This is a genomic window from Allobosea sp. P4_H5 (assembly GCF_056400825.1).
Window position 1 is genome coordinate 1 of sequence record NZ_JBFUKM010000018.1, and the last position, 109812, is coordinate 109812.

The following is a 109812-nucleotide window of genomic DNA, read 5'->3' on the forward strand; positions in this document are numbered from 1 at the left end:
CGCCCGCMCTCCGCGCCGCAGGCGGCGCCTCCCGCCAACCGGGCCGAGCCCGAGCAGCCGCGCCGTCCGACGCCGCCTGCTGGCGCTGCGCCGGGACAGATCGCGCCTTCCGCGCCGCAAGGGGCGCCGCGTGCTCCGTCCGCAGCGCCGAGCGAGCCGCATCGTCCGGCTCCGGGCCAGATCGCACCGCCAGCCTCGCCCACTCGGCCGAGTGCGCCGCCGGCCCAGCCCAATGCTTCGGGAGCGCCATCGGGCGACAACGGCCAGCGCCGTCAGGCGCCTGCGCAGACGGCACCGGGACAGCCGCCCGCCACCGCTCCTTCATCGCCCTCCCGCCCCGCGCCCGGGCAGGCCGCCCCGGGCAGCAGCGGCCAAACGCAGCCCGGCCAGCCTTCCACTGCGCCCGGCGGGCGCGCACCGGGAGCCCTATCGCAGCCTGGTACGGCACCGTCCCAGCCGACGCCATCGCAGCAGCGGCCGAGCTTGAACGGTCAGCCTGGCCAACCTTCCGCCGCCCCGCCGGCCGGCCGGGCGCCGGGCGCGCTGTCGCAGCCGGGCACGCCTCCGTCCCAGCCGGCTCCGACGCAACAGCAGCCGGGTTTGAGCCGTCAGCCAGGGCAGGGCGCGCCGAGCCAGCCCGCGCCCGGCCAGCCGGCGACAGCACCGAACACCGGACGCGCGCCAGGGGCCTTGTCGCAACCCGGCACGGCTCCGTCGCAGCCGGCGCCGGCCCAACCGCAGCAGCCCTCCGGTCTCAGCCGCCAGCCCGGCCAGGCCGCACCGGGACAGGCGGCGCCCACGCAGCCTGCGCCAACCCAGCCCGCGCCTGGCCAAGGTGCTCTCGGCGCCGGTCAGCCTGCAACTGGCCAGCCCACTCCGGCACCGAATGCCGGCCGCGCGCCGGGCGCCCTGTCGCAACCCGGTACCGCGCCGTCGCAGACCGCGCCGGTCCCCAGTCAGCAGCCCGGAGCCCTGTCGCAGCCGGGCGTCGCGCCCGGCCAGGCTCAGCCGCAGCCCGGCGTGCCGGGTCAGCCCGCGCCTGATCGCCAGGGTCGCCGCGGTGGCATCGGTCTCGGTGGCGCGGCTGCGATCGGTCTCGGCGCCGCTGCGATCGGCGGCATCATGGCGACGCAGGGCGCGAGCCGGCTCGACGATGTCCGCAGCCGGCGCGAGGAGCGTCGCGAGGGCGACGTCACTATCATCCGCGAGCCCGGCCGCACCATCATCCGCGGCGACGATGATCGCGCCGTGATCCGCTATGACGAGACGCAGCGCTTCCGCGATCTCGGCCTCGACACCCGCAGCGAGCGCCGCGGCGACGAAAACGTGACGATCTACAATCGCCCCGACGGCACGCAGATCGTCACGGTGACCGATGCCGAAGGCCGGCTGATCCGCCGCTCGCGGCGCGAGCGCGACGGTGGCGAGTTCGTCATCATCGACAATGTCCGCCGCGACGGGCCGCAGGCCCGCTTCGCCGAGGAGGTGGTCGAGTTGCCGCCGCCGCCGCTGCGCATCCCGCGCGAGCGCTATATCGTCGATGCCGAGCGTGCCGACGAGCGGCTGATCTACGAGACGATCACCGCGCCGCCGGTCGCTCCGGTGCCGCGCCGCTACACGCTCGACGAGGTCCGCTACTCGCCCGATCTGCGCGCCCATATGCGCAGCGTCGACATCGACACGATCAACTTCGATTCCGGCTCCTGGACGGTCACGCCCGATCAGGCCGGGCGCCTCAGGGTGATCGCGCAGGCGGTGCGCCAGGCGGTCGAGCGGGCGCCTAACGAGGTCTTCATGGTCGAGGGCCATACCGACGCGGTCGGCGCCGATGTCGATAACCTCTCGCTGTCCGATCGGCGGGCACAGTCGGTCGCCGAAATCCTGACCCGCGACTTCGGCATCCCGGCCGAGAACCTGACGACGCAGGGCTATGGCGAGCAGTACCTCAAGGTCCAGACGCAGGGCGATTCGCGCGAGAACCGGCGCGTGACGCTGCGCCGGATCACGCCGCTGCTCACCGGCCAGAACCAGCAGTGACATCAGCCGAAGCAGCCAGCGGGCTGCTTCGCGCCTTTATCGAGGGGCGGCCGGAACAATCGCCGGCCGCCCCTGTTCTTCTAGCGGGGAGGATCGCCTTGCACCTGCCTGACAGGAGGAATGCCATGCGCAAAAACTCATGGGTCCTGCTCGGATTGATCGCCGTAGGGTTGCTGGCGGCGGAAGCTGCTGCTGCTCAGTCCGTTTCGCCGCAAACACCACGCCAGCAGCGTGCACCCGGTGTGCCGATGACGCCGAATGCGGGTGAGGTGCAGAAGCTCGAGCCGCGCTCCGATCGCATTGAGGCGACGCGCGAGCGCGAGCAGCTGGCGCGCGATCGCTCCGCGCCGCCGCAGCCGAACCGCGTGATTCCGATGCCGAGGCCGGTGCCGTCGATCATCGCTCCCACTCGCTAGAGCCCGCCGCTTCGGGTTTAGATTCAGGTAAGGCTCGCCGCCTATGGTGGCGGCGAGGAGCCATGTCATGAGCGAGATGTCGGTCGCGATCGCCCAGAGCCTGATCAGCATGAAGTCGGCTGCGACGCAGCAGGCGCTGCAGCTGGAAATGGTCAAGCAGAACGCCGATTCCGATCAGGCGCTGGTTGCCATGCTGCAGCAGGCGTCAGAGCAGCAGCAGGCCACGCTCCCCGCCGGCCAGGGCGGCAATCTCGACATCACGGCCTGATTGCCCGACGTTCCAATGGCGTATTGCCTACGGCGCATGCCGGCACAGCGCCGGAGCGCGGTGCTTTGCCGGTTGCGCGCAGATCACGACGGTTCTAACCTCCGCCTCGTTCCGAGGGGTGCTCGACAAGAGCTGAGATGGCCTGACGGCCGAACCCATCGAACCTGATCCGGGTCATACCGGCGGAGGGACTGGAACGCGGCTGCGCCACAAATGCATCCGCAGACAGCGACTGGACCGTCAGACGCCCCGGATCTCCTGAACCTGAGAGGGAGGAGATCCTAAGATGAACGCCCATACCAAGCCGCAGAAGAACAGCGTCAAGGCCGCACCGCAGACGGTGACCACCGGCCCGATCATCGGCTCGCGCAAGATCTATGTCGCGGCGCCCGAGCATCCCGAGATGCGCGTGCCCTTCCGCGAGGTTGTGCTGACCACCGATGCCGAGCCGCCGGTGCGCATCTACGACCCGTCCGGCCCCTATACCGAGACCGACGCGCGGATCGACCTCAATGCCGGCCTGGTCCAGCCGCGCCGCGCCTGGCTCGACGCCCGCGGCTTCCAGACCGTGCCCGGCCGCGCTGTCACCGCCGCCGATAATGGCCATATCAGCGAAGCTCAACTCGTGCCGGCCTGCCCGGCGCAGCGCCCGATCCTCGAGGCCGGGTCCGGCCAGATGGCGACGCAATACGAATTCGCCAGGGCCGGAATCGTCACGCCCGAGATGACTTACGTCGCCCATCGCGAGAATCTCGGCCGTGCCGCCATGCTGGACGGCGCCAAAGAACGCCATGCCGACGGCGAGAGCTTCGGCGCCTCGGTTCCGGAATTCGTCACGCCGGAATTCGTCCGCGACGAGATCGCCCGCGGGCGCGCCATCATCCCCGCGAACATCAACCATCCCGAGCTCGAGCCGATGGCGATCGGCCGCAATTTCCTGGTCAAGATCAACGCCAATATCGGCAATTCGGCCGTGACCTCCGGCGCCGCCGAGGAGGTCGAGAAGCTGGTCTGGGCGATCCGCTGGGGCGCCGACACGGTGATGGACCTCTCCACCGGTCGCAACATCCACAACATCCGCTCCTGGATACTCAGAAACTCGCCGGTGCCGATCGGCACGGTGCCGATCTACCAGGCGCTGGAGAAGGTCGGCGGCGACCCGATCAAGCTCGACTGGGAGGTGTTCAAGGACACGCTGATCGAGCAGGCCGAGCAGGGCGTCGACTATTTCACCATCCATGCCGGCGTGCGTCTTCCCTACGTGCCATTGACCGCCAGCCGCGTGACCGGCATCGTCTCGCGCGGCGGCTCGATCATGGCGCGCTGGTGCCTGGCGCATCACAAGGAGAGCTTCCTCTACGAGCGCTTCGACGAGATCTGCGAGATCATGCGGCGCTACGACGTCTCGTTCTCGCTCGGCGACGGCCTGCGTCCCGGCTCGATCGCCGACGCCAACGACCGCGCCCAGTTCGCCGAATTGGAGACGCTCGGCGAGCTGACCAAGATCGCCTGGGACAAGGGCTGCCAGGTGATGATCGAGGGCCCCGGCCATGTGCCGATGCATAAGATCAAGGAGAACATGGACAAGCAGCTGCGCGAATGCGGCGAAGCCCCGTTCTACACGCTCGGACCGCTGACCACCGACATCGCGCCGGGCTACGACCACATCACGTCGGGCATCGGCGCGGCGATGATCGGCTGGTTCGGCTGCGCCATGCTTTGCTATGTCACGCCGAAGGAGCATCTCGGCCTGCCCGATCGCGACGACGTCAAGACCGGCGTCATCACCTACCGGATCGCCGCCCATGCCGCCGACCTCGCCAAGGGCCATCCGGCTGCGAAGATCAGGGATGATGCCGTATCGCGGGCGAGGTTCGACTTCCGCTGGGAGGATCAGTTCAACCTGGCGCTCGATCCCGATACGGCGCGCGCCTTCCATGACGAGACCCTGCCGAAGGACGCCCACAAGGTCGCGCATTTCTGTTCGATGTGCGGCCCGAAATTCTGCTCGATGAAGATCACCCAGGATCTGCGCGCCGAGGTGCAGGCGATGGGCGACAATGAACGTGCGGCGCTCGAAGCCATGGCTTCGCAGGGCATGGCCGAGAAGTCGCAGGAGTTCCTCAAGAAGGGCGGCAATCTCTATCTGCCGGCGGCGGAGTAGGGACCATGCGCGTCGCTGTGATCGGGGCCGGCGTTGCCGGCCTCGTGACGGCGCTAGAGCTGGCTGAGCGGGGCATTGCGGTCGACGTGTTCGAACGCAGCGCCGCCCTTGGCGAGCAGGCCTGTTCCTGGGCGGCCGGCGGCATGCTGGCACCCTGGTGCGAGCGCGAGAGCGCCGAAGAGGCTGTCGTCACTTTGGGCCGGCAGGCGCTCGACTGGTGGCCGCGCCATTACGCCGGCACGCTCGCCCAAGGCACGCTCGTGCTCGCTCCAGCCCGCGACGCGAGTGAGCTGACCCGCTTTGCGGCGCGGACGAGCGGTTTCGCGCGGCTCGACGCGGAGGGCGTCGCTGCGCTGGAGCCCGATCTCGCCGGCCGCTTCCGGCAGGGCCTGTTCTTCGCGCAGGAGGCTCATCTCGATCCGCGCCGCGCGATGGCGGCTCTAGTCGAGGCGCTGCAGGCGGCCGGCGTGCCGATCCACTACGGCGTCGAGGCAGACGAGACGGCGCTCGATGCCGACCGCATCATCGATTGCCGTGGCCTCACGGCACGCGACCGTCTGAGCGCATTGCGTGGGGTCCGCGGCGAGATGCTGGTGCTGCGCACGGACGAGATCAGGCTGAGCCGCCCGGTCCGGCTGCTGCATCCGCGCATTCCGCTCTATGTCGTGCCGCGCTCCGACGGGCATTTCATGATCGGCGCGACGATGATCGAGAGCGATGATCGCCGTCAGGTCAGCGCCCGCTCGGCGATCGAATTGCTCAGCGCCGCCTATGCGCTGCATCCGGCCTTCGGCGAGGCCGAGATCGTCGAATTGCGCGCCGATGTCCGCCCGGCCTTTCCCGACAACCTGCCGGGGATCGTCGAGGATGGCCGGACCTTACGCGTCAACGGCCTGTTCCGCCATGGCTTCCTGCTCTCGCCGGCCTTGGCCGGGCAGGTGGCCGATCGTCTCCTCGCATCAAGGGAGCTGCCCGATGCGCATCATCGTCAACGGCGACACGCGTGAGGTCGCCGCCCCCGTTCTGGCCGAGGTGCTGGCCGAGTTGGGCTATGCCGGCGCAGTCGTCGCCACCGCCGTGAACGAAGCCTTCGTGCCCACCGGTGCGCGGGCGCGGACGATCCTCGCGGATGGTGACCGGCTCGAGATCCTCGCGCCGATGCAGGGAGGCTGAGGCGATGGATTTCTACGGCTTCACCCCGCGCTCGCGCCTCTTTCTGGGCACGGCGCAATACCCGTCGCCGGCCGTGCTGCAGAAGTCGGTCGAAGCGGCCGGCGTCGATATCGTCACCGTCTCGCTGCGCCGCGAGGCCGGCCGGCTCGGCGGCGGTCAGGATTTCTGGGCGCTGATCCGCAGCCTCGGCGTCAGGGTGCTGCCGAACACGGCCGGCTGCCACTCGGTCAAGGAAGCGGTGACGACGGCGCAGATGGCGCGCGAGGTCTTCGGCACGCCCTGGATCAAGCTGGAGGTGATCGGCGAGGCCGACACCTTGCAGCCCGATGTCTTCGGCCTGGTCGAGGCGGCCCGTATCCTATGCGCCGAGGGCTTCGAGGTCTTCCCCTACATGACCGAGGACCTCGTCGTGGCCGAGCGGCTGGTCGAGGCCGGCTGCAAGGTGCTGATGCCCTGGGGCGCGCCGATCGGCACCGGCAAGGGCCTGAACAACCCTTACGGCCTGCGGGCGCTGCGGGCGCATTTTCCGGATATCCCGCTCGTCGTCGACGCCGGCATCGGCCTGCCTTCGCATGCGGCCGCGGCGATGGAGCTCGGCTACGATGCCGTGCTGCTCAACACCGCGGTGGCCAAGGCCGGCGACCCCGCCGCGATGGCGGCCGCCTTCGCCCGAGCGGTCGAGGCCGGACGCCTCGCCTTCGAAGCCGGGCCGATGGAGCCGCGCGACATGGCTGCGCCCTCGACCCCCGTGCTCGGCCGGGCCCTGCTCGGCTGACAAGGAGGGAGCAATGACCGATCGTTACGCCCGCCAGATCGTCATGCCGGAGATCGGCCCCGAGGGGCAGGCGCGGCTGGCTCACACCTCTGTCCTCGTCGTCGGAGCCGGAGGGCTCGGTTGCCCTGTGCTGCAATACCTTGCTGGAGCCGGCATCGGCCGATTGCTGCTGGTCGATCCCGACCGGGTCGAGGAGAGCAATCTGCACCGCCAGCCGCTTTATCGGATGAGCGATGTCGGACGGCCGAAGGTCGAGGCGGCGGGCCAGGCGCTCGCCGCGTATAATCCTGGCGTGGAGATCGAGGCACTGGCGCTCAGGCTCGCACCCGACAATGTCGCGGAGCTGGTCGCGCCGGCCGATATCGTCGTCGACGCCGCCGACAGCTTCGCCGCGACCTATGTTCTGAGCGATGCTTGCCGTGATGCCGGCAAGCCGCTGGTCAGCGCCTCGATCGTCGGCCTTGCCGGCTATGTCGGCGCCTTTTGCGGCGGCGGGCCGAGCTATCGCGCCGTCTTTCCGGAAATGCCGGCGCGTGCCGCCGATTGCGCCACCGCCGGCGTGCTCGGCCCGGCCGTCGCCACCCTCGGCCTGCTGCAGGCGCAGATGACCTTGCTGCTGGCCCTGGGCCTGGAGCGATCGCCGCTCGGCCGGGTGATCAGCTTCGACGCGCGCCGCCTCGGCTTCGGTGGCTTCTCCTTCGCCGGGGCGCCGGAGCCTGTCGCCGGCTCATTCCCGTTCATCGCGCCCTCCCAACTCGTCGCCAACGACATCGTGGTCGAGCTGCGCGGGGTCGAGGAGGCGCCTGTTCCAGCTGCTCCGGATGCGATCAGGCTGACGGTCGATGAGATCGACCGGCTGTCGCTGGATGACGCTGACGGCCGGCGTGTGGTGCTTTGCTGCCGGAGCGGTATCAGGGCGGCGCGCGCCGCCGGTAGGCTTGCAGCGCGTGGCGCCGGCGATCTGGCCCTGATGGCGCTGGGCTAGAGTCTTCCCCATATCCCTTGGCGAGCCCGATGGAGACGAGATGACGAGCGACACCACCGAGATAACGCTGGCGCGGACCCTGCAGCCGCAGGAGGTCGCCTCCGTCCTCGCGCGCGTGGCGGAGGTTCGCCCGCGTGTGCAGTGTCTGACCAATACGGTGGCGCAGAACATCACCGCCAACATGCTGCTCGCCTTCGGCGCGATCCCGTCCATGGCGATCCATGTCGACGAGGTCGCGGCGATGGCGGACGGCGCCGGTGCGATCCTGATCAATATCGGCACGATCAATGCCGAGAGCGAGCTCGCCATCCCCAAGCTGCTGGAGGTGGCGCGCGACCGCGGCAAGCCTCTGGTCTTCGACCCGGTCTTCGTCGAGCTCTCGCCGCTGCGCCGGCACATCGCCGGGCAGGTGCTGCGCCTGCCTGACATCCTGGTGCGCGGCAACGCCACCGAGATGGCGGCGCTGTCCTTCGACCTCGCTGCGGCTGAGCGCGTCACCCGCGTCACCACCGGCAAGATCGACCGGATCGAGAACGAAGCGGCGAGCTTTGCCGTCGCGCATGGCCATAAGCTGATGACCAGGGTCACCGGCATCGGCTGCGCCGCTGGCGCGCTGATCGCGGCCTGCTGCGCCGTCGAGGCCGACAAGGCGCTCGCCGCGGCTGCGGCCTTGACCGCCTATGGCATTGCCGGCGAAATCGCTGCCGAGCGATGCCGCGGCCCGGGCAGCTTCGAGGTCGAGCTGATCGACGCGGTCGCGGTGATGGACGCGGCGACGCTCGCCGCCAGAATGGAAACGCGCACGTGATCGTCGACATCTCCCTTTACGGCATCGTCGATCCGCAGATCGCCAATGGCCGCTCCATGGCCGACATGGCGCGCGCCGCCGTCGAGGGCGGCGCGACGCTGATCCAGCTCCGCGCCAAGACCGAGACGACGCGCGAGATGGTGCGCGAGGCCCGCGCCATCCGCTCGGCCCTGCACGGCACCAATGTGCCGCTGCTGATCAACGATCGCGTCGACGTCGCGCTCGCCTCTGGCGCCGATGGCGTCCATCTCGGGGCCGACGACATGAAGCTGGTCGATGCCCGCCGCCTGCTCGGCCCGCGCGCCATCATCGGCGCGACGCTGAAGCATGAAAGCGAATTGGCCGAGCTGGCTTCGGCGAAGATCGATTATGCCTGCATCGGCGGCGTCTTCCCGACCGCGCACAAGGATAATGCCGGCACCGCGCTCGGCGTCGACGGGCTCGCCGCCTTGCGTCAGGCGGCGGCGCGTACGCTCGGCGCCTTGCCGGTCGGCGCCATCGCCGGCATCACCGCAGCCAATGCCGGCTCAGTGATCGCTGCGGGCGCCGATGGCGTCGCGGTGATCGGTGCGCTCTTCGGCAGCGACGACGTCCGCGAGGCGGCGCGCGACCTCCGGCTCGCGGTCGAGACCGCCCTGTCGCAGCGGATGGCTGCGAGCGCCTGACCTAGCCGGCGATCTCGGCGAAGCGCTTCGGCAAGGCAAAGCCGTGGCCGAGCGGGTCCTCCGCCTCGATGACGAAGCTGCCTTCGCCGGCGAGATGGCCACGTCCGCCGACCTCGACCGTGACGGCGCCGGCCGCGGGGAAATCGACCGGGCCGATCACCTTGCCGGTGAAGGTGCCGCCGGTGATGCTGCGGATCCTGCGGCTCCGACCGATCTGGACCAGCTCCTTGGCATGGTCGAGCGCCATGCGGGCGGTGACCCCTGAGCCGGTCGGCGAGCGGTCGATCTGGCGTTCGGCGAAGACGCAGAGATTGAAGCTGTCCTGATCCGGTCCGGCCTCGTCGGTGACGATCGTGCCATAGAGGAAGCCGAGATCGGGCTCGGTCGGATGCGTGATCATGCGGTTCGCGCGGACCTGGTCGGTCAGCGCGCCCGCGGCCGCGACGATCTCCTCGACCGGCGTCTGCATCAGGTCGAGCCCGAAGCGCGAGGCCGGCAGGATGCAGTAATAGGCGCCGCCATAGGCGATGTCGGTGACGACATCGCCATAGCCCGGCACGGGGACAACGAGATCGCGCGCCTCGACGAAGGCCGGCACGCTCTCGAAGCTCACCGCTCCGACTTTCCAGTTGCCGTGGCTGCCCTCGACCTCGCAGGCGAGGCGGAGAAGCCCACAGGGCGCCTCGATTGCGAAGCGGGTGACCGGTTCGCTCGCCTTCACCAATCCCTGCTCGATCGCATAGCGGCCGAGCGCGATGGTCGCGTGGCCGCACATGGTCGAATAGCCCTCGTTGTGCGTGAACAGCACGCCGAAGGCCGCTTCGGGATGGCTCGCGGCCACCGGGATGACGCCGTACATGCCGTCATGCCCGCGTGGCTCCAGCATCATCGCGCGGCGCAGATGGTCGTATTGCTCGCGGGCTTGCCGGCGCTTGTCGAGAATGCCCGCGCCGGTGAGTTGCGGGTAGCCTGACGTCACGATGCGCACCGGCTCGCCGCAGGTGTGGTAGTCGATATAGGAGAGCCGGGTCACAGCAGGCCGCGCTTCGCCAGGTTGCGCATCAGATGTGAGGTGCCGAAGCGCCAGGGCTCGCACTCGTCGGTGCGGCGCATCCGGTTGACCAACGCGCCGAGCTCGGGCGCCGAGATGGTGACGACGTCGCCGTATTTATGGGTGAAGCCGCCGCCCGGTGCGTCGCGATCCTTGATCGGCGCGAACATGGTGCCGAGATAGAGCACCGCCCCGTCCGGATACTGGTGGTGCGGGCCGATCATCTGGGCAGCGAGGTCGGCGGGGTCGCGGCTGATCTTGGCGATCGAGGACGAGCCTTCCAGCGTGAACCCGTCCTCGCCCGCGACGGTCAGGCTCACGGTCGTCCGGCGGACATGGTCGAGCGAGAAATTGCCGTCGAAGAAGCGGATGAACGGACCGATCGCAGCGGCTGCGTTGTTGTCCTTGGCCTTGCCGAGCAGCAGCGCCGAGCGCCCTTCGACATCGCGCAGGTTGACGTCGTTGCCGAGGCTGGCGCCGACGATGCGGCCGTCCGAGGCGACGACCAGCACGATCTCGGGCTCGGGATTGTTCCAGCTCGAGGCCGGGTGCAGGCCGGCATCGGCGCCGGTGCCGACCGCCGACATCGGTGGTGCCTTGGTGAAGATCTCGGCATCCGGCCCGATGCCGACCTCGAGATACTGACTCCAGCTGTTCTGGGCGATCAGCACCTCCTTCAGCTTCATCGCCTCGGGCGAGCCGGGCTTGAGCTTGGAGAGATCGTCGCCGATGAGCTTTCCGATTTCGGTGCGGATTGCGGCGGCGGCAGCCGGGTTGCCGCGCGCCTTCTCCTCGATGACGCGCTCCAGCATCGACACCGCGAAGGTCACGCCGGCGGCCTTGACCACCTGCAGGTCGACCGGGGCGAGCAGCCAGGGCTTGCCGTCATTGCGGGTGGCGGCCGAGCTGTTGGCGAGGAGATCGGCGAGCGAGCCCAGGCTCTCGCCATCAGCGGCGCGCAGCGCTACTGCCGGATCGGCGGTCTCGCAGAGGTCGCGCATGGTCGGGAAGGTCGCGGTGACGTCGATCACCGTATCGCCCTGGAGTCTGACCACCGACGGCCCGGCGAGGTCCGGGCGCCAGACCCGGCCGGCCAGCGCGGCGCGGTCGGCATCGGCCGGCAAGGTGTTGGCGGGCGTGAGCGAAAGCGAGGGCATGGCTGATCCAGGTTGTGTGCAGTGTACAAGATGGACGCGAAGAACAGCCGCTTCCGCGGGAAATCGCAAGTGTGCGGATGCGCGTCCACAGCGGGGCGGAAATGTCATCGTTTTGTCATTGAACTGTCGCCCCGGCTTCATGCTAGCTTGCGCACCAACGACAAGAACGCCCGCGCGTACCGGGGGCTGAGAGGGAGCTGATCATGACCTTCAAATTGAAGACCCTGACCGCGGCCGGCGTGTTCGCACTTGCCGCTGCTTCGCCGGCTATGGCGCAGACCGAAATCCAGTGGTGGCACGCCATGACCGGCGCCAACAACGACGTCGTCGTCAAGCTGGCCGAGGAGTTCAACGCCTCGCAGAAGGACTACAAGGTCGTCGTCGCCTACAAGGGATCCTATCCCGACACGCTGAACGCCGGCATCGCCGCCTTCCGTGCCGGCAACGCGCCGCACATCATGCAGGTCTTCGAGGTCGGCACCGCGACGATGATGTCGGCCAAGGGTGCGATCAAGCCGGTCGCCGATGTGATGAAGGACGCCGGCGAAAGCTTCGATCCGAAGAGCTATCTGCCGGCGATCACCGGCTACTATTCGACGACGAAGGGCGAGATGCTGTCCTTCCCGTTCAACTCGTCCTCGATGGTGATGTGGTACAACAAGGACGCGCTGAAGAAGGCCGGCCTGCCGGAAGCGCCGCCGAAGACCTGGCCGGAAGCATTCGAAGCCGCCAGGAAATTGAAGGCCGCCGGCTGGGACAAGTGCGGCATTTCCACGGCGTGGACGACCTGGGCCAATATCGAGCAGCTCGGCGCCTGGCACAACGTGCCTGTTGGCACCAAGGCCAACGGCTTTGACGGCTTCGACACCGAGTTCCGCATCAACGGCGACCTCTTCGTCAAGCACCTGACCAATCTCGCCAACCTGCAGAAGGAAGGCGTGTTCTCCTATTCCGGCCGTACCAACACCGGCGAGGGCCGCTTCACCTCTGGCGAATGCCCGCTCTTCCTGACCTCCTCGGCCTTCTTCGGCAACGTCAAGGCCAACGCCAAGTTCGACTGGTCGAACGCGCCGATGCCGTATTATCCTGATGTCGCCGGCGCGCCGCAGAACTCGATCATCGGCGGCGCCTCGCTCTGGGTCATGGGCGGCAAGAAGGCCGACGAGTACAAGGGCGTCGCCAAGTTCTTCACCTTCCTCTCGGACGTCGACCGGCAGGTAAAGCTGCACACCGAGTCCGGCTATCTGCCGATCACCAAGGCGGCCTATGAGAAGGTCAAGGCGTCGGGCTTCTACAAGCAGAACCCCTATCTCGAGACGCCGCTGCTCGAGCTCAATAACAAGGAGCCGACCGACAACTCGCGCGGTGTCCGCTTCGGCGGCCTTGTCCAGATCCGTGACATCTGGTCGGAGGAGATCGAGGCGGCCCTGAACGGCCAGAAGACGCCGAAGGCGGCTCTCGACGCGGCCAATGAGCGTGGCAACCAGGCGCTGCGCCAGTTCGAGCGCACCGCGAAGTAAAACAAGAATGTTCGAAGGCCGGGACCATAATCCCGGCCTTCCTTGCCGCCAGGCTGGCCGATGCAGAAATATGCTCACTTCAAGGGTCTGACGATCCCGCTGCTGCTGCTCCTGCCGCAGCTCGCGATCACGGTCGTCTTCTTCTACTGGCCGGCGAGCCAGGCCGTCTGGCAGAGCTTCCTGCTGCAGGACGCTTTCGGCATCTCGACCGAGTTCGTCTGGCTCGAGAACTATCGCGACCTGTTCGCCAAGCCCGAATACTACAAGGCGCTGATCAACACCGGCATCTTCTCGGTCTTCGTCGCGCTGCTCTCGCTCTCGCTGGCGCTGCTCTTCGCGGTGATGGCGGATCGGCAGATCCGCGGCGCCGAGATCTACAAGACGCTGCTGATCTGGCCCTATGCCGTCGCGCCGGCCATCGCCGGCGTGCTCTGGATCTTCATGTTCGATCCCTCGCTCGGCATGCTGGCGCGGGGGCTGCAGAACCTTGGCGTCGCCTGGAATCCGCGCCTCAACGGCAATGATGCGATGACGCTGGTCATCCTGGCCGCGACCTGGAAGCAGATCTCCTACAACTTCCTGTTCTTCCTCGCCGGCCTGCAGTCGATCCCGAAGAGCGTGATCGAGGCGGCGGTGATCGACGGCGCCCGGCCGATGCGGCGCTTCTGGACCATCGTATTCCCATTGCTCTCGCCGACCACCTTCTTCCTGCTCGTCGTCAACCTCGTCTACGTCTTCTTCGACACCTTCGGCATCATCGACACCATCAGCGGCGGCGGCCCGTCGGGTGCAACCGAGACGCTGGTCTACAAGGTCTATTCCGACGGCAAGGGCGGCACCAATCTCGGCGGCTCGGCGGCGCAATCGGTGATCCTGCTGATCATGGTCATCGGCATGACCGCCTTCCAGTTCCGCTTCATCGAGCGGAAGGTGAACTACTGATGGCGTCCGTACTCTGGCAGGAGCTCACCGCCGAGGAGTTGCGCGAGAAGGCGGCCAGGGATGCCGTCGTCGTGCTGCCGGTCGCCTCGATGGAGCAGCACGGCCCGCATCTGCCGGTCGGCGTCGACACCATCCTCTGCGGCGGCGTCTGCAAGCTTGCCGCCGAGCGGGCGGATGACGTCGAGGTCGTCGTCGCACCGACCTTGTGGTGCGGCATGGCCGAGCATCACATGGCCTTCGGCGGCACCTTCACCTTCGACATTCCGACCTATCGCGCCGTCCTGCTCGCTCTGCTGAAGAGCCTGGAGCGCCACGGCTTCCACCGCGTCGTCATCGTCAACGGCCATGGCGGCAACATCGCCGCGCTCGCCGCCTTCCTGCCGGACTTCGCGTGCGAGACCTCGCTCCAGGTCCGCGCCACCACCTATTTCCTGCTGGCGCAGGAGGCGATGGCGCCGTTCATGGACGATCAGGTCAGCGTGCTGCACGCCTGCGAGGTCGAGACCTCGATGATGATGGTGCTGGCGCCGGAAACGGTCCGGCAGGAGCGGTTGCCGGAAGCCTTCGGCATGCTGGGTGCCGACCTGACCGCGCTGACCCGCCCGACCGTCGGCCGCTACCAGCCCTTCCGCGAGATGACGCAGACCGGCGTGATCGGCGATGCCCGCAGGGCGACGGCGGAGAAGGGCAAGGCCTTCCTCGATGCTTCGGCAGATGCGCTGGCGAAACTTCTGAGTGAGCGCGGAGGACAGGGCTGATGGTCGAAGACCGCCGCCTGGGCGATGCGATCGCCTATATCATCCTGACGATCGGCGTGCTCATCTGCGCCTTCCCGGTCTGGCTGACCTTCGTCGCCTCGACCTGGGACAACGCCACCATCATCAACGGACAGTTGCCGCTCTATCCGGGGCCGCATTTCCTGGAGAACTACTACCGCATCCTCTTCGTCGGCACCTCGGGCTCGACCCGCGAGCCGGTGGCGAGCATGATGTTCAACTCCTTCGTGATGGCGATGACGATCGCGCTCGGGAAGATCTTCATCTCGGTGCTCTCGGCCTACGCCATCGTCTATTACCGCTTCCCGTTCCGGATGGCGGCGTTCTGGATCATCTTCGTCACGCTGATGCTCCCCGTCGAGGTCCGCATCTTCCCGACCTTCAAGGTCGTCTCCGATCTCGGCATGCTCGATAGCTATCAGGGCCTGGCCGTGCCGCTGATCGCCTCGGCCACGGGCACGTTGCTGTTCCGGCAGTTCTTCATGACCATTCCTGACGAATTGCTGGAGGCCTCGAAGATCGATGGCGCCGGCCCGTTCAAGTTCTTCAAGGACACGGTGCTGCCGCTCTCGCTGACGACGATCGCGGCACTGTTCGTCATCCAGTTCATCTATGGCTGGAACCAGTATCTCTGGCCGCTGCTGATCACGACCAAGGACTCGATGCAGACCATCGTGATCGGCATCCGCAAGATGATCACCACCTCCGACGCCCTGACCGAATGGCAGCTCGCCATGGCCACCGCCATGCTCGCCATGCTGCCACCGGTCCTCGTCGTCATCGCCATGCAGAGGCTCTTCGTGAAGGGCCTCGTCGAGACAGAGAAGTAGCCCGCCAATGGCTCAGGTCACGCTCAACAACGTCAAGAAGATCTATGCCGGCGGCGTCGAGGCGGTGAAGGGCGTCTCCTTCGACATCCCCGATGGCGGCTTCTGCGTCCTCGTCGGCCCCTCCGGCTGCGGCAAGTCGACCTTGCTGCGCATGGTCGCCGGGCTGGAGACGATCTCGGCTGGCGAGGTCGCGATCGGCAGCCGCGTCGTCAACCAGGTCGAGCCGGCCGACCGCGACATCGCCATGGTCTTCCAGAACTACGCGCTCTATCCGCATATGAGCGTCTACGACAACATGGCCTACGGCCTGCGTAATCGCGGCACGCCCAAGGATGAGATCGAGAAGCGCGTCGCCGAGGCCGCCCGCATCCTCGCCATCGAGCCCTTCCTGCAGCGCCGCCCGCGCCAGCTCTCCGGCGGCCAGCGCCAGCGCGTCGCCATGGGCCGCGCCATCGTGCGCAAGCCGCAGGTCTTCCTGTTCGACGAGCCGCTCTCCAATCTCGATGCTAAGCTGCGCGTGCAGATGCGCGTCGAGATCAAGAAACTGCAGCGCGCGCTCGGCGTCACCGCGATCTACGTCACCCACGACCAGGTCGAGGCGATGACGCTCTCCGACAAGCTCGTGGTGATGAATGGCGGCCAGGTCGAGCAGATCGGCGTGCCGGCCGAGGTCTATCGCAAGCCGGCGAGCCGCTTCGTCGCCACCTTCATCGGCTCGCCGCCGATGAACCTGCTGCCGGCCAAGGTCGACGGGCACGGCATCATCGCGCTCGGCGATGCTCTCCTGCAGGCGCGCGATCTGCGCGAGGACTTAGCCGTAGGCACTGCGGTCGAAGTGGGCCTAAGGCCCGAGGACATCGAGATCGCTTCGGAAGGCGCGGCCGGCTCGCTGCCCTTCGATGTCGAGTTCATCGAGGAACTCGGTGCGACCCAGCTCTTCCACGGCCAGCTTGCGGGCAAGCCCTTCGTCATGCAGGCGGCGACCGGCGAGGTCACGGCCCAGCCCGGGCGGCTCTGGATCTCGGTCGACCCCGACAAGGTCCACGTCTTCGACGCCGAGAGCGGCGTCAGGCTCGGGAAGGCTTGAGATCAGGCGTCATGCTCGGGCTTGACCCGAGCATCTCGGAAACCAGTGCTGACTGGTCCTGAGATTCTCGGGTCTGCGCTGGGCTTCGCCCGAGAATGACGGCAGCTCGCCTCAGCTCACCGGCGCGTACTTCACCACGCAGCCATAGGCCTTGGTCGCCGGTTCCGACACGGCTTTGCCGGCCTTGAGCTCGGCCACCGCCTGGCGGATATAGCTCTTGGCGCCGGTGAGGCTCGAGGCGCTCGACGAGGGCTTGTCGTCGATCGCGCCGGCATAGGCGAGCGTGCCCTTGGGATCGATGATGTACATGTGAGGCGTCGTCTGGGCGCCATAGGCGCGGGCGAGCTGGCTCTTCGGATCGAGCAGGATCGAGGCCGGCGCGGCGTCGCGCGTCTTGCTCAGCTCCTTGGCTTTGGCCGCGTCGACATGGCCCTGCTCGCCGGCGGGCGAGGAGATCACCGAGAGCCAGACGATGCCGTCCTTGGCCATGTCCTTCTGCAGGGTCTGCATCGTCGCGCTGTTGTAGTGCTTCCGGACATAGGGGCAGTCATGGTTGGTCCATTCGAGGACGACCGTCTTGCCGGCATAATCCGAGAGCTTCTGCAGCTTGCCGTCGATATCGACGACCGAGAAATCGGGCGCCTTGGCGCCAGGTTTCGCTGCGCTCTGGGCGAAGGCGGAACCTGAGGCGAGCGCCAGCGCGGTGCTGGTCAGGCCGGCGATGAAAAGCTTTCTGGTCACGTCTGTCATCTCTGTCTCCATTCGGTGGCAGATGCGTCGGCGTGGGCGATGTTATCGTGCGGTAGCCGTCTTCACCTCGCGGCCGGCGGCGCGTTGAGCGGCGCTCACCACCGTCTCGGGCGTCAGCAATTGCGGCAGCACCTCGGCCTGCGCGCCCTTCGTGCCCGGGTAGAACAGATAGAGCGGCACGCCGGCGCGGCCGTACTCCGTCAGCGTCGCGGCGATCACCGGATCGCGATTGGTCCAGTCGGCCTTGAGATAGGCGACGCCGAGCTTGGCGAAGGCGTCCTTCACCTCCTGCCGCGACAGCGCCACCCGGTCGTTGGCGAGGCAGGTGATGCACCAGGCCGCGGTGAAGTTGACGAAGACCGGCTTGCCCTGCGCCTGCAATTCCGCGACCCGCGCCGGCGACCATACTCCGGGGGCATCGGTACCAGCCTGGGCTGTCGGCTGAGCCGAGGGTGTCGCGTTCTCGATAACGAAGGCCGAGGTCGCGCCGACGAGCAGAATGGCCACCGCGGCCGCGACGGCACGCAAGACCTGGCCGCTGCTGCGGGTGATGCCGACCAGCCAGAGCGCGAAGCCGGCGATCAGGATCGCGACGAGCGCGGCGAGGGCGCCATCGGCGCCGGCTTGCATGGTCGCGACCCAGATCAGCCAGATCGCGGTCGCGAACATCGGGAAGGCGAAGGCCTGCTTCAGCACGATCATCCAGCGGCCGGGCTTGGGTAGCAGGCGCAGCAGCCCGGGCGCGAAGGAGAGCGCGACGACGGGTGCGGCGAAGCCTAGTGCCAGCGCCATGAAGATCGAGAGTGCCGCGGCTGGCGGCTGCGTCAGCGCATAGCCCATCGCCGCGCCCATGAACGGGGCGGTGCAGGGCGTCGCCACCACCACCGCGAGCGCGCCGGTCATGAAGGCGCCGACCGGGCCGCTGCGGCTGGCGAGCCCGTCGCCGACGCCCTGCAGCTTGCCGCCGATCTCGAAGGCGCCGATCAGGTTGAAGCCGATCAGCGTCATCAGCACGGCGAGCAGGATGACGAGCGGCTGCGATTGCAGCTGGAAGCCCCAGCCGGCGCCGAGCGCGATCACGGCCGAGGCCAGGATGAAGAAGGTCGCGAGCACGCCGGCGAGGAAGAGCAGGCCCTGCTGGCGGACCTCGCCGCGGCTCGCCTGCGCCACCTGCGTGAAGCCGAGCGCCTTGATGAACAGCACCGGCAAAACGCAGGGCATCAGGTTGAGGATCAAGCCGCCGGCAAAGGCGAAGGCCAGCGCCAGAAGGAGCGTCAGGTCCTCGGCCGGAGGTGGCGGCAGCACGACCTTCGCCGGTGCCTGCGCCGGTGCCGCCGCAGCCTGCAACAGGGCCGGCGCGACCTCGGCACTCAGCGTGAGGGCCCGCCTGGCGCCGCCCTCCTCGAAGGTGAGGACGCCATCGGTCGTCGGCGCGCCGACCTTGAAGGCGGTCGAGCGTGTGAGGGTGAGCGCGCCATTCGCGAGCGGCTGCTCGGCCGCATGCTCGATCAGCGTATCCAGGACCGGGAAGAAGCGGACATCGCTGGCGCCGGCCGGCAGGCCGGGCAAAGAGAGCGCGAGCTTGTCGTCGCCCTTCGCCGTCAGCTTGCTGGTGAAACCGGCCGGCTTCGGCAGGGCAGCGATCGCCTCGTCGATCCGCGCCTGTGCGGCGGCATCGACTGCGCCAGTTGCCGCGATCGGCAGATCGAGCGTGAACGCGCCTTCCTCGGGAATGCAGATCTTCTCGCAGACCAGCCAGGTCGCCTTGGCCGAGAGCATCAGCGTCTCGCCCGGCTTGGCGCCCGCCGGGATCGAGATCTCGACCGGCAGCAGGACAGTGTCCTCGAAGCCGAAATTGACGAGAGGCTCGACCCGGATCGCCTTCGGCGTCGGCCACTGGATCGCGCCGGCGCTCACGCCCTCCGGCAACGTCCAGTCGATCTTCGTCGCTTCGCCGGAATCGCCGGGATTCTGCCAGTAGCTGTGCCAGCCTGGCGCCAGCTTCTGGGTCAGGGCGACCTGGAAGCGCTCGCCCGGTGCGACCGCATCGCGGCTCGACAGCAAGGTGGCGGTGATGCGGGCCGAGGTCACGGGCGTGGATTCGGCGGCGAGCAGTGGCGCAGGCGCGAGCAAGGCCAGCGCCATGGAGGCGCGCTGCAACAGCCGGAATGCGGTCCGGCGCGGGAGGCTCGTCGCGATCATGCCTTTCAGATGCCCGCTTCTGCCGCGAAAAGCCAATGACAAGCGGGTGAGGGCGGCGCGAGGTCGCAGGGTCAGGTGGTGCGCCCGACCTCGCGCGCGACATCCGAGAAGGGACGCATGCCGCTGTCCGCCCGCGTCGCGATCGACAGGAAGCGGGCGGCGAAGGCAAGCGAGTCGCGCTGGCTCGGGCTGAGCTGGTCGCAGCGTTGCCGGTCGCCGAGTCCGGTCTGCTCGGCCTGCGCCAGCGCGGCCTTGAGCTCGGCTTCGCTCAGGGCGCCGGACGTCACCAGCGAGCGCAGCACGGCGGTGAAGGCCAGCAGCATGCCTTCGAGCTGAAGATTGGCGACGTTCATCTCGTCCTCCCGACGCTGATCGATCGGGCGGTCGGACGGCCACCGGACAAGCCTGCGCCGGGGGCCGTTCGTCGGCGCCCGGCGCATCTTGGCATGGTAGGCTGGTCAGGGCGACCGGCTAATTCGTCAGGCTGCCTGGGGCTGCTCGACCGGCGGCAGATAGGCGCCCTGGAAGGTCGTCATCACATGCGCGACCATCTCGCGGGCGATGTGGAGCTGATCGTCCTCGAAGGCGATCGCCCGCGGCGAGTTGAGCACGATCTCGTAGCTCGGGAAGTAGTCGATATAGTCGAAGCGCCGGAACAGCTCCTCGGCGACGGCGCGCAGCAGCGATTTCGAGGCGCTGTTGGCGACGATCACGTCGGCATCCTTGAAGGTCGCGCCGAACGGCACCGGCGACACGGTGACGACGAAGCGCATCTCCGGGTTACAGTGCTCGCGGATCAAACCGATGATGTCGAGCATGTCGGCCAGCGTCGCATCATAGCCGTAATCGACGAAGCGGAAGCGCTCCGGCATGCGCTGCAGCCAGCTCGGCCCGGGATGGGCGTTCATCGCGATCCCGGTCTCGGCATCGAGCCAGGTCTCGGTCAGGCCGAGCGTGAAGAAGCAGATACGCGCCTGCTTGATCGTCGCCGTCGCCTCGGTAAGGCGCTTGCGGTTGGCGAAGGCGGTCTCGCGGTCGAGCAGCTTGAGGCCGCTGGCATGCGGATCGAACCATTGCCCCGGCGCAAGCTCGATCAGCCCGTCATTGGGGTAGCTCTCGCCACGCAGTACGCGCTTGAGCTCATGCGTCATCGAGCGGACCGAGTACTTGTTGAGCGCGCCGCGGCTGAGCTGGCCGCGATCGGCGCCGCCGCCGCGGCCGGTCTCCTCGTCCCAGCTCTCGAAATGCTCGGACGGCACGCCATGGCCGCGCAGCAGCAGCGGCAGGCCGCGCATCATCAGGATGTTCTCGACCTCGCGCGCGAAGCAGGAGCCCATGGTGAAGATCGGCCAGGCCGGGTCGATCTTGAATTTCGGCTTGTGCTGGACGGCGAGGTAGTTGCCCGTCGTCAGCCGCTCCTTGGCCATCTTCTCGGGCTTGCCCGAGGTCCAGCCACGCACGGGATTGCCGCGCATGATGGAAAGGGCCGTGCCGGCATCGTATTCGATCTTCATCGATCGTCTCCTGGTTCGTGCAAACCTCTCGGCTCGACGCTGCGGACTCTGGTAAGTCTCGTAAGCTCGCCGGGCGCTCGCTGATGGCCCGGTGACCTCCGGGCGTTTCCTCCACAACCGGCGCGATCTTTGCCGCGCCGGGTCTGTTCACATGCGGTGCGGGATGCCGTTGCGATCGAGGAAGCCGCGCATCCGGTCGTAGGAGGCGGCATAGCTCTTCGCGAGGTTGTTCAGCGCCGCTTCCTGGTAGACGGCGCGCCAGCCGCCCTCGGCGAGCGCCGCCTCCGGCACGACCGGGATCTTCAGCGTCTCGGCCAGCTCCTGGCTGCGCGTGTCATAGGCGACGAGCACGCCGGGCACGCCCTGCGCCACCGCCGGCAGAACGCCATGGACGCGGTAGCCGACGGCGAGATCGAGGGAGCGGGCGAACTCGTCATAGCGCTCGACGTCGAAGAAGGAGAACAGCTGCTTCTCGTAGATGCGCCGCATCGGCGCATCGTCCGGGCCGTCCCACCACTTGGTCCGAACGAACTCGGCGACGGCCTTCTCCTTCGCGGCGCCATCGCGCAGGAAGAACGCCTTCTCCTCCTGCTCGCCATGCGAGGACATCACCATCTCGCTCTGGGCGTCGACCTTGAGGAGGGCGGCCTTCTGATTGCGCAGATAGGCCTCGGGGTCGGCGGTGTAGCTCTTGTCGGCTTCGCGCCGCAGGCTGAAGGCGACCTTGCGGATCTCGCGCTGGTCGGGGATGCGGATCTTGAGGTCACGATTGCGGGTCCGGAAGATCGAGGGGCAGCCGACGACCTCGACATTGCGAATGCCGTTCTGGCGCAGGGTCTCGGCACTGAAGGCGCCGCGGACGCCGATCGAGGCGCAGCGTTCGGCGACGATCGACCAGAAGCGCCGGGAGGGCTCGGGCAGCTCGATCTTGCGGTTCTGGCTCGCCTGGGCGCCGACGCCGATGGCGTAGACCGGCAGCTTCACCCGCTCCAGCACCTCGACGGCGCGGAACCATTCCATGTTCTCGTGGATGAAGTTCGAGCCGCGCACGAAGACGTAATCGAATTCGCTGGCATAGCGCTCGATGTCGGCCTCGGTCGGCGACATGATCTTCATCGGCTCCAGATGCGCGTAGCGCAGGAGCTTCAGCGTCGAATCGTAGACGATCATGTCGCCGATGTTGAAATAGTCGGAGAGCAGCTTCTCCATCGGCGCGCGGTACCAGCGCACCTTGTCGTGCTCATGGACCTCGCCGGCCGGATAGATCACCAGCGCGCGCAATTTGGTCTCGGTCGCGATCGGACGCAGATTCGAGCCCGGGGCGAGCGTGCCTGTGGCTGCGTCGGCGATCGCGACCGAGTGGGGGCGTCCGTTGGGCATACTTGGCAGCGGGATCGTCAATTCCGCGACATCGGCGTCACCGGTGACGATCGCGCCGGGATGGATGGTGGCGTAGTCCTGCCCGTCGAGCATCAGCTTGAGCGCCGGCCAGCTCCGGTCGGGCCGGCGCCCGATCGCGACGACGACCTCGCCGGTGGTGGTGCGCAGGATCTTGATGGCGTTCTCGGCCGAGACGACGGAGCCGAGATTGAGCACGGGCGCGTTCATGGCCCCTCCTTGACGAACTGAACCTTGAGGCGGACCAGATCCCGGTCAGGACCGAGCTTGCAGTCGGCGACCTTCATCCTGGTCATGAAGAGGTAGGCCTCGTCGCCGGTCGTCTCGAAATTGCGCGAGCGCGAGGCGGGGTCGGCGAGGGCGCCATAGCCGTAGCGCAGCCGGTCGCTGCAGTTCTTGCTCCACATCGTCGGCTGCACCATCAGCGTCTGCAGCGGCGACCAGCGGATCAGGTCGTCGGACCAGCTATAGGCGACCCGCCCGCCGGCGATGTTCTGGCTCGGGTCGGGGCCGAGATGCAGGAGCGCGAGCCATTTCCCGCTCGGCTCGTGCCGGGTCAGGGATCCTACGGTGGTCGGCAGCGGCTTGAGCGTCTGGCACGGCCGCGCCTGGCTGAGATCGTCGCGATAGGGATCGACGGCGCGGATGGTGAAGTCCTGCCCATCGAAGGCGCGCCAGGAGGTCGGGTCCTTGATGTTGGTCGAGCGGAACAGGCAGACGCCGTTTTTCTGGCCCTCGCCCCCGGTCGTCATGATCAGCGCGTACCAGGCGCCGTCCTTCTGGACGATGTTCGAGGGGTTGAAGAAGCCGCGGTGGCGGCCCTGGCCGACCTCCTGGGGGAAGCCGGGAGCGGCCACCAGCGGGCGCGGCTCGTCGGTCTTGAAGCTCAGGCCGCCATCGCTGGAATGGGCGGCGGTGACGACATTGTACCAGCAGCTCATCGCATCCTTGAAGCGGCAGGCGCCGGGATGCTTGTCGGCATGGTATTCGGCGTGGACGAGCGCCTCGACATTGCGGCCATCGCCGGTCCAGGTCGCCGCGATCCAGCTCTTGTCGCTGAACTGGCTGGGGTCGGCGCTGCTCTTCGCCTCGAAGGAGACCGCGCAGCTCTTGCGGATCGCGCCGAGATTGCCGCCGACCAGCGGCCGGCTGCGGTAATGGCTGGCGAAGGCGACGACCTCGCCCTTGTTGTCGCGGAAGGCGCGCAAGGGTGCATCCGGCAGGTCCCATTCCTCGCAGCGCTCGCGCGCCCAGGAGACGACAGTCTCCTCCCTCGCGTCGGGAGCGATCTCCAGCCGGTAGCCGGGCCCCTTCGGGGCCGGCGCCTGTTGAGCAAAGCCGGCAACGGGAGCCGCGACTGCCAGCAATACCGCTGGCAGCCAGGCGAAGGCGCTGCGAAGGCTCCTCATGCCACCTTCCTTTCCGGCTCGGCAGCCGGTGGTGCGGACGGGGCAGCGGCAGCCGACCTCGCCATCTTGTGGTCGACCTTGTTCTCGCTGAGGAAGGCGCTCATCGCACCATAGGTCCGGGCATAGGCCGCGTTGAAGCGGTCGAAGAGCGCCTGGTCCCAGTACTCTTCCAGCTTGAACGGCTTGTCGCCGAAGACGTCGACGCTCGGGATCTGGAAGGTCTCGGCGAACTCGACCGTGCGGCTATCATAGGTGAAGTAGATCGAGGGCGTGCCGTTGGCGAGCGCCATCAGGTTGCCGTGCAGCCGGTAACCGAGCACGAGATCGAGCTTGCGGACGAGCCCTTCGTAGCCGGCGACCACATCCGAATAGAACATCCGATCGCGATAGAGCGCTTCCATCTGCTCATCGAGATACCAGGCCATCGCCCAGCCGTTTTCGCGCAGGGCGGCCATGCCCTCCTGCTTCTGCTCGGGCGTGCCGAGCGCGAGCTTCTTCTCCTCGACCTCGCCCTGCGACATCAGCGTGACCTCGAAGCGGTCCGCCATCGCCTTCACCAGGTCGCGGTGGAAGGTCAGGTAGCGCTTGATGTCCTTGGCGTAGTGCTTGGAGACCTCGCGGCGCAGCGTGACCCCTACCTGCTTCACCGAGTCGAGCGCCGGCAGGCGGATGGAAAGGTCGGGCCGATTGTTGCGGAAGGCGGTCGGGCAGCCGATGATCCGGGCATTCTTGATGCCGAGCTCGTGCATCACCTCGGCCGAGTATGTGCCGCGCACACCGACCGAGGTGGTCGAATCCGAGATCAGCTTGAGAACGGTCTTGCTGTCCTCGCTGAGCTCGAGCTTACCGCTGACCGGGGCCTGAGCGCCGATGCCGAAGGCGAGCACGGGCAGCTTCAGCCGGCGCAGCACCTCGGCGGTGCGGCTCCAATTCATTCCGGCGTGGACATAGTTCGAGCCGCGCAGGAAGACATAGTCGAACTCGGCGTTGAACCGGTCGATCTGCTGGGGATCGATGCTGGTGATCGGCAATTCCTCGAGCTTCTCGAAGTTGAGCAGCTTCAGCGAGGAATCGAAGACGAAGGCGTCGCCGATATTGTGATAGTGGTTGATGTGGCTCTGCAGGTCGGCGTGCCGATACCAGCGGACATTGTCGTGGTCGTAGACTTCGCCCGAAGGGCTGATCACGAGGATGCGGGCCATGGTTGCGTTCTCCCTTCTTGTGTCCGTCCGGCTCACGCGATCATCGGCGCGGCGGCACGGTTGGCCGGAGCCGGCACACCCCGCTCGGCGATCAGGCGCTGGTAGAGCGCCAGATGCTGCTCGGCGCAGTCGACATGGCTGAGCGGCTTCTTGATGCCTGCGCGCAGGCGCTCCCATAGCCCGGGCTCGCTCAGCGCCCGGGTCATGCAGTCGACGAGGTCCTCCGGGCTGCCGGAGCGGAAATGCAGCCCGTCGACCTCGTCGGTGATCTTCTCGGCCATGCCGCCGAGATTGCTGGAGAGGATCGGGCGGCCGTGGAAGAAGGCCTCCTGAATCACGATCGGCGAGTTCTCCCACCAGACCGAGGGCATCACCACCCAGTCGACCGAGCGCATCAGGTTCGGCATCTCATGATTTTGGAAGGCGCCGCAGAAGCGCACGCGCCGCCCGGCCGCCTCGACCAGATCGGCGAACTTCTTCTTGTAGGCCTCCGGCTGCCTGTCGAGATTGCCGCCATAGACCATGAGCACGCTGTCCTCGCCCCAGACCGAATCCGGGATGCGGGTGACGGCGTCGAGCAGCACGTCGGCGCCCTTATAGGGCGTGAGCTGGCCGAAATAGGCAAAGCGCGAGCGCCGGCTCTCTGTGTCCGGCAATGGCCGCGGCGGCGCGACCTCGGCGACGTCGATGCCGTTCTCGATCACCGAGAAGCGATCGGCGGCGAGGCCCCATTGCTGGTAGCGCTCGGCGAGGAAGCGGCTCGGCGAGACGAAATGGTCGGCGAGATTGAGGATGCCCTTGATGAAGGTCTCGCGCGCCAGGAAGCGTGCCGGCGAGATGTCCGGGAAGCAGGCGTTGCAGTCGCTCGGCGAGGACCGATAGCAGAGCTTGAAGGCGCCGGTCTTCACCATCTGCCCGTGATGGTGGCAGATCGAGAGGTACTCGTGGAAGGTTACCACGATCAGCGCATCCGGCAGCGTGTCGCGCACCGCGAAGATGCATTCGAGCCCGAGCCCGATGAAATGGTGGAAATGCACCACGTCGGGCTTGAGGTCGCGCAGCACGCGGACGAAGTCGCGCTCGATCTCGTCGGTGGCGCGGTTCGACAGCAGGAAGTGGTCGTACTCTTCGGCGTAGTAGAGCAGTTCGCCGCCGCGCTGGCGCAGGCTCATCAGGGCCGTGCCGGCATGGCGCGGTGTCGGCGCGCCGACTCGGGCGAGATAGTGCGTGTCGAGCTCGGCCTTGGCCTGGAAGCCCTTGTGCAGGTTGTAGGAGGCGATTTCGGCGCCGCCGAGCGAGAAGGAAGGGTGGCCGTGCGAGACGACGAGGATACGCATGCTCATCCTCTCATGTTGGAAATGGCCAGCGCCCAGCGCCGGTCGAAACTGGTACGGTCGGCGAGATTGATCAGCGCGCCGACATGCGGGCGTGTCTCAGCGTCCTCGACGACATAGATCTCGACCTCGGGCACCCAGAGCGACGGCACGCCGTTCATCCTGAGCTTCAGGCAGAGATCGAGGCCCTTTTCACTGGGCGTGAAGTAGCTGCGCGAGAAGCCGTCTGCCTCGAGGAAGGCGTTGCGCGACATCACGCAGCATTCGGTTGCGCCGGCTGCGACCTCCATCGGCCCGAGGCTGCCGATCGCGTCGAGGGGATATCCGACGAAGCGGTTGTAGACGCGCCGGTTCGTGCCTTCGCCTTCGAGCCAGGCGCCGGCCCAGCGGATCGAATTGTCCTCGAACAATAGGGTCGGGCTCGCGACGCATTGGCCGCCGCGGCCGCGATAGGCGCGCTCCAGCCGGCCGAGCCAGCCGGGCATCCGGATCTGCGCCGCGCCGGAGAGTAGCGCCACCGTCTGGAAGCGGCACGCCCGCACGCCCGCCTCCAGCGCATCGCAGCTGTCCTCGACGCCCTCGACCAGCACGAGCCGGACCTGGAGCCCGTAGAACTTCGCCAGCCGGCGCGCCTCGGCGCCGAGCCGGTCGAAGCTCTCGCCGGGGGCGGCGACGACGATCGGCAGCGGCCTGATCTCGGGATCGATCGCGAGCAGGGCGAACAGACTGGAGAGCTCGCGCTGGCGCTGGTCGAGCCCGATCACCAGGCCGAGTGCCGCATCGGCGTTGAAGCGGCCGATATCATGCGTCTCGATCGCCTTGGGCGGCGCGATCTCGGCGGCCTGCAGTGCTGGTGCGATCTGTTTCTCGACCACGGCGGTCGCGGTCGAGGAGCGCGGATCGAGCAGGCCGAAGACCCGCTCCAGCGCCCGCCGCGCCGGATTGCGTCCGGGCGCCAGCGGCAGGAAGGCCGGCCCGTGACCCTCGACCTCGAATTCGAGATAGAGCGGCTGGCCCGGCTCCGGCAGCAGCTTTGGCGCGAAGACGATGAAGCCGTGGCTGTTGCGCCGGCTCGCCATCGCCGGGCCGAAGCGTGGATCCTCGGCGAAGGCGGCTGTGACGTCCGGCCTGATGGCCCGCGTCCAGATCGCGTCGATGGCGCAGGACTGCGTGCCGCTGCGCAGGGTGACATTGCCGGCCAGGCGCTCGGGATCGAACAGCCAGCCGATGATCAGGACGCCGCTGCCCTCGACGATGGTGGCGTCGTCGATGCCGGCGCGCACCGGCTGCTCCAGGAAGGAGATGGTGTCGCGTCCGTCGAAGCGCTGCGAGGCCTGCTTCAGCTTCTCGACCGTCGCCGGCGGGGCGACGCCGCGCTGCAGCCCGTCGCGCAGATGGCCCGGCACGGTGATCTGCTCGAGCACGACATGGCGCTCATAGACTTCGAGCGCCCGCCAGCCGTCATTGGCACGGAAGAACAGCCGCTCGATCTCGCTGGGATGGCGGATGGCGCACTCTTCCAGCAGGCCGAAGAAGCCACGCGCGCCCTCGCCGAGGTCGTCGCGCTCGAAGGTTCCGGCTTCCAGCACGGCCGGCGAGAGCCCGCCATGGGCGACCAGCAGCTTGGTCCGCCCGGCCGCGAAGTTCGCGGTCCAGCCCTGCACGAAGACGCCGTCGTCGAGCGGACCCATCACCTCGACGAAGCCGCCCGGCTTGGCGACGGATTGCAGCAGCATGCCGACGGCGCGCAGACGGCGCGGATTCGACTTGCCAGCGAGCAGCACCTCAAGCAGCCCGTCGACGACAGTCGGGAAGGCCTGGCCGGCCTCATCGGCGAGCGCCGCGAGGAAGGCCTGCAACGGCATCGGCTTCGGCGCCAGGATCAGACGCAAGGGGCGGCCTGGCCGGCCGAGCAGGATCGCTCCGGAGCCGGCACGATCAGGCGCTGGGGCGGGCGCGAGGCAAAGGAAGCCGGTCGCGTGCGCGGCGTCGGCCTGCGGCCGGCGCCAGGTCAGCGCCATCGTCTCGACCCGGTTGCGCGGATTGCCGTCGACCGCGACCGGCACCTTGCCGGGCAGCGCATCGCAGGCGCTCATCACCAGGATCGCGTTCTCGCCGAGCGGCGTCCAGGCGACGGTCGGCGCCGGGCTGATCATGGTCCGTTCGGGGATGATGACCTCGTTCATCGCCTCACCTGCCCATCAGCATGACGGTGAGCGTGACGAAAGAGAGCAGCGCCGACAGGCCCGAGAGGAAGCCGAGCACGACGGTGACCTGCCGGAGCGGCGCCTTCGCCTCCTTGCGGATCGCGACCAGCCGATCGTCGAAGGCGCGCAGCGTCTGGTCGAAGCGCATCTGGAAGACGTCGATCTCGCCGAGACGGGACGCAAGCGCGCCATTGCCCTCGACCTCCTCGGATTGCCTCACCTCGACCTCGCGCTGGCGATGCTGCGCCAGCTGCACGCCGAGCTCGCCGACCTTGTCGAGCAGTTCCTTCTGGGTCAGCTGCGAGCGCCGCTGCAGCGCGATCAATGCCTCGACCCGGTCGAAGAAACGGGCGAGCGGCACGGCGATCGCCGCTTCCGCCGCCAGCTCCGCCGCCGGCGGCAAACGCAGCTCGAGCTCGGCACCGGTGCTCGGCGAGATGCCGACGATCGTCAGCGCCTCGCGCGCCGCTGCGGTCCGGTCGTCGAGTTCCATGGCGAAGGCGTGCCGGCCATCGCCGATGCCGTTGCGGCGCAGGTCGATGCGGCCCTGATCGGCCACCGCCTCCTGCACCTTGAGGCCGCCCCGCATCAGGCGCACGGTCAGCCGTTCTTCCGGGCGCGCCTCGTCCCAGATCCAGCCATGCAGCCGGTTGCCGTCAAGCGCATCGACGCGCCCGTTGAGCTTTGCCGGGGTTTCGCTCGCGTCGCTCACGGTACCGTCCGGACTGTGCATCGTCGTCATGCTGGTCATGCCGCCTCCGCCAGTTTGAGTTGATCGAACAGGGCAAGGTGCGCCTGCGCGCAGTCGTCCATCCCGGGTTGGGGATCGATGCCGCCGATGAGGCGGCGCCAGAGCCCGTCCTCGCTCGCGGCGCGAGCCATGACCTGCGCCAGCTGGCGCGGATCGCCGGGACGGGCGTGCAGCCCGTCGACGCCGTCGCGCACCATCTCGGCCATGCCGCCGATATTGCTGGCGATCACCGGCCGCAGGTGCTGGAAGGCTTCCTGGATGACGAGGGGGGCGTTCTCGTACCAGATCGAGGGCATCACCACCCAGTCGACCTCGGCCATCAGCGCCGACATCTCGTCGCGGCGATAGGGGCCACAATGGATGACTTCGGCGCCGGCTTCCGCCAGCGCCCTGTCGAGCGCGGTGGTGAAGGCTTCGCTCTGGAACGGCGCTCCGCCATGGATGCGCAGCTCGAACCCGTCCGCGCTTTGCTCGCGCAGAAGCTTGGCCGCCTGAAGCAGCGGCAGCACGCCCTTCCATGGGTTGAGGTTGCCGAAATAACCGAAGCGGTTGCGGGCGCCATGGGTGTGCCGGTGCGGCACCGGCATCTGCGCCGGCCGGGCATTGGCGACGACCTCGATCCTCTCGCCCGGCAGGCCCCAGTCGATATAGCGCTGGCGCAGGAAATGGCTCGGCGAAACGAAACGGTCGACGGCGGACAGATGCGTCTTCAGGAAGCGCTCGCGCAGCAGGAAGCGGTCGGGGCCGATCTCCGGGAAACAGCCATGGCATTTTGCCGGCGAAGCTCCGGTGCAGCGCTGCTTGTCGCTGGTGCGCACCATCAGCCCGTCATGATGGCAGATCGAATAATAGTCGTGCAGCGTCATCACGATCGACGCCTGCGGCAGCAGGCGCCGCGCCAGCGCCAGGAACTCGGCGCCGATCAGCACGAGATGATGGATGTGGATCACGTCCGGCCGGAACTCGGTCAGCAGCGAGCCGAGATCCTGCAAGGTGCCGTAATGGTCGATCTGGCTGAGATGGAAGCGGTCGAAATGCCCGCTCCACAACAGCAGGTCGCCATCCGCGCCGGTCGCCTGGAAGGCGGTGCCGGGATGCGGCTGGCGGTGGATCGCATTGGTCGCGCCGAGGAAGAGCACCTCGCAGCCCTCGCCGCGATAGGCGCTCGCCAGGTCATGCGCGAAGATCTCGGTGCCGCCCGGATGCAGGTCCGGGTGGTTATGGGCGACGACGAGGATACGCCGGCTCATCGCTGGACCCCCGGTTTGACCGCGACCAGCAGGTCCTGGTAGTGGGCCGCGCTGTGGCCGCGCCAATGGCCGGGATCGAGCCGCTCGACGGCGAGACCGGCCTGCGTCGCGTGTTCGAGCAGGAAGCCTGCGTCGATGCCGGCGGCCGCCAGCGGCGCCTCCTCGATCGCATACCAGCCGGGACCCTCACCCCAGCGCCGGAACTTCAGGCGCTCCTGGCCGGTGCTCTGGCCGTCGAGTGCGAAGGCGGTGAGGAAGAGCCGCCCGCCCGGGGCGAGCAGGCGCGCGGCTTCGTTGAGGTAGACCACCAGCTCGTCCGGCGGCAGGTGCGTCGCCACCGAGGTCATGGTGATGAAGTCGAAGCTCTGGTTGGCGAAGCCGAAGCGCACCTCGTTGCCCGGCAGCGAGCCCTGCGGGTTGTAGAGCGGGTGGGCGATGTCGAGGCGCTGGAAACGGAAGCGCGGATAGGCCGGAGAGATCGTCTGGGCGCACCAGAGGATGCCGTCCATGACCGGATCGACGCCGTCATAGCTGCCGCGCTCGGGGTCGAGATATTGCGTCAGCGGCACCGCCATGCGGCCGATGCCGCAGCCGATGTCGAAGACGCGCTCATGCGGCTGCAGCCGGCCGATCCGGACGAAATGGCCGAGGAACTCGGCGCCGATGGCGCGATAGTCGCCGTCGCCGACGAAGATCGAATCCGGCGGCGGATGCGGCAGGAAACGGTTCGTCTGGACATGGGCCATCAGCCAGGCAAGCTCGGGCGTCGCCGGCAAGATCGCGGGCGCTGCTTCCGAAGTGGTCTGTCGCAGGGCGAGGGTCGCCGTCATGCCGCTGTCGCCCTTCTGAGATTGGCGCGGGAGAGGAGGAATTCCGGATCGAGGCTCAAGGACGGCGCCTGCGGCGGCGCGGGTTGCTGCGGTGCGGGTTTGTCGACAGTCGCCATCAGCGCCTCGATCTCACCATCCCAGCGCTTGGTCTGGAGCCAGGAATTGTGCTGCGAGGCGACGCCGCGGGTGTAGTCGAGGCTCTTCGAGATCGACTGGCGCTCGAGATGGTAGAGCGACACGCTCGGCACATAGACGATGCCGAGCCCGGCCCGCGCGATCTTGAGGCAGAGATCGCTGTCCTCGTAATCGCCGATCACGTAAGCGTCGTCGAAGCCGCCGATCTCCATGAACAGCGCCCGCGGCATGACGATGCAGGCGCCGGTGACGCCGGGCACCGGCCGTTCGACATTGGCCGGCGCATAGCCGCTCGGCATGCCCTTGAAGTAATGATGGTTGAGCCAGGTGCCTTTACTGTCGCGCTTGAAGTAGAGCCCGGCATGCTGCAGCGAGCCGTCGTCATAGAGCAACTTGGGGCCGACCGCGCCGGTGCGCCGGTGTGGATCGAGCCGCTGCAACAGCGCCGGCAGCCAGCCTTCGCTGTCGGGGATGACATCGGAATTGACGAGCGCCAGAGCCTGTCCGCGCGAGGCGGCCGCACCGGCATTGCAGGCGGCCGAAAAGCCGCTATTGCGGCCCATCACCACGAGCTGCATCGGCAGCCCATAGGCGAGGAAGAGCCCGCCGAGGAGATGGGCGACCTCGCCCTCATGCTCGGGCGAATCGAGTACGTAGATCAGCTCGGCCTTCTCGGCGAACCAGCGATCGGCGGCGAAAGCCGAGACCTGGATGCGCAGGAAATCGTAGACGCGGTAGAGCGGGATCACCACCGAGACTGCGGGATGTGCGGGGCCCTTGCCGAAGCTCTTGATCCGTGGCTCCGGCAGGCTCTGGCGCAAGGCCGCCTGGCAGTCGGCCAACACCGGCGCGATCGTCCGCTCCAGCATCTGCGCGGTCAAATGCTGTGGCGGGATCGCGGCCAGCGCCCGGGCGCGGATGGCGATGGTATCCACCGGCTGCGCATTGGGGCGCAGCGACAGAATGGTGCCGGATTTCAGCTTGAGCTCGACCCGCGGCTGCAGCACCGGTGCGCCACCGGCATAGCCGGGGATCAGGGCTGCAAAGCCGGTGGCGCGCTTGACGTCGCCATTGGTGCCGGCGGGCAGCAGCGCGGGAAAGTTCTCCAGCCGCTCAAGCACCGGCGTCGGCTCGCCCTCGGAGCGATGCAGCAGCATCTCCTCGAGCAGCCCCTCGGCATCGCGATACCAGCCGCCGAGCAGCAGGCCGGCCGGGGTAGTGACGGCGAGATCGAGCTCCGCCGAGGGCAGGTCGTCATTGCGGCGCACGGTCTGAGCGGCGAGTGGCAGGCGCCTTTGCATCTCGATCGCCAGCAGGCGGCCCTGCTCGGACAGGCCGGAGAGTTGCTCGACCAGCCAGCTGCGCAACCCGTCGCGCTGGCTGGCCTTGCCGGCCCACCAGCGTCCGAGCGAAGGGATGTCCTGGCGGGCAGCGACTGTCCTGACGATCAGGCCGGATTCGGCCTGCAAGATCAGCAGCCCGCCGGCCTGTGGCGGGAACTCGTCGATGATCAGGTGCAGCGGCCGGTTGCCGGCGCGATCGGCGCGGCCGAGCCGCGGCCGGCTGGACAGGCGGGAGAGGCCGCCGGAATCGAGCCTATAGGCGGTGCGGACGCCGGAGAGCCGGCCGGGAACCGTCGTTTCCAGCAGGAGCTTGCCTTCGGTGAGCCGGGCGACCGGGGACGCCGCCGACGGCTTGCGGGCGAGGATCAGCAGGAACTGGCGCAGGAAGCCGAGATAGCCGGCAGCTTGGCTGAGCCCGAACAGCGTCGGCCAATGGCCGACCAGCGCGTTGGCGAGCATGCGGCGCGCATCGGGCGTCGCGTCGCGGACGAGATCCTCCGCATCGGCCATGCCATGGACGAGATCGGGATCGAAACGCGCAGTGGTGTCGCCGCCCGGATGATCGTCGGACAGAGCCGCGACGACCTCTCCGGGCCCGCCATGGCGGAAGACGACGACGACGCGCAGGCGTCCATCGCCCAGCGGCAGGACGACCGAGCCCGAGGCGAGGCGCTTCTCCCCTGCAGCGAGCGCGATGCGCGGCCGCGACAGCACGGGGGCCTCGATGGTCCAACTCAGCAGAAAGACCGAGCCGCTCAGCCTGGAGAGATGCAGCTGCGGGCTCAGGCCGTCCGTGGCGGGCGCGGGCGCAAGAGAGAGCATGAGGAACCTGTTCCGAAAGGGCAGGGGGTGGCGCCGGCCGGACCGAGGTCCAGTCGGCGCCAGCTTTCGTCAGGCGACCGAGAAGTAGGAGTTCGGGTCGGCCTGGATGTCTTCGGCGGTGACGCCGACAATGGTCACGGTGTCGCCATTGCCGAGATCGACGACGGCGTTGCCGCCGACGGTGGTGGCACGCGCCGCCACGTCCTCGGCCGAGCCGATGTCGGTGCCGTTGATGCCGCTGGAGATCTGCAGCAGGTCGTGGCCGGCATCGAAGTCGAGCACGACGTCGTTGCCGCCGCCGCCATTGAAGATGAAGATGTCGTCGCCGGCGCCGCCGGAGAGGATGTCGTCACCCGCGCCGGCGAAGAGCAGATCGTCGCCCGCGCCGCCCTGAAGGACGTCGTTGCCGGCGCCGCCTTCCAGCACGTCGCTGCCAGGACCGCCCTGCAGGACGTCATTGCCAGCGCCGCCGAGCAGGATGTCGTCGCCCGGCCCGCCCTGGAGCAGGTCGTCGCCGTCGCCGCCACGCAGCACGTCGTCGCCGGCATTGCCGCGCAGGATGTCATCGCCGGCGCCGCCGTCGAGAACGTCCTCGCCCTCGCCGCCGAACAGGCTGTCATTGCCTTCGCCGCCGGTGAGCACGTCGTCACCCTGGCCGCCGAAGAGCGCATCATTGCCCTCGCCGCCGGACAGGAAGTCGTTGCCTCCGTCGCCGTAAAGCAGGTCGTCGCCCTCTTCGCCGAAGAGAGAGTCCACCTGGTTGCCGCCATGGACGATGTCGTCCCCGGCGCCGGCAAGGATCACGTCACTGAAGCGTGTCCCAATCAAGAAATCATCGAATGCACTGCCTTCGATCGTGGCCATTCGTCACCTCCTCGGTGATCAGAGAGCACCACCAGATATGCGGAGAACGTCCGCCGCTCGTTCTGGGTCACGGTGCGATTTCGACGGCGATCCAAAGGTTCACCATCGTGCGACACTCATGAGAGTAGCCAAGAAGAGTACTGCATCAAGCAATATATTATGACCATTTTGCGATGCAGCAAAGTTTATATCATTTTATATATTGTTAACGCGGGAATTATACTGAGAACTTGATACGGATTTCGAAGTATATTGTTTCGAGTTGGAATCGACCGGCGATGCGGCCCGATCCCGGCGGCCGGATCGGCCGGGCTCAATCCTCCCTGAAGGCGCGGTTGAAGCTGTCCCGGATGGGCGAGAGCAGGTAATCCGCCGCAAAACGCCGGCCGTTGACGATCAGCACCTCCGCCGCCATGCCGGCATGCAGCGTCACCTTGTTCTCCTTCAGGCTCTGCGGCGTGATCTCGGCGCGGACGATGAAGAAGGCATTGCCGGTCTTGTCGTCGATCAGCTGGTCGGCTGCGACATAGCTGACCTTCGCCAGAAGCGGGGGCATGATCCGGGCGTTGAAGGCGGTGAGCCTGACCTGCGTGTCGGCGCCGACCCGGACCGAATCGATGTCGCGCGGATCGACCTTGGCCTCGACGACCAGCGGCTCCTGCTCGGGCACGATGTCGAGGATGGCCTCGCCCGCGGTGACGACGCTGCCGGCCGTGCGCATGCGGATATTGGCGACGATGCCTTCCTGCGGCGCGGTCACCACCAGCCGGCGCAGCACGTCCTGCGCCTGGACAATACGCTCGACCACCTCCGAGAGCTGGAGCTGGCTGTCCTGCAGGTCCTTGGCGATCTCGCTCTGGCGATCGAGGCTGATCGCCTTGATCTCGAGCTCGGCGCCGGCGACGGCCTGCTCGGCCTTGGCCTTGCGCGCCTTCATCTCGCCGGCGCGGCCGGTGAGCTCGCTCTGGCGGGTCTGCAGCTCGACGAGCTGGGAGCGCTTGGCGTAGCGCTTCTCATAGAGCTCGGCGATCGTCTTCACCTCGTCGTCGATCAGCGTGCGCTGGTTGCGCACGGCGTCGATCTGCGCCTGCAACGCCTCGGATTCGGCCTGGTGCTGCTCGATCACGCGCTGCTGGATGCGGGTCTTGCCGTCATAGACCTGGGCACGGGCGCGGAACAGCGCGCGCTCGGCATTGACCACCTCGCGTGCGATCGGCGTCCGCGCATTCTCGATGTCATCCGGGAAGTCGATCTGCGTCGCATCGCTCTGCTCGGCGCGAAGGCGGGCGAGCCTGGCGTCGAGGCCGACGCGCTTGCCTTCGAGCTGCTGCAGTTCGGCGCGGGCGCGGGCGTCCTCCAGCCTGAGCAGCGGCTCATTCTGCGAGACGCGCTCGCCTTCGGCCTTGAGCAGGGTCTTGAGGATGCCGCCTTCGAGATGGCTGACGGTCTTGCGCCGGCTGTCGACGATCACGGTCGCCTGCGCGACAGCGGCATTGTCGAGCCGCGCCGTCACCGCCCAGGCGCCGAAGCCGCCGAAGCCGAGCGCCACCGCGGCGACGCCGGCCAGGACGAGGTTGCGCAGCGAGGGCATGCGCTCCTCGGGTTCCGCCTCGATCTTCATCGGCACGAGCGCGCGGTCTGGCCGGCGCAGCATCGGAAGCTCGCTCATGCGCTCACCTCGCGGGCGGGGACCGGTTTCGCCGGTTCGAGCTCGACCACGCCGCCAGGCGTGATCATGCCGGAGATCGCCGAACGCGGGCCGAACTGGGCGACGCGGCCCTCACGCAGCACCAGGATCTTGTCGACGATCTGCATCACCGAGGGGCGGTGCGCGATCAGGATCACGATCGCGCCGCTCTCGCGGGCGGCGTTGATCGCCCGGATCAGGCTCTGCTCGCCCTCGGTGTCGAGATTGGCGTTGGGCTCGTCGAGCACGACGAGGCGCGGCATGCCGTAGAGCGCCCGCGCCAGGCCGATGCGCTGGCGCTGGCCGCCGGACAATTTGAAATCGCTGTCGGCGACATTGGTGTCGTAGCCGAGCGGCAGGCGGCCGATCAGCTCGTGCACGCCGGCGATGCGCGCCGCCTCCAGGATGGCATGCGGATCGGGCTTGCGCATGCGGGCGATGTTCTCGGCGATAGTGCCGTCGAGCAGCGAGACCGATTGCGGGAGATAGCCGACCATGTCGCCGAAGGAGCCGCGCTCCCACAGATAGGTGTTGTGGCCGTCGAGATAGACGCCGCCGACATTCGGCTTGAGCACGCCGACGATCAGGCGCGCCAGTGTCGATTTGCCGGCTCCCGATGGCCCGACCAGCCCGAGCACCTCGCCCGGCTCGAGCGTGAAGGAGACGCCCTTGATCACCGTCTGCTCGCCGCCTCTGGGGGCGTAGACCAGCCGGTCGATGACGAGGTCGCCCTGCGTCGCCGGGGTCGGCACGCTCTGGCGCTGCGAGCTCTGCGACTGCAGGAGGTCGCGCACGCGCTTCCAGGCCGCGGCGGCGAGTACCCATTGCCGCCAGTCGGTGATCATCGAATCGAACGGTGCCAGCAAACGGCCGAGCAGGATGCTCGCCGCCATCAGCGTGCCGGCCGAGACCTCGTGCCGGATGATCAGAACGGCGCCTGTCGCATAGATCGCGAGCTGCATGGTCATGCGGCTGGCGCGGGTGATGGCGGCGATGAACTTGCCGCGGCGCGTGCCGAGGTCGAGATGCTCGAGCATGGCGATCTGCTTGGCCCGCCAGCGGCTCGACAAGGCCGGCAGCATGCCCATCGCCTCGATCGTCTCGGCATGGCGCAAGGTGGCGCTGATCTCGTTGATCGAAGCGACGCCTTCTTCGTTCGCCTCCTTCAGCGCCCGCCGTGTCAGCATGTCCGAGACGACGCCGAGCAGCAGCAGGATCAGCAGCGAGGCGAGGCCGACGAGGCCGTAGATCCAGTGGAAGGCGAAGAGTACGGCCAGGAAGATCGGCGACCACATCGCCTCCAGCGGCGTCGCGATCGCCGAGCTCGCGATGAAATAGCGGAGTTCGTTGAGATCGCGGATCGCCTGCGTCGCCTGGCCGGAGCCCTTCTCCAGCGAGGTCGAGACGGCGGCCTGCAGCGCCGGCAGATTGAGCCGGCGGGCGAGGATGCTCGCCATCGCCTGGAAGGTCAGCGAGCGGATGAACTCGATCGTACCGTAGAGCGCCAGCGCCCCGGCCGCGATCACCAGCAGCATGGTCAGCGTGTCATAGCTGCGGCTGACGATGACGCGGTCCTGAACCTGCAGCATGAACATCGGCACGGTCAGCAGCAGGATGTTGACGCAGAAGCTGAGGAAGGCGGCATAGGCCAGCCCCCCGGCAAAGCCGCGCTGCAGCCCACGAATCAGGATGTCGGCAGGCTGGTTCGCAACCTTCATGCAGGTCTCCGAATGGGGCTGGCCATCAGATGGCGCTGTCGACGCCTATGCCGGTACGGCAGGTTCTGAACGTTATAAAAGCGTGCCACATAAGTCGTGTCTATAATATGACAGATGAAGCCTTGTGAAACAACGGCAATTACCGAGAATATGGCAGAAGCGTGCTAAATTTCAAATTTTGAAACAGTTCATGACTATGTTCAATTCGATAAAATCTTAATCTCATTCGGTTCGGGGTGGCATGTGCTTTGCGTATAGGCTATTCGTCAGCCGAAGGGGCTCGGAGGGCTGACTGCTCATTTCGAGATCAGGCGGAGTAGGGAATGCATCTAAAACCCCATGACGGCGCTCGATTCCTAGGCAATGGTTTCAACGGAGATCCCCCCGACGGCATCCGCCGCCTCGAAGCCGAATCAGCGCCGGCGCGGGCGCCGGTGTCGCAGCTCGACCTTGCCCGCATGGTCGAGCGGGTCAGCCGGCGCTTCCTCGACTACCTCAGGCTCGAGCTGACCAAGCTCGGCGTCGACGACATCTCGCCCTCGCAGGTGATGGTGCTGTTCACCATCGGCTCCGGTGAGATCGCGGTGCGCGACCTGCTCGACCGCGGCCACTATGTCGGCTCGAACGCCTCCTACAACCTCAAGCAGCTGGTCGAGAGCGGCTATCTGGACCGAGGGGCCTCGCCGCGCGACCGCCGCCTCGCCCGCATCTCGCTCTCGCCGAAGGGCCAGCTTCTGGTCGAACGCCTGAAGCTCCTCGACGAGACCAGCCAATTCAGCCAGGGACTTGACGGCGATCTCGTCGCCGATCTCCAGGCCACCCACGACACGCTGCGCCGCCTCGAGCAATGGTGGGGCGACGCTTTGCGCTATGGCGGGATTCTGCTGGCTTCATGCACGTCCTATTCGTTCATCGTTCAGGATCTGGTCAGTTCGCTCACCTGATCCAGCGCCTCGTCGCCGAGGGCGGCGAGGTCACGCTGGTGACGGAGAAGCCGGAACCGGATCGCCCAGGCGTGAGGCAGATCGCCTATTCCGTGGGCGAGCCGGCGACCGCGCATGCGACGCTGGCCGCTACCGACTATCATGTGCGCACTGGCGAGGCGGTTGCCGCCGAGTTGAGCAGATTGCACCGGCACGACCGGCCGGATGCGATCCTCGGCCATGTCGGCTGGGGCGGCATGCTCTTCGCCAAGGACGCGATGCCGGGCGTGCCGCTGATCGGCTATTGCGAGTATTTCTACAACGCGGCCGGCTCCGACCTCGACTTCGACTCAGGCATTCCCGTGCCGGAAGCCGAGCGGCGGCGCATCCGCATGCGCAACGCTGCTCAGTTGGTGACGCTGCAGGCGCTCGACTTCGCCTATGCGCCGACGCGCTGGCAGCAGCTGCAATATCCGCGCGCTCTGCAGCAGCGCATCGCCGTCTGCCATGACGGCATCGACATCCATTTTTGTCGGCCTGACGGGCAGGCGGCGCTCACGCTGCCCGATGGGCGCGTGCTCCGCCCCGGCGATCCCGTCGTCACCTTCGCCGCCCGCGATCTCGATCCCTATCGTGGCTATCCGCAATTCATGCGGGCGGCGGCCAGGATCGCGCAGGAGCGGCCCGAGGTGCTTTTCGTCGCGGTCGGCGGCGACGGGCCGGGCTATGGCCGGCCGCGTCCGGACGGGCGGCTCTGGCGCGAGGTGATGCTGGAGGAGACCGGCCTCGGCGACCGCATCGTCCATATCCCCTGGCTTGTTCATGCCGACCTCGTCAGGCTGTTCCAGGTCTCGGCCGCCCATCTCTATCTGAGCGTGCCCTTCGTCCTGTCCTGGTCGATGCTGGAAGCGATGGCCTGCGGCGCGCTGATCATCGGCTCGGCGACGCCGCCGGTGCAGGAGGTGATCCGTCACGGCGCCAACGGCCTGCTCGCGCCTTTCTTCGACGAGGCACGATTGGCGAAGACAGTCATCGCTGCGCTCGACAGACAAGCGGAGCTCGCACCGCTGCGCGCTGCGGCGCGCCAGACGGTGATTGCGCGCTATGAGCGCGAGGCTTGCGTCAATCGCCAGCTCGGCTTCATCGGCCGGCTGGTCGCCGAGGACGATCTGCTCGCGGCGCAGTGAGCGCGCGAGCCCTCAGGCTGCCCCCTCATAGGCCCAGCTGCCCTGCGTCTCCAGCGCCGAGCGCACCGAATTGGCCAGGAAGCAGTTGGCATGGGCGTCGTGATGCAGCGCCTCGACGGCGGCTTCGTCCGGCACCTTCTGTCCACTGAAGACGATATGCGGCTTCAACGTCACCGTTGCGACCCACTCCTTGCCGTCGGCATTCTTCAGCATCTTGCCTTCGGCGGCATCGGCATAGCTGTCCACCCGGTAGCCGCGCATGGCCGCCAGGTTGAGGAACCAGAGCATGTGGCAGCTCGACAGCGCCGCGATGTAAGCCTCCTCCGGATCGATATTGGCCGGGTTGGAGAAGGGCACGCGCACCACATGCGGTGAGCTCGAGGCCGGCACCTCAAGTCCGCCGTCGAAGCGCCAGAGATGAGCGCGGCTGTAGCGGTTATCGAGAAAGACCTCATCGCCGCGCTGCCAGGTGATCGTCGCGCCATGCGTCGCCATCAACTCTCTCCTTGCCCGGAGCAAGCTGCGAGCACGACCGCCCGCGTCGCCTGCAGATGCTGCTCGAGGATTTTTTGGGCCGCGGCCGCATCGCCCGCCGCGACCGCGGCGATCAGCCGGCGATGCTCGTCGGCCCAGCCCTGCTTGCGCGCCCCGGGGCCGAGCGCCTGTGCGCTGAAGCGGTCGATCGGCGCCCGCAGCTGCCGGAACAGGGCAAGGCTGCGCGGGCGCTCGGCTGGCGCATAGAGCGCGTCGTGGAAGGCGATGTCGCCGGAAATCCAGCCGAGCCGATTGTCGGCGTCCTCCAGCCTGTCCTGCAGCCGCGTTAGTTCACGCAGCGAGCGCTGGTCGTGCCGGCCGAGCGCCCGCGCCAGGAGGTCGCTCTCGACCAGCAGCCTGAGATCGAACAGTTCGTCGATCTCCTGCGCTTGCGGCCGGCTCACGCGGGCGCCGCGATAATGCGCGATCTCGAGCAGGCCTTCGCTCTGCAACTGCGCCAGAGCCTCGCGCACCGGGATGCGGCTGACGCCGTATTCGGCGGCGATCTGCTCCTGGCGCAACAATTCGCCCGGCTGCCACCGGCCGGCATCGATCGCCTCACGCAGGCGCTGGGCCAAGGCGGATGCAGTCGTGGCAGCGGCGAGTTGGGGGATTGTCATAGGATAATTGTATTCAAAATTTGCTTGACCGCAAGCGCTCCGTTTCGGCGCTGTTGTCAGAGGCTCACTGGCGCAGTTACAAGCTCCCCGAACGAGAGGATCGTTCGGGCATGACATTCGAGATCGCCGCCACCCCGCAGGAGGCCGTCGACCGGCTGGAGCTGCTCTACGAGCAGGCCCGGACGGCGCTGCGCGACGATTTGCAGCGCTTCTTCACCACCGCCGAGCCGCCGACGCCGGAGGAGCGGGCGCTCTATCGCTACCCGATGCTGCGCGTCACCTACGAGCCCTCGAAGCTGCCGGCGGCGACCCGGCGCGGTTATGCGAAATTCGCCACGCCGGGCATCTATTCGACGACGGTGACGCAGCCGGGCGAGTTCCGGGCCTATCTGCTCGACCAGCTCCAGCCGCTGGTCGAGGAATATGGCGCGACGATCGAGACCGGGATCAGCAGCCAGGAGATTCCCTACCCCTACGCGCTCGACGGCGGCGACGAGCTCGGCCGCGGCACGGTCACGGCGGCCGAGCTCGCCCGGCACTTCCCGACGCCGCTGCTGGCACTGGTCGGCGACGAGATCGCCGACGGCACTTTCGAGATCGTCGAGGGCGAGCCGCGCCCGCTCTCGCTCTTCGATGCGGTCCGGGTGGATTACTCACTGCGCCGGCTGGTGCACTACACCGGCACCGACTGGCGCGCCGTGCAGCCCTGGGTGCTGCTGACCAACTACCATCGCTATGTCGACCAGTTCGTCCGGCTGGCCCTGGCCGAGATCGAGGCCGGGACCGCAGAGGCGCTCGTCGCGCCGGGCGGTATCCGCATCGATCGCGACGGTATCGACGTCAGCGCCGCCGAACGGGTGATGTCGGCGCCCTGGCATCGCTTCCAGATGCCGGCCTATCACCTGATCCGTTCGAGCGGCGAGGGCGTCACTTTGGTCAATATCGGCGTCGGCCCCTCCAACGCCAAGAACATCACCGACCATCTCGCAGTGCTCAGGCCCAATTGCTGGCTGATGGTCGGCCATTGCGGTGGCCTGCGTCAGACGCAGATCATTGGCGATTACGTCCTCGCCCACGCCTATCTCCGCCAGGACGGCATTCTCGACGAGCTGGTGCCGCCCGACGTGCCGGTCCCGGCGCTGGCGGAAGTCCAGGTTGCCTTGCAGGAGGCGGCGGCCGAAGTCACCGGCGAGAAGGGCGACCGGCTGAAGCAGCGCCTGCGCACCGGCACCGTCGTCACCCAGGACGATCGCAATTGGGAGCTGCGCTGGAGCAAGGAGCGCAAGCGCATCAACCTGTCGCGCGCCATCGCGGTCGACATGGAATCGGGCACCATCGCGGCGCAGGGCTATCGCCTGCGCGTGCCCTACGGCACCTTGCTCTGCGTCTCCGACAAGCCGCTGCACGGCGAGATCAAGCTGCCGGGCGCCGCCAACGCCTTCTATGAGCGCGCCGTCGGCGAGCACCTCAAGATCGGCCTTGCCGCGCTCGAGAAGCTCAAGGAAGCCGGCTCGTCGATCCATTCGCGCAAGCTGAGGAGCTTCGACGAGCCGCCTTTCCGCTAGGAGCCTACCCCGCCGGGCAGGCCGCTCCGCTATCGGCCCAGGCCTGCATCAATTCGCCGAACTGCGCATTCGTCCCCGGCACCGGCTGGCGGCCCTTGCCGGGGTTCCAGGCCCAGAGCACCAGCGTGTCCGAGGTGACGTGCTTGACGATCGCCGCGAGGTCGCGGCTGCCGTTGCGGTTCTGGTCCTTGAGCTGCTCGCAGATCTGGCCGAGCGTCTTGCCTTCCCAGGCCATCGAGGCCGGGGCTAGCGCCCAGTGGCCGTCGCCGGGGATGCCGGCCGGGTCGAAGTTCTGTTTGCCATGGCAGGTGGTGCAGGCGAGGCCGGGCGCGCCATGCCCGTCCTTGCCGCGCACCACCATCGGCTGGTGCAGCCGCCTGGCGTCGCTCTGGCGCGGCCGCTCCGTCGCAGGATGGCAGTTCATGCAGCGCGGATGCTGCAGCACCTTGCCGATCTCGGTGAACAGCGCGACCGAGCGGTCGCGCTGATTGGCGATGCCGGCGAAGGTGGCGGCGGGGCGTAAGGCCGCCCCACCCGGTGCCGGCGCGGTCTGCGCCAGCGTCAAGGCGCTGCCGAGCAGCAGGGTGACGGCGGCAGCCGCAGAGGCGAGAGCGATCGATCGCATCACACGGTCCCTCCGACCATCGGCAGCGACAGCGGCCGCTCGCGCCCGAGCCGCGCCAGCGCATTGGCGACCGCCGGCCCGATCGGCGGCACGCCGGGCTCGCCGACACCGGTCGGCTTCTCGGTCGAGGGCACGATCCTGACCTCGACCTCCGGCATCTCGTTGATCCGCAGCGAGCGGTAGCTGTCGAAATTGCCCTGGACTGGCTTGCCCTGGTCGAGCGTCAGCTCGCCATAGAGGGCATGGCCGAGGCCGAAGCCGATGCCGCCCTCCATCTGGGCGCGGATGATGTCGGGATTGACCGCGACGCCGCAATCGACCGCGCACCAGACCTTGTGCACCCGGGGCTCGCCGCCCTCGCCCAGCGAGACCTCGGCGATCTGCGCCACATAGGATCCGAAGCTCTCGACCACGCCGACGCCGCGGGCGCGTCCGTTGACCGGGCCGGGTCCGTTCCATTTGGCGAGGTCAGCGACGGCTTTCAGCACATTGGCGAGGCGCTGCTGCTTGCCCATCAGGGCGAGCCGCCCGGCGACCGGGTCCTGACCCGCCGCCTGCAACAACTGATCGATGAAGCATTCGACCGCATAGCCGGTATGGGTGTGGCCGACCGAGCGCCACCACAGGGTTGGCACGCCGACATCGACGGTGTGCAGGTCGCAGCGGAAATCGGCGATCTCATAGGGCAGCTCGTTGGCGCCCTCGACCATCACCGGGTCGATGCCGTCCTTGATCATCGCCTCGAAAGGCGAGCCCTTCAGGAAGGACTGGCCGACGATCGCGGCGCTCCAGGCGGTGATCTTGCCGTCCTTCACCGCGCCGCGCAGGCGATGCAGGAAGAGCGGGCGGTAATAGCCGCCGGAGAGATCGTCCTCGCGGGTGCGTACCAGCTTGACCGGCCGGTTCGGGCCGATCGCCTTGGCGACTTCGGCAAGCTCGACCGCAAGCTCGGAACTCGGCTGCGCGCGCCGGCCGAAGCTGCCGCCGCCCAGCATGGTCTCGACCGTGACCTTCTCCGGTCCGAGGCCGAGCACCTTGGCGATGACCTGATGGTCGATGGTCTGGAGCTGGCTGCCGAGGCGGGCGAGCGCGCCTTGCGCATTCCATTCGAGATAACCGTCGAGCGGCTCCATCGGCGCATGCGCCAGATAGGGGAAGGCGTATTCCGCCTCGATCACCTTCTCGGCCTTGGCGAGCACCGCTTCGGCATCGCCGTGCTTGCCGGCGATGGCCCCTTCCGTCCGCGCGAGCTTGCGATATTCGGCGAAGAGCTCGCGGCTGCCGCGCTTCTCGGCGCCGCTTTCGTCCCAGGTGACCTTCAGCGCTTCGCGCCCCTTCAGCGCCGGCCAGGTCCCGGTCGCATAGACGGCGACGCCCGAGGGGATCTGCTTGATGTCGACGACGCCCTTCACCTTCTTGGCCTCGCTCGCGTCGAAGGCTGCGACCTTGCCGCCGAAGCGCGGCGGCCTGGCGACGACGACCGTCAGCATCTCCGGTGTATGGATGTCGATGGTGAACTGCGCCGTGCCGGTTGACTTGCCCTTGCTGTCGAGGCGAGGCGTCGCGCCCTCCTTGCCGATCAGCCTGAACTGCGCGGGATCCTTGAGCTTGACCTCGGCGGGCGTCTGCAGCTTCGACGCCGCCTCGGCGAATTCGCCGAAGTGCCCTTGCTTGCCGGACGCATGCTTCAGCACACCCTTCTCGACGCTGATCTCAGCCGCAGGAACCTTCCAGGCCTCTGCCGCCGCCTGCACCAGCATGGCGCGGGCGGTCGCGCCGGCCTTGCGCATCTGCTCATAGGAATTGGCGATCGCCGTCGAGCCGCCGGTGCCCTGGATGCCAAAGGCGAGGTTGGCGTAGAGCTTGGCGTCGGCCACGGCATGCTCGGCCCGCATCTGGGTCCAGTCGGCGTCGAGCTCCTCGGCGACGAGTGTGGCGAGGCCGGTGAACGGGCCCTGGCCGAACTCGATATGCTTGACCAGCACCGTCACGGTGTCGTCGGCGGCGATCCGGACGAAGGCGTTCGGTGCGAAGGCGGCAGTGCCGCCGGGCTTGAACACCTGCGCTGCGCCCGATTGCGCCCGGCCGGCCTGCGGCAGGCTGAGGCCGATGACGAGCGCGCCGGCGCCCTTCAGGAGGTTGCGGCGCGAGAGGTTGATGTCATGTGCGGTCATGGTCAGCCCTCCAGCGTGCGTGCGGCGTCGTGGATCGCGGCGCGGATGCGGACATAGGTCGCGCAGCGGCAGAGATTGCCGTTCATGGCGAGGTCGATGTCGCGATCGGTCGGCTTGCGGATTTCCTTGAGCAGGGCGATCGCGCTCATCACCTGGCCGGACTGGCAGTAGCCGCATTGCGGCACGTCGTGCTTGACCCAGGCGGCCTGCACCGCCTCGGCTTCCTTGCCGGCGAGCGCCTCGATCGTGGTGATCTTCGCTTCGCCGATCGCGGAGACCGGCATGGAGCAGGAGCGTAGCGGCTGGCCGTCCATGTAGACGGTACAGGCGCCGCATTGCGCGACGCCGCAGCCGAATTTGGTGCCGGTCAGCTGCAGATTGTCGCGCAGCACCCAGAGCAGCGGGGTGTCGTCGTCGACATCGACGCTGTGGCGCGTTCCGTTGACTGTGATGGTATGGGCCATGGCTGCCTCTCTGGCTCGCTGGGCATGACACAGCGCGGCACCAGGGCTGCCGGATCGAGGCTCGCTCGAAGGCCCGTTCTGACATATCAGAAGGCGGGCGGTGATCCGTCGTCTGGGTCGCGCGACTAGACGAGTTAGACGTTTTGCGTCTAACTAGAATGGTCGCCGACAGTTTGGATTCTGTCAAGACTGCAAATGAGCGACCGCAGCGAAAGTTCCGTAGCGTCCGCAGAGGACGGCAAGGGCCGCATCGAGCAGATCGCGGAGGCGGCGCTGCGCCTGTTCGCCCGCTATGGCTACAAGCGCACCTCGATGGACGACATCGCGCGCGAGGCCGGGGTCGCCCGCGCCACGCTCTACCTCCACTTCAAGGGCAAGGACGACGTCTTCCGGGCCATGCTCGCGGGCCTCGGCGGACGTGTCGAGACACGTTGCCGCGAGGCGCTGGCGACGCCCGGCCCGTTCGCCCACCGGCTGGCTGCGCTGATGGAAGCCCATCACGGTACCGCCTTCAGTGCCTTCAGCGCCGGCGAGCACCTCGGCGAGCTCAAGGCGGTCATGGTTGCCATTGCAGGAGCCGAGCTTGCCGCCTTCGAGGCAACCTTCGTCAGCTTCGCCCGGCAGCTCTTCGAAGAGGTGGAGGCGCGCGGCGAGATCGCGATCGCGCGCAGCGGCCTTCCGCTGGAAACCTTGATCGCGACGCTGGTCCGCGCCGCCGCCGGCGCGAAATATGGCGAGCAGCCCTCCTGCGAGCATTATCTCGTCCGGCTGCGCGAGGTCGCGGCGGTGTTTGCGGCCGCGGTCGCGCTGGACGCGTCGGCACGAAGCTGATTGCAGCGCAAGCCGGCTCTTGTGCCTAAGCCTTTCGTCTAGCGGCGGTTGCTTCGCGGGCTCTGTATGGGGTTCTGCGCACGCCCGCGCCGTTGACATGGGCGATATGCGCGGTGCAGCATGCCGCCCGGGAAACGAACAATCGAACAATGGGCAAGGTTATCCAGGGATGTCTGAGGATACTATTCTCTCGACCTCAGGCCTGACGAAAGAATTTGCCGGCTTCACAGCTGTCAACGGCGTTGATCTGAAGGTTCGTCGTGGCTCGATTCACGCTTTGATCGGACCGAATGGGGCGGGCAAGACCACCTGCTTCAACCTGTTGACCAAGTTCCTGCCGCCGACGCGCGGGCAGATCGTCTATAACGGCCGCGATATCACTCGCGAGAAGCCGGCGGAGATCGCCAGGCTCGGGCTGGTGCGCTCCTTCCAGATTTCGGCGGTGTTCCCGCAGCTCTCGGTCAAGACCAATGTCCGCGTCGCCTTGCAGCGCAAGCGCGGCGACAATTTCGACTTCTGGCGCTCGGAGCGGGCGCTGTCCTCGCTCGACGCCGAGGCGCTGCGCCTCGTCGACGCGGTCGGCCTCTCGGCCTTCGCCGAACTGCCGGCGGGCGAACTCTCCTATGGCCGCAAGCGGGCGCTGGAGATTGCGACGACATTGGCGCTCGATCCCGAGATGTTGCTGCTCGACGAGCCGATGGCGGGTATGGGCCGCGAGGACATCGACCGGATCGAGGCGCTGATCCGCAAGGTCTCGGCCAATCGCACCATCCTGATGGTCGAGCACAATCTCTCGGTGGTCGCCGCGCTCTGCGACCGCATCACCGTGCTCGCCCGTGGCCAGGTCCTGGCCGAGGGCGACTATGCATCCGTCTCGAAGGATCCGCGCGTGGTCGAAGCCTATATCGGATCGGGGGTCGGCCATGGTCACTGAAGCCGTGCGGGAGCGCCCGGCGGTGGCCGGCGGCAAGCCCTTGCTCGCCGTGCGCGGGCTCGAGGCCTGGTATGGCGAGAGCCATGTCCTTCACGGTGTCGAGCTCGATGTCGGCGAGGGCGAGGTGGTGACGCTGCTCGGCCGCAACGGCGCCGGCAAGACCACGACGCTGAAGTCGATCATGGGCGTGATCGGCAAGCGCAAGGGCTCGGTCACTTTCGCCGGGCAGGAGACGATCGGGCTGCCCTCGCGCGCCATCGCCCGGCTCGGCATCGGCTATGTCCCGGAGGAGCGCGGCATCTACTCGACGCTGTCGGTCGAGGAGAACCTGATGCTGCCGCCGCAGGTGAAGCCGGGCGGCCTGCCGGTCGAGCAGATCTTCACGCTCTTCCCCAACCTGAAGGAGCGGCTGAAGAGCCAGGGCACCAAGCTCTCCGGCGGCGAGCAGCAGATGCTGGCGATCGGCCGCATCCTGCGCACCGGCGCCAACCTGTTGCTGCTCGACGAGCCGACGGAAGGCCTCGCCCCGGTGATCATCGACCAGATCGGCGCCACCATCCGCATGCTCAAGAGCCAGGGTTTCACCATCGTCCTGGTCGAGCAGAACTTCCGCTTCGCCCAGACCGTTGCCGACCGCCACTACGTCGTCGAGCAGGGCAAGGTCGTCGACATGATCCAAAATGCAGACCTCGACGCCAATATCGACAAGCTCCACAGCTATCTCGGAGTCTGACGCAGGGCGTCCAAAAAGAACCGTCGCAATTCAGATATCCCCAGGGAGACCAACATGAATCTCAAGACATTGCTCGCGGCCACGGCGCTCGGCGCCCTGATGGCCGCGCCGGCGCTGGCGCAGCAGCTCTCGGTCAAGGCCGGCGTGCTCAACGACCGTTCCGGCATCTATGCCGACCTCTCCGGCGAGGGCTCTGTGATCGCCGCGCGCCTGGCGGTCGAGGACTTCAAGGCAGCCGAGAAGGGCATCAAGGTCGAGATCGTCTCGGCCGACCACCAGAACAAGCCCGACGTCGGCTCGACCATCACCCGGCAATGGTATGATCAGGATGGCGTCGACCTGATCCTCGACGTGCCGACCTCCTCGGTGGCGCTGGCGGTCAGCCAGATCACCAAGGACAAGAACAAGATCCTCATCAACTCCGGCGCCGGCACCTCGGACCTCACCGGCAAGGCCTGCTCGCCGAATACCGTCCACTGGACCTACGACACCTATGCCCTCGCCCAGGGCACCGGCGGCGCCATGGTGAAGGCCGGCGGCGACAGTTGGTTCTTCCTCACCGCCGACTACGCCTTCGGCCATTCGCTCGAGCGCGACACCTCGGCGGTCGTCACCAAGGCCGGCGGCAAGGTTGTCGGCGCGGTGCGTACCCCGTTCCCGGGCACCGACTTCTCGTCCTTCCTGCTGCAGGCCCAGGCCTCCAAGGCCAAGGTCATCGGCCTCGCCAATGCCGGCGGCGACCTGACCAACTCGGTCAAGCAGGCGAGCGAGTTCGGCATCACCCAGGGCGGCCAGAAGCTCGCCGGCCTGCTGACCTTCGCCAGCGACGTGCATGCGCTCGGCCTGCAGGCGGCGCAGGGCCTGGTGCTGACCGAATCCTTCTACTGGGATCGTGACGATGGCACCCGCGCCTTCTCCGAGCGCTTCGCCAAGCTCAATGGCGGCAAGAAGCCGACCATGGTGCAGGCGGGCGTCTACTCCGGCCTGCTGCACTATCTGAAGGCCGTCGAGGCGACCAAGAGCAAGGACGCCGCCGTGGTCATGGCCAAGATGAAGGAAATGCCGACCGACGATCCGTTGTTCGGCAAGGGCTCGATCCGCGTCAACGGCCGCAAGATGCACTCGATGTATCTCTACGAGGTCAAGAAGCCGTCGGAGTCGAAGGGCCCGTGGGACTACTACAAGCAGCTCGCGGTGCTCTCGGGCGAGGAAGCCTTCCAGCCGCTCGCCGAGACCGGCTGCTCGCTCGTCAAGTGACGGCGGGCTGACAACGTCCACATGACATCTCTTTCCGGGGCCGGAACCGGCCCCGGACCAGTTTTCACGGAACGGTCGAGCCGATGTTCGAACTTCTAGGCGTGCCGCCGCAGGCGCTGTTCGGCCAGGTCCTTCTCGGCCTGATCAACGGCTCGTTCTACGCGATCCTCAGCCTTGGCCTGGCGGTGATCTTCGGCCTGCTCAACATCATCAACTTCGCCCACGGGGCGCAGTACATGATGGGCGCCTTCGTCGCCTGGATGTGCCTGAACTATCTCGGCATCAACTATTGGGCCGCGCTGGTGGTCGCCCCGGTTCTGGTCGGCGCCACCGGCATCGTGATCGAGCGGGTCTTCCTGGCCCGCATCGCCAAATACGACCATCTCTACGGGCTGCTGCTGACCTTCGGCCTGGCGCTGATCATCCAGGGCCTGTTCCGCAATTATTACGGCTCCTCCGGCCTGCCCTACGGCATCCCGCCGCAGCTGACCGGCGGCCAGAATCTCGGCTTCATGTTCCTGCCGACCTATCGCGGCTGGGTCGTCGTCGCCTCGCTGGTGATCTGCCTCGCCACTTGGTTCATGATCGAGAAGACCAAGCTCGGCGCCTATCTGCGGGCCGCGACCGAGAATCCGACCCTGACCCAGGCCTTCGGCATCAACGTGCCCTTGCTGGTGACGCTGACCTATGGCTTCGGCGTCGCGCTCGCCGCTTTCGCCGGCGTGCTCGCCGCCCCGATCTACGCGGTCAACCCGAACATGGGCGCTGACCTGATCATCGTCGTCTTCGCCGTCGTCGTCATCGGCGGCATGGGCTCGATCATGGGCGCGATCGTCACCGGCTTCTCGCTCGGCCTGATCGAGGGCCTGACCAAGGTGTTCTACCCCGAGGCCTCCTCGACCGTGATCTTCATCATCATGGTGCTGGTGCTGCTGGTGAAGCCCGCCGGCCTGTTCGGCCGCGCCGCCTGAGGACGCAAGGACCAAAGACATGACCGACCTTGCCTCCAGCGATACCCCCACCGCTGCCGTCGTCGCCGAGACCGACGACAGCGCCGCCCGCTTGCATCGCAACCTCTTCATCGCGATCGCGGTGCTGCTCGCGGTTGCGCCCTTTGTCGCCTATCCCGTCTTCGTGATGAAGGTGCTGTGCTTTGCGCTGTTCGCGCTCGCCTTCAACCTGCTGCTTGGCTATGGTGGCCTGCTCTCCTTCGGCCACGCCGCCTATTTCGGCATGGCGAGCTATGTCAGCGCCTATACCGCCAAGCACTGGGGCCTGACGCCGGAGCTGGCGATCCTGCTCGGCACCGCCGTCGCCGCCTTGCTCGGTCTCGTCTTCGGCGCGCTCGCCATCCGCCGCCAGGGCATCTATTTCGCCATGATCACCCTGGCGCTGGCGCAGATGGCCTTCTTCTTCTCGCTGCAGACGCCGCGCTTCACCGGTGGCGAGGACGGCATCCAGGCCGTGCCGCGCGGCAAGCTCTTTGGCCTGATCAGCCTCGCCGACGACCGCGCGCTCTATTGGCTGGTCGCCGCCATCTTCATGGGTGGGCTTCTGCTGATCTACCGCATCATCCACTCGCCCTTCGGCCAGGTCTGCAAGGCGATCCGCGACAACGAGCCGCGCGCCATCTCGCTCGGCTACCGCGCCAGCCAGTACAAGCTCGCCGTCTTCGTGCTCTCGGCCGGACTCGCAGGGCTTGCCGGCGCGACCAAGGCGATCGTCTTCCAGCTGGCATCGCTCACCGACGTCTACTGGACGATGTCGGGCGAGGTCGTGCTGATGACGCTGGTCGGTGGCCTCGGCACCGTCTTCGGCCCGATCGTCGGCGCTGCCGTCATTGTCGCCATGCAGAACTATCTCGCCGGCCTCGGCTCCTGGGTGCTGGTTGTCCAGGGGGTGATCTTCGTCGCCTGCGTCCTGCTCTTCCGCGAAGGCATCGTCGGCGTCATCGCCAAGTGGATCAAGAAGCCGCTGTGACGACGGCTACTGCTTAAGCAGATAGTCCGCGACGGCCGCCCGATCCGCCGCGCCGAGGCCGGCGGGCGGGCTCATCCAGCCGCCGGGCACGATCGCATCGGGATCGGTGAGATAGCCGAGCAGCCGTTCGCGATCCCAGGTGAGGCCTTGCGCCTTGGCGGCCTTGAACGCCGGCGAATAGTCAAAGCCTTCGGCGGAACCGAGCACCCGTCCAGTCAGGCCCGTGAGATGCGGCCCCGCCATGCCGGTCTTGGCGGTATCGAGACTATGGCAGGACTGGCAGGCCTTGAAGATGGTGGCTCCAATAGGCTCTTGCGCCTGCACTGTACCGCCAGCGATCAGCCCAAACGCGATGAGCGCAGCGGAGGCCGCCCTCACGCCGGCTTCACCGTCTGGATCCGCACCAGCCGGTTGGTGCCGCTCTCGCCGCCCCAGGCCTCGCCGCTGCGCCCATCCATCTGGCGGACATTGGCGCCGGGCTTGTCGCTCGGGAAGCTGTTGAACTCCTCGGTCAGCGGGTCGAAGCGGACGATGCTGTTGAGGGCGAAGTCGGTGAGCCAGACCTTGTCGGCATCGTCGACATAGACCGAATAGGTCCGCGGCTTGTTACCGGGCAGCTTCCAGCCCTTCCAGCTACCGCTTTCGCTGTCGTAGGCCGAGACCTGTCCGGAATTCCATTCGCTGACCCAGATCCGGTTCTTCGAATCCGACCAGACCCGGCGTGCGCCCTGGCCTTCGGTCGGCGGATCGACCACGGTGAAGCTGCCGCTCTGGGTGTTGATCCTGGCGATGTAGTTGCCGGCGAGCGAGGCGAACCAGATCTCGCCCGAGGGCGTGCGCGTCATGCCATAGGGACCGGCGCCGCGCGGCGCGTCGAAGATCTCCATCTTGCCGGATTTGGGCTCGAGCCTGCCGACGATACCGTTCTGGCCGGTGAACCAGAGCATGCCGGCCTTGTCGAACACCGGCGTGTTGAGATTGGCGCGCTCGCGCCCGGCCGGCAGCTTGAACAGATCGACCTTGTGGGTCTTGTCGTCGATGCGGGCGATGGCGTTCTGGCCGCCCTCGGTGACCCAGGCGGCGCCGTCCGGCCCGCGCACCACGCCATGCGGCGCCGCACCGTCGCCGAGCGGGATCACCTTGGTCTGGCCGGTGCGTGGATCGAAGCGGCCGAGCACGCCATTGCGCTGGCCGCAGACCCAGATCGTGCCGTCGCCGGCATGGGTGACGTCACGCGAGCCCTTGATCTCCGGCACCTCGAAATAGGTGACGATGAACGGGTTGCCGGGCTGGGTTTGCCCGGTCGCCTCGGCGCTGCGCAGGATCAGGTTCGGCGCGGCGAGGCCGGCGATACCGAATTTCAGGAACGAACGGCGCAGCATCGGCGTCTCCTTTCGTCGTCGGCCGGCGAATGATCCACCTGCCCGTGACAGGCGTAAACCGACAACATCGTGAAACTGTGGCTGTGGCCCGGCGGTTCCCTGGCGCGGCTTTAACGTTGCCGCTGGATCCCTTCGGGCAGCGTCGAGACGCGCGCCATCTCGCCGCTGCGGAACACCGTGGGATCGGCGAGATAGTCCAGCGCCATCGGCATGGCGTCGACGCCCCAGAACACCTCGCCGTCGATCACCAGGCTCGGCACGCCGAAGACCTCGGCGGCGACGGCGTCCTCGGTGGTCTGGCGCAAGCGGTCCTTGACCTCTTGTTCGCCGACCAGAGCCAGCGCATCGGGGCGGCCGGCAGCATCGGCGACCTCCTGCAACACCTGCGCGTCATTGGCGTCACGCCCTTCGCCCCAGACGAGGCGAAAGGCGGCTGTGACCGCTGCCTCGCTGTCGTCGAGCGCGGTCAGAAGACGCAGCATGGCCAGCGGGTTGAAGGGATGGGCCGGCGGGAAGCGGAAGGGCACGCCCATCGTCTGCGCCAGATGCGTCGAGAGCCGGTAGGTATGGACGCGCTTGGGCGCGACCTCCGCCGGCCCGAGCTGGCCCCAGGCCTTGAGCACCCCGCCGAAGACGATCGGCTTCAGCACCACCGGCCGGTGCTCCCGGATCGCACCCAGCCGCGTCAGCGCCAGATGCGCGAAGGGCGAGATGATGTCGAAATACCATAGGGCGGGCTGGGACACAGATCGGCTCACTTGATCAGCTTGGCGGCGGCGCGGAATTGCGGATGTTCGGCCGTGCGCAGCCATTCGAACACCACCATCTCGGTGGTGACGATCTCGGCGCCGTTCCGCTCCAGCCGCCGCAGCGCGACCTCCTTGCTCTCGGGAGCACGCGAACCGACAGCATCCTGCACCACCAGGACGCGGCGCTTGTTCTCCAGCAGCGAGAGCGCGGTCTGGCCGACGCAGACATGCGCCTCGCAGCCGCAGAGGATCAGGTCGTCGTCGCCGGCGATGGCGTCGATGAAATCAGGCGCGCCGCAGGAATCGAAGCTCATCTTGGCGATCGCGGGTGCGGCCTCCGCCAGCTCCGGCACCGTCGCGCCGAGCCCGGCCGGGTTCTGCTCGGTCATCACGATCGGGACGTCCAGAAGCTTCGCCGCCGCCACCAGCCTTGCCGCATTGGCGACGAGGCGCGGCCCGTCATGGATCGCCGGCATCAGGCGTGCCTGGAAATCGATGATGACGAGGCGGGATCGCTTGGCGCTCATCAGGTGCATCGGCGTCATCTCCGCAGGAGCCGGTCGAGCTCGGTTTCGACATGGCGCTCCATCAGCCTGCGCGGCGAAGCGCCGAACATGCGGATGCGCCGCGTATGCGCCAGCAGCAGCACGCCGGAAGCATGGGCGAAGGCATCGGTCATGATCAAGTCGGCCTGCGCGGCATCGGCGCCGAGCGCCAGAGCGGCATCCCGGATCGGTGCCAAAGTCGCCTCCAGCGCCTCGTTCAACGCCCTGTCGCGCTCGCGGCCGAGGCCGTGCGGGCGCATGCCGCCACGGAACAGGTAGAAGCCGAGGTCAAGATCGCGCGGGTTCTCCGCATAGAAGTCGAAGAAGGCGAGGGCGGCGCTGCGGAAATGGTCTGCCGGCGCCTCGGCGACTGCGACTGCAGCATCGACGGCGTCCTGCAGGGTCGCGATCGAGCGGCCGAGCACCTCGGCATAGAGCGCTTCCTTCGAGTCGAAATGGAAGTAGAGCGCTGCCGGCGTATAGCCGGCCTCGGCGGCGATCGCCCGCAGCGAGGCGCCGTCCAGCCCCTCGCGCTCGAATACGGCGCGCGCGGCGGCGACGATGCCCTCGCGCTTGGCGTCTGTCGCGGCATAGCGGCCGCGCTTTCGGCCTGCGGTTCCCTCGCTCACTCCAAGACGCCTCCAATCCTCTTGACGAAAATCTAACGCCGTTCAATTTTAACGGCAACAACCTTTCGGGAGGAGGCTATCATGCTGATGGATGCTGCCGGCTATCGCGAATCCCTGCGCGCCTATCGCCCGCGCGTCTTCGTCGGTGGCCAACGGGTCGAGAGCGTCGCCGATGAGAAATTGCTGCTGCCGGGCATCAACGGCATCGGCGTCACCTACGACCTCGCCCATGACGCGGCCTACCGGCCGATCATGACGGCGGTGCAGGGCTCCTCCGGCCGCATCGTCAACCGCATGCTCCATATCGACGCCTCGTCCGGTGATCTCCTCGCCAAGCTCGAGGCGGTCCGCCTAGTCTGCAAGATCTCCGGCTGCGCCCAGCGCTACCTGACGCATGACGCCTTCAACGGCATCCTGCAGGCGACGATAAGGGCCGATGCCAATCATGGCACCGACTACACGCAGCGATTCGTGGCCTATCTGCACCGCATCCAGGACGAGGACCTGACCTGCGGCGTCGCCATGACCGACGCCAAGGGCGATCGCTCGCTGCGACCGGGCCTGCAGGCCAATCGCGATTCCTATGTTCACATCAAGGAGCGCCGACCGGACGGCATCGTCATCCGCGGTACCAAGGCGATCGTCACCGGCGCGCCTTACGTCCACGAATTCCTGGTCATGCCCTGCCGCACTCACGCCAAGGGTGACGAAGATTTCGCCCTATGCTGTGCCGTGCCTTGCGATGCGGAGGGGATCACCATCGTGGCGCGCCCGGCCGGGCGGCCGGGCGATCCCGCCGCCAAGTTCTCGGCGAAATATGGCCAGTCGACCGGCGCCGTGATGTTCGACGACGTCTTCGTGCCCTGGGACCGTGTGTTCATGACCGGCGAGACCGAGGAGGCCGGCTATCTCACCACCAGCTACGCCACCCATCACCGCCATAGCTGCATCGCGGCGCGGGCCGGCTTCGGCGATCTCCTGATCGGCGCCGGCGCGCTGATGGTCGAAGCCAACGGGCTCGATGCCGACAGGCATTCCCATGTCCGCGAGCAACTGGTCGAGCTGATCACCATCACCGAGGGCTTCTTCGCCTGCGGCGTCGCGGCCTCGGTCTATTGCAGCAAGGACGCCTCGGGCGTGGCGATGCCGGACGCAGTTTTCGCCAATATCGGCAAGCTGCTGCTCGCTACCAAGATCTATGACATGCACAGGATCGCCCATTATGTCTCGGGAGGCTTGATCGTGGCGCTGCCCGGCCCGGACGAGGACCACAACCCTGAGACCTCCGCCTCGCTCTCGGCCGTGCTGACCGGGCGGCCGGACATCCCCTATGAGCAGCGCGCCGAGGTCACCCGCTTCATCGAGGACCTCACGGTGTCCAAGGAGGCCGGCTGGTATTCGGTGATCTCGCTGCATGGCGGCGGCTCGCCCGAGGCGATGAAGCGCGAGATCTGGCGCAATTACCCGGTCATGGAGAAGGTCGCGCTGGTCGAGAGCCTGCTCGATCGCGGCGTGCTCGCCGATGGCTCTCGCGTCAGCAAGCAGCCCGGACGCTGCTGTGTCACCGGCTGCGAGGTGCCCGAGCGCATGACGACACCGGAGGCGGCGGAATGACCATGCACGCTCACGCCACCCATCAGGTCCTCAACCAGGCCCGGCCCGCCACCGGGTGGAACGCTTTCTCCGGCGATACGGTGCTGCAGGGCATCGTTGCGCGCGGCGCGCCCTGGGTCGCGGAGAAGGCGGCGGCAGTGGGCGCCCAGGCCGGCGATGCCGAGGTGCAGGAGCTCGCCCGCCTCGCCAACCGCCATGGGCCGGAGCTGCGGAGCCATGACCGCTACGGCAACCGCATCGACTGGATCGAGTTCCATCCGGCCTGGCACGAGCTGATGGGCCTAGCCTTCGCCCATGAGGTGCCCTCGCTCGCCTGGACGACGACGGAGCCGAACGGCCATCTCGGCCGCGCCGTGCTGTCCTATCTCTGGAACCAGGTTGAGCACGGGACGGGGTGCCCGACTGGCATGACCTATGCCGCCTTTCCCGGCCTCGCCCAGCCGGAGTTTTCGCTCTGGCGGCAGAAGATCACCTCGGGCCGCTACGACAAGCGCCCGCTGCCGGTGGCGCAGAAGGCGGGCGCCAGCATCGGCTATGCGATGACCGAGAAGCAGGGCGGCTCGGACCTGCGCCAGACCCAGACCACGGCGCGCTTCCTCGAGGATACGCCGGATGGCCGGGTCTACCTGATCACCGGGCACAAATGGTTTTTCTCGGCGCCGCAATCGGACGGGTTCTTCACCCTGGCGCAGACGGAGAGCGGCGTTTCTTGCCTGTTCTGCCCCGGCTTCCTGCCCGACGGCAGCCGCAACCGCCTGCAGATCCAGCGCCTCAAGGACAAGGCTGGCAACCGCTCCAATGCCTCCTCGGAAGTCGAGTTCCGCGAATGCCTCGGCTGGCTCGTTGGCGAGGAAGGGGCGGGGATCAAGGAGATCCTTTCCCACGCCCATCTGACGCGGCTCGATTTCGCCGTCGGCTCGGCCGGTCTGATGCGCCAGGCGCTGACGCTGGCGCTGAACCACACCCAGTCGCGCCGGGGCTTCGGCTCCTCGCTGGCCGAGCAACCGATGATGACCAACATCCTCGCCGATCTCGCGATCGACTGCGAGGCCTCGACACTGATGGCCTTCCGTGTCGCCGCCGCGACCGATGCGATGGAGACGACCGAAGAGGAGCGTCATCTTGCCCGCGTCACCACCCCGCTCGCCAAGTTTTGGAACTGCAAGCGCGCTGCCGCCTTCGTCGTCGAGGCTCTGGAATGCCATGGCGGCAACGGCTTCATCGAGGAGAACCCGATGGCGCGGCTCTATCGCGAGGCACCGCTCAATGCGATCTGGGAGGGCACCTCGAACATGATGTGCATGGACGTGCTGCGCGCTTTCAACCGCGAGCCGCGCACCAAGGAAGCCTTCATGACGGAGGTCGGTGCGGCGCGTGGCGCCAATCGCGCCCTCGACCGCTGGCTCGACCGGCTCGGCGACGAGGCGGCAAAGCCGCGCAACGATGACGGCCATGGCCGCCGGCTCGCCAATCTGATGGCCTATGCGCTGCAGGCCTCCGAGTTGAGAAAGCATGCCGACGAAGCCGTGTTCGAGACCTTTTGCCGCTCGCGGCTCGATGCCGACTGGGGCTATGTCTTCGGTACACTCGACCCATCGCCGGAACTGGCTGGGATCGTGCGGCGAGCGACGGCCGCGCAGGGGTGAGGCTGGCCGCGCGCCCTCAGGGCAGGTTCTCGCGCAGCACGATCTCGATGCCGGGCCGGGCGGTGCCTTCCGCCGCCGGCCGGCCGGCGCGTAAGTTTGCGAAGATCGCAACGCAGCTCATCAGCGTCGCCAGCGGCTGCTGGGTGATGACGGCGTCCATGGTGCCGTCGACGAGGAGGCCGCGCGTTTCCGGCGTCAGGCCATGGCCGACGAAGACGACGTCTTGCCGCCCGGCTTCCTTCAGCGCCCGGGCGATACCCTCCGGCCCGCCGCCGATATTGTAGATGCCGGCGAGGTCCGGATGCTGGCCGAGCAGGGTCTTGGTCTGGCGGTAGTTCTTGGCTTCGTCGTCATGACCCTCGCGCAGGCCGACGACCTCGATGTCGGGATAGAGTTCCTCGAACAGATGCAGGAAGCCCATCTCGCGCTCCTCATGGGCGCGGTAGCTCAGGCTGCCGGCGATCATCGCCACTTTGGCGACCTTGGCCCGGCGCGGCCCGATGAAGCGGGCGATGAGCTGGCCGGCGGTGCGCCCGGCGGCGCGGTTGTCGAGGCCGACATAGGCGGCGCGGGCGGTGTTGGCGATGTCGGAGATCAGCGTGACGCTCGGCACGCCGCGCTCGGCGAGGGCATCGACCGCCTCGCGCACCGTCGGATGCTCCAGCGCCATGAAGGCGACGCCGTCGACCTCGCGGCCGATCCGCCTGAGCTCATGGGCCAGCAGCTCCGGCTTGAAGCTCTCGATATGCTCGACCCGGGCGCGCATGTTGAAGGACGCCAGCTGGTCCTGCGAGCCTGCGATCAGCCGTCCGAGCAGCCCGAGGAAGCGGTTGTTCCCGGCCGGCAACAGGAAACCGAGGCGCAGGGGCCTGAGCGCGCTCGCCGGCAGCGACCCCTCCATGACATAGCCGAGCTCGCCAGCCGCCTTGAGCACGCGCTGGACGGTCGCGGGCCGCACCCCTGGCCGCTGGTTCAGCACCCGGTCGACCGTCGCGGTCGAAACCCCGGCAAGGCGCGCGACATCCTCGACCCGCGCCATCTGGCGGCGGCGCGGCGCAATCTCCTCGGCTGCATTTCGGATCGGTGCGTTCATTCAATCAAAAACCATCAGAAAATGAGCTTGAAGACCATCAGAGGCGATTTCTATGCTGAGCGTCAAGCACTCAAGAGCGATCAAATCGCATCAGCACGTCCAGGGAGGACATCATGACCGGACCGAGCCGCCGCACGCTCATCAAGGGCCTCGCCGCCGCCCCCGCCGCATCGCTGATCGGCATGCCGATGATCGCGCGGGCCGCCGAGATCGAGCTGAAATACGGCAACAACCTGCCGCTCAGCCACCCGCTCAACATCCGCGCCCAGCAGGCGGCCGAGCGCGTCGCCAAGGAGACGAACGGGCGGGTGGAGATCAAGATCTTCCCGAACAACCAGCTCGGTGGCGACACCGACATGCTGAGCCAGGTCCGCAATGGCGGCATCACCTTCTTCACCCCCTCGGCGCTGGTGATCGCAACTCTGGTGCCGGTCGCGGCGATCAATGCGGTCGGCTTCGCCTTCGCCGATTACGAGCAGGTCTGGAAGGCGATGGACGGGCCGGTCGGCGCGCATGTCCGCGCCGCGATCGAGAAGGTCAATCTCTATGCCTTCGAGAAGATGTGGGACAATGGCTTTCGCCAGATGACCACCTCGGGCAAGGCGATCGAGCAGGCGGCCGACATGGCCTCGCTCAAGATCCGCGTGCCGGTCTCGCCGCTCTCGATCTCGATGTTCAAGGCGCTCGGCGCCGCCCCGGCCAGCCTGCAGTTCTCCGAGGTCTATTCGGCGCTGCAGACCAAGGTCGTCGACGCGCAGGAGAACCCGCTACCGATCATCCAGGTCGCCAAGCTCTACGAAGTCCAGAAGAGCTGCGCGGTCTCGAACCATATCTGGGACGGCTTCTGGTTCATCGCCAATGGCCGCGCCTGGCGCGCCCTGCCGCCGGATATCCAGAAGATCGTGGCATCCGCGATCAACGATGCCGGCGTCGCCCAGCGCGGCGACATCAAGAGCCTCAACGATACCGTGCAGGCCGATCTGCAATCGAAGGGGCTTGCCTTCAACAAGACCAACCCCGACAGCTTCCGGGCCAAGCTCCGCGACGGCGGGTTCTACAGGGAATGGCAGGAGCGCTTCGGCGCCGAGGCCTGGAGCCTGCTCGAGGGAGCGGTCGGCAAGCTCGCCTGAGGCTTGCCGGGACCGAATCTCGGGGAAACGCCATGGACGTTCACGCCGCCACTTTGCCGCCGCCGGCCGCGCCGGCGACCGGCCTAGGTCGCCTCGCGGACAAGTTGGACCGCGCCGTCGGCACGGTGGTCGAGCTCGTCGCGGCCGTGCTCGTCCTCGCCGAGATCGTCATCCTCGGAGCAGGCGTCACCGCCCGCTACGCCTTCCATGCGCCGCTGGTCTGGTCGGACGAGCTCGCCTCGATCCTGTTCCTCTGGCTCTCCATGCTCGGTGCGGTCGTAGCCCTGCGCCGCGGCGAGCACATGCGCATGACCGGGCTCGTCACCCGCGTTGGCCCGCAGGCACGCCTCCTGCTCGAGGCGCTCGCGATCACCGCGGCGATCGCTTTCCTGGTGATGATCCTGCCGGAGGCGCTCAACTACGCCGAGGATGAGCGCTTCATCGTCACCCCCGCGCTGGAGATCGCCAATTCCTGGCGCGCCGCGGCGCTGCCGACCGGCATCGTGCTGATGCTGTTCGCCGCCTTCTGCCGGCTGCTGCGCTTTGGCTCTTGGAAGCCGGTCCTGCAGGCTGCCGGGCTCACGATAGCCCTCATCATCCTGTTCTGGCTGCTCGGCCCGGCGCTGAAGCCGCTCGGCAAGCTCAACCTCGTGATCTTCTTCGTCGGCCTCGTCGCGGCCAACGTCTTCGCCGGGGTGCCGATCGCCTTTTCCTTCGCGCTCGCCACCTTCGGCTATCTCTCGCTGACGACCTCGACGCCGATGGTCGTGATGGTCGGCCGGCTCGACGAGGGCATGAGCCATCTCATCCTGCTCGCCGTGCCGCTGTTCATCTTCCTCGGTGCTCTGATCGAGATGACCGGCATGGCCCGCGCCATGATCCAGTTCCTGGCCTCGCTGCTCGGCCATGTCCGCGGCGGCCTGTCCTATGTGCTGATCGGCGCGATGTACCTGGTTTCCGGCATCTCCGGCTCGAAGATCGCCGACATGGCGGCGATCGCGCCGGTGCTCTTCCCGGAGATGCAGAAGCGCGGCGCCAAGCCCGGCGACCTCGTCGCCCTGCTCTCGGCGACGGGCGCTCAGACCGAGACGATCCCGCCCTCGATCGTGCTGATCACCATCGGCTCGGTCACCGGCGTCTCGATCGCGGCGTTGTTCACTGGCGGCATGCTGCCGGCCGTCGTGCTCGGCATCGCGCTCTGCTTCGTCGTCTGGTGGCGCAACCGGGGCGAGGATCTCAGCCACGTCACCAAATATTCGAAGCGCGAGATCGGCAGGCTCTGCCTGATCGCGGCGCCGGCGATCGCGCTGCCTTTCGTCATTCGCGCCGCCGTCGTCGAGGGCGTCGCCACCGCGACCGAGGTCTCGACCATCGGCATCGCCTATGCGGTGCTGGCCGGCATCCTGATCTATCGCCAGTTCGACTGGCGCCGGCTCAAGCGCATGCTGGTCGACACGGCATCGCTCACCGGCGCGATCATCTTCATCATCGGCTGCGCCACCGCCATGGCCTGGGGGCTGACGCAATCGGGCTTCTCGCAGGACCTCGCCAAGGTCATGGCGGCCGTCCCGGGCGGCACCTGGGGCTTCCTCGCCATCTCGATCGTCGCCTTCGTCATCCTCGGCAGCGTGCTCGAGGGCATCCCGGCGATCGTGCTGTTCGGGCCGCTGCTCTTCCCGATCGCCAAGCAGATCGGCGTGCACGAGGTGCATTATTCGATGGTCGTGATCTTCGCGATGGGCATCGGGCTTTTCGCCCCGCCCTTCGGCGTCGGCTATTACGGCGCCTGCGCGATCTCGAAGATCAATCCCGACGAGGGGCTGAAATACATCTGGGCCTATGTCGCGGCCCTGCTGGTCGGCCTCGTCATAGTCGCCGCCGTGCCGTGGTTCTCCATCGGCTTCCTCTAGTCATCGTCGCAGGAAAGCACCCATGAGCCGTCATTTTGGCCAGATCCGTCAGGCCGGCTATGTCGTCCCCGATATCGAGGCGGCGATGGACTATTGGAGCCGGGTGCTCGGCGTCGGGCCGTTCTTCTACAATCCCAAAGTCCCGATCAGGAACTACCGCTACAAGGGTGAGGCCTATGAGCCGCATAATTCGGTAGCGCTCGCCAATTCCGGCCCGCTGCAGATCGAATTGATCCAGTGCCGCAACGACGTGCCGTCCATGTACAAGGACTTCACCGATGCCGGCCATAGCGGCCTGCAGCATGTCGCCTACTGGACCTCGGACTATGACGCCGATCTGGAGCGGCTGCTCGCCGAAGGGTTCAAGCCCGTGATGTCCGGCGAGGTCGGCGAGCGCGGCCGTTTCATCTATTTCGATACGCATTACCACCCCGGCACGGTGATCGAGCTCTCCGAGGTCGCCGGCCCCAAGGGCGAGATGTTCCGGTTGATCCGCGAGGCAGCGGAGACTTGGGACGGCAAGGACCCGGTGCGGCCGTTCCCTGATCTCAGTAAGCTCTGAGCGATCATGGCGACCGAACGCTTCACAGCCACCTATCTGATCGAGACGCCGCTCGATCCCCGCAAGGTCGCGGACGTCATGGCCGGCGAGCAGTCGAGCGGGACCTTCACCCGTGTCGTCGGCGAGACCGATGAACTGCGCGACCGCACCCGTGCCGTTGTCATCGCGGTCGAGGAATTGGGCAGCACCACAGAGCCGAGCCTGCCCAATGCCTGGCTGGAGCGGAAAGGCGTCAGCGGCCCATGGCGCCGTGCCCGGATCACGCTCTCCTTCCCGGTCGACAATGTCGGCCCCAACCTGCCGACGCTGGCGTCGATCGTCGCCGGCAATCTGTTCGACCTCGGTGAGGTCACCGGGCTCAGGCTGGAGAGCATGGCGCTACCGGCCGTCTATCGCCGTCTCTTCCCGCTGCCGACGCGCGGCATCGCCGGCACCCGCCGTGCGACCGGTGTCACTGACGGTCCGATGATCGGCTCGATCATCAAGCCCAATGTGGGCCTGCGTCCTTATGAGACCGCCGAATTGGTCGGCAAGCTCTGCGCCGCCGGGCTCGACTTCATCAAAGATGACGAGATCTCGGCCGATCCCGTGCATGCGCCGCTGGCCCAGCGCGTGCCTGCGGTGATGGCCGCGGTGCGCCGCCATCAGGACCGCACCGGCAAGGCGGTGATGGTCGCTTTCAACATCACGGCCGAGACCGACCAGATGCGCCGCCATGCCGAACTGGTCGAGCGCGAGGGCGGCACCTGCGTCATGGTCAGCCTGAACTGGTGCGGCTTCTCGGCGGTCGAGACCCTGCGTCGCTCGACCAGTCTCGCCTTGCATGGCCACCGCAACGGTTTTGGCGCGCTCTCGCGCCATCCGCTGCTTGGCATCGGTTTCCAAGCCTACCAGACGCTGTGGCGGCTCACCGGCGTCGACCACATGCATGTGCATGGACTGCAGGGCAAATTCGCGCAGGAGGACGAGGAGGTGGTGACCTCAGCGAAGGACTGCGTGACGCCGCTGGCTGAGGGCATCGATGATCGCGTCCTGCCAGCCTTCTCCTCCGGCCAATGGGCCGGCACCGCGCAGCCGACCTGGGACGCGATCGGCCATGACGACCTCTTGTTCATGGCGGGCGGCGGCATCCTCGCCCACCCCGGCGGTCCCGCGGCCGGCGTCGCCAGCATCCGCCAGGCCTGGCAGGCGGTCGCGGCCGGCGTGCCGCTGAGCGAGGCAGCGAAGGAGCACGACGAACTCGCGCAGGCGCTCGCCTTCTTCGGCAAGGGCAGCGGCTGAGCATGGCTGAGGCAGGCCCCCGTTCCGGCTGGTATGGCGACGACTTCACTGGCGCCACCGACACGCTCGCCACGCTGGCGGAAGCCGGACAGCGCGCTCTGCTCTTCCTCCGCATCCCGACGCCCGAGCAACTCGCCAGTGCCGGTCCGCTTGATGCGATCGGCATAGCCGGCGCGACGCGGGCGATGGCACCGGAGGCGATGGCCCGCGAACTGGATGAAGCGGGGCGTTTCTTCGCCGCGCTCGGCGTCGGCCTGCTGCATTACAAATGCTGCTCGACCTTCGACAGCGCTCCTGATGTCGGCAGCCTCGGCGCGGCGGCACGCGCCTTGCGGCCGCATTTTTCGAACCCGCTGCTGCCGGTCATCGGCGGCCAGCCCAATCTCGGGCGCTACTGCCTGTTTGGCACTCTCTTCGCCGCGGCGGGAGCCGGTGGCGCCGTCCACCGCATCGACCGCCACCCGACCATGAGCGTCCACCCGGTGACGCCGATGGGCGAAGCCGATCTGCGTCGGCATCTGGCTGCGCAAGGACTGGAGCGCGTCGCGCTCGTCGACTATCGCAGCCATGAGGGCGACGGGGCCGGGCTGGCTCTCGACGCTGCGCTGGCTGGAGAGCCTGAAGCCGTGCTCTTCGATGTCTCGCGCCCTTCCGATCTTACGGCGATCGGTGCCCTGCTACGCGAGCACATGAAAGCCGGGCCGATGCTCGCGATCGGCGCGAGTTCGGCAGCGCAAGCCTTCGCCGGCTTCCCGCAGGCCGCCCGACCTGTGATGCCCAAGCTCGCGCGGCCCGCTTTCGGCGGCAATCTGCTGGCTCTGGTCGGCAGCCTGTCGCCTGTGACCCGCGCACAGGTCGAACTCGCCGAGGGCTATGAGACGATCACGGTCGATCCGGCGCGGCTCACTGGCGAGCCCGCCTATCTCGATGAGCTGCGCACTGAGGCGCTTGCCCGCCTGGCCGCGCGGAACGTCATGCTGATCACCGACAAGCCGGTGGGTGCACCTGCCGAGACGGGCAAGGTCGCGGCCGCCACCGGGGCGCTGCTGCGCGCGATCATGAACGAGGCACGGATTGCGCGGCTGGTCGTCGCTGGCGGCGACACCTCGACACTGGCGATCCGCTCGCTCGACCTCTGGGGCCTGTCCTATCGCTCGCCCTGCACGCCGGGCGCGCCGCTCTGCCGCGCCCATAGCGATGATGCCAGGCTCGATGGCCTCGATATCGTGCTGAAGGGCGGCCAGATGGGCACGCCCGATTTCTTCAACCGTGTCGCGGAGACGGCCTGAGCCAGCCTCACCTTACGGGCAGACGAAGCCACCCTGATTGTCGGGCACGCAGCGCGAGCCATTCGGCAGGTTGAGCGCGCCGGAGCGGTCGCGCCGGACATAGGCGCCATTCGGCAGGCTGAAGCCGCCGCTCTGGTCGGTCTGAACGCGCGTTCCGTCAGGCAATTGCAGGCCACCGGCGCCATCGCTGACGATGCGCTTGGTCATCGCCGTGGGGCCCGGCGCGGGGCTGGGCGCCAGGCCGGGAGGCGGGGCGCCGAAGCGCTGCGGCTGCGAACAACCAGCCGCGATACCGGCGAGACCGATCGCCCCGACCACGAAGAATACGCGTCTCATCCAATCCGCCTCCTCAATATGCCTTCATCAAATCCGCAGTCTCCAGCAAGGCCGGGCCGCGGTCCAGCGCGCCGCCGCAGGATCGACCAGTGATTGTGCCGCTTTCATGACGAGCAGGTCAGACGCTGGCGCATGACCGGAAGGATTGCCTAGCCCCCCCGATATCCGCGACAGTTCCATCCGGGACGGAACGGCGGAGACAAGAAGCGCATGGTCGACTGGACGAAGGGACGCAGCGAGGCGCAGGCGATCGCCGAGCTCTGGACGCGGCAAGGCGGACCGGGCGGCGCTATCGTGCTGTTCGATCGTGACGGCGTGCGCGAGAGCGCCAGCGGCGGCTTCGCCGTGATCGAGCATCGCCTGCCCTTCACTCCCGATACGCAGAACCGGCTGGCCTCGATCAGCAAGCACATCTGCGCCGCCTTGCTGCTGCGTGAGGGCGTGCCGCTGGAGGCGACGCTCGGCAGCTTCATCCCCGAGCTACCCCAGGCGCTGGGTGCGGTTCCGCTCGGCCGGGCGCTCGACATGACCGGCGCGCTGCCGGACATGATGGAAGCGCTCTGGCAGCAGGGCACGCCGTTCACCGCGAGCCTCTCCGCTGGCGAGATCTTTTCGGCCGCCTGCCGCCTGCCCGGACTCAACGCCGAGCCCGGCAGCGAGATGGCCTATTCAAACACCGGCTGGCGGCTGGCGCAGGCGATCCTCGAGCGCCGGACCGGCAAGGGCGCTGCCCAGTTGGTCGAGGAATTGATGGCGCCGGCCGCGCTGCCGATCCGCTTCGTCTCCGACGAAAGCGAGGTCGTCCCCGGCCTCGCCACCGGCTACTGGCATGACGGGCAGGCTTGGCGCCGCGGCTTCTATGGCTTCAATTTCTCGGCCTCGGGCGGCATGGCTGGCAGCGCGGCCGGGCTGGCGCGCTGGGCAGCGGGCCTGATGGCCGAGCGCGAACCCTATGCGGGGCTGCTCGACCAGCTTGCTGCACCGCGCCAGTTCGCTGATGGCAGCGAGAGCGGCTATCGGCTCGGCTTGGTCGCGAGCCGGCTCGGCGGCACCCGGATCATCGGCCATGGCGGCTCGCTGACGGGCTACCGCAACCACATGCTGATGGCCCCGGAACTGGGGGTCGGCGTCGTCGTGCTGACCAATCGCGAGGAGGACGCGCTCTGGCCGGCTTTGCGCGTGCTGGCCGCGCTGACCGGCGAGGCGCTGCCTGATGATCCGAAAAGCGTTCCGACCGGGCTCTATGCGGCCGAGGACGGGCCGTTCTGGGCCGAGTTCGCGGGGGGCGCCATCAGCGTCATGGGTGGCTATGAGAAACTGGTCTCGGATGGCGACGGCGGGCTGCGCAGCCTGCCGGCCTATCTCGACATCGCCCTGAAGGCCGAAGCCGACGGCGCCTTCAGCGGCCGGATTGGCGGCGTGTCGCGCCGGCTGCTGCCAGTGCCCGCCGATACGACGCTGGATGAGCGCCTCGTTGGGCGCTGGCGCGATGAGCGGCTCGGGGTCGAGATCACGATCCGCGCCGACGGCACGGCATCGTGGCCCTGGGCCGGAACGATCGGCCTCGAGACCAGGCTGACGCCGCTGCCCGGCGGGCGGGCGCTGGCCGATCTGAAGCATGGCCCCTGGCGGCATCGGCCTTGCTTGTGGCTGCAGGCGGACGGCAGCCTGCGCCTTGCAAGCCATCGCTCGCGCATCCTGCATTTTACCCGTATAGACCCGGAAAGCCGGCCATGATCCGCTCCCGCCTCGCTGCCGCACTGATCGGCGCGACAGCCTTGCTGCTCACCACCGGAGCGCAGGCGCAGTCCGCGCCAAAAAATGTGCTGCGTGTCGCGCCGCATGCCGACCTCAAGACACTCGACCCCGTCGCGGCCTCGGTGCTGATCACCCGCATGCACGGGTTGATGATCTACGAGACGCTGTTCGCCTGGGATGCCAAGCTCCAGCCGAAGCCGCAGATGGTCGAGAGCTTCTCGACCGCGAACGACAAGTTGAGCTGGAGCTTCACGCTGCGGCCGGGCCTCAGATTCCATGACGGCCAGCCGGTGACGACGCGCGACGTCATCGCCTCGCTGAAGCGCTGGATGGCGCGCGACACGATCGGCGGCAAGCTCGGCGAGTACACCGAGGGGATGACGGCGGTCGATGACCGGACCTTCCAGCTCAAGCTGAAGAAGCCGATGGCGCTGGTCCCGTTCGCGCTCGGCTCGGCGGTCGGCAACATCCCGGCGATCATGCGCGAGAGCGATGCGGCGAGCGATCCGCTGAAGCCGATCAGCGAGGCGATCGGCTCCGGCCCGTTCAGGTTCAACCGTGAGGAGTGGCGCAGCGGTGCCAAGGTCGTCTACGACAGGAATCCGGATTATGTGCCGCGCTCCGAGCCGGCCGATGGGCTCGCCGGCGGGCGCATCGTCAAGGTCGACCGGGTCGAATGGCTGATCATGCCCGATCCGGCGACCGCCGCCGCCGCCCTGCAGACCGGCGAGATCGATATCTGGGAGCAGCCGAGCCAGGACCTCGTGCCGATGATCTCGGCGACGAAGGAGGTCAAGGTCGAGCGCTATGCCAGCCTGCCGGACCAGGCGCTGCTACGGCCCAACCATCTCTACCCGCCCTTCGACAATCCCAAGGCTCGTCTCGCCCTCGCTTACGCCACCGACCAGGCCGAGTTTCTGGCCGGCGGCTTCGGCGACGAGGAATGGTGGCAGCGCTGCAATTCCTATTTCATCTGCGGTGGCCCGAACGGCACGCAGGTCGGCGCCGAGGGCTTCGCCAAGCCGGACCTCGCCAAGGCGAAACAGCTGCTGGCGGAGAGCGGCTACAAGGGCGAGCCGCTGGCATTGATGTCGAGCATGGACATCCCCTCGATCGGCCGCATGGCCGAGGTCGCGGCCGACAGCCTGCGCAAGGCCGGATTCAACATCGATCTGCAGTTCTCCGACTGGGGCACGGTGGCGACGCGCCAGCAGAACCGCAGCGCCCCCGGACGCGCCGGCTGGAACCTCTTCGTCACCACCATTCCCGGCGCGACCATGCAGTCGCCATTGACCAATGTCGGCACCAACATGGCTTGCGAGAGGGCCTGGGCCGGCTGGGCCTGCGATGCGCGGACCGAGACGCTGCGCGGTGCTGTGGTCGATGCGCCCGACGAGGCCGGCCGCAAGGCGGCGGTCGAAACCTTGCACAGGCACCTTGCCGAGGTTCAGCCCTATCGCGTGCTCGGCCAGTTCGTTCAGCCCTATGCTCGGCGCGCCAATGTCGCCGGCGTGCTCGCCGCGCCGGTCATGCTGTTCTGGAACATCGAGAAGCAATGAGGGCGCCCTCGGCGCCGTGTATCCTGCATTTCAATAACATCGAGGGAGGCCAGCCATGATCCGATCCCGCCTTGTCGCCGCTCTGTTCGGCACAACCGCGCTGCTGCTCGCCGCCGGCGTGCAGGCGCAGCCGGCACCGAAAAACGTGCTGCGGGTCGCGCCGCATGCCGATCTCAAGACGCTCGATCCCGTCGCCGCCTCGATCGTCATCACTCGCATGCACGGGCTGATGATCTACGAGACGCTGTTCGCCTGGGACGCCAATCTCCAGCCCAGGCCGCAGATGGTCGAGAGCTTCTCGACCTCGGATGACAAGCTCAGCTGGACCTTCACGCTGCGGCCGGGCCTGAAATTCCACGACGGCCAGCCGGTGACCACGCGCGACGTCATCGCCTCGCTGGCGCGCTGGATGAAGCGCGACACGATCGGCGGCAAGCTCGGCGAGTACACCGAGGGCATGGAGGCGAAGGACGACAAGACCTTCGTGCTCAAGCTGAAGAAGCCGATGGCGCTGGTGCCGTTCGCGCTTGGCTCGGCCGTCGGCCAGATCCCGGTGATCATGCGTGAGGCTGACGCCACGACCGATCCGATGAAGCCTGTGACCGAGACGATCGGTTCGGGCCCGTTCAAGTTCAATCGGGCGGAATGGCGCAGCGGCGCCAAGGTCGTCTACGACAAGAACCCGGACTATGTGCCGCGCTCCGAGCCGGCCGACGGGCTCGCTGGCGGGCGCATCGTCAAGGTCGACCGCGTCGAATGGATGATCATGCCCGACCCGGCAACGGCCGCGGCGGCGCTGCAGACCGGTGAGATCGACATCTGGGAACAGCCGAGCCAGGACCTGATCCCGGTGGTCGCCGCGGCCAGGGACGTCAAGGTCGAGCGCTATTCCAACCTCGCCAACCAGGTGATGTTGCGGCCGAACAGCCTGCATCCGCCCTTCGACAATCCGAAGGCGCGGCTCGCTTTGGCCTATGCCACCGACCAGGCTGAGTTCCTGGCCGGCGGCTTCGGCGACGAGGAATGGTGGAAGCGCTGCGCCGCCTACTTCATCTGCGGTGCGCCCAACGGCACGCAGGCAGGTACGGAAGGCTATGCCAGGCCCGATCTGGAGAAGGCGAAGCAATTGCTGGCTGAGGCCGGCTACAAGGGCGAGAAGCTGGTCTTGACCACCAGCAACGACATCGCCGCGATCGGCCGGATGGCCGAGGTCGCCGCCGCCCAGCTCAAGAAGGTCGGCGTCACCGTCGATGTCCAGTTCTCCGACTGGGGCACCGTCACCACGCGCCAGCAGAACAAGAGCCCGCCGGACCAGGGCGGCTGGAACCTGTTCGTGACCTATGCCTCGGGCGCGACCATGCAGTCGCCGATGACGAATATCGGCACCAACATGGCCTGCGAGAAGGCCTGGGCCGGCTGGCCCTGCGACGCCGAAGCCGAGAAGCTGCGCGGTGCGGTGGTCGATGCGCCCGATGACGCCGCCCGCAAGGCGGCCGTCGAGGCCCTGCACAAGCGCCTGGCCGAGATGCAGCCTTATCGCGTGCTCGGCCAGTTCGACCAGCCTTATGCCAGGCGCAGCACAGTCTCGGGTGTGCTCGCCGCGCCGGTGATGCTGTTCTGGAATATCGAGAAGAAGTGAGGCCGGCGCGGCGTTAACCGGTTCCTGACCGATTGCGGGCGAGACTCGGGAGAACGATTCGCCTTCTTAGTCTCGTGAGACGCGTAATGGGTCAGGTCCTGATGGGTCAGGTTTTGCAGTTCCGCTTGAAGCCGCCCGCCGTCTCAGGCGATGGCGATGCGCTCGACCTGATGTCGGCGATCGACTTCGCCTTGCGCGACCTCGCCGACATCACCCCGCATATCCTGCATGAGCCGAGCCGCGAGCAGGCGCGGCAATGCCGGCAGATGCTGCAGGATGCCTTCGACGCGGCGCTGCAGGCCGGCTGAACTCAGTTTCGCCTGACGTCGACGACATAGCCTTCGTCGTTGACGACGACGCGGATGTCGTCGCCTTCGTCGTCGGTGCCCGTGACGATCCAGACGCCGCGACGGCGGCTGACGTTCTCGACATCGACCACGCCGCGGCGGCGGGCGATGCGCACTGCTTCACGCTGGCTGATGCCGTAGTCCCGATCGTCTTCCTCATAGGCCGGGGCCGGCGGCCTGGGCGCGCGCGGTGGCGGCGGAGCGATATTGGGCGCCGGAGCGGGCAGGGGGACAGGCGGGGGAGGGGCTCCCGGTGGTGCGCTCAGGCCGCCACTCAGGGCCTGAGCCATGACCGATCCCGTCGGAACGAGGCCGAGGCAGGCGGTGAGGACGAAGCGACGGGTCAGCATAGCCGATCTCCAGAAGAGGCTTGCCTTGCGTAAGCAGCGATTGGGTCGGAATCTGGACGGGATTGCGGGCGAAGCTGGCCTGTGACAGGCATCGGTCCGACGAGATGGAGATGTGGCGCATGCAGCCTGCCTGGGCGATCGGCCTGATGACCGGAACGGTCCTCGACGGCAATATCGACATCGCCGCGATCCGTACCGATGGCACTGTTGTCGCCGAGTTCGGGCCGTGGCGGCTTTCGCCCTATCGCCAGGAGGTCCGCGATCTCTTGGCTGAGGCCGTTCAGGCGGCGCTGGCCTGGCGTTTCGAGGGGCCGGAGCCAGCGATTTTTGCGCAAGCCGAGCGCGCTTTGACCCTGGCACAGAGCGAGGCGGTCGCCGAGTTCCTCGCCGCAGAGGGCATTGCTGCGAGCGAGGTCGCAGCCATTGGCTTCCACGGCCAGACCGTGCTGCATCGTGCCCCGACCAAAGAGCGCAAGGGCGACACCCGCCAGCTCGGCGACGGGGCGCTCATGGCGCGGCAGCTCGGTATCGACGTCGTCTACGATTTCCGCAGCGCGGATGTCCGCGCCGGTGGCCAGGGCGCGCCGCTGGTCGCGAGCTATCACGCCGCACTGATGCGCAGCCTTGGTGCGGGACAGGAGACGGCGGTGCTCAATCTTGGCGGCGTCGGCAATCTCAGCGCCTTTGCCGCCCCCGAACGCGTGCTCGCTTTCGACACTGGGCCGGGCAATGCGCCGCTCAACGACTGGATCAAGCAGCATGGCAAGGGCGAGATGGATCGCGACGGTGCCTTCTCGCTCGCGGGCACGGTGGACGAAGCCAGGCTCGTGCGCCTGCTCGAGCACCGCTATCTGTTCGCGCCCTATCCGAAATCGCTCGATCGCTACGACTTCACCGCGGCCATGGCCGACGGCCTCACCTTTGAGAACGGGGCGGCGACGCTGACCGCCTTCACTGCCGGTGCCGTCGGGCGTGGGCTCGACTTGCTGCCGGTCAGGCCACGGAGGCTGATCGTTTGCGGCGGCGGGCGCCGCAACCCGGCGATCATGGCGGCGCTCAACACCCGCACGGGCACGCAGGCGGTTCCGGCCGAGGCGGTCGGCTGGCGCGGCGATGCGATCGAGGCGGAGTGCTTCGCCTTCCTGGCCATGCGTCGCAAGGCCGGCCTGCCGATCTCCTTCCCGCTGACCACCGGCGTTGCCGAGCCGATGACGGGCGGGCGGATCGCATCCAAGCGTTGACGGCGCGCGCCAGCGAGGGTTCAAGGGCGGCATGAGCAAGTTCGCCTTCGAGCCCCTCGCCATCCCGGCCGTCGTGCTGATCAAGCCGAAGAAATTCGGCGATGCGCGCGGCTACTTCTTGGAAACCTATAGCGCCGAGGCCTTCGCGGCCGCCGGCATTGATGCCGTCTTCATCCAGGACAACCAGTCGCTCTCGGCCGCGCGCGGTGTGGTGCGTGGCCTGCATTTCCAGGGGCCGCCGGCGCCGCAGGCCAAGCTGATCCGGGTGCTGAAGGGCGCGATCTTCGACGTCACCGTCGATATCCGCCTGGGATCGCCGAGCTATGGCAGATGGTGCGCGACGACGCTCACCGCCGAGGGCGCCGAGCAGCTCTTCGTGCCGCGTGGCTTCGCCCATGGTTTCTGCACGCTCGAGGCCGATACCGAGGTCGTCTACAAGGTCGATGGACCCTATGCGCCGGAGACGGAGGGCGGCATCGCCTGGAACGACCCTGAGCTTGCGATCGACTGGCCGGTCGCAGCCACCGAGGCGCAGCTCTCCGGCAAGGACGCCGTCCTGCCCGGCTTTGCCGGTTTCGCCAGCCCGTTCCGCTACGAGGCCCAGCCGTGAAGCGCTATCTCGTCACCGGCGGGGCCGGCTTCATCGGCTCGGCCGTGGTGCGCCACCTGATCCGGCAGACGCCGCATCAGGTGCTGGTCGTCGACAAGCTGACCTATGCCGGCAACCGCGACAATCTCAGCTCCGTCTCGAACGATCCGCGGCTGGTGTTCCTCCAGGCCGATATCGGCGACGTGGCGGCGATGCGGCAAGCTTTCGCCGAATTCGCGCCCGACATCGTCATGCACCTAGCCGCCGAGAGCCATGTCGACCGTTCGATCGATGGGCCGGCCGCCTTCATCGAGACCAATATCATCGGCTCCTTCGTGCTGCTGCAGGAGGCGCTGCGGCACTGGCGCGCGCTGCCGCCGGCCGAGCAGGGCGGCTTCCGCTTCCATCAGATCTCGACTGACGAGGTCTTCGGCTCGCTCGGCCAGGACGGGCTGTTCAGTGAGACCTCGCCCTACCAGCCGAACTCGCCCTATTCGGCCTCGAAGGCAGCCTCCGACCATCTGGTGCGAGCCTGGCACCATACCTATGGGCTGCCGGTCGTGCTCTCGAACTGCTCGAACAATTACGGGCCCTATCACTTCCCCGAGAAGCTGATCCCGCTGATGATCCTCAACTCGCTCGAGGGCAAGGACCTGCCGGTCTACGGCTCCGGAGCCCAGATCCGCGACTGGCTGCATGTCGAGGACCATGCCCGCGCGCTCGCCTTGATCGCCGAAAGCGGGCGGGTCGGCGAGAGCTACAATGTCGGCGGCTGCGCCGAGCGCAGCAATCTTGAGGTGGTCAAGGCGATCTGCGCGCTGATGGACGAGCTTGCGCCCGATGCCGCGCTCGGCTCGCGCGAAAACCTGATCCGCTTCGTCGCCGATCGGCCGGGCCATGACCAGCGCTATGCGATCGACGCGTCCAAGATCGAGCGCGAGCTCGGCTGGCGGCCGCAGGAGAGCTTCGAGAGCGGCCTGCGGAAAACGGTCGCCTGGTATCTGGAGAACCGCGAGTGGTGGGGCCGGATCCGCTCCGGCGTCTATCGCGGCGAGCGGCTCGGCGCCGGTTGAAATCCCTCGCTGCGGGCCGGCAGCTTGCAGCCGGCCCGCAGCGATCGTTGAAAAACACGCGCCCCAAGCCCGGCTCCTCACGGAAGCGGGCATCCCACCGACCCTATGCGCGTGGTCTTGTCTGCGGTGCCTCAGGCGGCGCAGCAGGCGTGAGCCTTCGGCTTCTCCGCGTATTCGTCGTGGCGCTTGACGAAGCTCAGCGTCGAGGTCTCGTTGCGGCCCTTCGGCGCGCGGTCGAGGATCATCAGCGTCGTCAGCATCTCCTCGCCGCCGCGGGCATAGCCCGAATAGGTGTGGAACACTTCGCCCGCTTCGTTGCGGATGAAGGAACTGAGGCCGGGCAATTCGTCATGGGCCTGCTCCGACGGCGTGCGCGTGAAGTTGTAGAGCACCGCACCCTCAGCCAGTTCCTCCTGGGTGAAGGAGACGTGGTGGTCGAAATTGAACTCGCTGCCGAAGGACGAGACCCAGGGCACGCTCCAGCCCATCCGCGCCTTGTAGGCCTCGATCTTGGCGAGCGGCGCCCGCGAGACCATGGTGAGCGTGACGTCATGGTTGTTGAGATGCGCCAGCGTGCCGCCGAGATGATCGGCTATGAAAGAGCAGCCGGGGCAGCCCGCCTCCCAGTCCGGCCCGAACATGAAGTGGTAGACCACCAGCTGGCTGCGGCCGTCGAACAGCTCGGCCAGTGTCTTCTTGCCCGCAGGCGTATCGAACACGTAAGTCTTGTCGACCTTGACCCAGGGCAGGGCCAGCCGCTCGGCATTGATCTCGTCGCGCAGCCGGGTGAACTCCTTCTCACGGGCGAGCAGGGCCTTGCGCGCATCCAGCCAGTCGGAACGGGAAACCACCTGATTCTCCATCACCGCCTCCTTGCAGCATCCAGCCCTTCGGCTTATTCTTGATGCGTTGATATCAACATATCTGAACGATGTCAAAATCACTGGAAACACCCGTCGAATCCCTCGTCCCCTTCGCCACGACGCTGCACGTGCGCGACCATTGCCTGTGCCTGCACGTCCAGCGCGCGGCGCGGACGCTGGCGCGGCTGTTCGACGAGGCGCTGCGCCCGGTCGACCTGACCAATCAGCAATTCTCCCTCCTGATGTCGCTGAACCGGCCGGCGCCGCCGCCGATCGGCCCGGTGGCGAACCTGCTCGGCATGGACCGGACCACGCTGACCGCGGCGCTGAAGCCGCTGGAGCGCCGCGGCCTCGTCGTCGTGGCCGCTGGCGAGAAGGACCGCCGCAGCCGGCTTCTGGCAATTACGCCGGAGGGAGTTGCCCTGCTCGCGCGCGCCCTGCCGATCTGGCAGCGCACGCACGATGAGGTCGATGCCCGTCTCGGCGACTTCGAACCGGCTAAGCTCAGGCAGGCGCTTCAGGCCGTGTCATAGCGCCGCCGCATCGTCCCGGCCCACCGGCCATTGGATCCACCAGGACAGTACCGATCCGAGGAGCACCAGATGCCGCAGATGATCTTCGTCAACCTGCCGGTGAAGGACCTCGACAGGTCGAAGGCCTTCTTCGCGGCGCTCGGCTTTTCCTTCAACCCGCAATTCACGGACGACACTGCCGCCTGCATGGTGATCAGCGACACTATCTTCGTGATGCTGCTGATCCATGAGAAGTTCAAAAGCTTCTCGCCGAAGCCGATTGCCGATACCAGCCAGGCTCTGCAGGTCCTGCTCACGCTCTCGCGCGACAGCCGCGAGGCGGTCGACGCGATCGTTGCGGCGGCGCTTGCTGCCGGCGGGACGACCACCGACGAGCCGACGGATTACGGCTTCATGTACGACCACAGCTTCCTGGATCTCGACGGCCATGCCTGGGGCGTGATGTGGATGGATCCGAGCGCCATCCAGTCGTAACTGTCTGCTGCTTTTCGATAGAGGCCAAAATCGGGGGCGCGGCATTGCTGCCGCGCCCCTTTTGCACGTCCGAGTCGGGAGGAGGGGACTCAGCCGCGCTTGGGGGGAGACGCTGGCCAGCTCTTGATCAGCGTGTCGTAGTCGATCGTCTCGCCCTTCGGCTTTTCGTTGACGAGCTTGCGCTGCGGCGCCAGCGTGCCGGCCTTCTCGGCCTTGGCGAACCATTCTTCAGCCGTGGTGCGCGGGTTGAGCTTCGGCCCACAATCGCCCTGCACGCCGGAGCGCTCGAGACGTTCCATCACCGAATCCTGCGCCGCTGCCAGCGCATCCATCGCCGCCTGCGGCGTCTTGGCGCCGGAGGAGGCGTCGCCGATGTTCTGCCACCAGAGCTGGGCGAGGCGCGGATAGTCCGGGACGTTGTTGCCGGTCGGAGTCCACTGCACGCGCGCCGGCGAGCGGTAGAACTCGATCAGCCCGCCGAGCTGCGGGGCGCGCTCGGTAAAGCTCTTGTCCCAGATGTCGCTCTCGCGGATGAAGGTCAGGCCGACATGGCTCTTCTTCAAGCTGACCGATTTGGAGACGATGAACTGCAGATAGAGCCAGGCCGCCTTGCGGCGCTCGACCGGGGTCGAGTTGAGCAGCGTGGCGGAGCCGGCGTCCTGGTAGCCGAGCTTCATCCCGTCCTTCCAGTAGGAGCCCTTGGGCGAGGGGGCCATGCGCCATTTCGGCTTGCCGTCCGCGCTCATCACCGGCAGGCCGGGCTTGACCATGTCGGCGGTGAAGGCGGTGTACCAGAAGATCTGCTGGGCGATCGTCCCTTGCGCCGGCACCGGGCCGGACTCGCCGAAGGTCATGCCCTGCGCCTGCGGGGGAGCATACTTCTTCAGCCAGTCGACATATTTGGTGATCGAGTAGACCGCTGCCGGGCCGTTGGTGTCGCCGCCGCGCTCGACCGCGGAGCCGACCGGGCGGCAGCCCTCCATCCGGATGCCCCATTCGTCGACCGGCAGGCCGTTCGGGATGCCCTTGTCGCCATTGCCGGCCATGGAGAGCCAGGCGTCGGTGAAGCGCCAGCCGAGCGACGGATCCTTCTTGCCATAGTCCATATGGCCGAAGACCTTGGTGCCGTCGATTTCCTTGACGTCGTTGGTGAAGAACTCGGCGATGTCCTCATAGGCCGACCAGTTCACGGGCACGCCGAGATCGTAGCCGTATTTGGCCTTGAATTTCTCCTTCAGGTCGGCGCGCTGGAACCAGTCGTAGCGGAACCAGTAGAGGTTCGCGAACTGCTGCACCGGCAGCTGGTAGAGCTTGCCGTCCGGCCCGGTGCCGAAGGACTTGCCGATGAAGTCGTCGACGTCGAGGCCGGGATTGGTGACGTCCTTGCCCGGCCCGGCCATCCAGTCGGTCAGGTTGGTCGCCTGCTTGTAGCGGAAATGCGTGCCGATCAGGTCGGAATCGTTGATCCAGCCATCATAGATGTTCTTGCCGGACTGCATCTGCGTCTGGATCTTCTCGACCACGTCGCCTTCCTGGATCAGGTCGTGCGTCAGCTTGATGCCGGTGATCTCGCTGAAGGCCTTGGCCAGGGTCTTGGCCTCGTATTCATGCGTGGTGATCGTCTCCGAGACGATGTTGATCTCCATGCCGGCGAAGGGCTTCGCCGCATTGATGAACCACTCCATCTCCTTCTGCTGCTCCTCCTTGGAGAGCGTCGAGGGCTGGAACTCGCTGTCGATCCATTTGCGCGCCTCCTCGGGGCCGGCGAGAGCCGGTCCGGCGGCGAGCGCGAGCGCGAACAGGCTCGCACCGGAAAGGCTGAAAAGGGTCCTGCTGAGCGTCGTCATCGTTGTCCTCCGACGTTTCCCTTGGGGTGCCGCCCGTTCTTCCGGGTCGGTCGTTTCTTGTTCTTGGGCCGGAGCCGGATGCTTTCAGGAAAGATCGCCCTGCGATTTTTCCTGAAAGCTGAATCCGTCTCCCACCTGGAAGTCAGAGCAGGAGCCGATGCAAAAAACCGGTTCCCACTTTTTCGCCTCCTGCTCTGGCCTTCTCAGACGAAGCGGAACACCGCCGCGGCATAGAGGAGCGCGAGGCCGGAAGCCCACCACAGCGGCTGGCCGACGATCCCGAGCCAGGCGAGGTGAATGAAGGCGCTGCCGAGCAGCGAGATGAAGAGCCGGTCGCCGCGGGTGGTGGCGATGCCGAGCACGCCGACCCGCTCGGTCTCGGGCCGGAACACCGCGAGCAGGGTCAGGATCAGGAGCAGGCTGGCGATGCCAGCGAAGAAGACGCCGGTCTGCCAGGTCCAGGCCATCCAGTTGAGTTCCATCACACCCTCCCCAGGGCGAAGCCCTTGGCGATGTAGTTGCGGACGAACCAGATCACGAGCGCGCCGGGGATCAGCGTCAGTACGCCCGCCGCTGCGAGCACCCCCCAGTCCATGCCGGCGGCCGAGACGGTGCGGGTCATGGTCGCCGCGATCGGCTTGGCGCTGACGCTGGTCAGCGTGCGCGCCAGCAGCAGTTCGACCCAGGAGAACATGAAGCAGAAGAAGGCGGCGACGCCGATGCCGGACGCGATCAGCGGCATGAAGATCTTCGTAAAGAAGCGCGGGAAGGAATAGCCGTCAATGGCCGCGGTCTCGTCGATCTCGCGCGGCACGCCGGACATGAAGCCTTCGAGGATCCAGACCGCCAGCGGCACGTTGAACAGGCAATGCGCGAGAGCGACGGCGAGCGGCGTGTCGAACAGCCCGATCGCCGAATAGAGATTGAAGAACGGCAGCGCGAACACCGCCGGCGGCGCCATGCGGTTCGAGAGCAGCCAGAAGAACAGGTGCTTGTCGCCGAGGAAGCGGTAGCGCGAGAAGGCGTAGGCTGCCGGCAGCGCGAAGGCGAGTGAGAGCAGGGTATTCAGCGCCACATATTGCAGCGAGTTGATGTAGCCGTTGTACCAGCTCGGATCGGTGAAGATCTTGACGTAATTGTCGATCGTGAAGCGGTGCGGCCAGAGCGTCAGCTGGCTGGTGATCTCGGTGTTGGTCTTGAAGCTCATGTTGACGAGCCAGTAGATCGGCAACATCAGCGCGATCAGGTAGAGGGCAAGGATCAGCCGGCCGCCGCGCATCAACCCCTCCCCACTTCGGAGTCGGCCCGCGCATCGGCCGCGGTCATCACCGTGTAGAACACCCAGCACACCGCGAGGATGATCAGATTGTAGACGATCGAGAGCGCCGCCGCCTTGCCGAGGTCGAACTGGCCGAGAGCGAGCTTGACCAGTTCGATCGACAGGAAGGTCGTCGAATTGCCGGGCCCGCCACCGGTGACGACGAAGGGCTCGGTATAGATCATGAACGAGTCCATGAAGCGCAGCAGCACGGCGATCAGCAGTACGCGGCTCATCTTCGGCAGCTGGATGGTGCGGAACACGGCCCAACGCGAGGCGCCGTCGATGCGCGCCGCCTGGTAATAGGCGTCCGGGATCGACTTCAGGCCGGCATAGCAGAGCAGCGCGACCAGCGAGGTCCAGTGCCAGACATCCATCACGACGATGGTGATCCAGGCCGCCACCGGGTCGGAGACGTAGTTGTAGCGGATGCCGAGCCCGTTGATCGCGGCCCCGAACAGGCCGATGTCGCCGCGCGCGAAGATCTGCCAGATCGTGCCGACGACGTTCCACGGGATCAGCAGCGGCAGCGCCATGAGCACGAGGGTGGCCGAGACCGTCCAGCCCTCGCGCGGCATCGACAGTGCGACGAGGATGCCGAGCGGGATCTCGATGGCGAGGATGATTCCCGAGAAGGCGAGGTTGCGCCAGAGTGAGTCGTAGAAGCGCGAGCCGAGATCGCTCTTGGGATCGAGCAGTTCGGTGAACCAGCCGACGCCGTTCCAGAAGAACTGGTTGTTGCCGAAGGAATCCTGGACGGAATAATTCACCACGGTCATCAGCGGGATCACCGCCGAGAAGGCGACGATCAGCAGCACCGGCAGGACGAGGAGCCAGGCTTTCTGGTTGACCGGCTTCATGGCTGGCCTCCCGGAAGCGCTTCACCCTTCACCAGATGCCCGTCGCTGTAGATGTGGATCTGGCGGGCCTGCAGCGCGAGCGCCGCCTGATCGCCATCGAAGCTCGCGCCCTCCGGCACGCTCGCGGCGAGCTTGAGGCCATCGAGCTCGACGCGGGCGATGCGAGCGCGGCCGATATCGTCGATCCTGGCGATCCTGACCGGCAGCCCGGCTCCACCAGGAGCGAGCGTCGCATATTCCGGCCGGATGCCGAGTTCGACCTTGCCGGTGAGTGCGGGATAGTGCCTGGTCAGCGCGATCTCCTGCCCGGCGAGGTTCGCTCGTGAGCCTTCGACCTTGCAGGGCAGCACGTTCATGCCGGGCGAGCCGATGAAATGGCCGACGAAGGTGTGGGCCGGGTGCTGGAACAGTTCCTCCGGCGTGCCGGTCTGCACCACCCCGCCATCATGCATCACCACTACCGTGTCGGCGAAGGTCAGCGCCTCCGTCTGGTCGTGAGTGACGTAGATCATGGTGAGGTCGAGCTTGCTGTGCAGCTCCTTCAGCATCGAGCGCAGCTGCCATTTCAGATGCGGGTCGATGACCGTCAGCGGCTCGTCGAACAGGATAGCGGCGACATCGGGCCGAACGAGCCCGCGCCCGAGCGAGATTTTCTGCTTGGCGTCGGCGCCGAGCCGGCTCGCCTTGCGGTCGAGCGCCTGGCCTAAGTCGAGCAGGCCGGCGATCTCGGCGACGCGGGCCTCGATCTCGCCCCGCGCGACGCCGCGGTTCTTCAGGGGGAAGGCGAGGTTCTCGCGCACGGTCATCGTGTCGTAGACGACCGGGAACTGGAAGACCTGGGCGATGTTGCGTGCCTCTGTGGGCAGCTGCGTCACGTCCTTGTCGTCGAACAGGATGCGCCCGGCCGTCGGCACGACGAGGCCGGAGATGATGTTGAGCAGCGTGGTCTTGCCGCAGCCGGAGGGGCCGAGCAGCGCATAGGCGCCGCCCTGGCGCCAGACATGGTCGACCTCGCGCAGGGCATAGTCCTGCGGCCCCTGTGGATCGGGCTTGTAGGAGTGGGCCAGCTTGTCGAGCGTGATCCTGGCCATGTCACGCCGCCTTTGCCGGAGCTGCCGCAGCGAGCCCGCCGGCAGCATCGAACAGGAAGATTCTGGCAGGATCGAGCCAGGCGGTCACTGCTGTGCCCGGCTCCAGGCGCCGCACGCCCGGCACCAGCGCGACCAGGCGATGGGTGCCGACATCGAGATGGACATAGGATTCCGAGCCGGTGATCTCGGAGACGGAGACGGTCGCCATGAGTTCGATCGCCGGCGCCGGCAGCACGTCGAGCGCAAGGTGATGGGCGCGGAAGCCGAGCGTGTAGGCGCCGTCGGGTACGCCGGCGAAGGCGCCGCTCGCCGGGATGCTCTGGCCGGTCGAGAGTCGGACCTCGCCGCCCTGCTTGGTGCCGGCAAGCGTGTTGAGCGGCGGGTCGGAGAAGACCTGCGCGGTGACGAGGTCGTCAGGCTGGCGATAGACCTGCGCGGTCGGGCCGAACTGGGTGACCTTGCCCTGGAACAGCGTCGCGGTGTTGCCGCCGAGCAGGAGCGCCTCGCTCGGCTCGGTGGTGGCGTAGACGAAGATTGCGCCGGATTCGGCGAAGATGCGTGGCAATTCCTCGCGCAGTTCCTCGCGCAATTTGTAGTCGAGATTGGCGAGTGGCTCGTCGAGCAGGACAAGCTCGGCCCGCTTGACCAGTGCGCGGGCGATCGCGGTGCGCTGCTGCTGGCCGCCGGAGAGTTCGAGCGGCTTGCGCTGGAGATAGGGCTCGAGCCGCAGCAGCGCCGCTGCGCTCTTCACTCGAGCGTCGATCTCGCTCCCCGGCAGGCCGGCGACGCGCAAGGGCGAGGCGATGTTCTCGTAGACCGACAGCGCGGGGTAGTTGATGAACTGCTGGTAGACCATCGCGACATTGCGCTTCTGCACCGGCAGCCCGGTGACGTCGCGGCCCTCGACCACGACCTTGCCGCTGCTCGGTGCATCGAGTCCGGCCATCAGGCGCATCAGCGAGGTCTTGCCGGCGAGCGTCGCGCCGAGCAGCACGTTGAGCGAACCCCTCTCCAGTGTCAGCGAGATGTCGGCGAGCAGGGTTTGCGCGCCACGGGTCAGGCTGAGACGGTCGAGGGTCAGGCTCATCCCCGCGCCTCCATCTGGTGCGGTACGGCCGGTGCGGCTTTCGCCGCCATGTACTCACCGAGCGACTGACGCTGTTCGAGTGAAAAGCGCAGGCCGAGCTTGCTGCGCCGGAACAGCACGTCCTCGGCGCTCACGGCCCATTCCTGGCTCATCAGCCAGGCGACTTCGCGCTCGGTCAGGTCGGCGCCGAAGACGCGGCCGAGATCGGCCATCGCCTTGGCGCCTTCGAGCAGGGTTTCCGCGCGAGTGCCATAGGCACGGGCGAGCCGTCGCGCCAGCTTGCGGTCGAGCCAGGGGCGGGGGGCAGAGATGCGTTCGACCAGCCCCTCGAAGCTCTCGACCGGGAAGTCGCCGCCGGGCAGATGCGCCGCGGCGGTCCAGGACGGCGCGCGCAGCGCCGGCACGGCGGCGGACAGTTTCTCGACCGCCGCCTCGGCAAGCCGCCGGGCGGTGGTGATCTTGCCGCCGAAGACCGAGAGCAGCGGCGCAGAGCCCGCCGGCTCGTCCAGCGTCAGCACATAGTCGCGCGTCGCCTCCTGCGCCTTGCTGGCGCCATCGTCATAGAGCGGGCGCACGCCGGAATAGGTCCAGACCACGTCCTCGCGCTTGATCGGCTTGCGGAAATATTCGCCCGCCGCGGCGCAGAGATAGGCGATCTCGTCCTCGCTGGCGGCGACCTTGGCCGGATCGCCCTCATAGTCCTTGTCGGTGGTGCCGATCAGGGTCAGGTCGCCCTCATAGGGGATGGCGAAGATGATGCGGCCGTCTGCGTTCTGGAAGATGTAGCAGCGCTCGTGCTCGAACAGGCGCGGCACCACGATATGGCTGCCCTGGACCAGCCGCACCGAGGCCGGACGGTTGCTGGAGACGATGCCGTTCAGCACGTCGGCGACCCAGGGACCGGCAGCGTTGACCAGCACGCGAGCGCTGGTCTCGGCCCGGACGCCGTCGGGACCTTCGGTCGTGACCACCCAGAGATCGCCCTGGCGGCGGGCGCCGATCACCTTGGTGCGCGGCAGGATTTTGGCGCCGTGCTCGGCCGCATCGCGGGCGTTGAGCACGACGAGGCGGGCATCCTCGACCCAGCAATCGGAATATTCGAAGGCGCGGTCGAAGCGCGGCTGCAGCGGCTCGCCGGCGGCGTCGCGCTTGAGGTCGAGCGAACGGGTCGCCGGCAGCAGCTTGCGGCCGCCGAGATGGTCGTAGAGGAAGAGGCCGAGCCGCAGCATCCACCAGGGCCTGAGGCCCGCATGATGCGGCAGCACGAAGCGTAGGGGCCGGATGATGTGCGGTGCGGCGCGCCACATCACCTCGCGCTCGGTCAGCGCTTCGCGCACCAGCCGGAACTCGTAGTGCTCGAGATAGCGCAAGCCGCCATGGATCAGCTTGGTCGAAGCCGAGGAGGTCGCGCTGGCAAGATCGCCCTGCTCGAACAGCACGACCGAGGCGCCGCGCCCCGCCGCATCGCGCGCAATGCCGCAACCGTTCACGCCGCCGCCGATGATGGCGATGTCGAACACCGGAGCCGTCACGCGATCCCTCCCGCAGGCACTCCTGCGAGTGCCTCTTCAACGCACGGTAGAGCGTGATTTTCTTGCGTGCAACGGGAAAACGAAAGCGAAAGCGAAAATTCTAGCTTTCGCTTTCGGTGCGGAGGGCTGACTCCGCCAGCGTTTCGGTTTCGACCACGCTGATGCCCTCGCTGAGACAGAGCTCGCGCAAGGGCGGCGGGCCGAGCCGATCCGTGACGAAGACGTCGACATCGCGCAGATGGCCGATGCGCACGGGGGCGGAGCGCTCGAACTTGGTGCTGTCGGCGACGAGCAGGCATTGCCGGGCGTTCTCGATGATCGCCTGCGAGACGCGGACCTCGCGATAGTCGAAATCGAGCAGCGCGCCCTCCTCATCGATGGCGGACGTGCCGATCACGGCATAGTCGACCTTGAACTGGCGGATCAGGTCGACGGCGGCGGCGCCGATCACGCCGCCATCGGAGCGCCGGACCGGTCCGCCGGCGACGATCACCTCGATGTTCTGATGTGGGTAGAGCAGCGTCGCGACATGCAGGTTGTTGGTGATGACGAGCAGGCCGTGATGGTCCGACAGTGCGCGCGCCACCTCCTCGGTCGTGGTGCCGATATTGATGAAGAGCGAGGCGTCGTTCGGGATCAGCGCCGCCGCCGCCCGGCCAATCGCCGCTTTCTCGTCGCGGGCGATGAAGCGGCGCGCCTCATAGGCTAGGTTCTCGACCCCGGACGCGACCACGGCCCCGCCATGCACACGCGACATTATGCGCTGGTCGCAGAGCTGGTTCAGGTCCTTGCGGATGGTCTGGGCGCTGACCTCGTAGCGCGCCGCGAGATCCTCGACATTGACACGTCCCTGCGCCCTGGCCAGCGCCACGATCTCGCGCTGGCGTGGCGTTATGCTCTCCATATCCGGCTCCTCGTGACGTGGCGCCAAGCTGACCGCGCCAGCCGGCAGCGTCAACCGTGTCAAGTTCGGCGGCTAACGATCGCGGGCGCTGCCGAACGCACTCGCGATGCGCAACCCTGTCAAAAGACATGCGCGTTTGACAGACACTGCGCTAGCGGTCGAACTGTATCGTCTTCACCCCCGACCCGAAGGCCCCGCCTGTGCCGACACAGCTCGACAAGGATGCCCGTTTCCTGCGCGCCGTGCTGGCGGCGTCTGACGACTGCATCAAGGTGCTCGATCTGCAGGGCCGGATCGAGTTCCTGAGCGAGGGTGGCCTGCGCGGCCTGGAGATCGCCGATTTCGAGCCGATCCGCGGCACATTCTGGGTCGACCTCTGGGACGGCGCCGGCAAGCTCGAAGCCCAGGCGGCGCTCGCCGCGGCGCAGGCCGGCGGCAGTGCCCGTTTCCAGGGCATGGCCGCGACCGCCGCCGGCAATGCACGTTATTGGGATGTGCAGGTCTCGCCGATCGTCGCTTCGGACGGAAAGCCCGAGGCGATCCTCTCGGTCTCGCGCGACATCACGCAGATGCATGCCGGCGAGGAGCGCTACCGCCTGCTCGCAGGCGAATTGAACCATCGCATCAAGAATCTGCTCGCCATGGTCTCCGGCATCGTCAACCAGTCGCTGCGCGGCTCCGACGAGCCGCTCGATATGGTCAAGCGCCGTCTTTCCGACCGCTTGCAGGCACTGGCCGCGGCGCAGGATGTGCTGATGATGGCGAGCCGCCATGGCGCCGATCTCAGGCAACTGGTCGAGGTCGTGCTGTCGCCGCACCGCTCCGGCGGGCGCCTCGCAGTCGACGGCCCCTCGGTGACGCTCTCCTCGAAATGCGCGCTGGCGATGGCGCTCGCGCTGCATGAGCTCGGGACCAATGCCGTGAAGTACGGCGCGCTCTCGCAGGAGGGCGGCCATGTCGACGTCTCCTGGCGCAATCAGGGCGGCGAGTTCCACTTCCGCTGGCAGGAGAGCGGCGGGCCACCGGTGACGGCGCCGCAGCGGCGCGGCTTCGGCTCGCAGATGATCGAGAAGGTGCTCGGCAGCTATCTCGGCGGTACCGCGAAGATCGATTTCGCGCCTGAGGGCATCGCGCTTTCGCTCGACGCGCCGACCGCGGCGCTGGCCGAGGGCTAGCCGCCGATAGTCGCCCACTGTATGGCGGCGCGAAACCGGCTAGTCTTGCCGGCAGGTTCCGGCAGGAGGTCGACACGCTGATGCTGAGGAGGTCGCGCCGCGCCGCCATCCTCATCGCGGGTCTCGTCGCGTTCGGGCTCGCCTGCGCCGCCTATTCGCTGAACCGGCGCAGCCATGACGCCGCCGCGCTGGACGAGGCCGGACGCACGCTGCATCGCTTGATCTCGCAGCGGGCCGACCAGCACGACACCCATCTGACCAGCCTGTCGGCGCTGGTGCAGGCGGCCGAGCCGGCGCCGGTCGCGACCGTCGAGCAGGTCGCGGCCAGCATCGTCCGCTTCTATCCGCGTATCGTCGGCATCGATGTCGTCGATCTCGCGCTGAATCCGCCGCGCTCGCTGCTCGACGTAGCCGATCCGGCAGTCGTCGCGGAGGAGGCGCGGCAGGCGGTCGGCTCGAACTTGCGCACCCGTGCCCTCGACGGCGGCAACAAGCTGCTTCTGGTCAAGCGCGCGCTCACCGACGGCGCCGGCCACTATGCGCTCGCCCTCATCATCGACATGAACAGGCTTTCTGCCAGCGACACGCCGCTGCCGGAGGGGGCACGGGTCCAGCTGCAACTGATCGAGCAAGGTCGTGCGCTCGACGAGCCGGCAGGCGCCTTCAGCGCCGACATCGCCAGCCGGACCCAGCCGCTGCGCCTGACGCTGACGACGAGCGTGCCAGGCTGGCCGCTGCCGCCTCCGGCCTTCCTGATGCTGGCAGCTGTGCTCGTTGCGTTGGCCGCGTTGCTGATCGACCGTCTGCTCGAAGCCCGCAGTGCCGCGCGCGGCGCCGCGCGCAAGGCGGTGCTGGCCGAGCAGGATGCCCGCCTCGCCCATGCCGGGCGGGTCAACGCCATGGGCGAGCTTGCCTCCGGTATTGCCCACGAGCTGACGCAGCCCTTGACTGCGATCCTCGGCCAGGCCCAGGCCGGGCGACGCCTGCTGGCCCAGTCCGATGCGGATCAGGCGGTGCTGGCGGGCGCCTTCGAGGCGATTGCGCGCAATGCCCGCCGCGCCGGCGATATCCTCGGGCGGCTGCGCGCCTGGATCAGCAAATCCGAGCCCGTCGTCGAGACGGTCGACCTGACCGAGCTCGCCGGCGAGGTCGTCCATCTCCTCGCGGCGAACGCGCAGGCCGTGGGCGCAACGCTGCGCGTCACCGGTGATGGCAGCCGGCCGCTGGTGCGGGCCGACCGGGTCCAGCTCGAACAGGTCGTTTTCAACCTCGCCCGCAACGGGCTGGAGGCGGTCGAAGGCCGCGATCGCGAGCGCAGCGTGACCATCGAAGTCGGCACGCAAGGGAACGACGCCGTACTCGCGGTCCGCGACAGTGGCCCGGGCCTGTCATCGGAAGCGCAGGCGCGCCTGTTCGAGCCCTTCTTCACCACCAAGCCGGCGGGCCTGGGTCTCGGTCTTGCCCTCTGCGTCCGGCTCGTCGAGCGCTTCGACGGAACGCTCGCGGCGGAGAATTCCGCCGAGGGCGGAGCGGTCTTTAGCGTCCGCCTGCCGCACATCGCCGCTGACGCCCGGCAGAAGGCGGCCGAATGAGCCGGCAGCTTGTCCATCTGATCGATGACGACTGGGAGGTGCGCGAGGCACTGAGCTTCCTGTTGCGGACCGTGGGGCTTGAGGTCCAGCCGCATGCCGACGGCGCCGCCTTTCTGGAGGCACTACCGGGCCTGGCGCCGGGTTGCATCGTCACCGATATCCGCATGCCGCGCCTGACCGGGCTGAAGCTGCAGGAACGGCTCGCTGCCGCCCGCTGCCGCTGGCCGGTCGTCGTCATCACCGGCCATGGCGATGTCGAGGCCTGCCGCGCCGCCTTCCGCAACGGCGCGGCCGATTTCCTGACCAAGCCGGTCGACGAGCAGGTGCTGATCGACACCGTGCAGGCAGCGCTGGCGACGCTCGACGGCATGCTCGCGGCCGAGAGCGGCAGCGCTTCGTCGCGAGAGAGGCTCGGCCGTCTGTCACAGCGCGAGGCCGAGATCCTTGCTCTGATCGCCGAGGGGCGCTCGACCAAGGAGATCGCGCGGGCGCTGTCGATCTCGCCGCGCACAGTCGACACACACCGCGCCCACATTGCCGAGAAGCTGGAGACGACCTCTGTCGCCGAGATGGTCCGGCTGCACCTCGTCGGCGCCGATCGGTAGAACTACGTAGGCTTTGCGTTTATCGCCCGGATGCAAGCGCGACGCCGGCTTCGGCATTGTCCCCTCACACCAAAACGGTGGTCACCAGAGGGATCGTCATGTCGTTCGCCCGTCTCGCCATCATGTCTGCCGCCATCGCCCTGCCGACGCTCGCCCAGGCCCAGGTCGCCCAGGTCCGCGCTTTGCCGACCGCACTCGCCGTCGAGCTCGCCCAGGCGATCGTCGCCGCCTGCGCCGCCAAGAACTTTAACGTCGCCGCGACCGTGGTCGACCGTGGCGGCGTCGTGCTCGCCACCATCCGCGCCGACCGCGCCGGCCCGCACACCATCGAAGCGGCGCGCGCCAAGGCCTTCACCTCGGTGTCCGCCAAGAACAACACCGGCGCCATGGCCGAGGCTGCCGCCAACAATGCCGGCGCCCGCAATCTCGTCCACATCCCCGGCTTCCTGCTGCTCGGCGGCGGCGTGCCGGTGAAGGTCGGTGACGAGGTCATCGCTGCGGTCGGCGTCGGCGGCGCTCCGGGCGGCCACCTCGACGAAGAATGTGCCAATGCCGGCCTGCAGGCGATCGCTGCCAAGCTGAAGTGACCGGTCCTCGGTGAGGGGGGCGTCAGGGCCGCTGCCTCAAGGCAGCGGCCCTGATCGTTTCAGGCGGCAGGTTTCGCCGTCACGGCCCGCGTCGCTTCGATCGGCATTGTCTTCAGCGTCGCCGCCCAGAAGATGAGCGCGACGGCGGCGATACCTGCGCCCAGCAGGCTGACGCCGGTCCAGCCGGCCTGCGCGTAGACCAGCGTCGAGCTCGACGATCCCAGCGCGCTGCCGATCGAATAGAACACCATGTATCCGGCCGTCAGCCGGCTCTGCGCCTCCGGTCGGACCCGGTAGATCATCGCCTGATTGGTGACGTGCACGGCCTGCAGGCCGAAATCGAGGATCAGGACGCCGGCGATCAGGAAGAGGATCGACTGCGGCAGCAATCCGATCGGCAGCCAGGCGAACAGCATCAGCGCCAGCGCGATGCCGGTGAGGCGCTGGCCGTGGCCGCGATCGGTCCAGGCGCCGGCCCGCGCCGCGCCGAGCGCGCCCGCCGCCCCGGCGAGGCCGAACAGGCCGATCGCCGTATGCGACAGCGAGAAGGGCGGAGCGGCGAGCGGCAGGACCAGCGGCGTCAGCAGCGTGGTGACGTCGGCGAAGATCAGCATGGCGATGATCGCTCGGATCTGGAGCACCCGCTCCTGCCGGAACAGGGTGAAGAGCGAGCCGATCAGCTGCGGATAGGAGAGTCGCGTCGGCGACTTGCGCTCGGCCGGCAGCGCCCGGAGCAGGATCGCGGCGATGATCAGCGTCGCTCCCGCCGAAAGCAGGTAGACCGCACGCCAGCCCGAGATATCGGCCATCGCGCCGGCAATGGCGCGGGCGAGCAGGATGCCGAGCACGATCCCGCTGGTGACCGAGCCGACGACCTGGCCGCGCTCCTCCGGCTTAGCGAGGCTCGCGGCATAGGCGACGAAGGCCTGGGTCACCACGGCGAGGAAGCCCATTGCCGCCATCGCCGCCAGCAGCATCGCGCCGGAGACGGAGAAGGCGACGCAGATCAGTGCGGCGACCGAAAGCAGCGATTGCAGCACGACGAGCTTGCGCCGGTCGACGAGGTCGCCGAGCGGCACCAGCAGGATCAGCCCGAGCCCGTAGCCGAGTTGCGTCGCGCCGACGACGAGGCCGACCGTGGCGCGCGACAGCTTGAGATCGTCGGCGATGATGTCGAGCAGCGGTTGGGCGAAATAGGCGTTGGCGACGGCGAGCCCGCTCGCCACCGCAAAGAGTAGGATCATGCCGGCTGAGAGCGGCGTTGTCGGATGGGGGGATGATGGGCGTGCGTCGGCGCTCGCGGCGCCGGTCGGCGCCGCCTCGAGATCCAGTCGCATGGGCAGGTCTCCGCTATACAAGTTTCATAATGAAACTCATTGCGGTGTAGCGGTGTCGGTTTTATCTTGCAACCGAAAGGTCGATCACGGAGCCTTGAGGAGAACACCGCAGCGATGGTGAAGCGCCGCAGCCTGGTCAGCGATTATTGCCCGAGCGCGCGGGCGCTGGACGCGATCGGCGACTGGTGGTCGCTGCTGATCGTGCGCGACGCCTTCGACGGCATGACCCGCTTCAGCGAGTTTCAGAAGAGCCTCGGCATCGCCCGCAACATCCTGTCCGAGCGGCTGCGCACGCTGACCGCGCGCGGCATCCTCGAAGCCGTCCCGGCAGCGGCCGGTGGCACCAGGCAGGAATATCGGCTGACCGCCAAGGGCCGCGATCTCTTCCCGGTGATGGTGGCGCTCAGGCAATGGGGAGAACAGCACCTGTTCGGGCCGGGCGAGCAGCATTCCTCGCTGATCGAGCGTGACAGCGGCCGCAAGGTCACGCTGACCGTGCAGACCGAGGACGGCAGGCCGATCGATGCGGATGGCGCGATGATCCTGAAGGTAATGGAGACGGGCTGAACCCTATTTCAGCCAGAGCCTGAGCGGGATTTTTCCGGCCTTGCCGCAGTCGGCAAAGGCGACGCCGTCCTCGGCCAGGGTGCCGGTCACCGCGCAGCTCTCCTCGCCGATCACCAGCATTGCGGCATAGCGCTGCCCGTCACGCCGCAGGCTGAGCGTGCCGGCTTTCTCCGCGATCTCGCCCGGCCCGCACAAGGCGAGATGCTTCAGGTTGATTGGCCCGGCGAAATCGCGCTTGCGCTTGGAGGCGGCAGGCCCCGCCTCGGCGAGTGTCGCCGTCACCGCCCATTCGCCGGCATAACCATAGCGGCCGGTCAGCTCGAGCGCCTCGGCCGCGGTCGGCATCATCGGCAACAAGGCCAGCAGCAGAAGCGCGCGCATATTCCCTCGCAGCGTAAGGCGTCATGCTAGCCGCAGCGTGCAGCTCGCGCGAATCCAGGGCTGCACTCACTTCGCGGCCGCCTTGCGTCCCTGACTCTGGCGCATGGCGGGCCCGGGCACTATCCTCCGCTATTCCCCAAGCACAGGACGGACAGGTGTCGATGGACAAGCGGGTCGAGACGCCGCCGGCGCAGGCGGCGCTTTCCCATGCCGATATCCGGTCGATCCTGATCGGGACCATGCTCGCCATGTTCCTGGCGGCGCTCGACCAGACCATCGTCGCGACCGCGATGCCGACGATCGGCCGCGAACTCGGCGACGTCGCCCACCTGCCCTGGGTCGTCACCGCCTATCTGCTCGCCGCGACCGCCGTGACCCCGCTCTACGGCAAGTTCGCCGACATCCATGGCCGGCGCGTCACCATGCTCGGCGGCATCGTGATCTTCGTGATCGGTTCGGTCGCCTGCGCGCTGGCGCCGTCGCTTTGGCTGCTGGTGGCCGCTCGCTTCGTGCAGGGGCTCGGTGGCGGCGGCTTGATGGCCATGGCGCAGACGATCGTCGGCGACATGGTCCCACCCAAGGAGCGTGGCAAATACCAGGTCTATTTCGCCAGCGTCTTCTTCACCTCCTCGCTGCTCGGGCCGGTGCTCGGCGGCATGATCGCCGAGGCGCTGCACTGGTCGGTGATCTTCTGGATCAATCTGCCGCTCGGGCTCGGCGCCTATTGGATGACCGACAAGGCCCTGCAGCGCCTGCCGCGGCATGAGCGGCCGCACAAGCTTGACGTGCTCGGCGCGCTGCTGATGACCGGCGCGACCATGACGCTGCTGCTGGCGCTGTCCTGGGGCGGCACGCATTATCCCTGGGGCTCGCCGCCGATCCTCGGGCTGGTCGCTGGCTCGGTTCTGCTCTGGCTTTGCTTCGCCTGGCGCCTGCGCAGCGCGGAAGAGCCGCTGATCCCGCTGACGGTCCTGGCCAATCCGGTGGTCCGCAATGCCACCATCGCCGCCGGCTTCGGCATGGGCACCTTCATCGGCCTCACCATCTACCTGCCGCTCTATTTCGAGACCGTGGCGGGTCTGTCCGCCGCCAATTCTGGGCTCGGCCTGATCCCGCTGACCTGCGGCACCGTCTTCGGCGCGACCTCCTCGGGCCGGGCGATGGGCAAGCTGACGCATTACAAGCGCGTGCCGGTCGCGGGACTGAGCCTCGCGCTCGTCGGCACCGCCGTGCTGATCGCTTATGGCGACCAGCTGCCGCTCTGGGTCTTCGGGCTCGTCCTCGCCCTGATCAGCGTCGGCTTCGGCATGCTCCTGCCGGTCGCGACCGTCTCGATCCAGAACGCGGTGCCGATGCACCAGCTCGGCACGGTCACCGGCACGGCCAATTTCTTCCGCCAGATCGGCGGGGCGCTTATCGTCGCCATCTTCGGCGCGATCGTGCTCGGCGGGCTCGGCGCCAGCGGCCCCGGGCTCTCGGCCGAGACGCTCAAGGCCGGCGGCGTCGATCGCGCCACCATGGTCGGCCTGTTCCGCTATGTCTTTGCTGCAAGCTTCGCGGGATTCGCCTTGGCGCTGCTCTTCCTGCTACGCATGAAGGAGTTGCCGCTGCGCGGTTCCGCCCTCGCGGCTGCGAAGGAAGTGGCGGGCGAGTAGCGGAACGCACCACGTCGTCGCGCGTTTGCCGCAAGCCCGTCACAGAGCGGCGGCAGCTTGTCTCGTCGCGTCAGAGGAGTGCGCCATGTCCGATCTCGTCGTCATCGTCTATCCGACCGAAGCCCGGGCCGAGGAAATGCGGCAGAAGCTCTTCGGCTTGCAGAAGGAATACCTAATCCAGATCAGCGATGCTGCGATCGCGGTGATGCACGAGGACGGCAAGGTCAAGCTCAACCAGTTGCTCAACACCACCGCGCTCGGTGCGGCGTCGGGTGGCTTCTGGGGCCTGCTGATCGGTGCGATCTTCCTGATGCCGATCTTCGGCGCGGCGATCGGTGCGGCCTCGGGCGCGCTCGGCGGTGCACTGACGGATTATGGCGTCAACGACGGCTTCATGAAGGAGCTCGCCGCCAATCTGCAGCCGGGCAATGCCGCGCTCTTCGTGCTGATCCAGAAGATGACCGGCGACAAGGTGCTCGAGGCGATCAAGGGCACCGGCGGGCTCGTGCTCAAGACTTCGCTCGACCATTCGCAGGAGCAGGCCCTGCGCGATGCGCTCGCGGCTTCGCCGGCCGCACAGCGGCAGGAGTTGGCGCCCGGTTCGACCGAGCCGACGCCGAATCCGATCCCCGGCGCTTGAGTCGAGGATTGGCTTCCGCTACCGCCGTTTGAAGCTCTGCTTGGCGATGGTGAGGATGATGGTGCGGCCGGTCTCGGCCGTGCCTGTCATGCTCTGCGCCACGAGTTCGGCGCCGATGCCGGAGAGGCGCAGGCCAGCGGGCTCGTCGGGCAGGCTCCAGCTCTGCGTGTCGGCGTGGAAGGCGAGCGGCTGGTCGAAGCGGCCGCCGGCACCGGCAAGGAAGGCGTTGATCTGGCCGACCGTGCCGGCCTTCGTCTGGTCGAGCCTGACCCGGTAGAGCGCGCGCCGGCCGATCAGATCGAGCTCGACCCCGACGACGACATGCTCGGCCGGGTGACGCGTATAGATGCTGGTCGAGGAGACGCTGCGGCGATCGATCGCCGCCTCGCCTTGCATGCGGATGACGCCGCCCGCATCGGTGGAGAGCTGCTGCCCGGCGCCGGGCGCGCTGATCTCGGTATCCGAGCCGATCGCGACCCGGACGTCTCGGCCGGCCAGCGGCTTGCCGGCCTCGTCGACGAGCTTCAGGGTCAAAGCGACTGACTCGGCCTGCGCAGTCGTAGACGCCAGGGAGAACAGGGAGAGGAAAGCGGCGCTCAGAAGCGTCTTCATCGGCTCCGCCTCCGCTATCCTCAGTCGCGCAGCAGTTCGTTGATGCCGGTCTTGGCGCGGGTCTGGGCGTCGACCGTCTTGACGATCACGGCGCAGTAGAGCGAAGGGCCGGGCGTGCCGTCGTTCAGCGGCTTGCCGGGCAGCGAGCCGGCCACGACGACCGAATAGGGCGGCACCTTGCCGACATGGACCTGGCCTGTGGCGCGGTCGATGATCTTGGTCGTCGCCGAGATGAAGACGCCCATGGCGAGCACCGAACCCTCGCCGACCACCACGCCCTCGACCACCTCGGAGCGGGCGCCGATGAAGCAGTTGTCCTCGATGATCGTCGGGTTGGCCTGCAGCGGCTCGAGCACGCCGCCGATGCCGACGCCGCCCGAGAGGTGGACGTTCTTGCCGATCTGGGCGCAGGAGCCGACCGTCGCCCAGGTGTCGACCATGGTGCCGGAATCGACATAGGCGCCGATGTTGACGAAGGACGGCATCAGGATGACGTTCGGCGCGAGATAGGAGCCCTTGCGCGCGGCGGCCGGCGGCACGACGCGGAAGCCTGCGGCGCGGAAGCGGTTCTCGCCCCAGCCTGCGAACTTCGAGGGCACCTTGTCCCAGAACACGGCCTCGCCCGGGCCGTGCGCCATGATCTCGTTGTCGGCGAGCCGGAAGGAGAGCAGCACCGCCTTCTTCAGCCACTGATTCGTGACCCACTCGCCGCCGACCTTCTCGGCAACGCGCGCCTGGCCGGAATCGAGCAGTTCGATCGCCTGCTCGACGGCATCGCGCACGGCGCCCTTGGTGTTGAGGCCGATCTCGGCCCGGTTCTCCCAGGCGGCGTCGATGGTGGCGGCGAGATCGGTCAGGGACATGGAGCGGCTCTCTCTCGTCATGGTCGGCCTGGTGCCGACCATCCACGCCTTGAGACGTGGATGAAAAGGGGAAGACGTGGCGGCTCGGGACGGACCCGGGCGTGACGGGGTGAGCGATGGCGGAAGCCCGCGGCGCCGTCAAGGCAAAGCGGGAATGCAGGCGGCCCATCCATGCTACAATGCGAACAGGCAAAGAGCCTCTAACACAATCTGGACCTAGCTGGATGGGTCTTGGAGGAGCTGAATGCCAGGAGGAACGCGCAGCCGATATCCTTCGATATCGGCAAGTCGATCCGACGCCGCAGGCGGCCCTCCAAGGCCACCTTCGGCGCCGGGAATTCGCCCGCCCGCGGCGTCGCGGCGCTTGCCGATACCAACGGTATCGGCTTCACACCGCTCCTGGCGGATCGGACGAATTGCCGGCGTCCAGATAGGTTCAGATTGTGTTAGAGGCTCTCAACGCGGCGGAGTCGAACGATGACCCGGATCCTGATTGCTCTTTTCGTCTTCGGTCTCGCTGGTGCGGTGCAGGCGCAGGGCCGGCCACAATCGCCGACGCTGAGTTGCGCTGCCAACCGCCAGAGCGTCCTCGCCAATGGCGCGATCGTGCTCGGCACCGGCGGCTACACCTATGACCGCTTCGTGCGCGACCGCAGCTTCTGTCAGTTCGACGAGATCACCTATCCAGCCTGGGTGCCCGCTCGCGATACGCCGCAATGCTTCGTCGGCTACCGCTGCAAGAACGCCTCGCCCTGGGACGATTGAGGCGACCTCAGAAGCCGGTACGCTGCCGGATCGCCGCCGCCAGGGTGCCGTCGTCGAGATAGTCGAGTTCGCCGCCGACCGGCACGCCGTGGGCGAGCTTGGTCACCTTGATCTCCAGATGCGCCAGCAGGTCGGTGATGAAATGTGCCGTGGTCTGGCCCTCGACCGTGGCGTTGAGCGCCAGGATCACTTCCTTCACCGCAGGTTCCGAGGCGCGCGCCACCAGCGCGTCGAGCGAGAGGTTCTCGGGCCGAATGCCGTCGAGCGCCGAGAGCACGCCGCCGAGCACATGATAGCGCCCGCCGACCGCGCCCGAGCGCTCCAGCGCCCAGAGATCGGCAATATCGGCGACGACGACGATCAGGCCGTCGTCGCGGCGCGGATCGCGGCAAAGCCCGCAGGGATCGCTGGTGTCGACATTGCCGCAGCTCGAGCAGACGACGATGCGCTCGCGCGCCACCGCCATCGCCTCCGAGAGCGGGCCGAGCAATTGCTCGCGCTTCTTGACGAGATGCAGCGCGGCGCGCCGGGCCGAGCGGGGGCCCAAGCCCGGCAGCTTGGCCAGGAGTTGGATCAGGCGCTCGATCTCGGGGCCGGCGATGGTGCGGGACATGGGTCTCTAAGGCGGCATGGTCGGCCTTGAGCCGGCCATCTCAGGACAAGAGGGCTCTTTTGCGAGAGATGCCCGGGCCTTGCCCGAGCATGACGATGTGCCTGCTTCAGAACAGCTTCGGCATGCCGGGGGGAAGCGGCAGGCCCTTGGTCATCTCGGCCATCCGCTCCTGCACGGCCCGCTCGGCCTTGTTGCGGGCGTCGTTGCTGGCGGAGATGACGAGGTCCTCGAGGATCTCCTCCTCGCCCTGAACCATCAGGCTCGGGTCGATCTTCACCGATTTCAGCACGTTCTTGGCGGTCATCACCACCTTGACCAGGCCGCCGCCGGCCGAACCCTCGAATTCAAGGGTATCGAGCTGGGCCTGCATCTCGGCCATCTTCTTCTGCATGTCCTGCGCCTGTTTCATCAGGCCCATCATGTCGCGCATGGCGGCGCTCCCTTTGTGGTCAGTTGTCGGTCAAGAATTCGACCCCGTCGAAATCGGGTTCGCTGTCGTCAAAGAGCGGCTCGAATTCGGGCAGGTCTTCCTCGCCGCTCGTAGCAGCGGCGGACGCTTCGGCTTCCGCCGCACGGGGATCGCGGACATCGACGATGCGCGCGCCCGGGAAGCGCTCCATCACGGCGCGGACGGCAGGATGGCTCGCCGCATCGCTTTCGCGCTTGTCGCGGGCTGCGACCGCCTGCTCGCGCATGGTCGCCGAGCCCTCGGCATTGACGATGGCGACCAGCCAGGTCTGGCCGGTCCATTCCTTCAGCCGCTTCGACAGATCGTTGGCGAGCAGGCGGTTGCCGTGCTCGGCCAGGGCGAACTCGATCCGCCCTTGCTCGAAGCGCACCAGGCGAACATCGCGCTCCAGTGCCAGCTTCATGGTGATGTCGCGATGGCGCGAGGCGAGCGCGACGACCTCCTCGAAGCTCTGCGGTTGCGGCAAGGCGCTGGCCCGTATTTGGGCCGCCGGCGCCGCGGCGGGCATCGGATTGGCGCTGGCCAGCACCGGCCGGGCCGCGAGCGCGGTCGCGCCGCCGCCCGAGGGCGGGCGCGGAGCGGGCGCGCCGTTGCCGCCGACAGCTCCGCTGCCGTCACGCAGCATTCTCAGCGCTTCGTCCGGCGTCGGCAGATCGGCGGCATGGGCGAGGCGCACCAGCGCCATCTCGGCGGCCATCACCGGGCGGTCGGCCTGGCGGACCTCGCCGACGGCCTTCAGTAGCATCTGCCAGGCCCGCGCCAGCACGCGGATCGACAGGCGCTGGGCAAAATCGGCGCCGCGCACCCGCTCGGCCTGGGACAGGCTGTTATCCTTGGCCGCCTCCGGCACGAGCTTGAGGCGGGTGACGAGATGGCTGAACTCGGCGAGGTCGGAGAGCACCACCGCCGGATCGGCGCCGGCGTCGTATTGTGCCCGTAGCTCGGTCAGGGCGCCGGCGATGTCGCCCTTCATCACCAGTTCGAACAGGTCGATGACGCGCGCCCGGTCGGAGAGCCCGAGCATGCTGCGGACCTCCTCCAACGTGATCCTGCCGCCGGCATGGGCGATTGCCTGGTCGAGGATCGAGAGCGAATCGCGCACCGAGCCCTCGGCGGCGCGCGCCACGGCGGCGAGAGCCTCTTCTTCAGCCTCGATGCCCTCCGCCCGGCAGATCTTGTCGAGATGGCCGACCAGCAGGGCTGCATCGACGCGGCGCAGGTCGAAGCGCTGGCAGCGCGACAGCACCGTGACCGGCACCTTGCGAATCTCGGTGGTGGCGAAGATGAACTTGGCGTGCGGCGGTGGCTCCTCCAGCGTCTTCAGGAAGGCGTTGAAGGCGCCTCCCGAGAGCATGTGGACCTCGTCGATGATGTAGACCTTGTAGCGCGCCGAGACCGGGGCGTAGCGCACCGCGTCGTTGATCTGGCGGACATTGTCGACGCCGTTGTTCGAGGCGGCGTCGATCTCCATCACGTCGATGTGCCGGCCCTCGACGATCGCCTGGCAATGCACGCCGAATTGCGAGAGGTCGGTGGTCGGGGCGCCGCTGCCGTCGGCGTTCTGGTAGTTCAGGGCGCGCGCCAGGATGCGCGCCGTCGTGGTCTTGCCGACACCGCGCACGCCGGTCAGCATCCAGGCCTGCGGGATGCGGCCTGCGGCGAAGGCGTTGGTCAGCGTCCGGACCATGGCGTCCTGGCCGATCAGGTCGCCGAAATGCGCCGGCCGGTATTTGCGCGCCAGAACGCGATAGCCAGCCGGCGCTGCGGCGGCCGGGGCTGGCACCGGGGCCATGCCGGGGAAACCCGGCTCGTCGGCGGGGACGGTCTCGTCGGTCATACCCCTGCTTTCGCCAATCGCGGCGCCCCGGTCAACGCCGCTCTGTCATAGGAAGGCGCGAACGCGTCAGGAATGTGAGGGAAGCCAAGGCTCGCGCATTCGGGGGCGGCGAGATTTGCGCTGAAGGACTTGCGCGAAAGTAGGAGGTTGGACGAAGACCCGTTCGGTCTCGTTACGGCTGCTTCCTTCCGGATCTGACCGGGTTGGCGAGTGAGACGTCCCTCGCCAACCTCCCGGGCGCTATATCGGCGCTTTGGCGCGCGAGCGCAAGTCCAAGGCAAACAAGTCCGAGGCAAACAAGTCCGCGGCAAAAAGCGCCGCTGCGACGGCGCGGCGCAGGCGTTTCGGCATTGACTCAGGCTGCCCCATCCGCCATAAGCCCGCGACCTGCGCTGCCTACCGGGCGGCGCGGCCCTTTTTGCATGACAGGCTTGGCTGGCATCGGCTTTCCCATGAAAGCTGCGCTTGCCCTGCCGAACAAGGCCCCGGAGACGGACCGTGAAGAGAACCTATCAACCCAGCAAGCTGGTGCGTAAGCGCCGTCACGGCTACCGCGCCCGCATGGCGACCACGGGTGGCCGCAAGGTCATTGCCGCTCGTCGCGCCCACGGCCGCAAGCGCCTGTCGGCCTGATGAGCCCAAAGGCGCGCGTTGCAGGCGCGCCTGTTCCGGAAGACTGGCCAACCGCCATGCGCCTCGCCCGTCTGACGCAACGCAAGGACTTTCTCGCGGCGGCCGAGCACGGCCGCCGTTTTCGTTCGTCCGCCTTCACCGTGCAGGTGCTCGACAAGCCGGGCCAGGACGATCTGCGTCTCGGGTTGACCGCTTCACGCAAGACCGGCAACGCCGTCGTGCGTAACCGCATCCGCCGCCGCCTGCGCGCTGCTGCAGCGCTCGCTCTGGCCGAGCAGGCCGGCAAGCCCTGCGATCTCGTGATCGTCGCCCGGCCCGAGACCGTCCAGGCCGATTTTACCGCGATGATCGCCGACCTTTCGGTCGCGTTCGACCGCGCCCGCCCAGCCAGTGGCGGCAAGCGCCGCTCCGCCCCCCGCAAAGCCTCTTAGGGCCCCTCACGGCCCACGAGACTGCCTCCGAGACGGATGATGAAAGAAGACAACCGCAATCTGTTGCTGGCGATCACGCTCTCGGTCGTCGTGCTGCTCGGCTGGCAATATTTCTACGGCCTGCCGCAGGCAGAGAAGCAGAAGCAGATCGCCCAGCAGACGCAGAGCCAGCAGGCGACGCAGCCTTCCGGCGCGCCGACCGCCTCCGGCACCGCTCCGGCTCCGGCCCAGGGTAGCGCCCCGGCGCAGCCCGGTCAGGCTCCGGTCACGGCCGCTCCTGCCGCGACCCGCGAGGCGGCGCTCGCCGCCGGCCCGCGCCTCAGGATCGACACCGGGAAGATCGCCGGTTCGCTCTCGCTGACCGGCGCGCGCATCGACGACGTCTCGCTCAAGGCCTATCGCGAGACGGTCGACCCGAAGAGCCCGATCATCGTGCTGCTCTCGCCGGCCGGTGGGCCGGACGCCTATTATTCCGATTTCGGCTGGGTGGCCGGGCCCGGCGCCAATGTCCCGCTGCCGAGCGCAAATACGGTCTGGAGCGCCGACAGCCAGGTCCTGACCTCGGCCAAGCCGGTGACGCTGACCTGGGACAACGGCCAGGGCCTGCTGTTCAAGCGCACCGTCTCGGTCGACGACAACGCGATGTTCTCGATCCGCGACGAGGTCGAGAACAAGGGTACGAACCCGGTCTCGCTCTACCCCTATGGCCAGGTCGTGCGCGTCGGCAAGCCGCATACGCTCGGCTACTACGTGCTGCACGAGGGTATGATCGGCTCGCTCGGCGAGCAGGGGTTGCAGGAGTTCACCTACGACGCGATCGACAAGGAGCCGGCGCTCGGCTCGGCGACGCATGGCAAGGCCTGGAAGGACGTGCTCGGCGGCTTCGTCGGCATCACCGACAAGTACTGGGCTGCGGCCGCGATCCCGGACCAGGGCAAGAAATACGAGGGCCGCTATTCCTCGGTGCAGACCGGTTCGGTGCGCACCTACCAGGCCGACTTCCTCGGCGAGGTCGTCAATGTCGCGCCCGGTGCCTCGGCCAGCGCCTCCTCGCGCCTGTTCGCCGGCGCCAAGGAAGTCGCCGCGGTCGACGGCTACGAGAAGAACCTCGGCATCAAGCGCTTCGAGCTGATGATCGACTGGGGCTGGTTCTATTTCATCACGAAGCCGATGTTCTACGTGATGGACTGGGTCTACAAGCATGTCGGCAATTTCGGCATCGCCATCCTGGTCGTGACCGTCCTGCTGAAGGGGCTGTTCTTCCCGCTCGCCAGCAAGTCCTACGCCTCGATGGCGAAGATGAAGGCGGTTCAGCCCGAGATGGTGGCGATCCGCGAGCGCTATGCTGACGACAAGATGAAGCAGCAGCAGGCGCTGATGGAGCTGTACAAGACGCAGAAGATCAATCCGCTCGCCGGCTGCTGGCCGGTGCTGGTGCAGATCCCGGTCTTCTTCGCGCTCTACAAGATCCTGTTCATCACCATCGAGATGCGGCACGCGCCGTTCTATGGCTGGATCCGCGACCTCGCCGCGCCCGATCCGACCAATCTCTTCAACCTGTTCGGCGCCCTGCCGTTCACGCCGCCGGCCATGCTGCATCTCGGCATCTGGCCGATCCTGATGGGCGTGACGATGTTCGTGCAGATGAAGATGAATCCGGAGCCGCCGGATCCGGTCCAGAAGATGATGTTCACCTGGATGCCGGTGTTCTTCACCTTCCTGCTCGGCTCGTTCCCGGCCGGCCTGGTGATCTACTGGACCTGGAACAACCTGCTCTCGGTGACGCAGCAAGGCTTCATCATGAGGAAGCACGGCGTGAAGATCGAGCTCTGGGACAACATCAAGGGCATGTTCGGCAAGAAGCCGGCTGCCGCGACTGCGACCCCGGCCGTGCCCGCTCCCGGCAAGCCGGCAAACAGCAACAAGAAGTGAAGTAGCGGGGCGAGAGCCTCGCTCGTGAGAGAAATCGAACGCCGGACGCCTCTTGGGGCTCCGGCGTTTTGCTTTTTGCGCCGCTTCGCGGCTTGTCCCCGATGATGGCGATGTGCTTAGTGCCGCGCCATGCCTCTGCCCGATCCGAAAACCCGCCACCCGATCGCCGGCTGGAAGGGCACCGCCTTCCTCAAGGCCGTCGTCGACCACCCGCTCGTCGAGGTCGGTGATTACTCCTATTACGACGACTCGCGCGGGCCCGAGCATTTCCTCGCCCGCTGCGTGCGCTATCATTTCGACTTCATCGGCGACCGGCTGATCATCGGCAAGTTCGTCGCGATCGCCCAGGCAGCGCAGTTCATCATGAACGGCGCCAACCATCCGATGGGCGGCTTCTCGACCTATCCGTTCGGCATGTTCGGCTTCGAGAACGTGCCCGACTTCACCCGCGACGGGCTGGCCCTGCGGGGCGACACCGTGATCGGCAACGATGTCTGGATCGGCCGTGAGGCGGTGGTCATGCCAGGCGTCACCATCGGCGACGGCGCGATCATCGGCACCCGTGCCCAAGTCTCCCGCGACGTACCACCCTACGCCGTCGTGGTCGGCAATCCCGGCCGGATCGTGAAGCATCGCTTTTCGCCGGAGGTGGTCGCGGCGCTGCTCGAGATCCGCTGGTGGGATTGGGAGCCGGAAAAGATCGCGCGCAACCTGCCATTGATCGCCGGCGCGGACATCGACGCGCTGCGCTCTGCCGTGTAGGCAGGGGCTATGACCTCAGATCAGACCACGCCCTTCACCGCCGACGAGCTCGAATCCGCCCGAAAACTGTTCGAGGGGCCGTGGGATTTCGTCTGGGCCTCGACCAAGATCGACGACCTGCCGCCCATGGTCGGGCAGGAGATCGCCTTCGCCGGCCGCTCCAATGTCGGCAAGTCGAGCCTGATCAACGCGCTGACCCGCCGCAACGCCCTGGCGCGCACGTCGCATACGCCGGGCCGCACCCAGCAGCTCAATTTCTTCCGGCAGGTCGACCATGACGAGCGCCTGACCATCGTCGACATGCCGGGCTATGGCTACGCCGCGGTCGGCAAGGAGAAGGTCGCGGCCTGGACGCGGCTGATTCACGACTATCTGCGTGGCCGCGCCAACCTGATGCGGGTCTATGTGCTGATCGATGCCCGTCATGGCCTGAAGGATGTCGACGGCGCTGTGCTGGAGACGCTCGACAAGGCCGCCGTCAGCTATCAGGTCGTGCTGACCAAGGGCGATGCGTTGAAGCAGGCCGACCAGACCTTCATGGCCGAGGCGACCTATGACGAGATCAAGCGCCGTCCGGCCGCCTTTCCCGAGGTGCTGCTGACCTCCAGCGAGAAGGGGCTCGGCATTCCCGAATTCCGCGCCGCGATCGCACGAGCGCTGGCGGAGCGGGCCTGATCGCCAAACGAGATTGCGATGATGCAATCTCGAACTTGCCTCCTACGGGGACGACAAGCGCGGCTGAAAGCCCCATCTTGCTCTCAGGCGGCGTTGCCGCCCGCAAGTTTGGAGCAGTCCCATGTCCGCAGCCGCAGAGACCCTGGCCCATCGTAACGAAGCGCTCGACGCGCCCGTCCATATCGGCGCGGTGAGCTTGCGCGTGCGCGATCTCGCCGGGCTGACGGCGTTCTATCGCGATGCGATCGGGCTTTCGGTCCTCGAGCGGGATGCGGACCACGCCGTGCTCGGTGCCGGCGGCGAGCCGCTGGTGAAGCTGGAAGCCGGTGCGCAGCATCCCTCCTCGGCTGCCGGCCTGTTCCATATGGCGATCCTGCTGCCGTCGCGCCGCGATCTCGGCAACTGGCTGCGGCATGCCGCCGAGACGCGCATCGGGCTGGAAGGCGCCTCGAACCATCTCGTCAGCGAGGCGCTCTATCTGTCCGATCCCGAGGGCAATGGCATCGAGATCTATCGCGACCGCAGCCGTCCGGAATGGCCGCGTCTCGATGGCGGCCGCTTGCAGATGGCGACCGAGCGGCTCGATCTCGACGCGCTCCTGCGTGACGCCGAGCCACAGGCCTATGCCGGCATGCCGGAAGGCACGGTGATGGGCCATGTCCATCTGCGCGTCGGCGACGTCCAGCAGGCGGAAGGCTTCTATCGCGACGCGCTCGGCTTCGAGGTGATGGTGCACTATCCCGGTGCGAGCTTCATGGCGACCGGCGGCTATCACCACCACATCGCCGCCAATACCTGGCACAGCCGCGGCGCCGGCCCTCGCCGGGACAATGAGGCGGGCTTGTCGAGCTTCGAGCTGGTCGCGCGCGATGCGGAAGCTCGTGCTGCGCTGAGCCGGCGCATGGCGGCCGCTGGTGGCGATGATGGGTCCGTCGTCGATCCCTGGGGTAACCGGATCACGCTCCGGCCCTGAGAGGCTCAGCGCATCAGTAGATGGGTCCGGCGCGTCCCGCCGGCATCCGGGCGAAAACCCATCGCCTCCCAGAAGGCGGAAGCGCCGGCATCGGCGGCGTTGAGCGAAAGCCGCGGCGCCAGCGCGAGCCCTTGCTGGATCAAGGCGCTCGCGAGGACGCGGCCGACGCCCTCGCGCCGGTTGCCCGGTCGGACATAGACATGGCGGAGGCGCAGCAGGTCGGGCGCGTGGTCATAGGGATCTGGCGTCACTGCACCGATCGCCGCCAGCACGCCCTCGCGATAGACCGCGAGCAGCGAGTTGCGCTCGTCTTCGCCTGCGTAGCGGCCGGCATCCCATTCCTCCAGGATGCCCTCGACGAAGCGGTAGCCTTCGGCTGCCGCCTCGTCCTGCAAGGCAGGCAGGTCGTCCGGCAGCGCGTCGCCGACCCGGACGATCTGCAGGCCCGCTGGGATCACAGGCCCTCGAACAGCGCGCTGGAGATGTAGCGCTCGGCGAAGGACGGGATGATCACCACGATCGTCTTGCCGGCGTTCTCCGGCCGGGCGCCGACCTCCAGCGCCGCCGCGACGGCCGCGCCCGAGGAGATGCCGGCCGGGATGCCCTCGGCCTTGGCGAGCGCCCGCGAGGTCTCGAACGACGTCTGGTTGCCGACGGTGACGACCTCGTCGATGACGCTGCGATCGAGGATGCCCGGCACGAAGCCGGCGCCGATGCCCTGGATCTTGTGCGGGCCGGCCTGGCCACCCGACAGGACCGGTGAATCCTCCGGCTCGACTGCGACCATCTTCACCGAAGGCTTCTTGGCCTTCAGCACCTGGCCGACGCCGGTGATGGTGCCGCCGGTGCCGACGCCGGAGATGACGATGTCGACCGCGCCATTGGTGTCGTTCCAGATCTCCTCGGCCGTGGTCTTGCGGTGGATCGCCGGATTGGCCGGGTTCTCGAACTGCTGCGGGATGATCGCGCCGGGAATCTCGTTCTTGAGCTCCTCGGCCTTGGCGATGGCGCCGCGCATGCCGCCGGGGCCGGGGGTCAGCACCAGCTCGGCGCCGAGGAAAGCCAGCATCTTGCGGCGTTCCAGCGACATCGTCTCGGGCATCACCAGGATCAGGCGATAGCCGCGCGCGGCGGCGGCGAAGGCGAGCGCGATGCCGGTATTGCCGGAGGTCGGCTCGATCAGCGTGCCGCCGGGCTTGAGCGCGCCCGAGGCCTCCAGCGCGTCGATCATGGCGACGCCGATGCGGTCCTTCACGCTGGAGATCGGGTTGAAGAATTCGAGCTTGGCCAGGATCGTCGCCTTGACGCCGCGCTCGGCCGGCAGGCGGTTCAGGCGCACCAGCGGGGTATCGCCGATCGTGTCGGTGATCGACTCGTAGACGCGGCCGCGGCCGGGGACGTGGGCGGGCTTCTGCGCTGCATCGGCCATGGCGGCCTCCTTGCTGGTCTGGACTTGGCTGTTTGAGCTTATGAACCGGGTCTCACGCTAGCATCAAATCACAGAATCTGTCGAGGAATGAGAATTTAAACAAATTATATCGTGAAATCTGTGTCGATCGCCGATTTACCCGTCGCTGCGCGCTCTTCCGCCTCGCGGCAGAGATCGGCGACGGAGACGGCGTCGAGCCTGGCAAGCCAAGCCTCCATGGCCTGCTGCATCATCGGGTCGATTACCACATCCACCAGCGCGGATTGTGGCAGCGGCGGCAGGGTTTCGTCGGCATTGGCCTGCATGGCGGCGCGCACGATTTCGCCGGCGGTGATGCGGCGGCGCTCCTTGGCGAGCTCATAGCCGCCGCGCGGGCCGCGCACGCCCTTGAGGATGCCGACCCTGACCAGCGCCTGCAGCACGGTCTCGAGATGGCGCGGCGGCAGCTCGTGCCGGGCCGCCAGCGCCTTGGCCGCGACCGGGGTTGGGCGGGCGTGCAGGGCGATGTCGACCACTGCGGTGACGGCGAGCAGGCTACGGCGCGAGAGCTGGATCATGCCTTGTCTCCGCCCGCCCGCCGCAAGGCGGCATCGCTCACGCCGGTCGAGCCGAAGCCGCCTGCACCGCGCGTGGTCTCAGAGAGCTCCGTGGCCTCGACGATTCCCGCTTGCAGCACAGCCGCGACGACAAGCTGGGCGATGCGGTCGCCATGCCTGATGGTGAAGGCCTCCCCGCCGTGATTGATCAGGATGACTCCGACCTCGCCGCGATAGTCCGCGTCGATCGTGCCGGGCGTGTTGAGCAGGGTGACGCCGTGGCGCAGCGCCAGGCCCGAGCGTGGCCTGACCTGTCCCTCCGTTCCCACCGGCAGTTCGAGCACGAGGCCTGTCGGCACCAGCAGGCGCTCGCCCGGCTCCAGCCGCAGCGGCCCCCCAGGCAAGGCGGCTCGCAGGTCGAGCCCGGCGGCACCCGCGGTCTCATAGGCCGGGAGCGGCAGGTCATGAGCTTGCGGCAGGCGCCGGATGCGGAGCGTCGCCATCAGTCGTCAGCCCTTATGCGCCAGCAGATCGGCGAAATGCGCGACGAGGCGCGTCGCGACTTCCGACTTGGGCAGGGTCGGCCAAGTCTCGACGCTGTCGGTTGTGACGACGTGCACGGTATTGGCGTCGCCGCCCATCACGCCGGTGCCGCCGACATCATTGGCGACGATCAGATCGCAGCCCTTCTTCGCCAGTTTGGCGCGGGCATAGTCGACGACGTTCTGCGTCTCAGCCGCGAAGCCGACGACGAGGGCGGGCCGGTCGATCTCGCGCGCCGCGATGGTGGCGAGGATATCGGGGTTCTCGACCAGAGCGAGGCTGGGCGGCTTGCTGCCGTCCTTCTTCATCTTCTGGCCGGCGGCATCGGCGGTGCGCCAGTCGGCGACGGCAGCGGCGAAGATCGCGATATCGGCCGGCAGCGCCGCCTCCGTCGCCATCAGCATGTCGCGGGCGCTTTCGACATGGACGGTATTGACGCCGGCGGGGTCGGCGATGGTCACCGGACCCGAGATTAACGTCACCTGCGCGCCCGCGGCTGCCGCGGCTGCCGCGATGGCATGGCCTTGCTTGCCGGAAGAGCGGTTGGCGATGTAGCGGACAGGGTCGATCGGCTCATGCGTCGGACCGGAGGTGACGAGCACACGTTTCCCCGCGAGCGGCTTCGGCCCCGAAGGCGCACCGCCGGGCAGGCGGCCGAGAAAGCCGATCGACGGCGCCTGCCTGTTATCGCCCGCGAGCGCCAGTTCGATCGCCGCCAGAAGCTCATGCGGCTCGGCCATGCGGCCGGGGCCGCTCTCGCCGCGCTCGGCCATGGCGCCGGAATTGGGGCCGACGACGAGGACGCCGTCCTTCTGCAAGGTCGCCATGTTGCGCTGTGTCGCTGGATGCTCCCACATCCGTGGGTTCATCGCCGGTGCGATCAGGATGCGCTTGTCCGTCGCCAGGAGCGCTGTCGACGCCAGATCGTCGGCATGGCCGTTCGCCATCTTGGCGATCAGGTCGGCGGTAGCGGGCGCGACGACCAGGAGGTCGGTCGAGCGCGACAGGGCGATATGGCCGATATCGGCCTCGTCCGTCAGCGAGAACAGGTCGGTGAAACACTTTTCGCCCGCTAGCGAGGAGACCGCGAGCGGCGTGACGAACTGCTCGCCGGCCCCGGTCAGGATGCAGCGGCAGGCGATGCCGTGATCCTTCAGGCGCCGGATCAGCTCCAGGCACTTATAGGCGGCGATGCCACCGCCGATGATCAGCAGAATGGAGCGGGAAGCGGGCAAGGGCGTGGCTCCGGAAGGCAGGGCGCGCCGTTTGGTAGCACCGGCCGGGCCGGCCTGTCATGTCTCGCCATTCGAGGCCCGTGGCTGCGCATCGTCACACGACGGGCGCGTCGGCGACTGATGTTGCAACCGCACCATGCGCTCGGCTAGTTGTTTTCGGGCGTCTTACGATCATCCAGCGACGAAGGCATTCCGATGAAGAAGGTTTTTCCTGACGCCAAGGCGGCGCTCGCCGGCGTCGTCAAGGATGGCATGACCATCATGGCCGGCGGTTTCGGCCTCTGCGGCATTCCCGATACGCTGATCGAGGCGATCCGCGACTCCGGCGCCAAGAACCTGACCTTCATCTCGAACAATGCCGGCGTCGACGGCGCCGGCCTCGGCATCCTGCTCGAGACCAAGCAGATCAGGAAGATGATCAGCTCTTACGTCGGCGAGAACAAGCTCTTCGCCGAGCAGTATCTCTCCGGCCAGCTCGAGCTCGAATTCAACCCGCAGGGCACGCTGGCCGAGCGCATCCGCGCCGGCGGCGCCGGCATCCCGGCCTTCTTCACCAAGACCGGCGTCGGCACGCTGATCGCCGAGGGCAAGGAAGAGCGCGAGTTCGACGGCGAGCGCTACATCATGGAGCGCGGCCTCTTCGCCGACATCTCGATCGTCCACGCTTGGAAGGGCGATACCGAGGGCAACCTCGTCTACCGGAAGACGGCGCGCAACTTCAATCCGATGATGGCCTCGGCCTCGCGCATGACGATCGCCCAGGTCGAGCATCTCGTCCCGGCCGGCGAGATCGACCCCGATCACATGCATACCCCCGGCATCTTCGTGAAGCGCATCGTGCACGTCGCCAATCCGGTGAAGCGCATCGAGCAGCGCACCGTGCGCAAGCGCGAAACGGTCTGAGAGGAGATCACGCACATGGCCTGGACCCGTGAACAGATCGCCGCTCGCGCCGCCAAGGAGCTGAAGGACGGCTTCTACGTCAATCTCGGCATCGGCATCCCGACGCTCGTCTCCAACTACATCCCCGACGGCATGAGCGTACAGCTCCAGTCGGAGAACGGCATGCTCGGCATGGGCCCCTTCCCCTATGAGGGCGAGGAGGATCCCGACCTGATCAATGCCGGCAAGCAGACCATCACCGAATTGCCGACGACGAGCTATTTCTCGTCCTCGGATTCCTTCGGCATGATTCGCGGCGGCCATATCGATCTCTCCATTCTCGGCGCCATGCAGGTGGCCGAGAATGGTGACCTCGCCAACTGGATGATCCCCGGCAAGATGGTGAAGGGCATGGGCGGCGCCATGGACCTCGTCGCCGGCGTCAAGAAGGTCGTCGTGGTGATGGAGCACGTCGCCAAGAACAAGGACGGCTCGGAATCGCCGAAACTGCTCAAGGCGTGCGATCTGCCGCTAACCGGCGCCGGCGTCGTCGACATGGTGATCACCGACCTCGGCGTCTTCGCGATCGACGAGAATGGCGGCGGCATGACCCTGCTCGAGCTCGCCGAGGGCGTGTCCCTCGACGAGATCAAGGCCAAGACCGAGGCGCCCTTCAAGGTCGCGCTCTGACCTCGCAGAACCGCGCCAGCGCCTCGGCGAAGGCGCGGGCGGCCGGGCCCATCGCCTCGTCGAGGCGGTGGGCGAGATAGGCTTCGGCCGGGAGCTGCGCGTTCCGGCCGAGCGCCCTCGTCGCGACCCTGACCAGCCTGCCCTCGGCAAGGTCGCGCTCGATCAGCCAATGCGGCAGCCGGCCCCAGCCGAGCCCGGCCAGGATCATCGCATGCTTGGTGTCCTGCCCGGTGACGCGGCAGGTCTGCGGCGAGAGCACGCCGAA

Annotated in this window: 108 protein-coding genes, 1 other RNA gene, 1 pseudogene and 1 riboswitch (1 of these 111 only partly in view); of the genes and pseudogenes, 56 read left to right on the forward strand and 54 right to left on the reverse strand. The window is 67.4% G+C overall.

Features of this window, described 5'->3' with window-relative positions; genetic code table 11:
* The first annotated feature begins 1020 nt into the window (after positions 1–1020).
* The 10 genes from AC1DS0_RS28010 (at position 1021) to thiE (ending at position 9291) form a co-directional block, all read left to right on the forward strand.
* The gene (locus tag AC1DS0_RS28010) at positions 1021–2037 is read left to right on the forward strand and encodes an OmpA family protein (protein ID WP_476817492.1); all 1017 of its coding nucleotides are present in this window, start codon (positions 1021–1023) and stop codon (positions 2035–2037) included.
* Positions 2038–2135: 98 nt separating this feature from the next.
* Positions 2136–2453, forward strand: a complete 318-nt coding sequence (locus tag AC1DS0_RS28015; protein ID WP_476817493.1) for a hypothetical protein — start codon at positions 2136–2138, stop codon at positions 2451–2453.
* Positions 2454–2520: 67 nt separating this feature from the next.
* Positions 2521–2721, forward strand: coding sequence for a hypothetical protein (locus AC1DS0_RS28020; RefSeq protein WP_152016044.1), 201 nt, complete (start codon positions 2521–2523; stop codon positions 2719–2721).
* Between the two features lie 104 nt (positions 2722–2825).
* Positions 2826–2930, forward strand: a riboswitch (TPP riboswitch).
* A gap of 77 nt (positions 2931–3007) precedes the next feature.
* Positions 3008–4885: a phosphomethylpyrimidine synthase ThiC gene (gene thiC, locus AC1DS0_RS28025; protein WP_476817494.1), complete on the forward strand. Its 1878-nt coding sequence runs from the start codon at positions 3008–3010 to the stop codon at positions 4883–4885.
* 5 nt (positions 4886–4890) lie between these two features.
* A complete protein-coding gene (gene thiO, locus AC1DS0_RS28030; RefSeq protein WP_476817495.1) occupies positions 4891–5892 on the forward strand; it encodes a glycine oxidase ThiO in 1002 nt (333 codons plus the stop codon).
* Positions 5861–6058 carry a sulfur carrier protein ThiS gene (gene thiS, locus AC1DS0_RS28035; protein WP_476817496.1) on the forward strand — a complete coding sequence of 66 codons (198 nt, stop codon included), beginning with the start codon at positions 5861–5863 and terminating at the stop codon, positions 6056–6058. Before thiO ends, thiS begins: the two co-directional genes overlap by 32 nt.
* Before the next feature lie 4 nt (positions 6059–6062).
* The gene (locus tag AC1DS0_RS28040; protein WP_476817497.1) at positions 6063–6833 is read left to right on the forward strand and encodes a thiazole synthase; all 771 of its coding nucleotides are present in this window, start codon (positions 6063–6065) and stop codon (positions 6831–6833) included.
* A gap of 13 nt (positions 6834–6846) precedes the next feature.
* On the forward strand, positions 6847–7818 hold the full coding sequence (locus tag AC1DS0_RS28045) for a HesA/MoeB/ThiF family protein (RefSeq protein ID WP_476817498.1): 972 nt from the start codon (positions 6847–6849) through the stop codon (positions 7816–7818).
* 40 nt (positions 7819–7858) lie between these two features.
* Entirely contained in the window at positions 7859–8626 is a 768-nt protein-coding gene (locus tag AC1DS0_RS28050; RefSeq protein ID WP_476817499.1) for a hydroxyethylthiazole kinase, read from the forward strand.
* Complete coding sequence (gene thiE, locus AC1DS0_RS28055) at positions 8623–9291, forward strand: thiamine phosphate synthase (protein ID WP_476817500.1); 669 nt, start codon at positions 8623–8625, stop codon at positions 9289–9291. The genes AC1DS0_RS28050 and thiE overlap by 4 nt, the downstream gene beginning before the upstream one ends.
* Before the next feature lies 1 nt (position 9292).
* Here thiE and AC1DS0_RS28060 read toward each other — a convergent pair whose 3' ends face one another.
* Positions 9293–10324 carry a proline racemase family protein gene (locus AC1DS0_RS28060; RefSeq protein WP_476817501.1) on the reverse strand — a complete coding sequence of 344 codons (1032 nt, stop codon included), beginning with the start codon at positions 10322–10324 and terminating at the stop codon, positions 9293–9295.
* Positions 10321–11499, reverse strand: a complete 1179-nt coding sequence (locus AC1DS0_RS28065) for a fumarylacetoacetate hydrolase family protein (protein ID WP_476817502.1) — start codon at positions 11497–11499, stop codon at positions 10321–10323. Before AC1DS0_RS28065 ends, AC1DS0_RS28060 begins: the two co-directional genes overlap by 4 nt.
* A gap of 203 nt (positions 11500–11702) precedes the next feature.
* Here AC1DS0_RS28065 and ugpB point away from each other — a divergent pair, with 203 nt between their 5' ends.
* The 5 genes from ugpB to AC1DS0_RS28090 are packed head-to-tail and all read left to right on the forward strand — an operon-like array spanning position 11703 to position 16654.
* Complete coding sequence (gene ugpB / locus AC1DS0_RS28070; RefSeq protein WP_476817503.1) at positions 11703–13019, forward strand: sn-glycerol-3-phosphate ABC transporter substrate-binding protein UgpB; 1317 nt, start codon at positions 11703–11705, stop codon at positions 13017–13019.
* Positions 13020–13079: 60 nt separating this feature from the next.
* Entirely contained in the window at positions 13080–13961 is an 882-nt protein-coding gene (gene ugpA / locus AC1DS0_RS28075) for a sn-glycerol-3-phosphate ABC transporter permease UgpA (protein WP_476817504.1), read from the forward strand.
* Positions 13961–14719 carry a creatininase family protein gene (locus AC1DS0_RS28080; protein ID WP_476817505.1) on the forward strand — a complete coding sequence of 253 codons (759 nt, stop codon included), beginning with the start codon at positions 13961–13963 and terminating at the stop codon, positions 14717–14719. The genes ugpA and AC1DS0_RS28080 overlap by 1 nt, the downstream gene beginning before the upstream one ends.
* Positions 14719–15567, forward strand: coding sequence for a sn-glycerol-3-phosphate ABC transporter permease UgpE (ugpE, locus tag AC1DS0_RS28085; protein WP_476817506.1), 849 nt, complete (start codon positions 14719–14721; stop codon positions 15565–15567). The genes AC1DS0_RS28080 and ugpE overlap by 1 nt, the downstream gene beginning before the upstream one ends.
* Before the next feature lie 7 nt (positions 15568–15574).
* The gene (locus AC1DS0_RS28090) at positions 15575–16654 is read left to right on the forward strand and encodes a sn-glycerol-3-phosphate import ATP-binding protein UgpC (RefSeq protein ID WP_476817507.1); all 1080 of its coding nucleotides are present in this window, start codon (positions 15575–15577) and stop codon (positions 16652–16654) included.
* A gap of 111 nt (positions 16655–16765) precedes the next feature.
* On the opposite strand, the gene AC1DS0_RS28095 is transcribed toward AC1DS0_RS28090, so the two are convergent.
* The 16 genes from AC1DS0_RS28095 to AC1DS0_RS28170 form a co-directional block, all read right to left on the reverse strand.
* Positions 16766–17395 (reverse strand): thioredoxin family protein, encoded by a 630-nt coding sequence (locus AC1DS0_RS28095; protein WP_476817508.1) that lies wholly within the window; start codon positions 17393–17395, stop codon positions 16766–16768.
* Between the two features lie 51 nt (positions 17396–17446).
* Positions 17447–19606: a protein-disulfide reductase DsbD family protein gene (locus AC1DS0_RS28100; protein ID WP_476817509.1), complete on the reverse strand. Its 2160-nt coding sequence runs from the start codon at positions 19604–19606 to the stop codon at positions 17447–17449.
* 71 nt (positions 19607–19677) lie between these two features.
* Positions 19678–19959, reverse strand: coding sequence for a hypothetical protein (locus AC1DS0_RS28105; RefSeq protein WP_476817510.1), 282 nt, complete (start codon positions 19957–19959; stop codon positions 19678–19680).
* 126 nt (positions 19960–20085) lie between these two features.
* On the reverse strand, positions 20086–21120 hold the full coding sequence (locus tag AC1DS0_RS28110; protein WP_476817511.1) for a GSCFA domain-containing protein: 1035 nt from the start codon (positions 21118–21120) through the stop codon (positions 20086–20088).
* 147 nt (positions 21121–21267) lie between these two features.
* Positions 21268–22728: a polysaccharide pyruvyl transferase family protein gene (locus AC1DS0_RS28115; RefSeq protein WP_476817512.1), complete on the reverse strand. Its 1461-nt coding sequence runs from the start codon at positions 22726–22728 to the stop codon at positions 21268–21270.
* On the reverse strand, positions 22725–23927 hold the full coding sequence (locus AC1DS0_RS28120) for a hypothetical protein (protein ID WP_476817513.1): 1203 nt from the start codon (positions 23925–23927) through the stop codon (positions 22725–22727). The genes AC1DS0_RS28115 and AC1DS0_RS28120 overlap by 4 nt, the downstream gene beginning before the upstream one ends.
* On the reverse strand, positions 23924–25129 hold the full coding sequence (locus tag AC1DS0_RS28125) for a polysaccharide pyruvyl transferase family protein (protein WP_476817514.1): 1206 nt from the start codon (positions 25127–25129) through the stop codon (positions 23924–23926). The genes AC1DS0_RS28120 and AC1DS0_RS28125 overlap by 4 nt, the downstream gene beginning before the upstream one ends.
* A gap of 32 nt (positions 25130–25161) precedes the next feature.
* Positions 25162–26472: a glycosyltransferase family 4 protein gene (locus AC1DS0_RS28130; protein ID WP_476817515.1), complete on the reverse strand. Its 1311-nt coding sequence runs from the start codon at positions 26470–26472 to the stop codon at positions 25162–25164.
* Positions 26469–28649, reverse strand: coding sequence for a glycosyltransferase family 2 protein (locus tag AC1DS0_RS28135; RefSeq protein WP_476817516.1), 2181 nt, complete (start codon positions 28647–28649; stop codon positions 26469–26471). The genes AC1DS0_RS28130 and AC1DS0_RS28135 overlap by 4 nt, the downstream gene beginning before the upstream one ends.
* Positions 28650–28653: 4 nt before the next feature.
* On the reverse strand, positions 28654–29421 hold the full coding sequence (locus tag AC1DS0_RS28140) for a hypothetical protein (protein ID WP_476817517.1): 768 nt from the start codon (positions 29419–29421) through the stop codon (positions 28654–28656).
* Positions 29418–30671: a glycosyltransferase family 4 protein gene (locus tag AC1DS0_RS28145; protein WP_476817518.1), complete on the reverse strand. Its 1254-nt coding sequence runs from the start codon at positions 30669–30671 to the stop codon at positions 29418–29420. The genes AC1DS0_RS28140 and AC1DS0_RS28145 overlap by 4 nt, the downstream gene beginning before the upstream one ends.
* Positions 30668–31501, reverse strand: coding sequence for a class I SAM-dependent methyltransferase (locus AC1DS0_RS28150; protein ID WP_476817519.1), 834 nt, complete (start codon positions 31499–31501; stop codon positions 30668–30670). The genes AC1DS0_RS28145 and AC1DS0_RS28150 overlap by 4 nt, the downstream gene beginning before the upstream one ends.
* Complete coding sequence (locus AC1DS0_RS28155; RefSeq protein WP_476817520.1) at positions 31498–33801, reverse strand: glycosyltransferase; 2304 nt, start codon at positions 33799–33801, stop codon at positions 31498–31500. The genes AC1DS0_RS28150 and AC1DS0_RS28155 overlap by 4 nt, the downstream gene beginning before the upstream one ends.
* A 69-nt stretch (positions 33802–33870) precedes the next feature.
* Positions 33871–34665: a calcium-binding protein gene (locus AC1DS0_RS28160; protein ID WP_476817521.1), complete on the reverse strand. Its 795-nt coding sequence runs from the start codon at positions 34663–34665 to the stop codon at positions 33871–33873.
* 313 nt (positions 34666–34978) lie between these two features.
* A complete protein-coding gene (locus tag AC1DS0_RS28165) occupies positions 34979–36334 on the reverse strand; it encodes an HlyD family type I secretion periplasmic adaptor subunit (RefSeq protein ID WP_476817522.1) in 1356 nt (451 codons plus the stop codon).
* A complete protein-coding gene (locus AC1DS0_RS28170; RefSeq protein ID WP_476817523.1) occupies positions 36331–38070 on the reverse strand; it encodes a type I secretion system permease/ATPase in 1740 nt (579 codons plus the stop codon). The genes AC1DS0_RS28165 and AC1DS0_RS28170 overlap by 4 nt, the downstream gene beginning before the upstream one ends.
* A gap of 458 nt (positions 38071–38528) precedes the next feature.
* Here AC1DS0_RS28170 and AC1DS0_RS28175 point away from each other — a divergent pair, with 458 nt between their 5' ends.
* The gene (locus AC1DS0_RS28175) at positions 38529–39014 is read left to right on the forward strand and encodes a MarR family transcriptional regulator (RefSeq protein ID WP_476817604.1); all 486 of its coding nucleotides are present in this window, start codon (positions 38529–38531) and stop codon (positions 39012–39014) included.
* On the forward strand, positions 38963–40180 hold the full coding sequence (locus AC1DS0_RS28180) for a glycosyltransferase (RefSeq protein ID WP_476817524.1): 1218 nt from the start codon (positions 38963–38965) through the stop codon (positions 40178–40180). Before AC1DS0_RS28175 ends, AC1DS0_RS28180 begins: the two co-directional genes overlap by 52 nt.
* 12 nt (positions 40181–40192) lie before the next feature.
* Here the strand turns inward: AC1DS0_RS28180 and AC1DS0_RS28185 are convergent, their stop codons facing one another.
* The gene (locus AC1DS0_RS28185; protein ID WP_476817525.1) at positions 40193–40675 is read right to left on the reverse strand and encodes an OsmC family protein; all 483 of its coding nucleotides are present in this window, start codon (positions 40673–40675) and stop codon (positions 40193–40195) included.
* Entirely contained in the window at positions 40675–41334 is a 660-nt protein-coding gene (locus AC1DS0_RS28190) for a GntR family transcriptional regulator (protein ID WP_476817526.1), read from the reverse strand. Before AC1DS0_RS28190 ends, AC1DS0_RS28185 begins: the two co-directional genes overlap by 1 nt.
* Positions 41335–41444: 110 nt before the next feature.
* On the opposite strand from AC1DS0_RS28190, the gene AC1DS0_RS28195 reads away from it, so the two are divergent.
* Positions 41445–42899 (forward strand): AMP nucleosidase, encoded by a 1455-nt coding sequence (locus AC1DS0_RS28195; protein WP_476817527.1) that lies wholly within the window; start codon positions 41445–41447, stop codon positions 42897–42899.
* Positions 42900–42903: 4 nt separating this feature from the next.
* On the opposite strand, the gene AC1DS0_RS28200 is transcribed toward AC1DS0_RS28195, so the two are convergent.
* Genes AC1DS0_RS28200 through AC1DS0_RS28210 form a run of 3 tightly spaced genes read right to left on the reverse strand, consistent with a single transcriptional unit; the run spans position 42904 to position 46162 of the window.
* On the reverse strand, positions 42904–43524 hold the full coding sequence (locus AC1DS0_RS28200) for an Isoquinoline 1-oxidoreductase subunit (protein ID WP_476817528.1): 621 nt from the start codon (positions 43522–43524) through the stop codon (positions 42904–42906).
* Positions 43524–45698 carry a xanthine dehydrogenase family protein molybdopterin-binding subunit gene (locus tag AC1DS0_RS28205; RefSeq protein ID WP_476817529.1) on the reverse strand — a complete coding sequence of 725 codons (2175 nt, stop codon included), beginning with the start codon at positions 45696–45698 and terminating at the stop codon, positions 43524–43526. The genes AC1DS0_RS28200 and AC1DS0_RS28205 overlap by 1 nt, the downstream gene beginning before the upstream one ends.
* Positions 45699–45700: 2 nt before the next feature.
* Entirely contained in the window at positions 45701–46162 is a 462-nt protein-coding gene (locus tag AC1DS0_RS28210) for a (2Fe-2S)-binding protein (RefSeq protein ID WP_476817530.1), read from the reverse strand.
* Between the two features lie 195 nt (positions 46163–46357).
* On the opposite strand from AC1DS0_RS28210, the gene AC1DS0_RS28215 reads away from it, so the two are divergent.
* The 6 genes from AC1DS0_RS28215 to AC1DS0_RS28240 all read left to right on the forward strand — a co-directional run bounded on the left by AC1DS0_RS28215 (position 46358) and on the right by AC1DS0_RS28240 (position 51897).
* Positions 46358–46993 carry a TetR/AcrR family transcriptional regulator gene (locus tag AC1DS0_RS28215; RefSeq protein WP_476817531.1) on the forward strand — a complete coding sequence of 212 codons (636 nt, stop codon included), beginning with the start codon at positions 46358–46360 and terminating at the stop codon, positions 46991–46993.
* Positions 46994–47162: 169 nt separating this feature from the next.
* On the forward strand, positions 47163–47927 hold the full coding sequence (locus AC1DS0_RS28220; protein WP_476817532.1) for an ABC transporter ATP-binding protein: 765 nt from the start codon (positions 47163–47165) through the stop codon (positions 47925–47927).
* Positions 47917–48660 carry an ABC transporter ATP-binding protein gene (locus tag AC1DS0_RS28225; RefSeq protein WP_476817533.1) on the forward strand — a complete coding sequence of 248 codons (744 nt, stop codon included), beginning with the start codon at positions 47917–47919 and terminating at the stop codon, positions 48658–48660. The genes AC1DS0_RS28220 and AC1DS0_RS28225 overlap by 11 nt, the downstream gene beginning before the upstream one ends.
* 54 nt (positions 48661–48714) lie before the next feature.
* Positions 48715–49917 carry an ABC transporter substrate-binding protein gene (locus AC1DS0_RS28230; RefSeq protein ID WP_476817534.1) on the forward strand — a complete coding sequence of 401 codons (1203 nt, stop codon included), beginning with the start codon at positions 48715–48717 and terminating at the stop codon, positions 49915–49917.
* Positions 49918–50000: 83 nt separating this feature from the next.
* Positions 50001–50888 carry a branched-chain amino acid ABC transporter permease gene (locus AC1DS0_RS28235; RefSeq protein ID WP_476817535.1) on the forward strand — a complete coding sequence of 296 codons (888 nt, stop codon included), beginning with the start codon at positions 50001–50003 and terminating at the stop codon, positions 50886–50888.
* 19 nt (positions 50889–50907) lie between these two features.
* Positions 50908–51897: a branched-chain amino acid ABC transporter permease gene (locus AC1DS0_RS28240; protein WP_476817536.1), complete on the forward strand. Its 990-nt coding sequence runs from the start codon at positions 50908–50910 to the stop codon at positions 51895–51897.
* 6 nt (positions 51898–51903) lie between these two features.
* Here AC1DS0_RS28240 and AC1DS0_RS28245 read toward each other — a convergent pair whose 3' ends face one another.
* From AC1DS0_RS28245 to AC1DS0_RS28265, 5 genes are all read right to left on the reverse strand, one after another.
* The gene (locus tag AC1DS0_RS28245; protein ID WP_476817537.1) at positions 51904–52275 is read right to left on the reverse strand and encodes a c-type cytochrome; all 372 of its coding nucleotides are present in this window, start codon (positions 52273–52275) and stop codon (positions 51904–51906) included.
* Positions 52272–53279 (reverse strand): Vgb family protein, encoded by a 1008-nt coding sequence (locus AC1DS0_RS28250; RefSeq protein WP_476817538.1) that lies wholly within the window; start codon positions 53277–53279, stop codon positions 52272–52274. Before AC1DS0_RS28250 ends, AC1DS0_RS28245 begins: the two co-directional genes overlap by 4 nt.
* Positions 53280–53389: 110 nt before the next feature.
* Positions 53390–54025 carry a DsbA family protein gene (locus tag AC1DS0_RS28255; protein WP_476817539.1) on the reverse strand — a complete coding sequence of 212 codons (636 nt, stop codon included), beginning with the start codon at positions 54023–54025 and terminating at the stop codon, positions 53390–53392.
* Between the two features lie 8 nt (positions 54026–54033).
* Positions 54034–54564 (reverse strand): isochorismatase family protein, encoded by a 531-nt coding sequence (locus AC1DS0_RS28260; protein WP_476817540.1) that lies wholly within the window; start codon positions 54562–54564, stop codon positions 54034–54036.
* Positions 54565–54569: 5 nt separating this feature from the next.
* Positions 54570–55202 carry a TetR/AcrR family transcriptional regulator gene (locus AC1DS0_RS28265; RefSeq protein ID WP_476817541.1) on the reverse strand — a complete coding sequence of 211 codons (633 nt, stop codon included), beginning with the start codon at positions 55200–55202 and terminating at the stop codon, positions 54570–54572.
* Positions 55203–55283: 81 nt separating this feature from the next.
* Between AC1DS0_RS28265 and AC1DS0_RS28270 the strand changes: the two genes are divergently transcribed.
* Together AC1DS0_RS28270 and AC1DS0_RS28275 are read left to right on the forward strand one after the other, a co-directional pair.
* Positions 55284–56816 carry a 4-hydroxyphenylacetate 3-hydroxylase family protein gene (locus tag AC1DS0_RS28270; RefSeq protein WP_476817542.1) on the forward strand — a complete coding sequence of 511 codons (1533 nt, stop codon included), beginning with the start codon at positions 55284–55286 and terminating at the stop codon, positions 56814–56816.
* The gene (locus AC1DS0_RS28275) at positions 56813–58462 is read left to right on the forward strand and encodes an acyl-CoA dehydrogenase family protein (RefSeq protein WP_476817543.1); all 1650 of its coding nucleotides are present in this window, start codon (positions 56813–56815) and stop codon (positions 58460–58462) included. The genes AC1DS0_RS28270 and AC1DS0_RS28275 overlap by 4 nt, the downstream gene beginning before the upstream one ends.
* Positions 58463–58478: 16 nt before the next feature.
* On the opposite strand, the gene AC1DS0_RS28280 is transcribed toward AC1DS0_RS28275, so the two are convergent.
* A complete protein-coding gene (locus AC1DS0_RS28280; RefSeq protein WP_476817544.1) occupies positions 58479–59555 on the reverse strand; it encodes a LacI family DNA-binding transcriptional regulator in 1077 nt (358 codons plus the stop codon).
* Positions 59556–59668: 113 nt separating this feature from the next.
* Here AC1DS0_RS28280 and AC1DS0_RS28285 point away from each other — a divergent pair, with 113 nt between their 5' ends.
* Genes AC1DS0_RS28285 through AC1DS0_RS28305 form a run of 5 tightly spaced genes read left to right on the forward strand, consistent with a single transcriptional unit; the run spans position 59669 to position 65727 of the window.
* Positions 59669–60685 (forward strand): TRAP transporter substrate-binding protein, encoded by a 1017-nt coding sequence (locus AC1DS0_RS28285; protein ID WP_476817545.1) that lies wholly within the window; start codon positions 59669–59671, stop codon positions 60683–60685.
* 32 nt (positions 60686–60717) lie between these two features.
* Positions 60718–62595, forward strand: a complete 1878-nt coding sequence (locus AC1DS0_RS28290) for a TRAP transporter large permease (RefSeq protein WP_476817546.1) — start codon at positions 60718–60720, stop codon at positions 62593–62595.
* A gap of 22 nt (positions 62596–62617) precedes the next feature.
* Positions 62618–63157, forward strand: a complete 540-nt coding sequence (locus AC1DS0_RS28295; RefSeq protein ID WP_476817547.1) for a VOC family protein — start codon at positions 62618–62620, stop codon at positions 63155–63157.
* A gap of 6 nt (positions 63158–63163) precedes the next feature.
* A complete protein-coding gene (locus tag AC1DS0_RS28300; protein ID WP_476817548.1) occupies positions 63164–64438 on the forward strand; it encodes a ribulose-bisphosphate carboxylase large subunit family protein in 1275 nt (424 codons plus the stop codon).
* Positions 64439–64440: 2 nt separating this feature from the next.
* On the forward strand, positions 64441–65727 hold the full coding sequence (locus tag AC1DS0_RS28305; RefSeq protein WP_476817549.1) for a four-carbon acid sugar kinase family protein: 1287 nt from the start codon (positions 64441–64443) through the stop codon (positions 65725–65727).
* A 12-nt stretch (positions 65728–65739) separates the two neighbouring features.
* On the opposite strand, the gene AC1DS0_RS28310 is transcribed toward AC1DS0_RS28305, so the two are convergent.
* Positions 65740–66063 (reverse strand): hypothetical protein, encoded by a 324-nt coding sequence (locus tag AC1DS0_RS28310; RefSeq protein WP_476817550.1) that lies wholly within the window; start codon positions 66061–66063, stop codon positions 65740–65742.
* 210 nt (positions 66064–66273) lie between these two features.
* Between AC1DS0_RS28310 and AC1DS0_RS28315 the strand changes: the two genes are divergently transcribed.
* The 4 genes from AC1DS0_RS28315 (at position 66274) to AC1DS0_RS28330 (ending at position 71327) form a co-directional block, all read left to right on the forward strand.
* A complete protein-coding gene (locus AC1DS0_RS28315) occupies positions 66274–67800 on the forward strand; it encodes a serine hydrolase domain-containing protein (protein WP_476817551.1) in 1527 nt (508 codons plus the stop codon).
* A 170-nt stretch (positions 67801–67970) separates the two neighbouring features.
* Complete coding sequence (locus AC1DS0_RS28320) at positions 67971–69380, forward strand: ABC transporter substrate-binding protein (RefSeq protein ID WP_476817605.1); 1410 nt, start codon at positions 67971–67973, stop codon at positions 69378–69380.
* Positions 69381–69435: 55 nt separating this feature from the next.
* Positions 69436–71019, forward strand: coding sequence for an ABC transporter substrate-binding protein (locus tag AC1DS0_RS28325; protein WP_476817552.1), 1584 nt, complete (start codon positions 69436–69438; stop codon positions 71017–71019).
* An 86-nt stretch (positions 71020–71105) separates the two neighbouring features.
* Positions 71106–71327 (forward strand): hypothetical protein, encoded by a 222-nt coding sequence (locus AC1DS0_RS28330; RefSeq protein ID WP_476817553.1) that lies wholly within the window; start codon positions 71106–71108, stop codon positions 71325–71327.
* Positions 71328–71329: 2 nt separating this feature from the next.
* Here AC1DS0_RS28330 and AC1DS0_RS28335 read toward each other — a convergent pair whose 3' ends face one another.
* On the reverse strand, positions 71330–71716 hold the full coding sequence (locus AC1DS0_RS28335) for a hypothetical protein (RefSeq protein ID WP_476817554.1): 387 nt from the start codon (positions 71714–71716) through the stop codon (positions 71330–71332).
* Positions 71717–71835: 119 nt separating this feature from the next.
* Between AC1DS0_RS28335 and AC1DS0_RS28340 the strand changes: the two genes are divergently transcribed.
* The 3 genes from AC1DS0_RS28340 to rfbB are packed head-to-tail and all read left to right on the forward strand — an operon-like array spanning position 71836 to position 74619.
* Positions 71836–72957 carry an anhydro-N-acetylmuramic acid kinase gene (locus AC1DS0_RS28340; protein ID WP_476817555.1) on the forward strand — a complete coding sequence of 374 codons (1122 nt, stop codon included), beginning with the start codon at positions 71836–71838 and terminating at the stop codon, positions 72955–72957.
* 31 nt (positions 72958–72988) lie between these two features.
* Complete coding sequence (gene rfbC, locus AC1DS0_RS28345; RefSeq protein ID WP_476817556.1) at positions 72989–73567, forward strand: dTDP-4-dehydrorhamnose 3,5-epimerase; 579 nt, start codon at positions 72989–72991, stop codon at positions 73565–73567.
* A complete protein-coding gene (gene rfbB, locus AC1DS0_RS28350) occupies positions 73564–74619 on the forward strand; it encodes a dTDP-glucose 4,6-dehydratase (protein ID WP_476817557.1) in 1056 nt (351 codons plus the stop codon). Before rfbC ends, rfbB begins: the two co-directional genes overlap by 4 nt.
* Positions 74620–74750: 131 nt before the next feature.
* On the opposite strand, the gene AC1DS0_RS28355 is transcribed toward rfbB, so the two are convergent.
* Positions 74751–75482: a DUF899 domain-containing protein gene (locus AC1DS0_RS28355; RefSeq protein ID WP_476817558.1), complete on the reverse strand. Its 732-nt coding sequence runs from the start codon at positions 75480–75482 to the stop codon at positions 74751–74753.
* A gap of 68 nt (positions 75483–75550) precedes the next feature.
* Between AC1DS0_RS28355 and AC1DS0_RS28360 the strand changes: the two genes are divergently transcribed.
* Together AC1DS0_RS28360 and AC1DS0_RS28365 are read left to right on the forward strand one after the other, a co-directional pair.
* The gene (locus AC1DS0_RS28360) at positions 75551–76015 is read left to right on the forward strand and encodes a MarR family winged helix-turn-helix transcriptional regulator (protein WP_476817559.1); all 465 of its coding nucleotides are present in this window, start codon (positions 75551–75553) and stop codon (positions 76013–76015) included.
* 69 nt (positions 76016–76084) lie between these two features.
* Complete coding sequence (locus AC1DS0_RS28365; protein ID WP_476817560.1) at positions 76085–76489, forward strand: VOC family protein; 405 nt, start codon at positions 76085–76087, stop codon at positions 76487–76489.
* Positions 76490–76578: 89 nt separating this feature from the next.
* Here AC1DS0_RS28365 and AC1DS0_RS28370 read toward each other — a convergent pair whose 3' ends face one another.
* The 8 genes and pseudogenes from AC1DS0_RS28370 to AC1DS0_RS28405 form a co-directional block, all read right to left on the reverse strand.
* Positions 76579–78336: an ABC transporter substrate-binding protein gene (locus AC1DS0_RS28370; protein WP_476817561.1), complete on the reverse strand. Its 1758-nt coding sequence runs from the start codon at positions 78334–78336 to the stop codon at positions 76579–76581.
* A 203-nt stretch (positions 78337–78539) separates the two neighbouring features.
* A complete protein-coding gene (locus tag AC1DS0_RS28375; protein ID WP_092157416.1) occupies positions 78540–78818 on the reverse strand; it encodes a DUF2160 domain-containing protein in 279 nt (92 codons plus the stop codon).
* Positions 78818–79585 (reverse strand): annotated as a pseudogene (locus AC1DS0_RS28380) (carbohydrate ABC transporter permease); the annotation flags it as partial. The gene AC1DS0_RS28375 and the pseudogene AC1DS0_RS28380, both read right to left, overlap by 1 nt.
* 29 nt (positions 79586–79614) lie before the next feature.
* Positions 79615–80514 carry a carbohydrate ABC transporter permease gene (locus AC1DS0_RS28385; protein WP_476817562.1) on the reverse strand — a complete coding sequence of 300 codons (900 nt, stop codon included), beginning with the start codon at positions 80512–80514 and terminating at the stop codon, positions 79615–79617.
* Positions 80511–81605 carry an ABC transporter ATP-binding protein gene (locus AC1DS0_RS28390; protein WP_476817563.1) on the reverse strand — a complete coding sequence of 365 codons (1095 nt, stop codon included), beginning with the start codon at positions 81603–81605 and terminating at the stop codon, positions 80511–80513. Before AC1DS0_RS28390 ends, AC1DS0_RS28385 begins: the two co-directional genes overlap by 4 nt.
* A 1-nt stretch (position 81606) precedes the next feature.
* The gene (locus tag AC1DS0_RS28395) at positions 81607–82692 is read right to left on the reverse strand and encodes an ABC transporter ATP-binding protein (protein WP_476817564.1); all 1086 of its coding nucleotides are present in this window, start codon (positions 82690–82692) and stop codon (positions 81607–81609) included.
* Complete coding sequence (glpD, locus tag AC1DS0_RS28400) at positions 82689–84224, reverse strand: glycerol-3-phosphate dehydrogenase (RefSeq protein ID WP_476817565.1); 1536 nt, start codon at positions 84222–84224, stop codon at positions 82689–82691. The genes AC1DS0_RS28395 and glpD overlap by 4 nt, the downstream gene beginning before the upstream one ends.
* Before the next feature lie 100 nt (positions 84225–84324).
* Positions 84325–85128, reverse strand: a complete 804-nt coding sequence (locus AC1DS0_RS28405) for a DeoR/GlpR family DNA-binding transcription regulator (RefSeq protein WP_476817566.1) — start codon at positions 85126–85128, stop codon at positions 84325–84327.
* A gap of 200 nt (positions 85129–85328) precedes the next feature.
* Between AC1DS0_RS28405 and AC1DS0_RS28410 the strand changes: the two genes are divergently transcribed.
* The 4 genes from AC1DS0_RS28410 to AC1DS0_RS28425 all read left to right on the forward strand — a co-directional run bounded on the left by AC1DS0_RS28410 (position 85329) and on the right by AC1DS0_RS28425 (position 89087).
* Positions 85329–86303: a sensor histidine kinase gene (locus tag AC1DS0_RS28410; RefSeq protein WP_476817567.1), complete on the forward strand. Its 975-nt coding sequence runs from the start codon at positions 85329–85331 to the stop codon at positions 86301–86303.
* Between the two features lie 80 nt (positions 86304–86383).
* Positions 86384–87895 (forward strand): sensor histidine kinase, encoded by a 1512-nt coding sequence (locus AC1DS0_RS28415; RefSeq protein ID WP_476817568.1) that lies wholly within the window; start codon positions 86384–86386, stop codon positions 87893–87895.
* A complete protein-coding gene (locus AC1DS0_RS28420) occupies positions 87892–88500 on the forward strand; it encodes a response regulator transcription factor (protein WP_476817569.1) in 609 nt (202 codons plus the stop codon). The genes AC1DS0_RS28415 and AC1DS0_RS28420 overlap by 4 nt, the downstream gene beginning before the upstream one ends.
* Before the next feature lie 98 nt (positions 88501–88598).
* Complete coding sequence (locus tag AC1DS0_RS28425; protein WP_476817570.1) at positions 88599–89087, forward strand: GlcG/HbpS family heme-binding protein; 489 nt, start codon at positions 88599–88601, stop codon at positions 89085–89087.
* A 59-nt stretch (positions 89088–89146) separates the two neighbouring features.
* Here the strand turns inward: AC1DS0_RS28425 and AC1DS0_RS28430 are convergent, their stop codons facing one another.
* The gene (locus tag AC1DS0_RS28430) at positions 89147–90424 is read right to left on the reverse strand and encodes an MFS transporter (RefSeq protein WP_476817571.1); all 1278 of its coding nucleotides are present in this window, start codon (positions 90422–90424) and stop codon (positions 89147–89149) included.
* A 114-nt stretch (positions 90425–90538) separates the two neighbouring features.
* Between AC1DS0_RS28430 and AC1DS0_RS28435 the strand changes: the two genes are divergently transcribed.
* Complete coding sequence (locus tag AC1DS0_RS28435) at positions 90539–90991, forward strand: winged helix-turn-helix transcriptional regulator (RefSeq protein WP_476817572.1); 453 nt, start codon at positions 90539–90541, stop codon at positions 90989–90991.
* A 3-nt stretch (positions 90992–90994) separates the two neighbouring features.
* On the opposite strand, the gene AC1DS0_RS28440 is transcribed toward AC1DS0_RS28435, so the two are convergent.
* The gene (locus tag AC1DS0_RS28440; protein ID WP_476817573.1) at positions 90995–91372 is read right to left on the reverse strand and encodes a hypothetical protein; all 378 of its coding nucleotides are present in this window, start codon (positions 91370–91372) and stop codon (positions 90995–90997) included.
* A gap of 161 nt (positions 91373–91533) precedes the next feature.
* Here AC1DS0_RS28440 and AC1DS0_RS28445 point away from each other — a divergent pair, with 161 nt between their 5' ends.
* Complete coding sequence (locus tag AC1DS0_RS28445) at positions 91534–93027, forward strand: MDR family MFS transporter (protein ID WP_476817606.1); 1494 nt, start codon at positions 91534–91536, stop codon at positions 93025–93027.
* A gap of 85 nt (positions 93028–93112) precedes the next feature.
* Positions 93113–93667, forward strand: a complete 555-nt coding sequence (locus AC1DS0_RS28450) for a DUF1269 domain-containing protein (RefSeq protein ID WP_476817574.1) — start codon at positions 93113–93115, stop codon at positions 93665–93667.
* Between the two features lie 18 nt (positions 93668–93685).
* Here the strand turns inward: AC1DS0_RS28450 and AC1DS0_RS28455 are convergent, their stop codons facing one another.
* Both AC1DS0_RS28455 and dapD read right to left on the reverse strand, forming a co-directional pair.
* Positions 93686–94279 carry a hypothetical protein gene (locus AC1DS0_RS28455; RefSeq protein WP_476817575.1) on the reverse strand — a complete coding sequence of 198 codons (594 nt, stop codon included), beginning with the start codon at positions 94277–94279 and terminating at the stop codon, positions 93686–93688.
* A 20-nt stretch (positions 94280–94299) separates the two neighbouring features.
* Entirely contained in the window at positions 94300–95142 is an 843-nt protein-coding gene (gene dapD, locus AC1DS0_RS28460) for a 2,3,4,5-tetrahydropyridine-2,6-dicarboxylate N-succinyltransferase (protein WP_476817576.1), read from the reverse strand.
* A gap of 477 nt (positions 95143–95619) precedes the next feature.
* Between dapD and AC1DS0_RS28465 the strand changes: the two genes are divergently transcribed.
* Entirely contained in the window at positions 95620–95907 is a 288-nt protein-coding gene (locus AC1DS0_RS28465) for a hypothetical protein (RefSeq protein WP_152015954.1), read from the forward strand.
* Between the two features lie 7 nt (positions 95908–95914).
* On the opposite strand, the gene recR is transcribed toward AC1DS0_RS28465, so the two are convergent.
* The 4 genes from recR to ffs form a co-directional block, all read right to left on the reverse strand.
* Entirely contained in the window at positions 95915–96520 is a 606-nt protein-coding gene (recR, locus tag AC1DS0_RS28470; protein WP_476817577.1) for a recombination mediator RecR, read from the reverse strand.
* Positions 96521–96626: 106 nt separating this feature from the next.
* On the reverse strand, positions 96627–96950 hold the full coding sequence (locus AC1DS0_RS28475; RefSeq protein WP_476817578.1) for a YbaB/EbfC family nucleoid-associated protein: 324 nt from the start codon (positions 96948–96950) through the stop codon (positions 96627–96629).
* A 19-nt stretch (positions 96951–96969) separates the two neighbouring features.
* The gene (locus tag AC1DS0_RS28480; protein ID WP_476817579.1) at positions 96970–98826 is read right to left on the reverse strand and encodes a DNA polymerase III subunit gamma/tau; all 1857 of its coding nucleotides are present in this window, start codon (positions 98824–98826) and stop codon (positions 96970–96972) included.
* 138 nt (positions 98827–98964) lie between these two features.
* Positions 98965–99061: signal recognition particle sRNA small type (gene ffs / locus AC1DS0_RS28485), an RNA gene on the reverse strand.
* A gap of 263 nt (positions 99062–99324) precedes the next feature.
* Between ffs and rpmH the strand changes: the two genes are divergently transcribed.
* The 6 genes from rpmH to AC1DS0_RS28515 all read left to right on the forward strand — a co-directional run bounded on the left by rpmH (position 99325) and on the right by AC1DS0_RS28515 (position 104232).
* A complete protein-coding gene (gene rpmH / locus AC1DS0_RS28490) occupies positions 99325–99459 on the forward strand; it encodes a 50S ribosomal protein L34 (protein ID WP_057189143.1) in 135 nt (44 codons plus the stop codon).
* Positions 99460–99515: 56 nt separating this feature from the next.
* Positions 99516–99890 carry a ribonuclease P protein component gene (gene rnpA, locus AC1DS0_RS28495; RefSeq protein WP_152015948.1) on the forward strand — a complete coding sequence of 125 codons (375 nt, stop codon included), beginning with the start codon at positions 99516–99518 and terminating at the stop codon, positions 99888–99890.
* Positions 99891–99929: 39 nt separating this feature from the next.
* Positions 99930–101822 carry a membrane protein insertase YidC gene (gene yidC / locus AC1DS0_RS28500; RefSeq protein WP_476817580.1) on the forward strand — a complete coding sequence of 631 codons (1893 nt, stop codon included), beginning with the start codon at positions 99930–99932 and terminating at the stop codon, positions 101820–101822.
* Positions 101823–101951: 129 nt separating this feature from the next.
* The gene (locus AC1DS0_RS28505; RefSeq protein WP_476817581.1) at positions 101952–102584 is read left to right on the forward strand and encodes a CatB-related O-acetyltransferase; all 633 of its coding nucleotides are present in this window, start codon (positions 101952–101954) and stop codon (positions 102582–102584) included.
* Between the two features lie 9 nt (positions 102585–102593).
* The gene (gene yihA, locus AC1DS0_RS28510; RefSeq protein WP_476817582.1) at positions 102594–103259 is read left to right on the forward strand and encodes a ribosome biogenesis GTP-binding protein YihA/YsxC; all 666 of its coding nucleotides are present in this window, start codon (positions 102594–102596) and stop codon (positions 103257–103259) included.
* A gap of 121 nt (positions 103260–103380) precedes the next feature.
* Entirely contained in the window at positions 103381–104232 is an 852-nt protein-coding gene (locus AC1DS0_RS28515; protein WP_476817583.1) for a VOC family protein, read from the forward strand.
* Positions 104233–104237: 5 nt separating this feature from the next.
* Here AC1DS0_RS28515 and AC1DS0_RS28520 read toward each other — a convergent pair whose 3' ends face one another.
* From AC1DS0_RS28520 to AC1DS0_RS28540, 5 genes are all read right to left on the reverse strand, one after another.
* The gene (locus tag AC1DS0_RS28520) at positions 104238–104690 is read right to left on the reverse strand and encodes a GNAT family N-acetyltransferase (RefSeq protein ID WP_476817584.1); all 453 of its coding nucleotides are present in this window, start codon (positions 104688–104690) and stop codon (positions 104238–104240) included.
* Complete coding sequence (cysK, locus tag AC1DS0_RS28525) at positions 104687–105661, reverse strand: cysteine synthase A (protein ID WP_476817585.1); 975 nt, start codon at positions 105659–105661, stop codon at positions 104687–104689. The genes AC1DS0_RS28520 and cysK overlap by 4 nt, the downstream gene beginning before the upstream one ends.
* A 104-nt stretch (positions 105662–105765) precedes the next feature.
* Positions 105766–106218, reverse strand: coding sequence for an RrF2 family transcriptional regulator (locus tag AC1DS0_RS28530; protein ID WP_476817586.1), 453 nt, complete (start codon positions 106216–106218; stop codon positions 105766–105768).
* Complete coding sequence (gene dut / locus AC1DS0_RS28535; RefSeq protein WP_476817587.1) at positions 106215–106700, reverse strand: dUTP diphosphatase; 486 nt, start codon at positions 106698–106700, stop codon at positions 106215–106217. The genes AC1DS0_RS28530 and dut overlap by 4 nt, the downstream gene beginning before the upstream one ends.
* A gap of 6 nt (positions 106701–106706) precedes the next feature.
* Complete coding sequence (locus tag AC1DS0_RS28540; RefSeq protein ID WP_476817588.1) at positions 106707–107975, reverse strand: phosphopantothenoylcysteine decarboxylase domain-containing protein; 1269 nt, start codon at positions 107973–107975, stop codon at positions 106707–106709.
* A 195-nt stretch (positions 107976–108170) separates the two neighbouring features.
* On the opposite strand from AC1DS0_RS28540, the gene AC1DS0_RS28545 reads away from it, so the two are divergent.
* Both AC1DS0_RS28545 and AC1DS0_RS28550 read left to right on the forward strand, forming a co-directional pair.
* Complete coding sequence (locus tag AC1DS0_RS28545) at positions 108171–108878, forward strand: CoA transferase subunit A (protein WP_476817589.1); 708 nt, start codon at positions 108171–108173, stop codon at positions 108876–108878.
* 15 nt (positions 108879–108893) lie between these two features.
* Positions 108894–109547 (forward strand): CoA transferase subunit B, encoded by a 654-nt coding sequence (locus AC1DS0_RS28550; protein ID WP_476817590.1) that lies wholly within the window; start codon positions 108894–108896, stop codon positions 109545–109547.
* Here AC1DS0_RS28550 and AC1DS0_RS28555 read toward each other — a convergent pair.
* Positions 109531–109812 carry the final stretch of a LysR family transcriptional regulator gene (locus tag AC1DS0_RS28555; protein WP_476817591.1) on the reverse strand. It continues 639 nt past the right edge of the window, so the window shows 282 of its 921 coding nt (coding positions 640–921); the start codon falls outside the window, past its right edge; it ends in the stop codon at positions 109531–109533. The genes AC1DS0_RS28550 and AC1DS0_RS28555 overlap by 17 nt on opposite strands.

Excerpts from the sequence above, each read along its gene's own strand:
- AC1DS0_RS28020 (WP_152016044.1), top strand. The coding sequence starts at position 2,521 with ATGAGCGAGATGTCGGTCGCGATCGCCCAGAGCCTGATCAGCATGAAG.
- thiC (WP_476817494.1), top strand. The coding sequence starts at position 3,008 with ATGAACGCCCATACCAAGCCGCAGAAGAACAGCGTCAAGGCCGCACCG.
- thiO (WP_476817495.1), top strand. The coding sequence starts at position 4,891 with ATGCGCGTCGCTGTGATCGGGGCCGGCGTTGCCGGCCTCGTGACGGCG.
- thiS (WP_476817496.1), top strand. The coding sequence starts at position 5,861 with ATGCGCATCATCGTCAACGGCGACACGCGTGAGGTCGCCGCCCCCGTT.
- AC1DS0_RS28040 (WP_476817497.1), top strand. The coding sequence starts at position 6,063 with ATGGATTTCTACGGCTTCACCCCGCGCTCGCGCCTCTTTCTGGGCACG.
- AC1DS0_RS28045 (WP_476817498.1), top strand. The coding sequence starts at position 6,847 with ATGACCGATCGTTACGCCCGCCAGATCGTCATGCCGGAGATCGGCCCC.
- AC1DS0_RS28050 (WP_476817499.1), top strand. The coding sequence starts at position 7,859 with ATGACGAGCGACACCACCGAGATAACGCTGGCGCGGACCCTGCAGCCG.
- AC1DS0_RS28065 (WP_476817502.1), bottom strand. The coding sequence starts at position 11,499 with ATGCCCTCGCTTTCGCTCACGCCCGCCAACACCTTGCCGGCCGATGCC.
- ugpB (WP_476817503.1), top strand. The coding sequence starts at position 11,703 with ATGACCTTCAAATTGAAGACCCTGACCGCGGCCGGCGTGTTCGCACTT.
- ugpA (WP_476817504.1), top strand. The coding sequence starts at position 13,080 with ATGCAGAAATATGCTCACTTCAAGGGTCTGACGATCCCGCTGCTGCTG.
- AC1DS0_RS28080 (WP_476817505.1), top strand. The coding sequence starts at position 13,961 with ATGGCGTCCGTACTCTGGCAGGAGCTCACCGCCGAGGAGTTGCGCGAG.
- ugpE (WP_476817506.1), top strand. The coding sequence starts at position 14,719 with ATGGTCGAAGACCGCCGCCTGGGCGATGCGATCGCCTATATCATCCTG.
- AC1DS0_RS28090 (WP_476817507.1), top strand. The coding sequence starts at position 15,575 with ATGGCTCAGGTCACGCTCAACAACGTCAAGAAGATCTATGCCGGCGGC.
- AC1DS0_RS28100 (WP_476817509.1), bottom strand. The coding sequence starts at position 19,606 with ATGATCGCGACGAGCCTCCCGCGCCGGACCGCATTCCGGCTGTTGCAG.
- AC1DS0_RS28105 (WP_476817510.1), bottom strand. The coding sequence starts at position 19,959 with ATGAACGTCGCCAATCTTCAGCTCGAAGGCATGCTGCTGGCCTTCACC.
- AC1DS0_RS28110 (WP_476817511.1), bottom strand. The coding sequence starts at position 21,120 with ATGAAGATCGAATACGATGCCGGCACGGCCCTTTCCATCATGCGCGGC.
- AC1DS0_RS28115 (WP_476817512.1), bottom strand. The coding sequence starts at position 22,728 with ATGAACGCGCCCGTGCTCAATCTCGGCTCCGTCGTCTCGGCCGAGAAC.
- AC1DS0_RS28120 (WP_476817513.1), bottom strand. The coding sequence starts at position 23,927 with ATGAGGAGCCTTCGCAGCGCCTTCGCCTGGCTGCCAGCGGTATTGCTG.
- AC1DS0_RS28125 (WP_476817514.1), bottom strand. The coding sequence starts at position 25,129 with ATGGCCCGCATCCTCGTGATCAGCCCTTCGGGCGAAGTCTACGACCAC.
- AC1DS0_RS28130 (WP_476817515.1), bottom strand. The coding sequence starts at position 26,472 with ATGAGCATGCGTATCCTCGTCGTCTCGCACGGCCACCCTTCCTTCTCG.
- AC1DS0_RS28135 (WP_476817516.1), bottom strand. The coding sequence starts at position 28,649 with ATGAACGAGGTCATCATCCCCGAACGGACCATGATCAGCCCGGCGCCG.
- AC1DS0_RS28140 (WP_476817517.1), bottom strand. The coding sequence starts at position 29,421 with ATGACCAGCATGACGACGATGCACAGTCCGGACGGTACCGTGAGCGAC.
- AC1DS0_RS28145 (WP_476817518.1), bottom strand. The coding sequence starts at position 30,671 with ATGAGCCGGCGTATCCTCGTCGTCGCCCATAACCACCCGGACCTGCAT.
- AC1DS0_RS28150 (WP_476817519.1), bottom strand. The coding sequence starts at position 31,501 with ATGACGGCGACCCTCGCCCTGCGACAGACCACTTCGGAAGCAGCGCCC.
- AC1DS0_RS28155 (WP_476817520.1), bottom strand. The coding sequence starts at position 33,801 with ATGCTCTCTCTTGCGCCCGCGCCCGCCACGGACGGCCTGAGCCCGCAG.
- AC1DS0_RS28160 (WP_476817521.1), bottom strand. The coding sequence starts at position 34,665 with ATGGCCACGATCGAAGGCAGTGCATTCGATGATTTCTTGATTGGGACA.
- AC1DS0_RS28165 (WP_476817522.1), bottom strand. The coding sequence starts at position 36,334 with ATGAGCGAGCTTCCGATGCTGCGCCGGCCAGACCGCGCGCTCGTGCCG.
- AC1DS0_RS28170 (WP_476817523.1), bottom strand. The coding sequence starts at position 38,070 with ATGAAGGTTGCGAACCAGCCTGCCGACATCCTGATTCGTGGGCTGCAG.
- AC1DS0_RS28175 (WP_476817604.1), top strand. The coding sequence starts at position 38,529 with ATGGTCGAGCGGGTCAGCCGGCGCTTCCTCGACTACCTCAGGCTCGAG.
- AC1DS0_RS28180 (WP_476817524.1), top strand. The coding sequence starts at position 38,963 with ATGCACGTCCTATTCGTTCATCGTTCAGGATCTGGTCAGTTCGCTCAC.
- AC1DS0_RS28185 (WP_476817525.1), bottom strand. The coding sequence starts at position 40,675 with ATGGCGACGCATGGCGCGACGATCACCTGGCAGCGCGGCGATGAGGTC.
- AC1DS0_RS28190 (WP_476817526.1), bottom strand. The coding sequence starts at position 41,334 with ATGACAATCCCCCAACTCGCCGCTGCCACGACTGCATCCGCCTTGGCC.
- AC1DS0_RS28195 (WP_476817527.1), top strand. The coding sequence starts at position 41,445 with ATGACATTCGAGATCGCCGCCACCCCGCAGGAGGCCGTCGACCGGCTG.
- AC1DS0_RS28200 (WP_476817528.1), bottom strand. The coding sequence starts at position 43,524 with ATGCGATCGATCGCTCTCGCCTCTGCGGCTGCCGCCGTCACCCTGCTG.
- AC1DS0_RS28205 (WP_476817529.1), bottom strand. The coding sequence starts at position 45,698 with ATGACCGCACATGACATCAACCTCTCGCGCCGCAACCTCCTGAAGGGC.
- AC1DS0_RS28210 (WP_476817530.1), bottom strand. The coding sequence starts at position 46,162 with ATGGCCCATACCATCACAGTCAACGGAACGCGCCACAGCGTCGATGTC.
- AC1DS0_RS28215 (WP_476817531.1), top strand. The coding sequence starts at position 46,358 with ATGAGCGACCGCAGCGAAAGTTCCGTAGCGTCCGCAGAGGACGGCAAG.
- AC1DS0_RS28220 (WP_476817532.1), top strand. The coding sequence starts at position 47,163 with ATGTCTGAGGATACTATTCTCTCGACCTCAGGCCTGACGAAAGAATTT.
- AC1DS0_RS28225 (WP_476817533.1), top strand. The coding sequence starts at position 47,917 with ATGGTCACTGAAGCCGTGCGGGAGCGCCCGGCGGTGGCCGGCGGCAAG.
- AC1DS0_RS28230 (WP_476817534.1), top strand. The coding sequence starts at position 48,715 with ATGAATCTCAAGACATTGCTCGCGGCCACGGCGCTCGGCGCCCTGATG.
- AC1DS0_RS28235 (WP_476817535.1), top strand. The coding sequence starts at position 50,001 with ATGTTCGAACTTCTAGGCGTGCCGCCGCAGGCGCTGTTCGGCCAGGTC.
- AC1DS0_RS28240 (WP_476817536.1), top strand. The coding sequence starts at position 50,908 with ATGACCGACCTTGCCTCCAGCGATACCCCCACCGCTGCCGTCGTCGCC.
- AC1DS0_RS28250 (WP_476817538.1), bottom strand. The coding sequence starts at position 53,279 with ATGCTGCGCCGTTCGTTCCTGAAATTCGGTATCGCCGGCCTCGCCGCG.
- AC1DS0_RS28260 (WP_476817540.1), bottom strand. The coding sequence starts at position 54,564 with ATGCACCTGATGAGCGCCAAGCGATCCCGCCTCGTCATCATCGATTTC.
- AC1DS0_RS28270 (WP_476817542.1), top strand. The coding sequence starts at position 55,284 with ATGCTGATGGATGCTGCCGGCTATCGCGAATCCCTGCGCGCCTATCGC.
- AC1DS0_RS28275 (WP_476817543.1), top strand. The coding sequence starts at position 56,813 with ATGACCATGCACGCTCACGCCACCCATCAGGTCCTCAACCAGGCCCGG.
- AC1DS0_RS28280 (WP_476817544.1), bottom strand. The coding sequence starts at position 59,555 with ATGAACGCACCGATCCGAAATGCAGCCGAGGAGATTGCGCCGCGCCGC.
- AC1DS0_RS28285 (WP_476817545.1), top strand. The coding sequence starts at position 59,669 with ATGACCGGACCGAGCCGCCGCACGCTCATCAAGGGCCTCGCCGCCGCC.
- AC1DS0_RS28290 (WP_476817546.1), top strand. The coding sequence starts at position 60,718 with ATGGACGTTCACGCCGCCACTTTGCCGCCGCCGGCCGCGCCGGCGACC.
- AC1DS0_RS28295 (WP_476817547.1), top strand. The coding sequence starts at position 62,618 with ATGAGCCGTCATTTTGGCCAGATCCGTCAGGCCGGCTATGTCGTCCCC.
- AC1DS0_RS28300 (WP_476817548.1), top strand. The coding sequence starts at position 63,164 with ATGGCGACCGAACGCTTCACAGCCACCTATCTGATCGAGACGCCGCTC.
- AC1DS0_RS28305 (WP_476817549.1), top strand. The coding sequence starts at position 64,441 with ATGGCTGAGGCAGGCCCCCGTTCCGGCTGGTATGGCGACGACTTCACT.
- AC1DS0_RS28310 (WP_476817550.1), bottom strand. The coding sequence starts at position 66,063 with ATGAGACGCGTATTCTTCGTGGTCGGGGCGATCGGTCTCGCCGGTATC.
- AC1DS0_RS28315 (WP_476817551.1), top strand. The coding sequence starts at position 66,274 with ATGGTCGACTGGACGAAGGGACGCAGCGAGGCGCAGGCGATCGCCGAG.
- AC1DS0_RS28320 (WP_476817605.1), top strand. The coding sequence starts at position 67,971 with ATGATCTACGAGACGCTGTTCGCCTGGGATGCCAAGCTCCAGCCGAAG.
- AC1DS0_RS28325 (WP_476817552.1), top strand. The coding sequence starts at position 69,436 with ATGATCCGATCCCGCCTTGTCGCCGCTCTGTTCGGCACAACCGCGCTG.
- AC1DS0_RS28330 (WP_476817553.1), top strand. The coding sequence starts at position 71,106 with ATGGGTCAGGTCCTGATGGGTCAGGTTTTGCAGTTCCGCTTGAAGCCG.
- AC1DS0_RS28335 (WP_476817554.1), bottom strand. The coding sequence starts at position 71,716 with ATGCTGACCCGTCGCTTCGTCCTCACCGCCTGCCTCGGCCTCGTTCCG.
- AC1DS0_RS28340 (WP_476817555.1), top strand. The coding sequence starts at position 71,836 with ATGCAGCCTGCCTGGGCGATCGGCCTGATGACCGGAACGGTCCTCGAC.
- rfbC (WP_476817556.1), top strand. The coding sequence starts at position 72,989 with ATGAGCAAGTTCGCCTTCGAGCCCCTCGCCATCCCGGCCGTCGTGCTG.
- AC1DS0_RS28355 (WP_476817558.1), bottom strand. The coding sequence starts at position 75,482 with ATGGAGAATCAGGTGGTTTCCCGTTCCGACTGGCTGGATGCGCGCAAG.
- AC1DS0_RS28360 (WP_476817559.1), top strand. The coding sequence starts at position 75,551 with ATGTCAAAATCACTGGAAACACCCGTCGAATCCCTCGTCCCCTTCGCC.
- AC1DS0_RS28365 (WP_476817560.1), top strand. The coding sequence starts at position 76,085 with ATGCCGCAGATGATCTTCGTCAACCTGCCGGTGAAGGACCTCGACAGG.
- AC1DS0_RS28370 (WP_476817561.1), bottom strand. The coding sequence starts at position 78,336 with ATGACGACGCTCAGCAGGACCCTTTTCAGCCTTTCCGGTGCGAGCCTG.
- AC1DS0_RS28375 (WP_092157416.1), bottom strand. The coding sequence starts at position 78,818 with ATGGAACTCAACTGGATGGCCTGGACCTGGCAGACCGGCGTCTTCTTC.
- AC1DS0_RS28385 (WP_476817562.1), bottom strand. The coding sequence starts at position 80,514 with ATGAAGCCGGTCAACCAGAAAGCCTGGCTCCTCGTCCTGCCGGTGCTG.
- AC1DS0_RS28390 (WP_476817563.1), bottom strand. The coding sequence starts at position 81,605 with ATGGCCAGGATCACGCTCGACAAGCTGGCCCACTCCTACAAGCCCGAT.
- AC1DS0_RS28395 (WP_476817564.1), bottom strand. The coding sequence starts at position 82,692 with ATGAGCCTGACCCTCGACCGTCTCAGCCTGACCCGTGGCGCGCAAACC.
- AC1DS0_RS28405 (WP_476817566.1), bottom strand. The coding sequence starts at position 85,128 with ATGGAGAGCATAACGCCACGCCAGCGCGAGATCGTGGCGCTGGCCAGG.
- AC1DS0_RS28415 (WP_476817568.1), top strand. The coding sequence starts at position 86,384 with ATGCTGAGGAGGTCGCGCCGCGCCGCCATCCTCATCGCGGGTCTCGTC.
- AC1DS0_RS28420 (WP_476817569.1), top strand. The coding sequence starts at position 87,892 with ATGAGCCGGCAGCTTGTCCATCTGATCGATGACGACTGGGAGGTGCGC.
- AC1DS0_RS28425 (WP_476817570.1), top strand. The coding sequence starts at position 88,599 with ATGTCGTTCGCCCGTCTCGCCATCATGTCTGCCGCCATCGCCCTGCCG.
- AC1DS0_RS28430 (WP_476817571.1), bottom strand. The coding sequence starts at position 90,424 with ATGCGACTGGATCTCGAGGCGGCGCCGACCGGCGCCGCGAGCGCCGAC.
- AC1DS0_RS28435 (WP_476817572.1), top strand. The coding sequence starts at position 90,539 with ATGGTGAAGCGCCGCAGCCTGGTCAGCGATTATTGCCCGAGCGCGCGG.
- AC1DS0_RS28440 (WP_476817573.1), bottom strand. The coding sequence starts at position 91,372 with ATGCGCGCGCTTCTGCTGCTGGCCTTGTTGCCGATGATGCCGACCGCG.
- AC1DS0_RS28445 (WP_476817606.1), top strand. The coding sequence starts at position 91,534 with ATGGACAAGCGGGTCGAGACGCCGCCGGCGCAGGCGGCGCTTTCCCAT.
- AC1DS0_RS28450 (WP_476817574.1), top strand. The coding sequence starts at position 93,113 with ATGTCCGATCTCGTCGTCATCGTCTATCCGACCGAAGCCCGGGCCGAG.
- AC1DS0_RS28455 (WP_476817575.1), bottom strand. The coding sequence starts at position 94,279 with ATGAAGACGCTTCTGAGCGCCGCTTTCCTCTCCCTGTTCTCCCTGGCG.
- dapD (WP_476817576.1), bottom strand. The coding sequence starts at position 95,142 with ATGTCCCTGACCGATCTCGCCGCCACCATCGACGCCGCCTGGGAGAAC.
- AC1DS0_RS28465 (WP_152015954.1), top strand. The coding sequence starts at position 95,620 with ATGACCCGGATCCTGATTGCTCTTTTCGTCTTCGGTCTCGCTGGTGCG.
- recR (WP_476817577.1), bottom strand. The coding sequence starts at position 96,520 with ATGTCCCGCACCATCGCCGGCCCCGAGATCGAGCGCCTGATCCAACTC.
- AC1DS0_RS28475 (WP_476817578.1), bottom strand. The coding sequence starts at position 96,950 with ATGCGCGACATGATGGGCCTGATGAAACAGGCGCAGGACATGCAGAAG.
- AC1DS0_RS28480 (WP_476817579.1), bottom strand. The coding sequence starts at position 98,826 with ATGACCGACGAGACCGTCCCCGCCGACGAGCCGGGTTTCCCCGGCATG.
- rnpA (WP_152015948.1), top strand. The coding sequence starts at position 99,516 with ATGCGCCTCGCCCGTCTGACGCAACGCAAGGACTTTCTCGCGGCGGCC.
- yidC (WP_476817580.1), top strand. The coding sequence starts at position 99,930 with ATGAAAGAAGACAACCGCAATCTGTTGCTGGCGATCACGCTCTCGGTC.
- AC1DS0_RS28505 (WP_476817581.1), top strand. The coding sequence starts at position 101,952 with ATGCCTCTGCCCGATCCGAAAACCCGCCACCCGATCGCCGGCTGGAAG.
- yihA (WP_476817582.1), top strand. The coding sequence starts at position 102,594 with ATGACCTCAGATCAGACCACGCCCTTCACCGCCGACGAGCTCGAATCC.
- AC1DS0_RS28515 (WP_476817583.1), top strand. The coding sequence starts at position 103,381 with ATGTCCGCAGCCGCAGAGACCCTGGCCCATCGTAACGAAGCGCTCGAC.
- cysK (WP_476817585.1), bottom strand. The coding sequence starts at position 105,661 with ATGGCCGATGCAGCGCAGAAGCCCGCCCACGTCCCCGGCCGCGGCCGC.
- AC1DS0_RS28530 (WP_476817586.1), bottom strand. The coding sequence starts at position 106,218 with ATGATCCAGCTCTCGCGCCGTAGCCTGCTCGCCGTCACCGCAGTGGTC.
- dut (WP_476817587.1), bottom strand. The coding sequence starts at position 106,700 with ATGGCGACGCTCCGCATCCGGCGCCTGCCGCAAGCTCATGACCTGCCG.
- AC1DS0_RS28545 (WP_476817589.1), top strand. The coding sequence starts at position 108,171 with ATGAAGAAGGTTTTTCCTGACGCCAAGGCGGCGCTCGCCGGCGTCGTC.
- AC1DS0_RS28550 (WP_476817590.1), top strand. The coding sequence starts at position 108,894 with ATGGCCTGGACCCGTGAACAGATCGCCGCTCGCGCCGCCAAGGAGCTG.